This window comes from Kitasatospora sp. NPDC034035 (assembly GCF_055575755.1).
This window is the reverse complement of record NZ_JBVISA010000010.1, coordinates 1-112,853: the sequence shown is the minus strand read 5'-3', so window position 1 is coordinate 112,853 and position 112,853 is coordinate 1. Positions and strand designations below refer to the sequence as shown.

Here is a 112,853-nt window from a genome sequence, read left to right as displayed (position 1 = left end):
CCCGACCGGTGCGGAGCACACCGCCGTCCTCGCCCGGGGCGACATCCGCCTGGTGCTCAGCCGGCCGCCGCACGACGAGCATCCGGACGCCGTCTACACCCGGCGCCACGGCGACGGCGTCGCGGACATCGCGCTGGGCACCGCGGACGCCGCCGGCGCCTTCGCCGAGGCGGTTCGCCGCGGCGCCCGTCCGCTTGTCGAGCCGGTGGAGAAGGACGGGGTCGTCACCGCGTCCGTGGCCGGATTCGGCGACGTGGCCCACACCTTCGTCCAGCGGCCCGCGGCCCGGCCGGCCGCCGACGTGGCGGCGACGACCGACGCGGCGGTGACCGACACCGGCCTGCGGTACGTGGACCACTTCGCCGTGTGCGTGGAGGCCGGCGAACTCGACGCCACGGTGGAGTTCTACGAGCGGGTCCTGGACTTCCGGATGATCTTCGAGGAGCGGATGGTCATCGGCGCCCAGGCCATGAACTCCAAGGTGGTGCAGAGCGGTTCCGGCCTGGTCACGCTGACCGTCATCGAGCCGGACACCACCCGCGACCCGGGACAGATCGACGGGTTCCTCAAGAACCACGGCGGCGCCGGCGTCCAGCACGTCGCCTTCGCCACCGACGACATCATGCGCACCGTCACGACGATGCGCTCGGCCGGCGTCGAGTTCCTCGACACCCCCGACGCGTACTACGGCAAGCTGCCCGAGCGGCTGGCGCTGTCGCGCCACTCCTCCGAGCAGCTCGGCAGTCTGCGCATCCTGGCCGACGAGGACCACGCCGGACAGCTGTTCCAGATCTTCACCCGCTCCACGCACCGGCACCAGACGCTGTTCTTCGAGGTCATCGAACGAGCCGGGGCCACCACGTTCGGCAGCGGCAACATCCGCGCGCTGTACGAGGCCGTGGCAGCGGAGGACGAATGAGGAGCGGCATGCAGGATCCGGCCGCCACGGCGCCGCCCGGCCTGGCCGGCCTGCGGAGCGCGGCGCACGCCGCCACGGTGCCCGAGGTGTGGGACTTCGTCGAGGGCGGCAGCGGCTGGGAGACGACGCTGTCCGCGAACCGGGCCGCCTTCGACGCGGTGACGCTGGTGCACCGGGTGATGACCGACACGGCCTCCGCCGACTGCGGCGGCCGGCTGCTGGGCACCGACGCCGCCATGCCGCTGCTCGTGGCGCCGATGGCCTACCAGCGCCTGCTGCACCCCGACGGCGAACTCGCCACCGCCCGGGCGGCCCACGCCGCCGGGGTGCCGTTCATCCTCAGCACCCTCAGCAGCCACCCGATCGAGGCGGTCGTCGAGACCGGCGCCGACGTGTGGTTCCAGCTGTACTGGCTGCGCGAGCGCCAGGCACGCGAGGCGCTGGTCGACCGGGCGGAGCAACTCGGTTGCCGGGCCCTCGTGGTGACCGTGGACGTGCCGGTCATGGGCCGGCGCTGGCGGGACGTGACCAACGGGTTCACGCTGCCCCCGCACGTCCGGGCCGCGCTGCTCGAGCCCGGACTCGACGACCTGGCGCACCGCCCGGCGTCCGGGGTGTCCGCGGTGGCCGCACACACCCGCGCGCTCTTAGGCGTCCCGACCCTGGCGGAGCTGGAACAGCTGCGCCGGCGGACGGAACTGCCCCTCGTGGTCAAGGGCATCCTGGACCCGCAGGACGCCCGACGGGCGGTGGAGTGCGGCGCGGACGCCGTGGTGGTGTCCAATCACGGCGGGCGCCAACTCGACGGCGCCGTACCGAGCATCGCCCAGCTGCCCGCGGTGGTCGAGGCGGTCGGCGGGCAGTGCGAGGTCCTGCTGGACAGCGGGGTGCGCACCGGCACGGACGTCCTGCGCGCGTTGGCACTCGGGGCGGCCGGGGTGCTGCTGGGCAGGCCCGTCCTGTGGGGCCTGGCCGCCGACGGTGAGAAGGGAGTCTCCGAGGTGCTGTCCGTCCTGCACGACGAGCTGCGCGAGGGCATGCTGCTCGCCGGCTGCGCCGACCTGGCCGCCGCGGCCGCTCTGCACGCCCGCAGGTGGGTGCCCGGTGCCTGACGATCGCCGCGCACCGGAAGCCGCCGGCCCGCAAGCCTCCGCCCCGGACCTCGCCGCCCCGGACGTCGCCGACCTGGACCTCGCCGACCTGCACGCCTCACTGGAGGACCCGGCGCTCGCCTCCATGACCTTCCTCAACGAGGTCACCGCGCGCTACCCGAACGCCCTGTCCTTCGCGCCGGGCCGGCCGACGGAGACCCACTTCGACGTCCGGGCGGTCCACCGCCACCTGGAGCGGTTCTGCGACCACCTGTCGACGGACCTCGGCTACGGCCCGGCCGAGGTGAGCCGCACGCTGTGCCAGTACGGACGGACCAGCGGCATCGTGCATCACCTCATCGCACGCCACCTCGAGGTGGACGAGGGGATGCACGTCGATCCCGAGTCGATCGTCGTCACCGTCGGCTGCCAGGAGGCGATGTTCCTGGCCCTGCGCAGTCTGCGCCGGGACGAGCGCGACGTCGTCCTGGCCGTGGCACCGACCTACGTGGGCCTGACCGGCGCGGCACGACTGGTCGACATGCCGGTGGTGCCGGTGGCGAGCGGTACCACCGGCATCGACCTCGCGGACCTGGCCGTGACGCTGCGCCAGGCCCGCGAGCGCGGACTGCGCCCCCGCGCCTGCTACATCGTGCCGGACTTCGCGAACCCGTCCGGGCTGCGCCTGGACCTCGGGACCCGCCGCGAACTGCTCGACCTGGCCGCCCGCGAAGGGATCCTCCTCCTGGAGGACAACCCGTACGGAATGTTCCACGACGGCTCCGGGCGCCTGCCCACGCTGAAGGCGCTCGACACCGACCGGACGGTGGTCTACCTCGGATCGTTCGCGAAGACCGTCCTCCCCGGCGCCAGGGTCGGCTACCTGGTGGCCGACCAGCGGGTGCGCGACGGGCGCGGGCAGGTCGGCGGATTCGCCGAGCAGCTCTCACGGATCAAGAGCATGGTCACCGTCAACACCTCGCCGATCTCGCAGGCCGTCATCGGCGGCGCCCTGCTGGAGAACGACTTCAGCCTGGCCCGGGCGACCTCCGGCGAACAGGAGATCTACCGACGCAATCTGGCGCACGTTCTGCGCGGCCTGGAAGCACGGTTCCAGCGGTGCCCGGACGTTTCCTGGAACACCCCGCACGGCGGTTTCTTCGTCGTCGTCAATGTGCCGTTCACCGCCGACGACGAATTGCTCGAAAGGTCCGGTCAGGAGTTCGGCGTGCTCTGGACTCCGATGTCGCATTTCTACGACGGAAAGGACGGCAAGAACCAGCTCCGGCTGTCCTGCAGTTCACTCTCCGGCGAACAATTGGAAGAAGGGTTGAACAGGCTTGCGACCCTTTTTGCCGACCTCGGTGTGCGTCATGTTGACAGGGACACCGCCTCGATGCCTGACTGTAGTAGCGTGAGCGCGGAGATCACAGTCGGGAGTTGAGTTGTTACACTGCAAAGCTGTCTGCAAACGCTACGGTGCAGGACGGTGGATCCTCAGCGATGTGGACATGAAGGTCTCCGCCGGCGACGCCGTCGCAGTGGTGGGCACCAACGGTTCCGGGAAGTCGACCCTGCTGAAGATCCTGGTCGGACTCTCCCAGCCCACGTCCGGCACGGTCTCGGGCCGACCGCCGACCGTCGGCTACGTACCGGACCGCTTCACGGCGCACGAACGCATCTCGGCGATCTCCTACCTCACCCACATGGGCCGCATCCGAGGCATGTCCACCGCCGCCGCCCGCGCCCGCGGAGGCGAACTGCTGGAGCGGCTCGCCCTCGTCGGCGGCCCGACCGCGTCGCTGCGCACGCTCTCCAAGGGCAACGCGCAGAAGGTCGCGCTGGCCCAGGCCCTGCTCGTCCGGCCCGACCTGCTCGTCTTCGACGAGCCCTGGTCGGGCCTGGACGCCTCGGCCCACGGCGTCCTGGGCGAGTTCATCGACGAGGTGGCCGGCCAAGGCGGCGCGGTGGTCTTCACCGACCACCGCGAGGCGATCACCGGGACGCACGCCACCGGCGCCTACGCCATCACCGACGGCCGGGTCACCTGGCGCGGCGGTGTGCACGCCGAGGGCCCCGCCCCGATGGTCGAACTGGTCCTGGCCGTGCCGGCCACCGGCGCCGTCCCGGCCCAGCTGGACTGGTACGCGCTCCCGGGCGTGGTCGACGCCGCCCGCCGGGGCCAGGGCATCATCCTGCGGGTGACCCGCGAGCACTCGGACACCGTACTGCTGACGGCACTGCAGCACCGCTGGTCGGTGGAGGCGGTGGCCAGGGCCGCGCACGACCACGGCTCCCGTACCGACGCCAGGAGTGTCGCCCTGTGATCCCCCTGGTCCGCTACATGTTCACGGTGCTGCTGCTCTCCCAGCGCTACCTCGCGCCGCTGCTTCTGTTCATCGGCCTGGCCGCCGTGCTGACCAGCAGCGACACCGGCCCGCTCGCCGCCACCTACTCCGCGGTGGCCGGGGCCATGCTGCTGTGCTCCACCTGGCTCACCATGGCGCTGATCGGCCTGGAGGACCCGCCGCACCGCGCGATCGTCGTCGTCAGCGCGGGCAGCCATCGCAGGGTCCTGCTCGGCTCGGTCGCGACCGCCGCCGCCTGGTGCCTGCTGCTGACGGTGGGCGGCCTGGCGCTGCCGCTGCTGTTCGGCACCCACACCGTCCGCTTCGCCGATCTGGTCCTCGGCACGGAGGCCCAGCTGATCTGCGCCTTCACCGGCATGGCCATCGGGCTGGTCTGCTCACGGCTGGTGTTCCGGCGGCAGGGCTACGCGCTCGTCGTCGCCCTGGTGCTGCTGCTGGCCGTCATGCTCGGCAAGGGCGTGTCGCCGGTCAACATCATGCTGACCGACCTCCAGCACACGACGAACTCGGCGGACGCCCTGGGCTCCACGGGTGTGCTGGTCGCCGCGGCCGCGGTGCTGCTCGCGGCGGGAACGGCCGTCACCCACGCGATCACCGTCAAGAAGAGCTGAGCCGAGAAGAATCCTGAAGGGACGTCCCGCGCGGGTGCGGGACGTCCCTTCGTTCGCTCACCCGCTCACGCTGCCGACTCGCTCGCGACACCGGGGATCTCCCGCACCGAGCGCAGTTCGGAGCGGAGCAGCACGACCGTCGCGGCCGCCGACGCCAGCCCGGTCAGCACGAGCGCCCATCCGGTGCCGGCCTTCGGGCCCAGGGCGCCGCCCAGGACATCGGTGGCCACCCCGCCCAGCAGGGCTCCGAGCGGCATCGCGCAGAAGTTGATGGTCCGTGACGTCGCGTGCACCCGGCCGAGCAGATCCGGCCTGATCACCGACTGCCGCAAGGTGGTGATCGTGGCGTTCCACACCGGCACCCACACCGAGGCTGCCGCGCCGACCACCACCAGGGTCGGCACGGCCGGCAGCCACAGGGCCAGCGGGGCGGCGGCCCACACGGCTCCGGAGGCGCAGGCGGCGGCGAGGGTCGTCCCGAGGCCGAAGCGGGCCAGCAGCCGGTCCGCCATCCACGCGCCGCCGACCCCGCCGAGGCCCACCAGGGTGAAGAGCACCCCGACCGTCCCGGGCGGGAGCCCGAGGGTCCGGTAGGCGAAGAGCAGCGACACCGTCGAGGCGGCCGCGTTGCCCAGGTTCCGCAGCACGGCGGCCACCGTCGTGGGGCGCAGCAGCGGGTGCTGCCACAGGGCCGCGACGCCCTCCTTCATCTCGGCGAACATCGAAGCCCCCGGCTGCCGTGGCGGCGCCGGGGGCTCCGGGGTGCGAAGGCTCATGAGCGTCAGGATCGGGAGGACGAAGGTGGCGGCGACCACCGCCAGCGCCGTCGTACCGGAGAGGTACTGGCCGAGCAGGCCGCCCAGGGCGGGCGCGCCGAGCATGGCGAGGGAGGTGGACACCTCCAGCCTGGCGTTCGCCCGCGGCAGCATCTCCCTCGGCAGCAGGGTCGGCAGGTGCGACTGGTTGGCGACGTCGTAGAGGACGCCGAACGAACCGGCGGCGAGCGCCGCCACGCACAGTTCCGCCATGCCCAGCACCCCGGCGGCGGCGGCCAGGGGGATCGCGGCGAGCGCCAGCATCGTGCCCGCGGTCGACCACATCATGGCCGGCCTGCGCCGCCGCCGGTCCATCACGACACCGGCGAAGAGCGCCAGCACCGGATAGGGAGCAGTGCCCACGGCATTCAGCAGGCCGACGCCGAGATCGGACGCGTGGAACAGGACGATGGCGGTGGTCGGAAAGAGAAAGATCGCCACCTGGTGGCCCATGACGCTCACGGTCTGGCCGAGCCAGTACGCGCGGAAATCACGGCGGGCCGAAAGGTTTGTCCGTTCGGTGGAAAGGTTCGGATCGCCGGCCGCCACGCGATCCGCGAGCGCGTCGTTATCCGCCCTTTCCGCCCTTTCCGTCCTTTGCGGGCTGGTCATTTTCCCTCCCCGTTCCGGTCGGTGTCCACCGACACGTCCGGGAAATTCAAACACGCGACATCGGAAACGTCGACCGGGTCCTGGAAATGCGGGATAAAGCCGGTGAACCCGATTCGGAAGACGATTCGGCCCGGGTGCGGGACGAACGAGGCTCCCCGGCGGTCGAGTGAGCTGTCTGACGTCTCAACTGTTCCGCCGGGGAGCCTCGTTGGTCACCCGTCCTGCCGTACGCGCTCGTCGAGTGGGCGGTGTCGGGCGATCAGCGCACCGGCAGCGTCAGCTCGGCCGGGTCGGCCGTGGTCGAGCCGAAGGTCACCTGGGAGCCGAGCGGGGTCTCCCCGCCGTACAGGGCGTCCCGGGTGCCCAGCACCAGGGCCAGGCGGTGGCCGGCCGGCACGTCGTACGCCGTGGCGAAGAGCGGGACGTCCAGCGGGAAGGGCTGCCCGGGCGTCCGTCCGGACCAGCTCTGCGGCGCGTGCGAGACCAGCCGGCCGATGCCGAGCGCGTCCACGTCATAGAGGTAGGCGACGACCGTGCCCTGCGGGGTCGACGCGGTGACCGTGCTGTGCACCCGGGCGACGCCGCGCAGCGACAGGCCCTGCGGGTAGGGCTGCGACGTCCGGACGACGGCGGCCGAGCGGGCCAGCAGCGGGACGGCCACGGTCGGCGGCTGGTGCACCGCCTGGTCGACCAGCCCGGACAGCAGGGCGACGCCGCCGCTCGCGCCGGAGGGGGTGCCGCCGAGCACGGTGCTCTGCCACGTGACGGAGGCCGGATCGCCGTGGGCGTCGGCGCCGAGGGTGTCGGCGCCGACCGCGAGGCGCTCGGTGCGGGAGCTGACGGACTGCCAGTCGGCGTGGCTCTCGGGCACGCCGGAGGGGCGGACGTCGAGCTGGACCGGCTGCGTGCGGCTGCCCGGGGCCGGGGCTCCCTTGACGTACTGGTCGAGCCACGAACGCGCGCTGTCCCAGGTGGCGTTGGACAGTCCGAGCAGTCCGGTGAACTCCTGGCTCGCGTGGTCGCCGGGGCGCAGTTCGAGGCGCTTGGGCACGGTCAGCCGCTGGTAGAAGTCGGCGACCTGGCTGGGGTTGAAGAAGCTGTCGCCCCAGGCGTTGGCCATCAGGACGGCGGTGCCGTTCGCGTTGATCCGGTCCAGGTAGCGCGCGGGGGAGCGGGTGTCCGCCCAGTCGATGACCTCGGGCAGGTCGCGGTCGGCGAAGAGGTCGTCCAGCACCCGCGCGAACTCGGGGCTCTTGCGGCCGGTCGGAGCCTGGATGCCGGCGAGCACGGCCGCCGCTTGCAGGTGCCGGGTCTGCCCGCTGTAGAGCGAGTCGGTGAGGTCGCCCCAGCCGCTGAGCGAGGCGACGGCCTTGATCCGCGGATCGAAGGCGGCGCCGAGCAGGGTCAGGCCGCCGCCCAGTGAGAGCCCCACCATGCCGACCCGGTCCGGGTCGGCCGGGGTGTGTGCGAGCGCCCAGTCGATCACCGTGGAGATGTCCGCGACGTCCTTGGGCCCGGCGACGTCGACCTCCCCGCCGGAGCCCCAGAAGCCCCGCACCGTGTAGGTGACGACGACGTACCCTTCGGCGGCGAGCGCACGGCCCTGGGCGACGTACTCCAGGTCGTTCTGCCCCCAGCTGGCCGGCTGCACCACCAGCGGGTAGCGCCCCTGGGGATCGGCCCACGGCGTCCCGGGGGCCGGGGTGAACACGTCGGCCTTGAGGACGACGCCGTCCTTCGCCGGGATGTCGGCCAGCCGGAACGACCCGACGCCCACCGCGGCCCCGGACGGCGCCTCCGCGACGGCGGGCTGTGCGACGGCGGGCTGTGCGACGGCGGCCCCGCCGAGGGCGAGCGTCGCCGCGAGGACGGCGCTCGCCGTCCGGCGTCCACGGCTGGGGGTGGGTCGTTCCATGACGTGCTCCATCTGTGCTCGTACTGCTTGACTGCCGGAGCGTAGCCAGCTGACGAAACCTCAGGGGAGATGATGATCAGCCAAATTACCAGCCAGTAACACCGGTGATGCCCGGACGGTCCGGGAGAGCCGAGAGCCAGGACATTCCGATCACATGCCGGCTCCGGGGCCGCCCGGCTGGCGGCCGGGAAGCGAGGCGGGACGATGGAGTGAACCCCATCCATCAGGTGCGGCGGGAGGAGGTGGCCGGATGGACGCCGGGCACGCGGAGCCGTCGGGTGCCGTCCCGCCGGAGCGGGATCCCGGACTGGAGGCCGGTGGGCTGCTGGACGTCCTGGGCGTCGCCGCGGTGGTGCTGGACGCGGAGGGGCGGATCGTGCTGTGGAGCCCGCAGGCCGAGGACCTCTTCGGCTACCCGGCCGCGGAGGCCCTCGGGCACCCGGCCGCCCGGGTGCTGGTCGAGGAGCGGCTCCTGGACCGGGTGCTGGAACCGTTCGCGAAGGTGATGGCCGGCGGCGGGGCGTGGGCCGGGGTCCTCCCGGTCCGACACAAGGACGGGTCCACGCTGCTGGTCGAGTTCCGCAACATGCGCCTGGAGGACGAGAGCGGCCGGTCCTACGCGCTCGGCCTGGCCTCGGACCAGGCCACGCTGCGGCGCCTCGAACGGGACCTCGCACTGTCGCTGCGCCTGGTGGAGCAGTCCCCGATCGGGCTGTCCGTGATGGACACCGAGCTGCGCTTCGTCCTGGTCAACCCGGCGCTGGAACGCATCAACGGACTGCCCGCCGCCCGGCACCTGGGCCGCACCGTCCGGGAAGCCCTGCCGTTCCTGGACACCGAGGCGATCGAGGCGGCCATGCGGGAGGTGCTGGCCACCGGGTCGCCGCTGCTGAACCAGTTCACCACCGGACACACCCGCGCCGACCCCGGCGTCGAGCACGCCTGGTCGGCGTCCTTCCACCGGCTGGAGGACCCCGCGCACCGGGTGATCGGCGTCGCCGTCTCGGTCGTCGACGTCACCGAGCAGCACCGGGCGGCCACCGCCGCGGCGGCGGCCCGGCGGCGCCTGACCGTGATCGCCGACGCCTCCGAGCGCATCGGCACCACCCTCGATCTCGACGTCACCGCACGCGAGCTCGCCGACGTCCTCGTCCCGGAATTCGCCGACATCGCGGCCGTCGACATCCTGGAGGACATCCTCACCGACAGCGCGCCGACGGAGGACCGGAAACGTCCGGCCCTGTTCCGCGCCCTCGCTGTCAAGGCCGCCCACCCCACGCCCGCCGTCGAGGCCGCCGATCCGGTCGGGCAGATCGCCCGCTACGACGCGACCCGCCTGGTCACCCGCTGTGCCCGTACCGGCCGCCCGATCCTGCTGGCCCGCGTCACCGACCGTGACCTGCCGCGCATCGCCCGCGACGCGGAGGCGGTCGAGCTGCTCCGGCAGGCCGGGATCCACTCCTACCTGGCCGTGCCGCTGCGCGCCCGCGGCCAGGTCCTGGGTGCGCTCGATCTCAAACGGGCCCGCAACAAGCAGCCGTTCGACCATGACGACGTGGTCCTGGCCGGTGAACTGGCCGCCCGCGCCGCCGTCGCCATCGACAACGCCCGCTGGTACCAACGCCAGCGCCACGCCGCGCTCGCCCTCCAGCGGCACCTGCTGCCCGGCCCGCCCCCGCAGCCGCCCGGGCTGGAGGTCGCCTACCGCTACCAGCCGGCCTCCGGCGTCGGCGAGGTCGGCGGCGACTGGTTCGACGTCATCCCGCTGACCGCCGACCGGACCGCGCTGGTCGTCGGCGACGTGATGGGAAGCGGCATCACCGCCGCCGCCACGATGGGCCAACTCCGCACCGCCGCAAGGACACTGGCCGGCCTCGACCTGGAGCCGGCCGCCGTCCTCACCCACCTCGACAGCATCGCCGCCGGTCTCGGAGAGTCCATCGCCACCTGCGTCTACGCCCTCTACGACCCGCGCCACCACCGCTGTCGCATCGCCATCGCCGGCCACCTGCCCCCGGTCCACACCCACCCGGGCCGCCGGCCGGTCCTGCTCGACCTGCCCACCGGCGCACCCCTGGGCGTCGGCGGGATCGCCTTCCACGACACCCCGATCGACCTCAGGACCGGCGACGAACTCGTCTTCTACACCGACGGGCTGGTGGAGACCCGCGACCACGACATCGACGTGCGGCTCACGGCCCTCACCGACCTCCTCGGCCGGCCCCGCAGTTCCCCGGAGGAGACCTGCGACCTCCTCCTCGGCGCCCTGCACCACCAGGGTGGGAACGACGACATCGCCCTCCTGGTCGCCCGGGTCCGGCCGCTGTCGCACGCGGCCGGACCCGCGCGTCGCTGAACCGGTGCGTCGATGAACCGGCGCGTCGCTGAACCGGTGCGATGCCTCGGGCGGGGCGGGTGGACGGGTGCGTCAGCTGTCCCGGCGGCTGTCCCGGCGGGAGAGACGGCTCCGCACGGAGTCCAGCGTGGTGGCGATGAGAAGCGACTCCTCGAGCGGGACGAGGTGGGCGGAGGTGTCGCCGTCCGCCGCGGCGTCCATCGCCTCGACCATGAGGCGGTACGGGTCCTGGGCCGGGTAGTGGCGCCGGCCCCCGACGGTGGACGTGAGCGTGCTGGGGGCGGCGCCGGCGCAGAAGGCCGGTGGGGTGAGGGTGATCGAGCCGCTCGTGCCGGTGGTGGTGAAGGTCTCGGCCATGCCGCCCACGAGCGAGCAGCCGACCTCGGCCGTCCCCCGGTCGGGGAACTCGAGCAGGAAGCGGGTGGCCGAGTCGGCGGAGCCGGGCCGCCAGTGGTCCTGCTCGGCCCGGACGACCCTCGGGGTCCGCCAGCCGAAGGCGGCGAGGGCGGCCGAGACGGCGTAGTAGCCGACGTCGTAGAGGGCGCCGCCGCCGAGGGCGGCGTCGAGGCGGTAGTTGCCGGGAGCGGGGGCGAGGCCGTCGAACCGGGCGGTGACGGTGTGGACGGTGCCGATCGCGCCGCGGGTGATCATGGACTCGAGGTCGCGGGTGCGCGGGTGCCAGCGGTTCCAGGCGGCCTCGACGAGCAGTCGGCCGGCGGCGCGGGCGGTGGCCGTCATGGCGGTGACCTCCGCGGCGGTCAGCCCGAGCGGCTTCTCGCACAGGACGTGCTTGCCCGCGCGCAGGGCGCGGTCCACCCACGGGCGGTGGGCGCTGTTGTGGAGCGCGACGTAGACGATGTCGACGGCGGGGTCGTCCAGCAGCTCCTCGTAGCGGGTGTACACCCGCGCGGGGTCGAGCGCCCGGGCCCGCCGGGAGTCGGTCGCGGCGACGGCGTGCAGGCGCGGCCCGTCGGCCGCGTGGACGGCGGGTGCGAGGCTGGAGGCGGCGATCGAACCGGCGCCCAGGAAACCCCAGTTGGCCATGGTCAGTCCTCCTCCGTCGTTGTCGTTGCCGTTGCCGTTGCCGTCGTCGTCCTCGTGGTCGCTGTCGTCATGGCGGAGGCCAGGTCCAGGACGAGGGAGCTCCAGCCGAAGGAGCGCGCGCCGTGCCCGGCGGCGTCCTCCGGCCCGTAGCACTCCCGGGTGCCCGAGGCCGCGACGAGCGCGCAGGTGCGGGCCGCGAGGGTGTCGGCTTCCGTGCGGTAGCCGCGCTTGCGCAGCCCCCAGTACAGGTACCAGTTGAGGTTGACCCAGCTGGAGCCGCGGAAGATGGCGCCGGTGCGGAACGAGGCGTCGTACGACGGCTCGGTGGCGGCGACGCTGGGTATCGGATGGGGACGCCAGAACTCCCGCTCGTTCAGCAGGTGTTGTTCGATGACCCGGCGGGCGGCGGTTTCCGGTACCGAGTCGAGGAGGATGGGCAGGAGCGAACTGGCGGTGAGGACGTCACTGCGTTCGCCGGCGACGAGGTCGAGGTCCTGGAAGGCGCCGGTGGCCTCGTCCCAGCAGTGCCGCATCAGCGCGGTGCCGATCGCGCGGGACTCCCCGGCCAGCCGCTCCGCCGTACGCCCGTTCGATTCGACCGTTCGGGCGAGCCGGGCCAGGCAGGCCAGCCCGTCGGCGTAGACGGTGTTGACGAGCACGTCGTTCCAGACGAACAGCCTCCGGTCACGGAGCGGGGTCTCGGGCGTGCGGGAGGGGGAGGCGTAGGCCGTGATGAGCGACCGCATCGCGCGGTGCCAGGCGGTGTGCACGGCGTCCTCGGCGGCCGACTGGATACCGAGGGCGGCGTCGTACTTGGGACTGCTGTCCAGTCCGGACTCGTCGGGCTGGTAGATCTCGAGGAGTCCGGTGCCGGGGCTCGTGCGATGGTCCCTGAGCCAGCCGAAGAAGGCGAGCGTCGGTGGCAGGACGCGACGCAGCCAGAGGTCGTCGCCGGTGGCCCGGTACACCCGCTCGACGGCCCGGGCCACCACGGGCGGTGCGATGGTGACGGACCGCCACCCCTCCCAGAGGTCGATCCTGAAGTCCGCGGTGGCGCGCGGCCGGAGGTCGTCCTGCCACAGGACCATGTGCGGGAGGAAGCCGGTCGGGGTGACCGCGCCGAGCAGGGAGCGCAGTTCGTCCCGGGCCCGGACCGCGTCGACGTGGGTGAGGGCGATGGCGTGGAAGCTGCTGTCCCAGGCCCACTGGAAGGGGTAGCTGTCGGGGGAGGGGCAGGTGAAGTCGTAGGGGCGCTGGGCCGCCCGGGAGAAGCCGGTGCGGTGGTTGCGGGCCAGGGTGTCGCGGGCCACTGCGGAGCTCTGGGCGATGCTCTCGGAGCTCTCGGCGCGGCTGTCCGCGCTCTCGGTGCGCTCAGTGACGGACATGCGGGGTGACTCCCGTGGAGGACACATGGGCAGGGGCGGTCGTGGGGGCGGGGCGCCGTCGCCGGGCGGCGAGCAGCAGTGCGGCGAGCGGCAGCAGGCAGCCGGCGAGGCCGAAGGCCGAGCGGACGCCGAGGCGGTCGGACAGCGTGCCGAGCAGCAGGGGCGCAAGCATGATGCAGGTGCTGACCGCGAGTTGGACGCGGGCCGTGGCCTGGTCGGTGCGGCCGGGCGCAGCGCTCACCGCGAGCGCGAGGGTCAGCGGGAAGAGGTTGGCGACCCCCAGTCCGCCGATGATCAGGCCCAGCAGGGCGAGCCAGGTGGTGGAGGCGAGCCACAGCAGGAGGAACCCGGTGGCGGCGACGGTCAGGGAGCCGGCGACCAGCGCGGCCGAGCGGGCGGAGCGGGCCCCGGCCGTCAGCCTGCTCCCCGCCAGGCGGCCGGCCAGCTCGCCGCCGTAGAACAGGGCGAGCGCCGCCGATGCCTGACTGTCCGTCAGGTGGATGGCGTTGGCGAGAAGGGGCGCGGCGTAGTAGGCGAGGCAGAACTCGAAGCCCACGACGAGACCGCACAGGGCGGCGCGGAGCGGGAACGCGCCCGTCGGCCGGTCGGCCTCCGCCGGGTGGACGGTGGTGGTGGTCGGGGCAGTCGGTGCGTCGGGTGCGTCGGGTGCGTCGGGTGCGTCGGGGACGGCGGGGGTGCGTGGGCGCAGCGGCTCGTTGCGGAGCGCCGGGTACATGGCCGCCAGTGCGAGGACGGGCAGCACCAGGCACCAGTTCCAGGCCGCCCCGGCACTCTCCAGGCCGCTGATGACCAGGGGTGCGGCGAGTGCGCTGACGCTCGCGGCGGCGTTGGCCTCGACCAGGGCCCGCGCCCGGAGTGACTCGTCCGCGCCGTGGTGCTCGGCCAGCACCGCCAGGGCCGTGGTCTGCAGCAGCGCCCCGCCGATGCCGCCCAGGACGGCCGCACCGAGCGTGACGGCGGCCGACAGCGCGGTCGCCAGGAGGAGCGACCCCAGGGCGAGGGCCGCGAGCGCGGACCAGAACAGCATCCGGTGGCCCACCCGCGTCCGGAGCCGGCGGAACAGCAGGTTGGTGAGGATCGCACCGGCGGCGAAGGCCGTGGAGTGCAGGCTCATCAGCGCGTAGCTCAGCCGCAGGTCGTGGCGCAGGAGCGGCAGCAGTGGGCCGAGCGCGTACAGGAGGTAGGCGTACACGGCCAGTCCGCCGTAGGCCGTGGTGGTCAGCCGGTCCCGGACGAAGGCGGGGGGCCGGTGAACCGGGGCGACCGGTAAGTCGGTGCCGGGGTCGGTGCCGGTCACCCCGGTATCCCGGTCTGCTCGGCGAAGGGACCGTCGGCCCGGACGGTGTCGGCCCGGACGGCGTCGGCGGGTAAGCCGACGGGGACGGAGTCGGCCGCGGCGGCCGTGCGGCGCACGTGGTCGAGGAGGACGGACGGGGCGAGCAGCGAGGTCTTCATCGAGGCGCCCCGCCCGTAGCCGGTGAACGCCTCGCGGACGGCGTCCTCGTCGTCGATACAGGCACGGGTGGTGATCAGTGGGGCGGGGTCGACCAGGCCCGACTCGACGAGCCGCAGGGCCACGGCGGTGACGTGCGCGGAGCGGGCCATCGGGAACGAGCGGACGTCGAAGGGGGTGGAGAGCAGCTTGAGGCCCTTGGCCAGGATCATCCAGGTGTTGAGCCGCTGCGGGACGGCCGTCGCGCCGTAGATGACGTACGAGCCGCCGGGGCGCAACAGGCCCATCGCGATCTCCCGGATGTCCTTGTCCGGGGCGTCGGCCTGCCCGGCCGAGCGGGCCGGCGCCGAGATGTGGGGCAGCGCGTCGAACACGTAGTCCGCGTACTGGTCGTGGTGCTCGCGCACGTACGCTTCGAGCTCCGGCGCCTGGGTGTCCGTGTTGAAGGCGTGGGAGGCCCCGTGCCGCAGCGCGACAGCCATCCGGTCGCTGTTGCGGTCCAGCACGGTGATCGAGCCGGCGCCGAGGTGGCGGTGCAGCACCTGGACGGCAAGCTGGGCGCTGGGGCCGCAGCCGAGGACGACGCAGGTGTCGCCCGGCTTCGGCGGGTTGAGCAGTAACGACCGCAGGACCGAGGTCAGCGGCTCGATCACGGAGGCCAGGTCCGAGGGCACGTGCGCCGGCAGGACGACGGCCGCGGCCTGGTCGGCGTCGTAGAAGTTGCGCCCGGTGTACCAGGCCGTCTCCACGCCGAGCCGTCCCGGGAAGAGCGGCCGCAGCGCCCGGTACTCGGCCATCCCGCCGAAGTCGGTCTGTCCCCAGTAGGTCACCCGGTCGCCCGGTAGTACGTCGTCCCGGAGTCGCTTGCCGACCTCGACGACCCTTCCCACGTATTCGTGTCCGGGAATGATCGGCCAGGCTTCCGGAAAGAGGTGGCCGCGGAAGTAGGAGACGTCGGTCGAACAGATGGAAACCGCCTCGGTCTGCAGCAGGATTTCGTCCTCACGGCATTCCGGATCAGGCACCAGGGTGCGGTTGATTTCCCCGGGAGAGGTCATCAGGTACGCGTACACGGCTTTTCCCTCCACGCATGAAAGTGTCTTCCACTACTGGAATCGGATCGGGTCGTATCGCCCGCTCGGGCCGTACTGCCCGCCGATCGTGCAGTTCCCCGTCGGAAATTTCTCCCACGTGGTCGACATCCGCGTCATCCGTGCGGCCCGAGAGCCGCACGGATGACGGGATGACCAGGTGATCTCGGCAGATCGCCTCAGGAATCGCCTCAGGAATCGACCTCGAAGGCGACGTCCAGGGCGTATCTGTCGCCCACGTACCGGGATTCGGTGAGTTCCAGGGGCTGTTCGTCCTGGTCCACGATGAGGCGCTGTTCGACGAGCAGGGCGGTGCCCGGAGCCACCGCCAGCAGCTCCGCCTCCCGCTCGCCGGCCGCGGCGGCCCTGATGGACGCGTGTCCGCGGGTCGGCGTCCGGCCGAGCCCGGCGAGCGCCTCGTGCATCGACGCCGTGCGGAAGTCGACCTCCAGCAGGGCGGCGAGGGCCTCGGGGAACACCGCCCGCTCCAGTGCGGTCGGGACCCCGTCGGCCAACCGCACCCGGCTGACCTCCACGACCTGTGCGGATTTCCGCAGCCGGAGCCGGTGGATCTCCTCCGGCAGGGCAGCCCGGAGACTCGCCGAAATCAGTTGTGACGAGGGCTTGCGGCCCTGTCTGCGCATTTCCTCGCTGAATCGGACCAGGTTTTCCGCGCGACGGTGGGTCGGCGGTTCCGCGACAAATGTCCCGCGCCCGGGGATCCGGTACACCAGGCCTTCCGTGACGAGCCCTTGAACGGCCGCTCGGGCAGTCATGCGGCTCACCCCGAATTCCTCGCACAAATCCGTCTCCGACGGGAGCGGGTCGTGCGGTCGATGCTCGGCGATCCGGTTTCGGAGGGCCTGTTCGATCCGGTGGTACCTGGGCGCGAAATCCGTTTCCAAAAGGGGCCCTCCGAAATTGAGAATACGCCGTCTAGCTGTCTAGTCAACCAGCGTAGACCAGTACAGAGCGGGACATTCCACGGTGAAATACGCCAAGGGCAAGAGGCGTGCACTGTGATGTCCGCCATATGTGTTCCTGCCCCGATCTCCGGGTCGGCTGTATAGACAGCTAGACAGCCTGAGGTTACCGTCGGACTGTCCGCGCTGTCGCGCCCTGACCGGTGCGACGCGAAACGCCTCACCCCTAGGACAGGCTCATGGACTCCACCGGCATCGACGTCCGGCAGCTCGCCAAGATGATCGACCACTCGCTCCTGCGGCCCGAACTGACCACCGCCGAGGTGCTGCGCGGCTGTGAGCTCGCCGCGGCCTACGACGTCGCCTCCGTCTGCGTGCGCCCCGCCGACGTCCCCCTGGCGGTCAAGGCGCTCGCCGGCACCGCCGTCGAGGTCGGCACCGTCATCGGCTTCCCCCACGGCGGTTCCACCACGGCGGCCAAGGCGGGCGAAGCCGTCGACGCCCTGGCGGCGGGTGCGACCGAACTCGACATGGTGCTCAACATCGGCCTGCTGCGCGGCGGGGAGGACGACGCGGTGCGGGAGGACATCGCGGCGGTCGTCGATGCCACTGCGGATGCCGGCCTCACCAAAGTGATCTTCGAGAACGCCTACCTCGATGACGAGGACAAGCTGCGCGCCTGCCGGCTCAGCACGCTGGCGGGCGCGGACTTCGTCAAGACCTCGACCGGCTTCGCGCCCGGTGGCGCGACCCTGGAGGACGTCCGGTTGATGCGGGCGAACGTCCCCGCCCACATGAGGGTCAAGGCAGCCGGAGGGGTCCGCACCCTCGACCGCATGCTGGAGTTCGTGGCCGCCGGCGCCGAACGCTTCGGTGCGACCGCCACCGCCACCATCCTGGACGACCTGGCCGCCCGCCAGGCCGCTGCCTGATCCCGCACCCGGCCGCCCCCGCCCCGGGCGGCGGGCGGACGACCCTGGGTCAGCCGTCGGACGTCGGCCGGGTGTTCGGGGCGGCGGTCGGGGCGGTCGGGGCGGCCGGTAGGCGGGTGCGGAAGGTGGTCACGCCGGTCACGCCGGTCACGCCCGTCACGCCCGTCACGCCGAGGACGGTGAGGGTGCCGCCGTGGAGGGCGGCGATGTCGCGGGCGATCGGCAGGCCGAGGCCGGCGCCGCCGTCGTCGCGGCTGCGGGCGTCGTCGAGGCGGGTGAAGCGTTCGAAGATCTTCTCGCGGTCGGCGGGTTCGATCGGGGGCCCGTCGTTGGCCACGTCCAGGACCGCAAGGCCGGTGGCCCGGTCCGTGCCGAGGCGGACGGTGACCGCGTGCCGGGCATGGCGTTGGGCGTTGTCGAGCAGATTGGTCAGGAGCCGGCCCAGCCACAGGGGATGGCCGGACACCGTGACGGGGACGGGCGTGTGCACGGTCACGGGGTGGGGTTCGGCGCCGCGGGCCGCGATCGTGGTGTGCACCAGCGCGGCGAGGTCGACGGGTTCCCCGGGCCGGTCGCGGCCGGAGGAGTCGAGGCGGGCGAGCAGCAGGAGGTCGGCGGCGAGGGCCTGGAGGCGTTCGGTGTCCTCCAGCGCGCCGGCCGTCAGGTCGGTGCGCACGTCGGGGTCGGGGTGGGCGAGGGCGACCTCGAGCTGGGTGCGCAGCACGGTCAGGGGGCTGCGCAGTTCGTGGGAGGCGTCGGCGATGAAGCGGCGCTGCCGGACGCCCGCGGCTTCGAGGCGTTCGAGCATGGCGTTCATGGTGCCGGCGAGGCGGGCGATCTCGTCCTCGCTGCGGGGTTCGGGGACGCGGCGGTTCAGGTCGCGGTCGCCGATGGCGGCGACCTCGGCGCGGATGGCCTCGACCGGCCGCAGGGCACGGCCGGTCGCCCGCCAGGTGAGGACGCCGACCGTGATCAGCAGGACCGCGCTCAGCGCGGCGAGCGCGGCGGTGGTCAGGTCCTCGGCGGCGTCGACGGTGCGCAGGGACGCGCCGACGTGGACGGTGACGCTGCCGCTCGGAGTGGCGGTGGTGATCGTGGTGACGCGCTGGTGGTGCTGGTCGCCGAGGGTGCGGAGGTTGAAGGTGGTGTGGCCGTCGCGGTGGCCGGTGGGGGCGACCGAGGGGTGACCGGTCAGGTTCTGACTGGCGGCGACCACCGTGCCGTGCGCGTCGACGACCTGGATGAAGTCGGTGCCGTGGTCGAGGGGGAGCTGGCCGGGGAGCCGCCCGTCCTCGGCGAGGCGGGCGACGGCCTGGGCCTGTTCACGGGCGCCGTCCTCGACGGTTCGTTCCAGGTTGGCGCGCAGCAGGAGGACGACGGCGGCGGAGGCGACGGCGAGGACGACGGCGACGCTGAGGCAGGCGGCGAGGGTGGTGCGGGCGCGGACCGAGCGCGGTGTCAGCCGGTCGGCGAGGGCGGCGGCCCGGGGGTGGCGGGCGAGGCGCCGGTGCAGTGCCGCGCGGATCCGGCGGCGCGCCGTGGTCGGGTCAGCCACCAGCGGGTCAGGCATGGTCGGGTCAGGCATGGTCGGGTCAGCCACCGTCGGCCGCCAGCCGGTAGCCGGTGCCGCGCACGGTCTGCACCGCGGCCCGCCCGAACGGGGTGTCGATCTTGCGTCGGAGCGCGCTGACGTGGACCTCGACGGTGTTCGGGTCGCTGTCGGGGCCGCCGTCCCAGACGGCGTCGAGGATCTCCCGTTTGGACACGGCTTCGCCGGCCCGTCGGGCGAGGTGGTCGAGGATGGCGAACTCCCGGGGGGTGAGGGCGACGCCCGTGCCGGCCCGCGTGCAGGTACGGGCGGCGGAGTCCACGACGAGGTCGCCCAGGACGGTGCGCCGGGGCGCGCGGCTGCCGATCCGGCGGGCCAGCGCCCTGAGCCGGGCGACCAGCACGACGAACGAGAACGGCTTGGACAGGTAGTCGTCGGCGCCGGTGTCCAGTGCCTCGGCCTCGTCCCACTCGCCGTCCTTCGCGGTGAGCATGAGGATGCCGACGTCGCTGCCGGAGGCCCGGAGGCGTGAGCACACCCGGTAGCCGTTGAGGCCGGGCAGCATGATGTCGAGCACGACGACGTCGTAGGCGTGGTCCATGGCCTTGGCGAGGCCGGACGGGCCGTCGTGGGCCGTGTCGACCGTGAACCCTTCGGCGGTCAGCCCGTGCTGCAGGGCCAGGGCCAGCCGGCGTTCGTCCTCCACCACCAGTACACGCATGCCCACCAGGGTCGCAGGTCGCCGGAGCGGGTGGCCGGGGGTGCCTCCTGGTCTTCAGCCGATCTTCAGCAACGCCCCGCCATCCTGACGCAGTCGCCCGGGGACGGTCCGGGCCGGGTCGAGGAGCGGTGCGGGTACGTGAGCGAGCCCAGAGAAGGCGTGGAGTCCCAGCAGAACGACGTGACGAGCGGCGCGGGCAAGGCGCGTGCGGGCCTGGGGCGGGCCGGCCGGTGGGTGCGCGGCCGGTGGGTGCGCGGTCGGTCGGCGCGCTGGGTCGTGGCCGGTGCGGCCGTCGTGGTGATCGGCGGTGGCGCGGCCGCGGTGGCGGTCCACCACGAGCACGAGGGCCACGGCGGCGGCCGGTGGGCGGCGGCGGGTGACCAGGAGCGGTACGACGGCCGGGACGGCGGTCAGGACGAAGGCCGTGACGGCGGCCGCGAGGGTGGTCAAGGCGGCGGGCAGGGCGCCGGCCGGGATCGCGAGGGTCACCGGGGTCACGAGGGCCGCACGGCCCCCGGCCACGGGAACGAGGACGGCCGGGCCGGGCACGCCGCACCGGCGCCGCTGCCGTCGACCAACGCCGCCGACGCGCTGGCGAAGGCCGCGTCCGTCGTCACGGGCGGCAGGGTCGAGTCCTTGACCACGGTCGCCGAACAGGGCGGTGGCCGGGCCTGGCGGGCCGTGGTGATCGGCGCCGACGGCGTGCGGCATGCCGTGACCGTGGACGGGGCCACCGGCTCGGTCACCGGCAACACCGTGCTGGGCGGCTGACGCATCGACCGGGCGCGGCCAGGCCGCGCCGTAGCGAGGCGCGGCCACGCCGTGCCGTAGAGAAGGGAGCGCCGCCGTCATGGGCGCCACGACAACCCCCCGAGCGGCCCACCGCGGCCCGGCCGTCCCCGGGCGGCCCGTCCCCGCACGGTCCGTGTTGAGCAAGGTCCCGCAGGTCACGGCGGTGTTCTGGGTCGTCAAGATCCTCACCACCGGTATGGGCGAGACCACCTCCGACTACCTCGCCCGGGTCCTGGGGCCGGTCCCTGCGGTCGGCTCGGCGGGGCTGCTGCTCGTCGCCGCGCTGTTCGTGCAGGCCCGGGCCCGCCGCTACGTCCCGGCGGTGTACTGGACGGCGGTGATCATGGTGAGCGTGTTCGGCACCATGGCGGCCGATGTCGCGCACGTCGCCGTCGGGGTGCCGTACGTCGCCTCCGCGGTGGCGTTCGCGGTGCTCCTCGCCCTGGTGTTCGCCGTGTGGCGGCGGACGGAGGGGACGCTCGCGGTGGAGACGGTCGGGGGCGGGCGGCGCGAGGTCTTCTACTGGTGCGCGGTCATGGCCACCTTCGCCCTCGGCACGGCCGTCGGCGATCTGACCGCGGCCACCCTCGGGTGGGGCTACCTGCCCTCCGGGCTGCTGTTCGCCGCCCTGATCGTCGTGCCCGCGCTCGCCCGCCGCTTCTCCGGGCTGTCGCCGGTCCTGACCTTCTGGTGGGCCTACGTCCTCACCCGGCCGCTCGGTGCCTGCTTCGCGGACTGGGCCGGTGTCAGCCGGGAACGCGGGGGTCTGGACCTCGGCACCGGGCCGGTCAGTCTCGTCCTCGCCGTGGTCATCGTGGCGGCCGTGGCGTGGCTGAGCGCCGCCGAACGGCGAGCGCCCCGGGCGTCGGCCTGAGGTCCCGTCCGGCGGCCTGATGTCCCGGCCGGCGGGCTGCCGCCCCGTCCGGTGGCCTGTCGGCCGCGGCCGCGCGGTGCGGAGCCCGCGCGGTGTGGTGGGTGTCAGGCCGCCGCGCGTGACTGCCAGTAGGTGAACTGCTGGAGCGGATCGCCGATGAGTGTCCACGGCCAGGCGGTGACCGTGTTGTCGATCCGGCGGAACGCGTCACCGCTCTCGCTCGGGCGGCCCGCCTGGACCAGGGCGAAGGCCAGCAGATTGAGATCGGCCAGCGCCGCAGCGTGGACCAGTCCGCCGTGCCGCGGCCACTCGTGCAGAGCGGTGTCGAGCGCCTTGACCGCCCGGTTGTGCGTCCACTGGCGGCGGACCAGCAGGGCCTCGACGCCGCCCCCGGCCGCCGTGCGGGTGTGTTCGTCCACGAGCGCCGTCAGTTCCACCCCGGCGGTCGGCGCGGTCGGCGGCGCCGAGGCCCGGACCGTGTCCACGAAGTTGAGCTGGGCGCTGCGTGACCCGCACTCCTCCGGTGACAGGTAGCGCAGCATCTGCAGGTGGGCCTCGCGGTTCCACGGGTCGCGTGCGGCGGCCTCGTGCCAGACGGCGATCAACTCACGTGATTCGGCACGCATCAGGCGCAGAATTCCGAGCAGTACCACCCACGGCGTCGGATCTTCGGGCAGGAGGTCGGCCGCGTCATAGCAGTTCTCGGCTGCCGCGCGGGGATCTTCCATCCGTCCCGCGTACCGGCCGCGGAAGAGTTCGACCCACGCCTCGAAAATCAGCGCGTCCGCATTCCGCGGGCGACGCAATCGCCAGTTGCGCGCGAGGGCGGAGGGCGCCGCCGTCTCGGCGAGCACGCCCAAACGGTGCCCGCGACGGTCCCAGTCCGTGCCGGTGTCCCGCAGCAGCCGTTCGACCTGGTCGGCCTGGATGGAGCTCTGACCAGGCAGGCCCGAGGACTTGAGCTGTCGCCGGACACGGCCGAGTTCGACGTCGTCGAGCTCGGGGCGCAGGCCGGGGGAGGCGGCGCGAATTCTTCGGAGGAATGACACGGGCCGCAGCCTAGGCCCCAAGAGGATTTTCGGACAGCCCCCGGAATGAATCGGAATGAAATCGTCGGCCCCCGGTGAATTCGGTGAACCTACCGCTCCGTACGGCGATCGATCGAACGGTAATGGCCGGGCAGCTGTCTGCGGCATTACCTCGGTAAGGGGGCGCCGATTCCCGGCCGCGCGCAATTTCGGCCGCCTCGCGGCCCCTCGCGCCCCTCTCGGGAGCGGGGGCGGTGCGCTCGGCGGTCGCGGAGACGACGGCGGGCGCGTGGTAGTTGACGCCCAGCCAGTCCGGTGGCTGGTGAGCATGGCGCTCCGGCTCGGCGGTGGCGACGTGCTCGCGATGTCTGGACAGCCGTGCGGGAGTCGGCCAGTGTTCACCACCATGACCATCCCGCTCCCTGAGCACCGCCTCGGCGCCGCGCGCAGCGCGCTCTTCGAGGCGGTCACCGCCGTCGGAGACGATGCCGTCGCCCTGCTCGCCGGCTGCCGTGGCGACACCCCGATACCCGGCGCCGAGTGGACGGTCGCCGAGGCCGCCGCCCACCTGGCGATGGCCAACGAGCTGATGGCGGCACTGGCCGCCGGCAGGGAACGGCGCTACGGGGACGGCACCCCGGGCTCGCTGGCCGCGGCGAACGCGGCCTCGCTGGCCGCGCGGCCGGAGCGGGACCCGGGCGTGCTCGCGGGGGAGATCGCCCGGTGGGCAAGGGAGTTCACGGCGGCAGCCGGCCCGCGGGCCGGCACCGAGCCGGTGCTGACCCCGCTCGGCCCGATGGACCTGGACACCCTCGGCGCCTACCTGCTGACCCACATGCTGGGCCACCTCTACGACATCGCCGTCGCCCTGCGGCGGCCGCACCCGATCGACCGGCACCGCGTCCACCTGACGATGCCGTTCCTGCGGGCGGCCATGCCGTGGGTGGTGGACGCCCGCGCCGCGGCCGGCCACCACGCCTGCTACCGGCTGCGGGTGCGCGGCCTGGGCGGGTTCACGGTGACCTTCACGGCTGGCGCCGCCGTGGTGAGCCAGGAGCCACCGCGGCGCCCGGACTGCACGATCCTCATCGAGCCCGTGGCGTTCCTCCTCATCGCGCTGGGCCGCTGCACCGCGACCGCCGCCCTCACCCGGGGCAAGGTGCTCGCCTGGGGCCGCCGGCCGTGGCTGGCCCCGGCCTTCCCCGGGCTGTTCGCCGCTCCCTGAGCACGGCCGGCGGGCCTGCAGCGCCGACCCGTACCCGGCCCGGTCTGAGTACCGCTACTCAGGCGGCCGGGCGGCGGGCTCCGAGAGGATGGCGGAACCACTTCGCCGAAGGCCACGAAGGAACCCGCCCATGCTCAGCCGGATCGCCAGCGCACTGGTGCCCGTCCTCGGTCGTCTGACCGTCACCTGCGAGGTGGCGGGCCCGGTCGCCCCGGGCAGCATCGTCGCGGCCAACCACAGTTCGCTCGCCGACCCGGGCGTGGTGCTGGCCGCACTGCGCCGGCTGGGCACCGAGCCGGTCGTGATGGCGACCGCCGGGCTGTGGCGGGTGCCCGTGCTCGGCGGAGTGCTGCGGGCCGGCGGCCACATCCCGGTCCATCGCGGGACGGCCCGGGCGGCCGAAGCCCTCGACTCGGCCGCGGCGGCGCTCGCGGCCGGCCGGGTCGTGCTGATCTACGGCGAGGGCGGCCTGCCGAAGCACCGGGACTCCCGTGACGCGGAGCCCGGCGCCTTCCGCACCGGCCTGGCCCGGCTCGCGGCGGCGAGCGGCGCCCCGGTGGTGCCGCTCGGCCAGTGCGGCGCCCGCCGCCTGAGCTCGGGCAGCACCGCCAAGCAGCTCGCCGGGTTCGCCACCGCCCCGCTGCGGCGCCCCGTCCTGTACGTCCACCTCGGCGCCCCGGTCCACCTGGAGGGCGACATCACCGAGGCGACGGCCACCGCCCACCGCGCCGTCACCGCGGCCTGGCGCACCGCGGAGCGGCGACGTGGTGGACGAGACGGCCAGGAGTGAGGTCACGCCGGTCGAACGGGCTCGGGCGTTCTTCCGGCCGCCGCACGAGAACGGCTGAGCCGTCGGCTCTGCCGGTGGCGAATCTGCGGTGGGCAGAGAAACCACGTTCGGGGACCTCCCCGGGGCAAGAGTGGAGCCGACGGCATCCCCGCCTCGACAAGGAGACCTGATGACTCCACTCACCTCGCTCCCGCCCCGCGCGGACGAGGGCGGCACCCCGCCCAGCCCCTTCGACGACCATCTCGCGGGTCAGCTGCTCGCCCAGCGGATCGTCCTCCTCGGCACCCAGGTCGACGACGTGTCGGCCAACCGGGTGTGCGCGCAGCTGCTGCTGCTGTCGGCGGAGGACCCGCGCACCGACATCTGCCTGTACATCAACAGCCCCGGCGGGTCGGTCACCGCGGGCCTCGCCATCTACGACACCATGCGGCTCATCCCGAACGACGTCTCGACCCTGGCGATGGGGTTCGCCGCCAGCATGGGCCAGTTCCTGCTGACCGTGGGGGCGTCCGGCAAGCGGTTCGCGCTGCCGAACGCGCGGATCATGATGCACCAGCCCTCGGCGGGCATCGGCGGCACCGCCGCGGACATCGAGATCCAGGCGGAGAACCTGCAGTTCACCAAGAAGGCCATCGAGCGGATCACCGCCGAGCACACCGGGCAGAGCGAGGAGACGATCGCGCGGGACGGCGACCGGGACCGCTGGTTCACGGCCGGGCAGGCCAGGGAGTACGGGATCGTCGACCGGGTGGTGGAGTCGTTCGCCGACATCCGCCCGGCCGCGTCGCGCCGACGGATGGGGCTGTGACATGGGGTCGTACACGGTTCCCTACGTGATCGAGCGGACCGCCCAGGGCGAGCGGTCCTACGACGTCTTCAGCCGGCTGCTGAACGAGCGGATCATCTTCCTCGGCACCGAGATCGACGACGGGGTCGCCAATGTGGTCATCGCGCAACTCCTGCACCTGGAGTCGGAGAACCCGGAGCGCGAGGTCTCGATCTACCTCAACTCGCCCGGGGGATCGTTCACTTCGCTGATGGCGATCTACGACACGATGACCTTCGTGCAGGCGCCGATCTCCACCTTCTGCGTCGGCCAGGCGGCGTCGACGGCGGCGGTGCTGCTGGCCGGGGGAGATCCCGGGCGACGGTTCGTGCTCCAGCACGCGCGGGTGCTGCTCGGCCAGCCGGCCAGCGGCGGTCGGCAGGGGACGGTCTCCGACCTCAGCCTCGCGGCCAAGGAGATGGTCCGCATCCGCTCGCAGGTGGAGGAGGTCCTGTCCCGGCACACGCAGCACGACGTGGCGACGCTGCGCGCGGACATGGACCGGGACAAGGTGCTCACCGCCGAGGAGGCCGTCTCCTACGGGATCGCCGACGAGGTACTGAGCCGACGGCACGCGTTCGGCTGACTGCGCGCGGCCGTGGCCGGTGCGGCGGTGGGGCGGTGGGGCGCCCCGCCGTACCGGCCGTCGTACCGGCCGTCGTGCCCGCTGTCGTGCCGGCCTCCGGTTCGGTCAGGCGGCGAGGCAGAGGCCGTCGTACCGCGCCGTCGGCAACGTACGGCCGCGACCCACCTGGCTCCGGCTCACCTGACTCTGGCTCACCCGGCTCCGGCCCACCGGGCTCGGGGCGTACCGGGCCAGTTCGTCCTGGGCGAGCGAGAGCAGGTCGGCGAGACCGAGCCCGAGGGCCCGGGCGGCGGCCGCGAGCACCTCGGAGGAGGCCTCCTTGCGTCCGCGCTCCAGCTCCGACAGGTACGGCACCGAGATCCGGGCCGCCTCCGCGACGTCCTTCAGCGTGCGCTCCTGCGCGAGCCGCTCGCGCCGCAGCGCATCGCCGACGAGGTCGCGCCACAGGGGTTCCTTAGGCGCGGGTGTCAGGGGTGCCCGGGGAGTTCCGGCCGGTCGTTGCGGGGAGCGGGTCGCCCCACCGGAAACGGGCGGCGAGGCCTGCGGGCGCAGGGGGATGACGCGGGCTTCGTTCGGCGCATGAGTGCTCACCCCTTCAGCCTAGGGATTCGGGGCGCCGGGGGAAGGGAGCGGCGTTCTGCCCTGGGTGAAGCCTCGGGAAGCGGTGGGGGAACTCCTCCCGGCCGCTGCGCCCAGGATTCGGGTCCATCGGCAGGCCGGGTGCCATGGTGAGTGGCCGTCAAGCGGGAACGCGCCGCCGCCCCGACCGCCGTCTCCTCTGTGGGTTCGGCGTGCGGGGCTTGCGGTGCTGGGGCTCGCGGTGCTTCAGGCTGCGGTGGTCAGAGCGGCCTTCTGCGGCTCGGGACGGACGGCCTGGGCCGGCAGTCGGCGCTCCAGGCGGAGCAGGAGGCCGGCTCCGGCCAGTGCGGTGGCGGCGAGCACCAGCCAGGGCAGCCGGTTGTCGAGGGCCAGCAGGCCGGTGAGCAGGGAGGGGGCGAGCGCCGCGGAGAGCGACCAGGAGAGCTGGTAGGTGGCCATGTACCGGCCGCGGACGGCGGCCGGGGCGGTGGCGGTGACCAGGGCCGAGGCGGCGGGGTTGTGGACGATCTCGCCGAGGGTGATCACGACCACCACGGCCAGCAGGCCGGCGGTGGTGAAGCGTCCGGCGGCGGGCACCAGCAGCGCCTGGGCGAGGAATCCGGCGGCGAACAGCGCGGCGCCGGTGGCGGCGGCCCGGTTGCGGGTGGTGAACCGGCGGACGGCGAGCCCGGCGGGGACGCCGAGGGCGGCGCAGAGCACGGTGTTGACGGCGAAGGCGAGGCCGGGCAGCGCGGCGGAGGCGTGCAGGACACCGGTCACGTACACCGGGAGCAGTACCGCGAGCGAGGCGTAGCCGAGGGAGATCAGCAGGTTGGCGGTGGCCAGGCCGAGGAACGGCCGGTCGGCCAGGACCGCGCGGTAGCCGACCTGTCCGGTGTCGCGCGGGGCGGGGCTGTCGACGGCCTCGGCGCTGCGGTCCGGGACGCGGCGGACCAGGGCGGCGGCGGCCAGGAAGCTGGCGGCGTTGAGCAGTGCGGCGACGGTGTAGCCGCCGTCGCCGGCCAGGCCGACCAGCAGGGCGGCGAGCATGCTGCCGGCGCCGAGGCCGGCGTTGGCGAGGCTGCGGCCGAGGGCGTTGATGCGCTCCAGGCTGGTGCCGGAGGCGAGTTCGCCGATCCTGGCCTGCTGGACGGCGGGGTAGCCGCGGGTCGCCACGGCGGTGACCAGGGTGACGGCGACGAAGGCGGGCAGGGCCGAGGCGAAGGGGTAGACGGCGAATCCGGCGGCCCGGATCAGGTGGAGGGCGATCTGCATGCGGCGGGCGCCGAACCGGTCGACGGCGGTGCCGACGAGCGGGAGCGCGACCATCGCCAGCAGGCCGGTGGCGGTGAGCACCAGGCCGATGACGGCCAACGGCAGGCCGGTGACGTGGCCGAAGAAGACCAGGCTGAAGGGCACGTACATGCCGTTGCCGAGGGCGTCGATGGCCAGGGCCGCCATCAGGCTGCGTTCGCCGGGGAAGCCCGGGCTCCTTTTTGAAAGCATGTAAGTAACTTAGCAGTAAGCTAGTTAAAGTCAAGCTTCTTTGTGACAAGCAATCTTGTGCCACACTGAACCCATGACGAGCACCGCAGATTCCGCCCCGAACCCGCGCCCCACCACCGCCGACCCGGTGGACGCGATCGCCGCCCAGTGGCGCCAGGAGCGGCCCGACCTGGGGGAGAGCCTGCAGGCCATGGAGGCCTTCGGGCGGATCTACCGGCTCGCGCGCGGCATGGGCGATCGCATGGAGCGCGCGTACGCCCCGTTCGGCATCGGGCGCGGCGAGTTCGACGTGCTGGCCACCCTGCGCCGGGCCGGTGAGCCGTTCTCGCTCTCGCCGCGCGAGCTGACCGCCACCCTGATGCTGACCACGGGCGGCATGACCGGCCGCCTGGACAAGCTGGAGCGGGCCGGCCTGGTCACCCGTTCCCCCGACCCGAACGACCGCCGCGGCCTGCGGATCAGCCTCACTCCCGAGGGCCGCTCCACCATCGACGGCGCGGTGACCGCCGGCCTCGCCGTCCAGCGCCGCGCCGTGGACGCCCTCGGCCCCGAACGGGCCGCCCAACTCAACGACCTGCTGCGCGAACTGCTGACCTCCCTGGACGACTGAAGCCGGCACCAATCCACCCGCCGTCCGCCACGGTGGCCTTGTGAGCGCTAACGGACGCCCTCGGGCCCGACGGTGGCGGCGATCCGGCATACGCCCGGGCGTTCTGTCCGGGCGTTCTGTCCGGGCGTCCTGCCCGGGTGTCCTGCCCGGGTGTCAGGCCTGCACCGTGGGCCGGACGACGATCTCACTGACGTCGACGCCCTCGGGCTGTTCGATGGCGTAGCCGATCGCGGAGGCGACGGCGGAGGGCGGCATGGCGATCTCGTCGCGCTGCCGGGCCAGCGCGGCCGCCGCTTCGGGACTGGCTCCCTTGCCCACGCCCTCGGTGTCGGTGAAGCCCGGTGAGACGAGGGTGACGCGCAGGTCGGGCCCCGATTCCTGCCGCAGGCCCTCGGTCAGGACCTTCACCGCCGTCTTGGTCGCCGCGTAGACGGCCTGGGGGGACTTGACGACGTAGGCCGCGGTGGAGGCGATGTTGACGAACTGGCCGGAGCGCTGTTCCCGGAAGACGGGCAGCGCCGCCGCGATCCCGTTGAGCAGGCCGGTGATGTGGGTGGCGACCATGGCGTCCCAGTCGTCCTGACGCAGCTCGTCGAACGGGGACACCGCCATGGTGCCGGCGTTGGAGACCAGCACGTCGAGCCGGCCGTACCGGTCGAGCGCCGTGTCCGTCAGGCGCCGCAGGTCCTCGCGGCGCGTCACGTCGACGACGGTCCCGACGGCGCTGCCGCCCTGCGCCGCGATCTGCGCCACGACCGCGTCCAGCCGGTCCTGGCGTCGCGCCCCGAGCACGAGCCGGGCCCCTCTCCCGGCGAGATGGATCGCCGTCGCCGCTCCGATGCCGCTGCTGGCTCCGGTGATCGCCACGACCTTGCCTTCGATTCCCGACATGGGCACTTGTTCCTTTCCGCAGGTGAGCAGCCGGAAGGGCGACCCATAGCACAAAATGGGGAGCCCTCCACTTGACCTCACGTTAAGTGGAGAGGTCCCCATTTTGCAATCGGGCGAGATGACCGACGGCAGCTCGGGCCGCCTGCCGCCCGCCGCCCACTACGCGCTGACGCACGACGCGAAAGGAACAAGATCGGCCGGCGGGTGCGGACCGGCTGTCACGGACTGGCTGTCACGGACTGGGGAAAGGCGAAGACGCCGTCCGGGTCGTAGTGGTGGGCCACGTCCTTCAGGCGGGTCAGGTTCCTGCCGTAGTAGGCGTTGCCCCAGTCCGGCAGCGTGTTGTCGATGTAGTTGACGTACGCACCGTGCGCGCCGAGCCCGGCCAGTCCGTCGCGGATCGTGTCCACGGTGGCGCGGACCCGGTCCTCGCTGAGCGGCGTGGCACTGGCGTAGACCTGGGCGCTGGCGAGCGAGTCGCGGTGGGGGAAGGCGGTGGCTCCGGGGGCGAGTTCGCCGACGGCGCCGCCGAGGGAGTCGAGCAGCAGGTCGACGCCGGGGCGGCCGGCCATCAGCGCCGTGACCTTCGCCGGATCCAGCGGTGCCGGGCCCAGCATCCGGGAGACCGCGACGAAGCCGGCCCGGGGCAGGACGCCGCCCTCCCAGGTGGGGTGGCACTGGGCGATGGTGTCGTTCGAGCAGCCCGCCATGAACTTCATCGCGCCCAGGTAGTCCTTGGGGGAGACGGTGCGCGAGCTCGGGGTGGTGCCGGCCGCCTTCACCAGGCGGTCGAGCAGGACGTCGGCGCCGTCGGGATCGCCCACGTAGCAGCCGACGATCCGGCAGGTGGGCGGGGAGCCGCCGGAGATCTGGCAGCTGGCCCAGAGTTCGAACGGGGCCCCGGCCACCCACTGCTGCCAGGCCCCGAGCACCTGGGTCACCGAGCCGGCCGGGAAGCCGAGCACGAAGACGGTCAGGCCGGGCGCGGGGGCGGTGGCGAAGCTGAACCGGGTGACCACTCCGAAGTTGCCGCCACCGCCGCCGCGCAGCGCCCAGTACAGGTCGGGCTCCTGGGCGGGGGAGGCGGTGAGCAGGCGCGAGTCGGCGGTCACCATGTCGGCGGCGGCCAGCCGGTCGCAGGTGAGCCCGTACTTGCGGGTCAGCACGCCGATGCCGCCGCCGAGGGTCAGGCCGCTGACCCCGACGGTCGGGCAGCTGCCGCCCGGGAGCAGCCGGCCCGCCTGGGCGAGCGCCGCGTACACCTCGATGAGGCGGGCGCCGGCGCCGACCTCGGCGGTGCCGTCGGGGTGCACCCGGACGTCGGCCATCCCGCGGAGGTCGATCACCAGGCCCTGGGCGGGGATGCTGTAGCCGAGGTACCCGTGGCCGCCGCTGCGGGCCGCGATCGGGATCCCGTGCCCGCGCGCCACGTCCAAGCAGGCCCGCACGTCGTCGGCCGACACGCACTGCGCCACGGCGGTCGGGAGCTGACCGTCGTTCAGCTTGTTGTAGCCGAGCCGGGCGGTCCCGTACCCGGGGTCGGCCGGGAGCACCAGCCGACTGCCCAGGCGGTCCCGCAGCGCCCGCCAGTCCGGGGGTGCGTCCGCCCAGACCCGGGACCGGGCCGGGAAGGCGGCCGGCGCGCGGGCGGGAGTGGCGCCGGCCGTCACCATGGCGGCGGCGCCGAGGGTGGTGAGGAAGCGTCGTCGGTCGATGGTCATGGCGCGCCCTTCTCCGGGGTGGCCGGCGCACGGGGGTGCCGTCCTGCCGATCGTCACGCAGGCGCTACGAGCGGGCCCGCCGGACTGCGCCTTCCGACGCACCGGCGAGCGGGAGGCGCCGGCACCCCCTCGCCGATCGTCAGCCGTCGGGCCGTGGGTGGCATCGGGGGCATCGAAGGCGCATGGTTCCGGCCGTGCTGAGGTGATCGGCCGTCCGAGGTAGCGCTGGGTAGAGATGGCATGTACGCTGCGTGTCGCTGGTTGAACAGCATGCGGGCCCAGCCGCTGCTCCGTGGGGGGAGTCGCGCCCAGGCCCGGTGGCCGGCTGGGGCCCGGTTGAACTCGTGGGGGAGTTTCAGCCGGGCCCGTCGCCAGATGTCGGTGATATGCCCGCCGAGCTTCCGCTCCAGACCTGACAACCGTCCAGCGGGCGACCGGTTTCGGGCGCGTCCGTCCAACGGCGGGGTGGCTACGGGGCCGGTGATGCCGACGTAGCAGCGGTGTCATCGGGCGCCCCGGCTCGGTCGTGTCGGCGGACGCGACGGGACGTACGGTGCCGGCCGGGCCGCGATCGGGGGTGCCGTGGTGTCCTGGTCCAGCGTTCCGCGCGGGACTATGGGCGTATGGCCAGAACCACGGGCCGCCCTCTCCGGCCGCCCCCGCGCCGATCCGAAAGCCGTCGTGGGCGGCGAGACTCACGCCCGCTGCCGTGGGGGCCGTCGCCGCAGCGCCTGCGGTCGATGATGAGCATCCGGAGTGTCGCCGGGCAGATGTTCGTCCTGCAGGTGCTGATCGTGCTGTTGCTCGTGGTGGCGGCCGTCGTCGCGCTGCTGATCCAGTCCCGCAGCGACCGGTTCGACGCGGCGCGTGACCGCTCGCTCGCCGCTGCCCAGGCCTTCGCCCACGGCCCCGGCCTGGTGGCGACGATGCAGGGCCCCGATCCCAGCGCGGTGCTCCAGCCGCTGACCGAAGCGGCCCGCAAGGAGGCCCACGTCGACTTCATCGTGGTGACCGACCGGAACGGCATCCGCTACACCCACCCCGAGCCGGAGCAGATCGGCAAGAAGTTCGTCGGCACGATCGGGCCGTCGCTGCAGGGCCGGGTCACCGTCGAGCAGGTGCACGGCCCGCTCGGCCTGGAGTACCAGGTGGTGGTCCCGGTGGAGGACGATCACGGTGCGGTCGTCGGCATCGTCTCCTCCGGGATGAAGGTCGCCAACGTGAGCAGTGCGTTCGACCGCCAGCTCCCGGTCGTCCTGGGTGCCGGCGCCGTCGCGCTCGGCCTGGCCACGGCCGGAACGGCGCTGGTGGGCCGGCGGCTCCTGCGCCAGACCCACGGTCTGGGGCCGGAGGAGATGACCCGGATGTACGAGCACCACGACGCGGTCCTGCACGCGGTGCGCGAGGGCGTGGCCATCGTCAGCGGCGACGGCCGGGTCCTGCTCGCCAACGACGAGGCCGGCCGACTGCTGGACCTGCCCCCCGATGCCGAGGGACGTGCCGTCACGGACCTCGGTCTCGACCCGCGGACGACCGGACTGCTGCTCTCCGACAGTGCGGTCACCGACGAGGTGCTCCTCGTGGGCGACCGGCTGCTGGCCGTCAACAACCGCCCCATCGCCGCCGGCGGCGGCCCGCCCGGCCCGCCCGGCAGCGTGACCACCCTGCGTGACTCCACCGAACTGCGCGCCCTCGCCGGGAAGGCCGAGGTCGCCCGCGCCCGGCTCAGGTTGCTGTACGACGCGAGCATGGCCATCGGTACCACCCTGGACGTCCGGCGCACCGCGGAGGAGCTCGCCGGGCTGGCGGCTCGGGAATTCTGCGACTACGTCACCGTCGACCTCGCCGAGGAGGTCCTGCGCGGCGAGGAACCGCGGACCCTGGCGGTCGGCTCGACGGTGGAGCTGCGGCGGGTGGCGGTCACGGGCCTCCGGGACGATTCGCCGCTGTACCCCCAGGGGACGCTGGTCCGGTGGGCGGGCAGTACCCCGCAGGCGGCGGGCTTCGTCAGCGGGCGATCCGCGCTGGTCCCCGAGCTGGCGACCGATGCCGGGTGGCGCCGGCAGGATGCCGAGCGCACGCAGGCGGTGCTGGAGTTCGGTCTGGCGTCGCTGATCGCCGTTCCGCTGACGGCGCGGGGTGTGCTCACGGGCATCGCCTGCTTCTGGCGTGGCCGGGGCAGGGGCCCGTTCGAGGAGGAGGACCTGTCCCTGGCCGAGGAGCTGGCCGCCCGGGCCGCCGTGTCCGTCGACAACGCCCGCCGCTTCACGCGCGAGCACACGATGGCCGTCACCCTGCAGCACAGCCTGCTGCCGCGCGCGTTGCCCGAGCAGAGCGCCCTCGACGTCGCCCACCGCTACCTGCCCGCCCAGGCGGGGGTCGGCGGCGACTGGTTCGACGTCATCCCGCTGCCGGGTGCCCGCGTCGCGCTCGTCGTCGGCGACGTGGTCGGCCACGGCATGCACGCCGCCGCGACCATGGGCCGCCTGCGCACCGCCGTCCAGACCTTCTCCACCCTCGACCTGCCGCCGGACGAGCTGCTCGGACACCTGGACGAACTGGTCGCCCACATCGACCAGGAGGCGGCGGCAGCCGGGGGTGAGCTCGCGATCACCGGCGCCACCTGCCTCTACGCGATCTACGACCCCAGCACCGCCGGCTGCGCGCTGGCCCGGGCGGGACATCCCCCGCCCGCCGTCGTCCGACCGGACGGCACGGTGGAGCTCCTCGACCTTCCCGCCGGTCCGCCGCTCGGGGTGGGAGGGATGCCCTTCGAAGCCGCGGAGGTGAGTCTGCCGCAGGGCAGCAGCCTGATCCTCTACACGGACGGCCTGGTCGAGGACCGCACCCGCGACATCGGTGTCGGCCTGGAGGTCCTCACGGCCGCCCTGGCCCGCCCGGGCCGGTCGCCCGAGGAGGTCTGCGAGGCCGTGCTCGAGGCCCTGCTGCCCGTCCGCCAGACCGACGACATCGCCCTCCTCGTCGCCCGCACCCGCGTGCTGGACCCCGACCGGACCACCGAGTGGGAGGTGGCCTCGGCTCCGGAGGCGGTGGCCGAGGCCCGGGCCGAGGCCACCCGACGGCTCGTCGCGTGGGGCCTGGACGAGGCCGTGTTCGTCACCGAACTGGTGCTCAGCGAACTGGTGACCAATGCCATCCGCTACGGGACCGGACCGATCAGGGTGCGGCTGCTGTGCGACCGCACGCTGATCTGCGAGGTCTCCGACACCAGCAGCACCGCCCCGCACCTGCGCTACGCGGTCGAGGAGGACGAGGGCGGCCGCGGCCTGTTCCTCGTCGCCCGGCTCACCGAACGCTGGGGCGTCCGGTACACCCCGGAGGGAAAGATCATCTGGGCCGAGCAGTTCCTGCCGCGGACCTGAGGGACGGGCCGGCGCGGCTGGTGGACGATGTCGGGAGGGGCGTTCAGGAGTCGAAGCCGAGGCCGACGCGGTCGAGGGTGCGCAGCCAGAGGTTGCGGTGGCCGGCGTTGGCGTCGGCGCGGGTGAGGGCCCGCTGGGTGATGCCGATGCCGATCGAGCGGGCGGGCTCGGGTGGGAAGGGCAGCGGCTTGCGGCGGACCAGCTGCAGCGCGGTGCGTTCGGTGCGGGCGCCGTCCAGGAGGTCGAGCATCACCTCGGCGCCGAAGCGGGTGGCGCCGACGCCCAGGCCGGTGTAGCCGGCGGCGTAGGCGACCCGGCCGTCGTGGGAGAGGTCGAAGAAGGCGCTGAACCGGGTGCAGGTGTCGATCGCGCCGCCCCAGGCGTGGCTGAACCGGACGCCTTCCAGCTGCGGGAAGGTCCGGAAGAAGTGCCGGGCGAGGGTGGCGAAGGTCTCCGGGCGCTGGTCGCGTTCGGCGCGCACCCGGCTGCGGTACTGGTGGACGACGTCGTAGCCGCCGAACAGGATGCGGTTGTCGGCGGAGAGCCGGACGTAGTGGAAGTGGTTGGCGCTGTCGGAGAAGCCCTGGCGGCCCTGCCAGCCGACCGAGCCGAGCTGCTGTTCGGTCAGCGGCTCGGTCATCAGCGCGTAGTCGTAGACCGGCACGGTGTACGGGCGGTGGCGGCGCAGCAGGGAGGGAAAGGCGTTGGTGGCGAGCGCGACACGGCGGGCGCCGACGCGGCCGTACGGGGTGCGGACGGTGATTCCGCGCGGGGAGCCGGTGAGGCCGGTCGCCCGGGTGTGCTCGTGGATGCGCACGCCCTGGTCGAGGCAGGCCCGCCGGAGCCCCCAGGCGAGGCGGGCGGGGTTGAGCATGGCGACGCCGTCGCGGTCGCGGAGGCCGCCGAGGAAGGTGGGGGAGTCGATCTCGGCGCGGACGGCCTCGCGGTCGAGGACGTCGAGCCGGCTGCCGTAGCGGGCGGCGAGGTCGGCGAACTCCCGCAGGCCGTCGACCTGGTAGGGCTCGGTGGCGACGGTGAGGGAGCCGGTGCGCTCCCAGTGGCAGTCGATGCCGTAGCGCTTGACGGTGTCCTCCATGGCCTGGAGGTTCGCGGCGCCGAGCCGTTCGAGCGTGTGGAGTTCGTCGGGCCAGCGCTGGTGCCCGTTGGCGAGGCCGTGGGTGAGGCTGGCCTCGCAGAAGCCGCCGTTGCGGCCGGAGGCGGCCCAGCCGGTCTCCTGCGCCTCGATGAGGACGACGTCGAGCGAGGGGTCGCGCTCCTTGGCGATGAGCGCGGTCCACAGGCCGCTGTAGCCGCCGCCGACCACGAGCAGGTCGCACCGTACGTCCCCGACCAGGGCGGACGCAGCCGACGGCCGGTCGGGGTCGTCGAGCCAGAACGGTACGGGCTGGGCGTCCTGGAGGGCGCGGACGGGGTCGGCCATGGCGGGCGGCTCCTTCGGTGCATGGAGGGTCGGGCCTCCGGATGCCGCCATCAGACCGCCGCGTCGCGCATAACGTCAATGGCGTTGACATAAGGCTGTTGACATAAGGCTGGAGCGGGCGTGAGCCTCAGGCGGCCGTGATCTCGATCCGGTCCAGGATCTCGGCGGCGATCGCCTCGGCGTCCGGCTGGTAGCGGTGCGCGAGGGTGTGGAACAGCTGCTCGGCCGCCTCGGCGGGCCAGTCGGCGGGCAGGTGCTCGGCCGGCAGGTGCGGATCGCCCCGGACCACGTCCAGCCAGTCGGTGTGCAGCAGCAGCTGGCGGGCCAGGCGGTCCTCGGGCAGCTGGACCTCGGGCAGGTGGGTCTCGGCGGGGTCGCCGGCCTCGGGGTCGTGCCAGCGGTCGAGGAAAGCGCGGTAGCGGGCCGCGATGGCCGGGACGTCGAAGGCGGCGAGCAGGTCGGCGGCGTCGGTGGGGGCGGCGGCCCGGCCGTGGAAGACCCGCAGGTGGCCCTCCAGTCCGAGCCCGTCGACCAGGGCGGCCACGTCGACCTCGCCGGGCGCCGTCCAGAGCCCGCTCTGCAGCGGTGCGAACCCGCCCCAGACCAGCCGGGAGCGCAGGTCGTGGCGCTCGCGGCGCCAGGCGTCGGGGAGCGAGAAGCCGACGACCGTCCAGCTGCCGTCCCAGGCCCGGTTGACGGCGCCGGTGCGCCAGATCCGGTCCTGGCCGTCGGTGAGCACGGCCTTGGCGCGCCCGGTCAGGGCGAAGTACATTTTTCGCCCCCGGCGGTGACGCTCCAGCAGGCCCCGGCCCACCATGCGGGTGAGGGTCGAGCGGACGGCCTCCTCGCTGATGTGGACCCGGGCGAAGGCGTCGATCACGCTCCCGGAGGACAGGGCGATGTCCCGGCCGAGCACGTGGATGCCGAAGAAGCTCAGCATCAGGGACTGCGGTCGCGGCGCAGCGGTGTCCTGGTCGGCGGGCACGGTCTTCCTCCTGGAGTCCGGACGGGGATGGGGCGGGCATCGGGTGGGTGTCGGGCAGGGTCAGGGCAGGGTCGGGCGGGTCGGGGCAACAGCGTAGTCAGCGGCAATGTTCGGCAGTCTGTTGACCGTCGACAGAATTATGCCTACTTTCTTCAGCAGCCGCCGGTGGCGATGCCTGGTCGCGAACACGCGCCTCCGCCCCGGCCGGGCGAAAGGACTTCCCCATGGATCGCAGGGACCGCATCGACCTCTCCGGCAAGGTGGCCGTCGTCACCGGCAGCGGACGCGGGCTCGGCCTCGCCTACGCCAGGGCGCTGGCCGCCGCCGGAGCGGCCGTGGTCGTCAACGACGTCGACCCGCAGGCCGCCGCTGACGCTGTCGAGCTGATCGCCGACGCCGGCGGCCGGGCCGCCTCGCTGGCCGTGCCGGTCGGCACCGCCGAAGCCGCCGAGGCACTGGTCGCGTGCGCGGTCGAGCACTTCGGGCGACTGGACGCGATGGTCACCAACGCCGGCGTGCTGCGGGACAAGGTGCTCTGGAAGATGACCGACGAGGACTTCGACACCGTCGTCCGGGTGCACCTGCGCGGCACCTTCACCTGCGTGCGCGCCGCCGTCGAGCGGATGCGCGAGCAGGGCGAGGGCGGCCGGATCATCGTCGCCGGCTCCCCGGCCGGGCAGCGCGGCAACTTCGGCCAGACCAACTACGCCGCCGCCAAGGCCGGGATCGCCGCCATGGTGCGCACCTGGGCGATGGAACTGGCCCGGGCCGGCATCACCGCCAACGCCGTCATCCCGGTCGCCGCGACCGCCATGACCAAGACCATCCCCGTCTTCGCCCCGCACATCGAGGCGCTGGAGCAGCACGGCACGCCCTTCCCGGACAGCCTGCGCAAGGGCGAGGGCTTCGGCACCCCCGAGGACGTCGCCGGTCTGGTCGCCTTCCTCGCCTCCGAGGCCTCCGCCGGGATCACCGGCCAGTGCGTCGGCGTCGGCGGCGACAAGCTGGCCCTGTGGTCGCACCCGGAGGAGGTCGCGGTGGCCTACGCCGACGGCGGCTGGAGCGCGGAGGCGATCGCCGCCGCCTGGCCGGTCTCGGTCGGCCGGGTGCAGCAGACCTACGGCATCCCGGCCCCGCAGCTGTGACGGGCACCGCAGCCGTGACGGGAGCCGAGCCGAACGGCGCCGCGATGAACCTCGACGACCTCGTGGCGATCGACGTCCACACCCACGCCGAGGTCTCCGCGAAGGGCGCGGCCTCCCTGTCGGCCGAACTGGACGGCGCCGCGGGGGCCTACTTCAAGGCCGAGCACCGCCACCCCACCCTGCCGGAGATCGCCGCCCACTACCGCGAGCGGAGGATGGCCTGCGTCGTCTTCACCGTCGACGCCGAGTCCGCCACCGGCACCCCGCCGGTTCCGAACGAGGAGATCGCCGAGGCCGCGCTGGAGCACCCCGACGTGATCATCCCCTTCGCCGGGGTCGACCCGTACAAGGGGAAGGCCGTGGTGCGCCAGATCCGCCGCCTGGTCCGGGAGTTCGGGGTGAGGGGCTTCAAGTTCCACCCGAACATCCAGGCCTTCCACCCCAACGACCGGCTCGCCTACCCGCTGTACGAGGCGATCGAGGAGGCCGGCGCGATCGCCGTCTTCCACACCGGTCAGACCGGGATCGGCGCGGGCGCGCCCGGGGGCGGCGGCATCCGGCTGAAGTACTCCAACCCGATGGACGTGGACGACGTCGCCGCCGACTTCCCCGGGATGCCGATCATCCTCGCCCACCCGTCCTTCCCCTGGCAGGACGAGGCGTTGGCGGTGGCCACCCACAAGCCGCAGGTGTACATCGACCTGTCCGGCTGGTCGCCGAAGTACTTCCCGCCGCAGCTCGTCCGGTACGCCAACAGCCTGCTCAAGGACAAGGTGCTGTTCGGCTCCGACTACCCGCTGATCTCCCCGGACCGCTGGCTCGCCGACTTCGCCGAGCTGCCGATCAAGGACGAGGTCCGCCCGAAGATCCTCAAGGAGAACGCGGCGCGGCTGCTCGGCCTGTCGGTCGGCCCCGACGGGAAGTGAGGGAGCCCATGCGCGCACCCGCGTGGAACCAGGGCATCGGCTCCTGGCCCGGTCGCCGCGCCCGCCGCTCGCCCCGGCGCACCGCGCTGGTCCACGAGGGGGCGGCCGTCGACTACGCCCGGCTGCACGAGCGGTGCACCCGCCTGGCGCACGCGCTGCGCCAGGCGGGCGTCCGGCGCGGCGACCGGGTGGCCTTCCTCGGCCCGAACCACCCGGCATACCTGGAGACCCTGTTCGCCGCCGGCCTGCTGGGCGCCGTCTTCGTGCCGCTCAACACCCGTCTCGCGGCGCCCGAACTCCGGTACCAGCTGGCCGACTCGGGCAGCGTAATTCTCCTGACGATACGTCAGGACGGCGGGGTCGTACGCCTGTTGGCCGACGGGGCCGAGATCTGGCAGGCGGAGGGTGAGGCGTACGAGCAGCTGCTCGCAGCCGCGCCCCGGGAGCCGATCGACGAGGAGGTCGGCCCGGACGACCCCTGCCTGATCATGTACACCTCGGGCACCACCGGCCGGGCCAAGGGAGCCGTCCTCACCCACGGCAACATCCTCTGGAACAGCCTCAACGTGCTGGTCGACACCGACCTCGCGAGCGACGAGGTGGCCCTGGTCAGCGCGCCGCTGTTCCACACGGTGCGCTCAACATGAGCTGCCTGCCGGTGCTGCTCAAGGGCGGCACGGTCGTCCTGGAGTCGACCTTCGACGCCACCCGCACCCTGGAACTGGTCGAACGCCACCGCGTCACCTGCATGTTCGGCGTACCGACCATGTACGACGCGGTGGCCGCCGCCCCCGGCTGGGCGCGGGCCGACCTGTCCAGCCTGCGGAACCTGCTGTGCGGCGGCGCACCCGTGCCGGCCCGCACCGCGCGCGCCTACCTCGACCGCGGGCTTGCCTTCGTCCAGGGCTACGGCATGACGGAGGCCTCGCCCGGCGCGCTGATCCTGCACCGCGCCGACGCGCAGGCCCACGCCGGTACGGCCGGGGTGCCGCACTTCTTCACCGAGGTCCGCGTGGTGGACCCGCTCGGCGAGGAGACCGAGCCGGGCACGGAGGGCGAGGTGCTGGTCGCCGGGCCCAACGTGACCCCCGGGTACTGGAACCTGCCCGACGCCACGGCGGAGGCCTTCCACGAGGGCGGCTGGTTCCGCTCCGGTGATGTCGCGGTGGCCGACGCCGAGGGCTACGTCCGCCTGGTCGACCGGGTCAAGGACATGATCATCTCGGGCGGGGAGAACATCTACCCGGCCGAGGTGGAGGACGCCCTGCTGGAACACCCGGCCGTCGCCGAGTGCGCCGTCATCGGGGTCGCCCACCCGGTCTGGGGCGAGGTCGGACGGGCCGTGGTGGTCCTGCGCGAGGACGCCGCCGTCGAACCCGCCGACCTGCTCGCCCACCTGGACGGGCGGCTGGCCCGCTACAAGATCCCGAAGTCCGTCGTCCTCGCGCCCGAACTGCCGCGCAACGCCACCGGAAAGCTGCTCAAGGGCCCGATCCGGGCGCAGTTCTCCGACTGACCGACCCCTTGCACCGTCCGCACGACCGACGAGGAGCGCCCGTATGTCCACCACCGTCCACGGCATCGAGGAGATCAGGGCCCAGGCCGGCGCCGACCTCGGCCACACCGCCTGGCGCGAGATCGCGCAGCCGCGCGTCGACCTGTTCGCCGACGCCACCGACGACCACCAGTGGATCCACACCGACGTCGAACGGGCCAGGACCGGCCCGTTCGGCGGCACCATCGCGCACGGCTACCTCACCCTCTCGCTGCTCATCCCGCTCTGGAGCGAGCTGCTGGTGGTCGAGGGCGTCTCGATGGCCGTCAACTACGGCCTCAACAAGGTCCGTTTCCCCGCGCCGGTGCCGGTCGGCGCGAAGATCCGCGCGCACGGCGCCGTCGTCTCGGTGGAGGACGTCAAGGGCGGCGGCGTGGAGGTCGTGGTCGACCTCACCGTGGAGATCGACGGTTCCGCCAAGCCCGCGTGCGTCGCCCAGGCGGTCTACCGCTTCTACGCCTGAGCCTCGTTCCGGAGAACCCCGAAGGGGGCGGCTGCTGTCGACAGCAGCCGCCCCCTTCGGGGTACTCGCGTCAGACCAGCGGCAGCCCGACGTAGTTCTCCGCCAGCGAGGCGGAGCCGGCCGGGGAGGAGGCCAGGTAGCGCAGGTGGGAGAGCCGGAGCCGGCGGTCGAACTCGCTCTCGCCGGGGGCCGGGTGGAGCAGGGTGGTCATGGTGTACGAGAAGTGCTCGGCGCGCCAGACCCGGCGCAGCGCCGTCTCCGAGTAGGCGTCGAGCAGCGACTCGTCCCGGTCCAGGGACCAGCGGCCGATCGCCCGGGCGAGCAGGGTGACGTCCGCGACGGCCAGGTTGAGGCCCTTGGCGCCGGTGGGCGGGACGATGTGGGCGGCGTCGCCGGTCAGGAACAGCCGGCCGTGGCGCAGGGGTTCGGCGACGAAGCTGCGCATCGGGGTGACGGACTTCTCGGTGATCGGGCCGCGGGCGAGCCGCCAGTCGCCGTCGACCGCGAATCGGGTGTCCAGCTCGTCCCAGATCCGCGCGTCCGGCCAGTTCTCCACCGTGTCGTCCGGGTCGACCTGCAGGTAGAGCCGGCTGACCTGCGGGGAGCGCATGCTGTGCAGGGCGAAGCCGCGCTCGTGGTGCGCGTAGATCAACTCCTCGCAGGAGGGCGGGACGTCGGCCAGGATGCCGAGCCAGGAGAACGGGTACGTCCGCTCGCTGACCGTCAGCAGGCCCTCGGGCATCGCGCGGCGGCCGATGCCGTGGAAGCCGTCGCAGGCGACCACCAGCTCGCAGCCCAGGGTGTGTTCGGCGCCGTCGTGCCGGTAGCGGATGCCGGGCGCGGCGGTGTCGACGCCGTCGACGGAGAGGGCCTCGGCCTCGAACAGCACGGTGCCGCCGGCCGCCTCGCGCAGCGCGATGAGGTCCTTGACCACCTCCGTCTGGGCGTAGACCATCACGGACCGGCCGTCCGCGAGCGAGGGGAAGTCGATCCGGTGGGAGCGACGGTCGAAGCGCAGCTCGATGCCGTGGTGCGGCAGGCCCTGGCGGTCCATCCGCTCGCCGGCGCCGGAGGAGCGCAGGACGTCGACGGTGGCCTGTTCGAGGATGCCGGCGCGCTGACGGCGCTCGACGTAGGCGCGGTCGCGCAGTTCCAGGACGACGTTGTCGATGCCCTGGGTGTGCAGCAGGTGGGAGAGCAGGAGGCCGGCCGGGCCGGCGCCGATGATGCCGACGCTGGTGCGCATGCGGGTGTGCCTTCCGGTGGTGTCGGTCAGGGGCGTCAGTGGTCGGCGGAGTCGGCGAGATGCCCGAGGTCCGTGAGGTCCGTGAGGTCCGCGAGGACGCGCTGGGCGGTGGCGAAGGCCGCGTTGGCGGCCGGCACCCCGCAGTAGACGGCGGTCTGCAGCAGCACCTCGCCGATCTCCTCGGGGGTGAGGCCGTTGCGGACGGCGGCGCGGACGTGCAGTGCCAGCTCCTCCAGATGGCCGCGGGCGGTGAGGGCGGTGAGCGTGACGCAGCTGCGGGTGCGGCGGTCGAGGCCGGGGCGGGTCCAGATCTCGCCCCAGGCGTAGCGGGTGATGAAGTCCTGGAACCCGGCGGTGAAGTCGGTGGTCCGGGCGGCGGCGCGGTCCACATGGGCGTCCCCAAGGACCTGGCGGCGTACGGCGGTGCCCGCGCGGTGCCGGGACTGGTCGTCGCCGGGGGTGCTGAAGTGGCCGAGCAGGGCGGTGAGGACGGCCTGCGGCTGTTCGACGGGCGCGAGGTGGGAGGCGTCGGCGAGTTCCAGCAGGCCGGCGTCGGGGATGCCGTCGGCGAGTTCGCGGGCGTGGGCCGGTGGCGTGGCCGGGTCGCGGCGGCCGCCGATCACCAGGGTCGGCGCGGTGATCCGGGCGAGTTCGGCGCGCAGGTCGTACGCGGCGAGTGCCTCGCAGCAGGCGGCGTAGCCGCTGCGGGCCGCGCGGCAGAGGTCCGCGACCTGCGCGGCGGCGGCCGGTGAGCCGGCGAAGGCGGGGGTGAACCACCGGCCGGGTGCGGTCGCGGCGAGTGCCTCGGTGCCCTTGGCGCGGACGAGTTCGGCGCGTTCGCGCCAGCCGTCGGCCGGGCCGAAGCGGGCCGAGGAGCAGACCAGGGCGAGCGCGGTGACCCGCTCGGGGCGGTGGACGGCCAGGTGGGCACCGATCGCGCCGCCGAGCGAGAGACCCGCGTAGCCGAAGCGCCGTACGCCGAGGTGGTCGGCGAGGGCGAGGACGAGGTCGGCCAGGTCCGCGACGGTGGTGGCGCGCAGGTCGGGCAGGATCCCGGCGGGGGTGCCGCCGTGGCCGGGCAGGTCGAAGCGGATCACCCGGTGGTGGCGGGACAGCACGGGCAGTTGGGCCTCCCAGACGGCCAGCGAGGTGCCGAGCGAGGGGCCGAGGAACAGCACCGGGGCGTCCGGGGGGCCGTCGATCCGGTGGTGCAGGGGTGCGGTCACGAGGGGTTCTCCTGGGCGGGGGGAGCGGGACGGCGCAGCAGTGCGCGGTCGACGAGCGGGCCGGCGGCCCCGAGGTAGTGGGCGGGGTCGGTCAGCTCGCGCAGCCGGTCGGCGGTGATCAGGCCGTCCAGGGCGGCTTCCTTCGCCAGGACCTCGGCGAGGTTCGACTCCTCCTCGGCGGCCCGGCGGGCGGCGCGCTCCACCAGGTGCCGGGCCGGGCCGCGGCCGATGACCGCGCCGAGTTCGCCGGTCAGGCGTTCGCTGACCACCAGGCCCCGGGTGAGGCGGAGGTTGTCGCCCATCCGGTCGGCGAACACCCGGAGGCCGCCGCAGAGTTCGGCGGCCCGGTCGGCCGCGCCCCCGGTCAGCCGGAGCAGTTCGCGCAGCGGCTGCCACTCGGCGTGCCAGGCGCCGGCCGGGCGTTCGTCCTCCGCGACGAGTGCACCGAGCAGGACGGCGGCCAGGGCCGGGGCCTGCCGGGCGGCCGAGGCGATCAGGGTGGCCGCCACCGGGTTGGCCTTGTGCGGCATCGCGGAGGATCCGCCGCCCCGGCCCTCGGCGAGTTCGCCGATCTCGGTGCGGCTCAGCACCAGGACGTCGGCGGCGAGTTTGCCGAGCGCGCCGGTGGTGAAGGCCAGCGCGGCGGCCAGGTCGGCGATCGGGGTGCGCAGCGTGTGCCAGGGCAACTGCGGTTCGGTCAGGCCGAGTTCGCGGGCGTAGGTGGCGATCAGGGCGATCCCGTCCGGGGCGTCGAAGGCCGCCAGGGTGCCGGCCGCGCCGCCGAGTTGGGCGGGCAGCCGGACGGCGGCGAGCCGGTCGGCGGCGTCCAGCACGAGGCTGCGCCAGCCCGCCGCCTTGAGCCCAAAGGTGGTCGGGACGGCGTGCTGGGTGAGCGTGCGGCCGGCCATCGGGGTCAGCCGGTGTTCGGCGGCGAGCCGGCCGAGAGCATCGGCGGTCCGGTGCAGGTCGGCGGTGATCACCGGGAGGCAGCGGGCGGCGACCAGCATGGTGGCGGTGTCCAGGACGTCCTGGCTGGTCGCACCCCGGTGGACGTACGGGGCCGCCTCGGCGGGTACGGCCGCGGTGAGGTCGGCGACCAGCGGGATCACCGGGTTGCCGCCGGCCCGGGCGCGGAGTGCGAGGCTGTGCGGGTCGAAGCGCTCAACGTGGGCGGCGGCGGCCGTCACGGCCTCGGCGGCCGCCGCCGGGGCCTGGCCGAGGCCGGCCTGGGCACGGGTCAGGGCGGCCTCGGCGTCCAGCAGCGCGCGCAGGAAGGCCCGGTCGCCGGTGGCCGCCTCGACCGCCGTACCGGCCCGGACGGGGGAGAGCAGGCCGAGGTCGGCGCCGTCGGGAGCCGAGGGGGTGTCGGCCGAGGGGGTGTCGGCGGAGGGGGCAGTGGAAGTCCCAGTGGAAGTCTCAGTGGAAGTCAAGGAAGACCGTCTCCTCGGGCCCCTGCAGCCGGACGTCGAAGCGGTAGGCGCGCGGGGCCGTCTCGCGGGCGAGCAGGGTGGGGCGGCGCTCGGGGGCGAGCGCGGCCAGCAGTGGGTCGGCAGCGGATGCGGGCCCGGGCAGGTAGATCCGGGTGTACAGGTGGTGCAGCAGGCCGCGCGCGAAGACGCACAGCGACAGGTACGGCACCCCGCCGGGCGGCAGGGTGCGGACGGCCCACCGCCCGTCGGCGTCGGTGGCGACCCGGGCGAAACCGGTGAAGGTCACCCCGTCGCGCCCGGCGAAGCCGCCGCTGGTCGGGTCGCGGCGCAGCGAGCCGGGGGCGCCGGTGCGGCTGCCGTCCGGGGCGGGCTGCCAGAGCTCCAGCAGTGCGTCGGGGATCGGCTCGCCCGCGCCGTCGTACACCGTGCCGTGGAGGGTCAGCGCCTCGGGGTGTCCGGCGGGCGCGGGCTCGGGGCCGCCGGGGAAGGGCAGCGCGTAGCCGTAGAACGGGCCGACGGTCTGGGAGGGGGTCGGGTGGAGCGCGTGGCCCGGCTGCAGGGGGATCTGCGGCGCGTGGCTCTGCTGCGGGGGGATCTGTGGCGTCGGGTGCTGTGGCGTCGGGTGCTGCGGTGTCGGGTGCTGGGGCGAGGGCATCAGCGGCCTTCCTCGAACCGGGTGGCGCCCGGCCCGTCCAGGACGATGTCCCAGCGGTAGCCGAGCGACCACTCGGGGACGGACAGCTCGTGGTCGTACGCGGCGACCAGGCGGGCGCGGCCGTCGGAGTCGGTGACGGACTGCAGGATCGGGTCGTACGGCAGCAGCGGATCGCCCGGGAAGTAGAGCTGGGTGACCAGGCGCTGGGTGAACGCGGTGCCGAACAGGGAGAAGTGGATGTGCGCGGGGCGCCAGGCGTTGGTGTGGTTGCCCCACGGGTAGGCGCCCGGCTTCACGGTGGTGAACCGGTAGCGGCCCCGGTCGTCGGTCAGGCAGCGCCCGACGCCGGTGAAGTTGGGGTCCAGCGGCGCCGGGTGCTGGTCGCGCTGGTGGGCGTAGCGGCCGGCCGCGTTGGCCTGCCAGATCTCCACCAGCTGGCCGGTGACGGGCCGTCCGGTGCGCTCGAGGACCCGGCCGGTGACGGTGATCCGCTCGCCGAGCGGTTCGCCGGTGTGCTGCCGGGTCAGGTCGTGGTCGAGGTCGGTGACGTCGGTGCGGCCGAAGGCCGGGCCGGACAGCTCGACCGCCTCCGGGTCGTGGACCGGGACGAGCGGCTGCCGGGGGTGGCGCAGGGCGCTGCTGCGGTAGGGCGGGTAGTCGCGGTCGGGGTGGTGGGCGGCGCTGCGGGCGGCCTCGGCGCGGGCGGCGATCTTCGCGGAGATCTCGTGCTGGGTGGGGGTGGGGGTCATACCGGATTCCCTTCGTGAGCCGGGCGGGTCATCGCGGCACCTCGATCCGCACCGGCGCGGCGGTCCGTCCCCGTAGGTCCTCGGCGCTCACGCCGGGCGCGGTCTCCACCAGGACGAGCCCCTCGGGTGTCACGTCCAGGACACCGAGGTCGGTGATGATCCGGTCCACGCACCCCCGGCCGGTCAACGGCAGGGTGCACTCGGGGACGATCTTCGGCGAGCCGTCCTTGGCGGTGTGCTCCATCAGCACGATCACCCGCCGGGCGCCGTGGACCAGGTCCATCGCCCCGCCCATGCCCTTGACCGTCTTCCCGGGGATCATCCAGTTGGCCAGGTCCCCCGCCGCCGACACCTGCATGGCGCCGAGGACCGCCGCGTCGATGTGACCGCCGCGGATCATGCCGAAGGAGAGCGAGGAGTCGAAGAAGGACGCGCCCGGGAGCACCGTCACCGTCTCCTTGCCCGCGTTGATCAGGTCCGGGTGCACCTCGTCCTCGGTCGGGTACGGGCCCACGCCGAGCAGCCCGTTCTCCGAGTGCAGGACGACGTCCACGTGCGGCGGCAGGAAGCCCGGCACCAGGGTGGGCAGGCCGATGCCGAGGTTGACGTACCAGCCGTCGGCCAGCTCGCGCGCGGCACGGGCCGCCATCTCGTTCCTGTTCCAACTCATGCGCTGCGCACCGTCCTTCGCTCGATGCCCTTGGCGGCGGCCTGCTCCGGGGTCAGCGCGACGACGCGCTGCACGAAGACGCCGGGCAGGTGGATCTCGTCGGGCCCCAGCTCGCCGGGCTCGACCAACTCCTCGACCTCGGCGACGGTCACCCGGCCGGCCATCGCGGCGAGCGGGTTGAAGTTGCGGGCCGCCCTGGCGAAGACGAGGTTGCCGTGCCGGTCGCCCCGGGCCGCGCGGACCAGGGCGAAGTCGGTGGTGATGCCGCGCTCCAGCACGTACGCGCGGCCGTCGTACTCGCGCACCTCCTTGGGCGGGGAGGCGACGGCGACGCCGCCGTCCGGGGCGTAGCGCCACGGCAGGCCGCCCTCGGCGACCAGGGTGCCGACGCCCGCCGGGGTGAAGAACGCGGGGATGCCGCTGCCGCCCGCGCGCAGCCGCTCGGCGAGGGTGCCCTGCGGGGTGAGCTCCAGCTCCAGCTCGCCGCTGAGGTAGCGGCGGGCGAACTCCTTGTTGTCGCCGACGTACGAGCCGGTGACCCGGCCGATCCGCCCGGCCGCGAGCAGCACGCCGAGGCCGCCGCCGTCCACGCCGCAGTTGTTGGACACCACGCTCAGCCCGCCGCAGCCGCGTGCGTACAGCGCCCGGATCAGGACGTCCGGGACGCCGCTGAGGCCGAAGCCCCCGACGGCGAGCGAGGCGCCGTCCCCGATGTCGGCGACGGCCTCCTCGGGTGAGGCCACCAGTTTGTCCATTCCTTGCCCCTGTTCGCCTGGTGAACTATCGTTCGGAATCGTGAGTGCGCAGAGTGTGCGCCCGGGTCCGATGCCTGTCAATGGGCGTGTGAGGAGAATCCGTTGCAGCCCGAAGTCGCCTCCGAGCCTGCTTTTGTGCCCACCGCCTCCGCTGCCGCGCCCACCGCCGCGCCCGCTGCGGTGCCCGCTGCCGTGCCCGAGGAGGCCGTCGGCCCGCTGGAGCGCGGCCTCGCCCTGCTGCGCGCCATGGCCGCCGACCCGGCCCCGCGTCAGCGCCCCAGCGATCTGGCCCGCGCCACCGGCCTCGCCCGTTCCACCGTCGACCGGATCGCCACCACGCTGGTCCGGCTCGGGTACCTGCGGTCCGACGGGCGCGACCTCGTCCTGGCGCCCCGGGCGGCCGAGTTCGGCAACGCCTACCTGGCCGGCAGCCGCCTTCCGGAACTCCTCGGCCCGCTCGCCGTCGAACTCGCCGACCGCCTCGACGAGTCCGTCTCGATCGCCGTCCCCGACCAGGACGGCGCCCGCTTCGTCGTCCAGGCCACCCGGCGCCGCACCATGGCCGTCTCCTTCCGCATCGGCGACCTGCTGCCGGCCGAACGCTGCGCCCCGGGTGCGCTGTTCGCCGCCGGGTGGGACGACGCGCAGTGGGACGCGTGGCTGCGGCGCCGTCAGGGCGACCCGGCCCGCGGCGGCGGTCCGGCCGACGGGGCCGCTCCGGCCGGCGAGGGCTTCGCGGTGGTGCCCGCGCGGGACGTCGACGAGGCCGAGTTCCGGGAGCGGGCGCGGTCCGCCGGTGCGCGGGGCCGGTCGGTCGACGACCAGCTGATCGAACCCGGGCTGGTCGCCGTCGCCGTCCCGGTCCTCGACCCGGCCGGTGCGGCCGTCTGCGCGGTCAGCGTCGTCAGCCACACCAGCCGGCACGACGCCGACTCGCTCGCCGCGTACGTCCTGCCCCAACTCCTGGGTTCGGCGCGGGAGATGGAGCAGCGACTGGCCCGACCGGTGCCGGTGGCGGCCGTGCTCGCGCCGCTCCCGCCGGGCCGTCGGCTCAAGGAGGAGCTCGGCTCCGGCTTCCTGCAGTCACTCGCCCGCGGGCTCGACGTGCTGCTCGCCCTCGGCACCGCGCCCGGCGGCCAGCCGCTCGCGGCCGTGGCCCGCGCGACCGGCCTGCCGCGCGCCACCGCCCGCCGGTCCCTGATCACCCTCCAGCACCTCGGCTACGTGGCGGCCGACGGCGAGGGGTTCCGCCTCCTGCCGCGCGTACTCGACCTCGGCTACGCGAGACTGTCGGGCCTCGCTCCGGCCGAGATCGCCGAGCCGCACCTGATCGACCTGGTGCGCAGTGTCCATGAATCGGCCTCGATGGCCGTCCTGGACGGCCCGGACATCCGCTACGTCGCCCGCGTCCCCACCACCCGCATCATGCGCCTCGACCTCGCCGTCGGCACCCGGCTCCCGGCGTACCCGACCTCGATGGGGCGGGTCCTGCTCGGCGCGCTGAGCGAGGAGGAACTGGCGTGCCAGCTCGCTCATGTGACGCTCAGTCGGTTCACCGAGAGCACCGTGACGGATCCCGGCGCACTCACCGCGGCCATCCGGTCCGCCGCCCGCGACGGCTACGCCCTGGTCGACCAGGAGCTGGAGGAAGGGCTGCGCTCCCTCGCCGCCCCCGTCCACGACGGGCGCGGCCGGGTCGTCGCCGCCGTCAACCTCGCGCTGCACGCGGGCCGGGGCACCCCGGCCGAGACGCTCGCCACCTTCCTGCCGCCTCTGCGGGAGGCCGCCGCGGCGATCGCCGAGGACCTCGCCACCGTGCGCCGTTGGTCCGTCAACTCGGGCTCCTGAGGCGGAGTTCGCCCTGCGGGGCGGCCGGTGCCGGATGGTCGGGCACGCCCGTGTCGCGACCCTAGGCGTCGGCCCTCGAATGTGCTGACATATCCATGTCAAATCAGGGGCTCCGCTCGGCCCGCACCACACCGCGCCGGCCCCGACTCCGTGCACGATCGAAGGGGAAGCCCATGCTGCTCCGCGCGCTGGCCGTCGCGACCGCCGTCGCCGCATCGCTGTCCGGCCCGTCGGCCTTCGGCGTCGACTCGCTCCCGACCCCGCCGGACCGGATCGTCATCGACGTCGCCACCGTCAACGGCTCCGGCTGTCCGGCGGGAACGGCCGCCGTGGCCGTCTCCCCGGACAACACCGCCTTCACCGTCACCTACAGCGACTACCTCGCCCAGGTGGGGGTGGGCTCCAAGCCGACCGACTTCCGGAAGAACTGCCAGCTCAACCTCCGCGTGCACGTACCCCAGGGCTTCACCTACGCGATCGCCTCCGCCGACTACCGCGGCTTCGCCCACCTGGAGAAGGGCTCGACCGGTACCCAGCGGGCGAGTTACTACTTCCAGGGCCAGTCCGAGACCGCCTACCAGAACCACCGCTTCGCCGGCCCGAGGGACGACAGCTGGCAGGCGACCGACACCGTCGACATCGCGGCCCTGGTCTTCGCGCCCTGCGGCGAGGAGCGCAACTTCAACATCAACACCGAGCTGCGGGTCGCGGCCGGGAGCTCGGACCCGAACCACACCACCAGCTTCATGACCATGGACTCGACGGACGGCGACATCAACACCGTCTACCACCTCGCCTGGAAGCACTGCCCCTGACGGCAGTACCCCTGACAGTCGGGCCGGCGACCGGCCGGCTGTCCGTGTCCGGCCCCGGCGGAGCCTGTGTCTCCCCGGGGCCGGACCGTGTCGGGGCGGGCGCGGGGCGCCGGCTCAACCGCCGTCGCGCAGCAGCGAGGAGGCGCGGATGTCCAGCCGGGTGGGGACGAGCGCGCCGGTGGGTTCCCGGCTGCCGCTCTCCAGGGCGGCCATCAGCAGCTCGATGCCCTTCTCTGCGATGAGCGCGGGTTTGAGGCTGAGCGTGGTGACCGGCGGGTGGGTGTGGGCGGCAGAGGCCTCCTCGCTCGCGCAGACCAGCAGCAGGTCGCCGGGGACGGTCAGTCCGGTCCGCCGGACGGCGTCGAGGACGAGCGGCGGCGTGGCCTCGGCGAGGACGAAGAGGGCGTCGGGCCCGGCGCCGGTCGATCGCCCGGGGCCGTTCAGCAGCCGTTCGAGGGCGGCGACCACAGGCCCGTCCCCGGGCCCGTCGGTCCGCACGAGCCGGGGCTCGGCGCCGTGCTCGCCGCACCAGCGCCGGTAGGTGTCCGCGACGGCCGTGTGGAAGCGGGTGACGGTGCCGGGCAGGACGACGGCGATCCGGCGCGCGCCCTGTTCCCGCAGGTGGTCGAGGACTTCGCGGATCGCGCCGTCGGCGTCCACGTCGACCCAGTGGGTGCCGGGGCGGCCCTCGACGGAGCGGTCGGTGCACAGCGGGATGCGGGCGGCGATGAAGTCCTCGACGAGCGGGTCGTCGTCGAGGGGGTCGGCGACGATGGCGGCGTCGAGCGGCAGGTCGGCCCACTCCTCCGGTGCGGAGCGGGCGGGCAGCAGGACCAGGGCGTAGCCGTGCCGGAGCGCCGCGTGGGCGGTGGCGCTGGTGAGTTGGGCGAAGTAGGGGGAGCTCATGTACGACCCGGGGTCGCGCGCGTACTCGCCGACGGCGTAGCCGATCAGCCGGGCGTGGCCGGCGCGCAGCAGTCGGGCGGCGGCGTTGGGCCGGTAGCCGAGGCGGCGGGCGGCCTCGCGGGCGCGTTCGCGGACGGTGTCGGACATCCGGCCGGTGCCATTGAGCGCGGCGGAGACGGTGGTCTTGGAGAGGCCGGCCTCGCGGGCGACATCGACCAGGCGGATCCGGGGTGCGGAGGTCGGGTCGCCGCCGCGCGGGGTGTGCGTCATGTGCCGATGCTGCCAGTCCGGACGGGCGTTCGTCAGTAGTCGACGCAGGAGTCGCGGCAGAGTCACGACCTTTGGAAAATCGTTCCCGCAAAGGCTTGTGCGGGAACGTTCCCGCATCAATACTCCACTGCAACTCCCAGCCCCCCACGACTCAGAAAGGGGTGGGCTTGCCGTGCGCCTTCTCCCGCGCCGCTCCAGATCCACCACCTTGCTCGCCGCCGGTTCGCTCCTGGTCGCGATGACCGCGACCGCCTGTTCCGGCGCCACCGCCAAGCACGCCGCGAACGCCGACGGCACATCCGGCTACCAGGTCGCCGCCCTCACCCCGCCGGCCAAGGGCTCGCTCCCGTCGTTCAGTTGGTCGCTCTACGCCGAGCCGCAGTCGCTCGACTACGCGCTCGCCTACGACTACCCGCCGAACACCGTGCTGGCCAATGTCTGCGAACAACTCTTCCGCGTCACACCGGACATGAAGATCGAGCCCGGCCTCGCCCTGAAGTCCGCCAACCCGGATCCGCTGACCTGGGTGTACACCCTGCGCGAGGGCGTGAAGTTCCACGACGGCGCGACGATGACCGCCGACGACGTGGTCGCCTCGCTGACCCGGCAGATGGACCCGGCCACCGGCTCCTCCTGGGCCAGCGCCTTCAAGAACGTCGCCTCGATCACCAAGTCCGGGCCGCTGGAAGTCACCATCACGCTCACCAAGCCCGACGTGCTGCTCAACGAACTGCTCGCCGCCTCGCCCGGCACCATCGAGAGCGCCGCCTACCTCGCCAGGGCCGGCAAGGACTACGGCAGCCCGAAGGGCGGGGTGGACTGCACCGGCCCGTACGCGATCGACACCTGGGCCCAGGGCGAGAGCATCACCCTGAAGAGGAACCCGGCCTACTGGGACAACTCCCTTGCCCCGAAGGCCGACAGCGTGAAGTTCGTGTTCATCGCGGACGCCTCCGCCCGCGCGAGCGGCTGGCTCTCCGGCGCCGTGGACGGCGGCTACATGGTGCCGTCCAGCTCGCTGGTGCAGATCCAGGGCTCCTCCCGAGGCAAGGTCTACTTCGGCCCCAACACCGCTGCCGCCGACCTCGCCGTGCTCGACCTCCACGGCACGCTCGGTGATCTGAAGGTCCGTCAGGCACTGTCCATGGCGCTGGACCGCGACGGCATCATCAAGTCCGCCGCCGGAGGCATCGGCGTTCCCGCCAAGGCCCCGGCCGCACAAGGGGCTTGGGGGATCGCGCCGGAGCGTACGGCCGGCTACTTCGCCGCCCTGCCCGCCCCGGTCCACGACGTGGACGGCGCCCGCAAGCTCGTCCGGGACGCCGGCGCGAGCGGCAAGAAGGTGGTGATGGCGACCAGTTCGCTCGCCCCCGAGATCAGCGTCGTCGGCAACGCCGTACAGGCCGCCGGCCGGCAGATCGGCCTGGACGTCGAACTGCGGCCGGTCTCGCCGGACGCATACTCGGCGCTGTTCACCGACCCCGCCGCCCGGGCCGGCCTCGACCTGGTCGTCACCAACGGCTACGACAACACCCCGGATCCGCTGGAGTTCTACCAGTCCCTGCACACCGGTGACTTCGGCAACTACGCCAACTGGTCGGACCCCGAGTTCGACGCCCTCTACGACCAGGCCGTCGCCGCGACCGACCCCGGCGCCCGCGCCGACCTCACCGCCAAGCTGCAGCAGATCGCCGTCCGCGAACTGCCCTCCATCCCGCTGTACGAGGCGCCGTTCTCCGTCTTCCTCGGCAGCCGGATCACCGGTGCCCCGGCCGGCATCGCCCAGCTCTACTACCCGTGGGCCGCGACGATCGGCTCCGCGCGCTGATGACCGGATACCTGCTCGGCCGGCTCCTCGGGCTGGCGGCGGTGCTGCTGGTGACCTCCTTCCTGGTCTTCAGTGCCGTGCACCTCGCCCCCGGGGACCCGGTGTCCTTCCTGCTCAAGGGCCATCCGGCGACACCGGAGGCCAGGGCCGCCATCGCCGCCCAGTACCACCTGGACGAGCCCTTCCTCGTGCAGTACCTGAAGTGGCTCGGCAACGTGCTGCACGGCGACTTCGGCCGCTCGGTCCAGTTCCGCCAGGACGTCGGCTCGCTGATCGGCTCCCGGCTGCCCGGCACCGCGCTGCTGGTCGGGTACGCGGCGGTGCTGGTCTGCGTCGGCGGCGTGCTGACCGGCGTGCTGGCGGCGCTGCGGCCCGGCGTCGCCGACCGGGTGGTACTGATCGGCACCGGCGTGGCCACCGCCACCCCGCCGTTCGTCACCGCGATCGGCCTGGTCTCGCTGTTCGCCGTGCAGCTCGGCTGGTTCCCCGGCCCGGGCTCCACCGGCACCGGGTTCGGTGACCGGCTCTACCACCTGACCCTGCCCGCCGTCGCCCTCGCCGTCACCCTCGCCGGACTGCTCGCCCGGGTGACCCGCTCGGCGATGCTGGACGAACTCGGCCGCGAGCACGTGGAGGTGGCCCGCTCGCGCGGCGTCCCCGAGCCCACGGTGATCCGTCGGCACGTGCTGCGAGGCGCCCTCGGGCCGATCGTCACCGTCGGCGGGACGACGCTGGCAGGGCTGCTGGTCAGCACGTCGATCGTGGAGACCGCCTTCAACGTGACCGGCGTCGGCCAGCTGCTGGTGCAGTCCGTGACGGCCAAGGACTTCCCGGTCGTCCAGGCCGTCACCCTGCTGACCGTCCTCGGCTTCGTCCTGGTCAACCTGGTGGTCGACCTGCTCGCCCCGCTGATCGACCCGCGCGTGTCCCTGGCCCGAGGAGGTGCCGCATGACCGCCACCGCGCCCGTCCGACCGCTGCGCCGCCCGTTGCCGCGCCGCCTGCAACTCCTCGGCAACGGGCCACTGTTCACCGCCGCCGTACTCCTGCTCGGCGCGCTCGTCCTGGTCACCGCCCTGGCGCCGCTGATCGCCCCGTACGACCCGGAGGCGCTGGACCTGCAGTCCTCGCTGCTCGGCAGCAGCGCCGACCACCTGCTCGGCACCGACCAGTCGGGGCGGGACGTACTCTCCCGCCTGCTGTACGGCGCGCGCACCGGACTGCTCGGCCCGCTGCTGGTCGTCGGCCTCTCCACGGCGCTCGGCCTGCTGCTCGGCACGGTGGCCGGCTGGCGCGGCGGCTGGGTCGACGCCCTGCTGTCCCGGGCGCTGGACCTGGTCTTCTCGGTCCCCGGGCTGCTGCTCGCGATCATGTTCGTGGCCGTCGGCGGAACGGGCCTGACCGCGCCCGTGATCGCCATGTCCGTCGCCTACACCCCGTACGTGGGCCGCCTGGTGCGCGGGCTCGCCCGGCAGGAGAAGGCCCGGCCGTACCTGGAGTCCTACCGGGTGCAGGGCTGGTCCGGGTGGACGATCTGCACCCGGCACCTGCTGCCCAACATCGCGCCGACCGTGCTCGCGCAGTCGGCGATCAACTTCGGCTACGCCCTGATGGACCTCGCCGCACTCTCCTTCCTCGGCTTCGGCGTACAGCCGCCCGCCGCCGACTGGGGCGCGATGATCAACGACGGCGAGGCCGCGCTCCAGCAGGGCGCCATGCTGCCCGCACTCGCACCGTCGGTGTGCATCGTGCTGGCCGTGGTCGCCTTCGGCATCGTCGGCGAGGGCATCGCCGACCGGCTCGCCCGACGGGAGCGCTGACATGAGGAGCGCCGACATGAGGAGCGCCGACATGAGGAACGCTGACGTGACGTCTCGGCAGGACCGCCCGCTGCTGGAGATCGACGGCCTGAGCGTCCTGCTGCCCGCCGGCCGGGCCGCCCGGCCGATCCTGGACGGCGTCTCGCTGCACGTCGCCGCGGGGGAAACCGTCGGCCTGGTCGGCGAGTCCGGCTCCGGCAAGTCCGTCGCCTGCCGCAGCATCCTCGGCCTGCTGCCCGAAGGCGCCCGCGCCGAGGGACAGGTCCGGGTCCGCGGCCGCGACGTGCTCACCCTGGACCGCCCCGGCCTGCGCGAACTCCGGGCCCGCCAGGTCGCCATGGTGTTCCAGGACCCGCGCGCCGCCGTCAACCCGCTGCGCCGGATCGGCGACTTCCTCACCGAGGGCCTGCGCGCCGCGGGCACCCCCGCCGACCAGGCCACCGCCCGGGCCGAGCAACTCCTCGACGCCGTCGGCATCGAGGACCCGCACGGCGCCCTGCGCCGCCACCCGCACGAGTTCTCCGGCGGCATGCTCCAACGGGTCGTCATCGCCGCCGCCCTCGCCGGCGAACCCGAACTGCTGATCGCCGACGAACCCACCACCGCCCTGGACGTCACCACCCAGGCCGAGGTGATCGCCATCCTCACCCGCCTACAGGCCGAGCGCGGCACCGGACTGCTGTTCGTCACCCACGACCTGGAACTCGCCGCCGCCGTCTGCGACCGGATCCACGTCATGTACGCCGGCCGGATCGTCGAGACCCGGGCGACCGACGACCTGTTCGCGCACCCCCGCCACCCCTACACCGCCGGGCTGCTCGCCTGCACCCCCCGGATCGACCCCGACGCCCCACCCCCCGAACCGGTCCCCGGCCGCCCGCTCTCGCTCGCCGAGGCACCACCCGGCTGCGCGTTCGCCGCGCGCTGCGCCTTCGCCGAACCGCGCTGCTCGGCCGAACGGCCCGCGCTCCGCCCGTGCGGCGACGGCCTCGCCGCCTGCCTGCGCGCCGACGAGGGGATCCTGCCGTGACCGACTCAACCGGCCTGGTGGTCAGGGGGCTTCGCAAGAACTTCGGCGCCCGCCCGGTGGTGGACGGAGTCTCCTTCACCCTGCCGCCCGGCGGCTCGCTCGGCATCGTCGGGGAGTCCGGCTGCGGCAAGACCACCACCGCCCGCATGCTCGTCGGGCTGGAGCGACCCGACGGGGGCACCGTTCACCTGGACGGCGCGGACCGCTCGGCGCGGCCCCGGGGCCGCGCCGAGCGACTGGCCCGGGCCCGCGGCGTCCAACTGGTCTTCCAGGACCCGTACGTGTCCCTCGACCCGCGGATCCCGGTCGGCGCCTGCGTCGAGGAGGTGCTGCGGCTGCACTGCGCGCTCGATCCGGCCGCCCGCCGCCGCCGGGTCGCCGAACTCCTCGACCAGGTCGGCCTCGGCGAGCGCGAGGCCGCCGCCCTGCCCCGTCGGCTCTCCGGCGGACAGCGCCAACGCGTCGCCATCGCACGGGCGTTGGCCGCCGAACCGCGGGTGCTGATCCTGGACGAGGCGGTGGCCGCGCTCGACGTGTCGATCCAGGCGCAGATCCTGGACCTGCTCGCCGGGATCCGCCGCGAGTCCGGGATCGCCTTCCTGTTCGTCAGCCACGACCTCGCGGTGGTGCGGCACCTGACCGACGAGGTCGCCGTCCTGCGGGCCGGACGGGTCGTCGAGACCGGGCCGACCGTCCGGGTGCTCACCGATCCGCAACACGCCTACACCCGGCTGCTGTTGGACTCCGTCCCGCGCCGCGGCTGGGATCCGGGCCGGATCGCCGAGGCCCGCCGGGCGCTGGCCTGACCGGCCCGGACCGCCCGAGCCGGCCGGGCCCCTGCCGCGGGGGAGGGGCCCGGCCTCACCTCGGGCGCCGGGCAACGGGCGGCGCGCCGGGCCCGTCGGTGCGGGCGCGGGTGCCGGTCAGCCGGTGCGGTGCAGGTCGCACTGCTGCTGGAAGGCGGAGGGTGCGTCGCTGCTGACGATGGCGATCTTCGGCGGCGGTCCGGCCTCCGCGGGGGCGTCCTCGGCGGTGCAGACGAGTTGCTGGATGGCGGGCGCGGACAGCTGTGCGGCGGGCCAGGACAGCCGCAGGGTGACGGTGCCCGGGGCGGCCGTCGCCTGGACACGGGCGTTGGGGGGGCAGGTCGCTGTAGAGGCCGGCGTGCTGCTCGGCCCGGTCGGGGCCGATGACCAGGGTGTCGAGGGTCTGCTGGAGGCTCTCGCGCTGGGCGCCGGGCCGGATGGTCAGGCGGATGCCGTGCTGGTCGAGGAAGTAGAGCCTGGTCCCCGGCTGGATCCCGGTGGCCGGCCGGCCGCTCTTCACGGGGTCGGTGGTGGCGATCGAGCAGCCGCCGAGCAGCGACAGCACCGGCAGCAGCGCGGCGGCAGCGGCCAGGGGCAGGAGGCGAGGGCGAGCGGTCATGTCCGGTCCTCCGCGACGATCGTGGTGATGCCGCGCGGCAGGACGAGGGTGAACACCGCTCCGCCGCCCGGGGAGTTGGCGGCCTCGATGAGCCCACCGTGCAGCCGGGCGTTCTCCTGGGCGATGGCGAGGCCGAGCCCGCTGCCTTCGGAGCGCCGACGGGCCCTGTCCGCCTTGTAGAACCGGTCGAACAGGTGCGGCAGTTCGCCGGGCGGGATGCCCGGCCCCCGGTCGGTGACGGTCAGCACGAGGTCGTCGTCGGCCGCCCGCAGGGTCAGCCGGACGGGCGGGCGGCCGTGGCGCAGCGCGTTGCCGACGAGGTTGGCGACGATGACGTCGAAGCGGCGCGGGTCGAGGCGTACGGGCAGGGCGGCGGGCAGGGCGAGTTCGACCCGGTTGCTCCAGCCGCGCAGGTCGAGGGTGTCGCGGACGGCGGTCGCCGCGTCGACGTCCTCGGCGCGCAGCGGGGCGGCGCCGGCGTCGAGGCGGGAGATCTCGATGAGGTCGTTGACGAGCCGGGTGAGGCGGTTGGTCTCGTTGCTGATCATCCGGAGTGCGGTGGCGGTGTCGGCGGGGAGGTGTTCGGCGTCCTCGTCGAGGATGTCGGTGACGGCGAGCATGGCGGCGAGCGGGGTGCGCAGTTCGTGGGAGACGTCGGCGGCGAACTGCCGGCCCTGGGACTCGACGGCGCGCAGTTCCTCGATGGTGCCCTGGAGGGTGCGCGCGGTGTGGTTGAAGGTCTTGGAGAGCTGGGCGAGTTCGTCGTGTCCGGTGACGGTGAGGCGGGTGTCGAGCTTGCCCTGGGCGAGGTCGTGGGCGGCGTCGCCGAGCGCCCGGACCGGTCGCAGGACCTGCCGGGCGGCGACCACAAGGACGTCGGCTATCAGGAGAAGGAGATAGTCGACGGCCTGCGGATGATCCGGGAGGCCACCGGCGGTGCCGCGGTGGACTACTACCGGGCGCCCGGTGGCGCGTTCACCCCCGAGAGCCGGCAGATAGCGGCGGCCAACGGCCTGCGCCCGCTCGGTTGGAACGTCGACACCCGTGACTTCGAACGTCCCGGCGCCGACAGGATCGTCGAGACCGCCAGGGAGCAGCTGCGCCGCGGCCCCACCGTCCTCCTCCACGACGGCGGCGGCAACCGTGCGCAGACCGTGGAGGCCCTGGAGCAGCTCCTGCCCTGGCTCAAGGCCAACGGCTACACCTTCAGCTTCCCCGAGCGGTGAGGCCGGAGCGGGTGAGCCCGGAGCGGGTGAGTCCGGAGTCGCCGGATCCGCCGGATTCACCGTGCGGCGCCGGGGCAAATGCTTGACAAACTCAACCTTTCATCCTTAGTGTCGCTCTTGTCCATTGCTTCACGTGATGAAACTTCCATGTGTGCACGTTGCGCACCACCCCTCAAGGACCGCGAGCCCCCCATGCACGACAGCATTCCTTCAGTGGTCGCCCGACTGCGGGCCGAGTTCGACTCCGGCCGGACCAGGCCGCTCGCCTGGCGCCTGGACAAGCTGGCCGCCCTGCGCGCCCTGCTCACCGAGCAGGCCGAGGTCTTCCAGCAGGCCCTCCACGCCGACCTCGGCAAGAACGCCACCGAGGCGTACCGCACCGAGATCGGCTTCACGCTCAACGAACTCGACCACACCGTGACGCACCTGGCGGAGTGGCTGCGCCCGAGGCCGGCCGCCGTACCGGAGGTCTTCCGCCCGGCCGACGCCCGGGTCGTCCGCGACCCGCTGGGCGTGGTGCTGATCATCGCGCCCTGGAACTACCCGCTCCAGCTGGCCCTGGCCCCGGTGGTCGGCGCCCTGGCCGCCGGGAACACCGTCCTCGTCAAGCCCAGCGAGCTCGCCCCCGCGACCTCCGCGGCCATCGCCGAGCTGCTGCCGCGCTACCTCGGCGAGGAGACCGTCGCGGTCGTCGAGGGCGCCGTCCCGGAGACCACCGCCCTGCTGGAGCAGCGCTTCGACCACATCTTCTACACCGGCAACGGCGCGGTCGGGCGGATCGTCATGGCTGCCGCCGCCAAGCACCTCACCCCGGTCACCCTGGAGCTCGGCGGCAAGAGCCCGGTCGTGGTCGATCCCGGCGCCGACCTCGCCGTCACTGCCCGGCGGATCGCCCGCGGCAAGTTCCTCAACGCCGGCCAGACCTGCGTCGCCCCCGACTACGTCCTCGCCGTCGGCGACACGGCCGCCACCCTGGAGCGGGAACTGGCGGACGCGGTACGGGAGTTGTTCGGCGAGAACCCGGCCGAGAGCGCGGACTACGGGCGGATCGTCAACGAGCGCCACTTCGACCGCCTCAGCGCGCTGCTCGGCGACGGGCGGACCGTCATCGGTGGCGAGCACGACCGCGACACCCGCTACCTCGCCCCGACCGTCCTCACCGACGTCCCCGCGACCGCCCCGGTGATGACCGCCGAGATCTTCGGCCCGATCCTGCCCGTCCTGGCCGTCGCCGACCTCGACGCGGCGATCGCGTTCATCAACGAGCGCGACAAGCCGCTCGCCCTGTACGCCTTCACCGAGTCCGCGGACACCAAGCGGCGGCTGACCGAGGAGACCTCCTCGGGCGCGCTCAGCTTCGGCCTGCCGGTCTCGCACCTGGCGATGCCCGACCTGCCGTTCGGCGGCGTCGGCGAGAGCGGCATGGGCCGCTACCACGGCGAGTACTCGATCGAGACGTTCAGCCACGCCAAGGCCGTCGTCGACAAGCCCCTCGGCTGAAACCGCGTCGCCCGCACCGACGGCGACGGCTCGGCGCGATCACCGCGCCGAGCCGTCGCCGTTCGTCGTGCAGGCCCAGTGAGGGCCGGGGGCGGCCCGGGGCGTCGGCCGCCGGGGGCGTCAGCCGACGGTCAGGGGGAACGGGCCGGCCAGCACCGAGTAGCCGTCGTTGGCGAGGTAGTACGCGTCGTACGTGCCCGCGCCGTTGAGCTTGCCGGTGGACAGGGTGACGGCGCCGCTCTGGTTCGGCGTGTAGGCCCAGGTCAGCGCGGACCGCGAGCCGGGGGTGACGCCCGCCGGGTAGACGCCGACCCAGTTCTTCGCGCTGACCTGCGAGGTGTTCGGCAGGGCGTAGCGGAGGGTGGCGTTGCCTCCGTTGGTCACGGCGGCGAGGTCGCCGGTCAGGGTCGGCCGGGTCGCGGTGGACGGCGCGAAGGCGGCGTTGAGGGGCGTCGCGTAGGTGTCGTTGCCGGTCAGCCCCGGCAGCCCGAGGGCGGCCTCGACGGTGCGGCCGATGCCGTAGTGGTCGTAGTGCAGCGGGCTGCTGGTGGCGGCCGGGACGGTGCCCTGCGAGCCGACGACGACGGTGGCGAGGTGGTTGTAGCCCTCGCTCTCGCTCTCGTCCCAGGTCAGCAGGAGCAGCGAGCGCTGCTGGGTCCAGGCCGGGGAGGCGAGCACGGGGGCGAGGGTCTGCTTCAGCCAGCCGTCCTGGGCCTTCAGGCTGGTGGCGTTGCCGTTTCCGGAGGCCTCGCCGTCGTAGTAGTCGTCGGCCGCGATCCAGGAGAAGTTCGGGGTGGTGGCGGCCGACTGCAGGTCGGTGGTGAGTTGCGAGGTGTCGAAGAGGTGCGCCGCGCAGCGGGCCGGATTGCCGCTGATGTCCGTGTAGTTGATGAACGGCGCGTCGTCGGGCTCGTAGTAGCTGTCGTTGTTCTTGTTGGTGTTGCAGGGCGTGCCCATGCCCTGCTCGTAGGCCTTCCAGCTCTTGCCGGCCTCCTCGATGGTGTCACCGAGGTTGCGCTGGGGTGAGTTGATGTTGGGCCAGTAGGTGGCGCCCTTGGTGTAGGTGTCGCCGCCGGCGACGGCGAGGTAGTTCTCGTCGCTCGGGTGGTAGACGCCGTGGGAGTCGGTGAGGGTGGCGCCCTGGGACATCAGGCTGTGGATGAACGGCGTGTCCGCCGGGTCGTTCATGATCTGGGAGTAGTCGGTGTTCTCCATCATGACGACGAACACGTGGTCGTAGCCCGGTACGGCCGAGGCGGGCGGCGTGACCGGCGCGGGCGCGGTGACCGGGGTGTCGAGGGTGAGCGAGAGGTTGTCCAGGTAGCCGGTCTCGTTCGAGGTGGAGAGGAACTGGACCTCGACCTGGACGGACCGGGTGCCGGCCGGGACGGCCCCGGTGGCGCTGCGGGAGAGGAACTGGGTGCTCAGGCCGCGGTCGGTCGCGGAGACGGTCGGCAGCTTGGCGGTCGCGCCGAGCGGGCGGCCGCCGCCGTCCCGGAAGTGCAGGCTGACGGCGACGTAGCCGCTGTAGGCGGCCCAACCGCCCAGCCAGCCGGAGAGGTTGTAGTGCACCGCGCCGCCGTCGATCGCGGTGGCCGCCGAGGAGACGTCGACGGTCTGCGCCATCGAGCCGTCCCCGAAGTTGCCCGGCCCGAAGAAGGCCTTGCCGGGCGTCCGGCCGTCGGTCGGCAGGCCGAAGGAGCCCACCGAGTGGCACACGGAGTCGATGCCGCCGGCCTGGACCGTCCAGCCGGGGACGGTACTGGCCGCGCTCCAGTCGTTGGTGCAGTAACCGCCGGTCTCCGCGTCGCCGTTGACGATCAGGTTGCCGCTGCCGCCCGCCGCCTGGGCGGTGCCGGGGGTGGCGACGGTCAGTGCGCCGACGAGGGGGAGGGTGGCGAGCAGCCCGCCGAGGGTGCTCCAGCGCAGTGCCATGGGATACCTCGTGTCGTGGTGAGGGTGGGAGCCATGGCGGTGCGCCATGGGGTGGGACATAGGTATCGGGTCGGGCTGTCCGGCGGAAGAATGTTGGTGGAACTTGGTCAGACAAGTTCGGGCAGAGGGCCTGCACCGGCGAGGGCGGCCGCTCCCGGACGGGCGAGGGCGGCCCGCCGCCGAGGCGGGGTTCGGCGTCGAACCGGGGGTCCGGCGTCGAAGGCGGTGTGCCCCGTCGGTACGGTGATGGCCGGGGCGAGGAGGGGTGGGCATGGTGGGGACGGGAACCGGGCCGACCGGTCGGCGGACGCCGCTCGCCGCGCTGCGCGCCAGGCTGCTGGCCGAGATCAACGCGACCGTGCACGGCCAGGACCTGCACCTGGAACGCTACGACCGCCCGGCCGGCGACCCGGGTCTCTTCGGCCCGGACAGCGTGGTGTGGCGGGTGCACGGGCACCCGGCCGGGATGCTGGTGGGCGGCTTCGCGGCGCTGCTGCTGCAGTCCCTGCACCCCCTCGCGATGGCCGCCGTCGACGCGCACTCGGACTTCCGGGTCGACCCGACCGGGCGGCTGAACCGGACGGCCCGGTTCGTCACCACCACCACGCTCGGGTCGACGGCGGCGGCCGAGCAGGCGATCGCGGGCGTACGCAGGATCCACCCCCGGATCAGCGGCACGGCACCGGACGGCCGCCCCTACCGCGCCGACGATCCGGAGCTGCTCACCTGGGTGCACACGGCCGAGGTGTACAGCTTCCTGACCGGCTACCAGGCCTACGCCGCCACCCCGCTGTCCGCCGCCGAGTGCGACCGCTACTACGCCGAGGCGAGGCGCGTCGCCGAACGGCTGGGCGCGCGCGACGTCCCCCGGTCCCGCGCCGAGGTGGCGGCCTACCTGGCCGGGATCCGGCCCCAGTTGCGGGTCACGCCGCCGGCCCTGGACGTGCTCCGGCTGCTGCGCGGCTTCGGCCGCAGCCGCCGCGAGCGTGCCGCCGTCCGGGTGCTGACGAACGCCTCGATCGACCTGCTGCCGTCCTGGGCCAGGGCCGAACTCGGCGTACGGCGGCCCTGGTTGGTCCGCGCCTGCTGGGACCGCCCGCTGGCACGGACCGGCGGTCGGATCATGGTCTGGGCCTGTGGCCCCTCGCAGATCCGCGCCGCCGCCTACGCCCGGGCCACCGCCGCGCCGCAGGACACCGGTTGACGCCGGCCGACACCCGTCGGCACCTGGTGCCACCGGTCGACGCCGGAACCGGCTGATCGACGTCAGAGGAGCGCGCACCAGCCGGCGAGGGGGCGGCACCGGCACCGGAGCTGGTGACGGTCTCGGGCCGCCGCCCGGAGCGCCGGAGCGAGCAGGCCGGTGCCGCCTTTCAACCGTGATATCCGGGTTCGGTTGTTTAGGGTTGGTATGCGGGAGTACGGGGTGAATCCGGGCCGGTGTACGGGAGGTGGGCGCTGTGATCCGTGGGGTCCACCTGGAGGCGCAGTGGCGGCAGGAGGCGCTGCGGACGAATCTGTGGCTCGTGCCGATCCTGGAGGTGGTGCTCGCCGGGGCGCTGTTCGCGATCACCGTGTCGCTGGACCAGGCGGCGTACCACGGAGACCTGGAGCTGCCGTCGTGGGTGGTCAGCGGGGCGGCGGACGCGGCGCGGCAGGTCCTGGCGGCGATCGCCGCGTCGCTCATCACGGTGGTGGGCGTGGTGTTCTCGATCATGATCGTGACGCTGACACTGGCCTCCACCCAGTTCGGGCCGCGCATGCTGCGCACCTTCATCCGCGACCGCACCACGCAGCTCACGCTGGGCACCTTCGTCGGGACGTTCGTCTACGCGATCCTCGCGCTGGTCGTCATCGGGCCCGGCCCGTACGGCGACTTCGTGCCGCACCTGTCGATCACCGTGTGCATGGTCCTGGTGCTCGCCGACCTCGCCGTGCTGATCTTCTTCATCCACCACATCGCCACCTCGATCCAGCTGCCCCGGGTGATCGCGAGCATCGCGGCCGAGCTGTCCGAGGCGATCGAGGCGAGCGCGGGCGGGGCGGAGCCGGCGGGCGCCGCGCGGGGGCCGACGGCCGCGGAGCTGAGCGGCCGGCTGGACACCGAGGGGGCGGCCGTTCCGGCGCCGGCCAGCGGGTACCTCCAGTTCGTCCGGCACCGCACGCTGGTGCGGATGGCGACCGAGCTGGACGCCGTCATCCGGCTGGACCACCGGCCCGGGCACTTCCTGGTCCAGGGCCACCAACTGGCCACCGTCTGGCCCCCCAGGGCGGCGCCCGAGGTGGCCCGCAGCTTCGCCCGCGCCCACGTCGCGGGCTCGACGCGCACGATCGCCCAGGACATCGCCTTCGCGGTCGACCAGCTCGTGGAGATCGCCATCCGCGCGCTGTCCACCGCGGTGAACGACACCTTCACCGCCCTGACCTGCATCGACTGGCTCGGCGAGGGCCTGTGCCGGATCGCCGCCCGCTGGAGCCCGAACCCGGTCCACCGGGACGACGCCGGGTACATCCGGGTGATGACCGTGCCCGTCAGCTACGAGCGGCTCGTCCAGCGCGCGTTCGAGAAGATCCGACAGGCCGCTCCCGGGATGCCGGCCGTGCTGATCCGCCAGCTCGACGCGCTGGCGGAGATCATGGCCGAGACGAGGACCGAACAGCAGCGGCAGGTGCTCCTGGCCCAGGCCAGGATGATCGAGCGCCTCAGCCGGGAGTCCGTGACCGAGCCGGCCGACCGGGAGGACGTGCGGCGGCGCTACCGCGCGGTGCTGGCGGCGTACGAGCAGGCGCAGCGGGCGGAAGGACCGGCCTGACGTCAGGCCCGCGGCGGCGATCGGCCGGAGGTCGCAGACGCCGGGGAGGCGCGTGGTCGGCGTCGACCACGCGCCTCCCCGGGCGCCGGAGTCCGGCAGGATCGGAGTGCGGAAGGACCGGAGTGCGGCAGGATCAGGGGGCGTTCCGGCCCTCCGGGGCGCGGTGCCCGGCCGAGGCCTGCTCCTGGAGCAGTGCGGCGACCTGGTTCACGTCGTCGAAGATGCGGATGACGTCGTTGATGTCGGTGGCCGAAGCGCCGTTCACGCCGACGAAGAACAGGTGCAGACAGCCGTCGTCCGTCTCCAGGTAGCCGGCCAGGTTCTCGGCGTTGTAGGCGATCCGCTGGTTGAGGTCGTCGGCACCCACGATGGTGCCGGGCTTGGCGAAGACCTTGCCCTTGGCCGGGCAGTCGGTCGCGCAGGAGATCGCGAGCGAGCCGTCGACGCCGAGGATCGGCAGGGAGTGGCGGAAGGCGTCCGCGTCGGGGGTGTGCAGCCAGTAGGCGAGGAGCTGGTCGAGGCCGGTGGGGGTGGCGCGGTCCTGGAAGACACCGCCGCGTCCGTCGGCGAGCTGGAACTGGGTCGGGTCGACGTGCGCCACGTCGACGAGGAAGTCGTGTTCGACGCCGAAGCCGTCGAAGCAGTCCTTGCTCCCGCGCGTGACGGCCATGTTGCACAGGGCCAGGTTGGCGCCGAGGTTGTGGCTGACCTTGAGGATCAGCTTGGCGTACTGGCTGTACGGCGGGGAGACGTACGCGGCCACCTGCGGGTCGCCGTCGTAGGAGGCGGGCAGCTTGCCGTCCGGGTTCGGGCCGGTCGGGTCGGCGGTGACGCTGACGCCGGCGCGGGCGAGCGCCTCGATCAGGGCGGTGCGGCCGAAGGCGTTCGGGTCCTGGACATTGGAGATGCGCAGGACGGGCTGCGCGTCGGCGGCGATGGTGCCGCTGAGGGTGATCTGCGTGCCGTCGGGGGAGGCGGAGACCTGGATGTTCGTCGGGCCGCCGGCCGCCACCGTCTGCACGGTGGAGGTGACCCGGTAGGGGGCGACCTGGGGGCGCCAGGTGAGCTGGGCGGTCTGGCCGGGGGCGGTGGGGGTGGTGAGGAGGTCGATGACGTTGTCGTTGATGATCAGCGGGGTGGGCTGCGGGTCCAGCGCCGGCGGCGTGAACAGCCTCGCGTCGACGACGACGTCACCGTTGACCCGCGTGATGCCCGCGTCGCGGACCTGGTGGGCGATCATGTCCAGCCCGGCGAGCGGGTCCTCGGGGGTGAGGGTGGCGCCGGGCAGGTCGTTGGCGCTGGTGTGGTCGATGGCGGTGTAGTCGACGGTCCCGTCGGGCCTGGTCCGGCCGCCCATCGTGAGGTCGCCCTGGGCGACGAGCGCGAGGTTGCCGTCGAGGGTCGAGCCGGTGCGCGTGCCGGTGGCGAGGAGCGGGGTGGTGAAGTGGTGGTCGGGGCCGAGCGTGTGCCAGGCGCCCGAGATGGTGACGAGCTTGACGGTCGAGCCGGGGACGAAGAACTGGTTCGCGAACCGGGAGTGGAACACCTGGCCGGTCGCGGGGTCGGTCTCCAGCACGCCCCACTGCGCGTGCTCGTATCCGGGCTTGTGCATGATCGCCTCGATGGCGGGCCCGAGGTCGTCGTCGTGCGCCGCGGCCGAGGGCGCGGCGGTGGTGCCCGCCACGGCGGCCAACGTCGCTCCGGCGGCGGCCCAGGCCAGCAGGCGGCCGCGGATCGTTCGTCTCATGTGTGCGTCCCGTCGTCGTCTCTGGGGGTCGGCAGACCCGTCGCAGGCAGGTGCGGACCGGCTGCTCATGGGGCGGATCGTAGGAACCCGGACGACGTACTTCTCGGTACCGGTCGGCGTGCTGACGGTGTGTGGCGGGAAAGTCCACCGGTCAGCCGAACGGCGGGATGGGCCGACGGCGGGTCAGCCGGTGCGGCCGCGGGTGAGGCGGTAGTGCCGTGGGTCGGCGATGCCGTGCAGGTCCTCGGCGGTGAGGGTGTCGCCGTCGCCGCCGAGGATCCGCAGGTGCCGCGGCTCGTGCACCGGGCGCAGCCCGAAGGAGGACGTCAGCTCCAGGTCGAGCCGGCCCTCGGTGCGGGCGAACGACCAGTGGCCGGTGACCTTGCCCTTCAGGCCGGCCCGGAGGTGGGTGCCCGTCAGGTCGCCGCCGTCGACGGAGCCGTCCGGTGCCGCCGCGTCCGCCGGGCCGGCCGAGGGGGTGAGCTTCAGGTCCAGGGACTCGCCGTGCTGGGCGTCGCTCTCGATCGTCCAGCGGCCGGGCTCCACCGCCGCACCGCCCGACGGGTCCGCTCCGGGGCCGCCGGGCGGGGCGTCGGCGGGCCGGGTGCCCAGCATCCGGTGGACCGCGGCGTCCGCCTCCCGGGCGTCATCGCCGGGCGGCAGTTGTTCCACCCGGCCCTGCCCCGGCGGCAGGGCCGTCGCGTCGAGCGGCCAGACCAGGCAGGGCTTGTCGAACGAGGCCGCGTACTCGCGCTGCGCCCGGACGTGCGGGTCGTCGGCGGCGTCCCGGGACCACAGGAGCAGGAACAGGTCGCAGGCCCCCAGCTCCTGCAGCACCGGCTCGGCGGGCAGGCCGTCGGAGAGGTCGCGGGACTCGTCCAGGGCGGTCCGGGCACCCCCGGCGCGCAGCCGGGCGTCCAGGTCGGCGGCCCGGTCGGCATCCGCGGGCGCGTGGGCGAGGAAGACCCCGGGGCGCTTCCGCCCCTCGGTGTCGCCGTGCCTCTCGTCGTGCCTGTCGTCGTGCGTGTCGTCGTGCATCGGTACCTCAGATCTCCGCTTCGTACGTTTCCTGGTCGCGGCCGTGGTGCCAGGGGGCCTTCGGGTCGTAGGAGGCGAGGTAGTAGTCCGCCTCGCAGGTGTACGTCTCGGGGAACAGCTGGTGCGCCCGCTGCCTCAGGATGTCCATGGCCGCGAGCTCGTTGGCCAGCCCCTGCTGGTCCTGTTCGGCCGCCGGCTTGGCCTTCTCCTCGTCCACCAGGGCCTGGGCCGCCGCGAGGTTGTCCTTCAGGAACTGCGGCCACTGTGCGGGATCGTTGCTGTACGTGTAGTGCGGTGTCACCCGGTAGTGGATCAGCTTGGGCCACCCGGCGTTGGGGTTCTTCAGCGGCGCCTTCTCGTCCAGGACGTGGGTGACGGTCGGGTACGCGTCCTGGTACGGCTTCAGCGCGGCCGCGCTCGTGGCGGCCCCCCGGACCTGCTGCCCGGTGGCGGCGAAGCCGATCATGTCGCCGCCGAGGTCGATCGGATGGTTGGCCGCGATCCACTGCTCGTAGTCCGCGGCCAGGCCGTTGGTACCGCTCTGCATCGCGGTGCGGATGGGGTTCTCGACCTTGTGGAAGTGCTCGTTGGTGTTGGACTTGGCGGAGCCCAGGAAGATGTTCCAGGCGGTGTCGTTGGCGCCCGCGACGAAGTCACCGTTGATCGCGTGCATCGCGGTGGCCGCGTTCTGCTGGCCGTTGGCGCGCACCAGGTTGCGGTCGGCCGCCTTCATGACGGTGAAGTCCGAGGGCTCGCCGGGTGACGAACCGCCACCGCCGTTGTTGAGCAGTCGCTCCAGGTACAGCGAGTTCCCGAGGGTGCCGCCTCCGGGGTAGACCAGGCCGGCCCCGTTCAGCACATCGGTCTGGAGGTTGCCGAGCGTCGCGCCGCTGGGCGTCATCGTGGCGAACGGCGTGAAGGCGGCCGCCCGCTGCAGCACGGCCTCCCCGGTGTGCGGGCTCGCGCCGTGCCCGTCCGCGTGCTCCTCGGCCGGCGCCGCCGTGGCGGGCCCGGCGCCGGCCACCGCCCTGCGCATCACCCGGACGGCGTTCGCCTCGGCCTCGCGCTCGAACCGGTCGGACGGGTCGGAGAGCCTGAGCCCGGAGCCGTTGTCGGCGCCCGCGACCGGGCCCCGGCGCTGCTGGAGGACATGGGTGAGCTCGTGGGCCAGGGTGTGCCGGTCGCCGCCGCCCTCCCCGATGACGACGTGGTTGCCGGAGGTGTAGGCGCGGGCGCCGACCTCGGCGGCGGAGGCGCGGGCGGCACTGCCGTCGTGGAGGCGGACGTCGGAGAAGTCGGCGCCCATCCGGCCCTCCATCTCGGAGCGGACGGCGGCGTCCAGCGGACGGCCGGGCGTGCTCAGCACGTCGTGGACGGCGGAGCGCTGCACCGTCGGCCGGGGCCCCACCCCGCCGGCCCGCCCGCCCGGTCCGCCCGCCCCTGCCTGGCGGAGCATCTGGAGGACGGCCCGGTTCCCGGCGGTGGCCTGCACCCCCATCAGGTCCGGCCGGGCGCTCCGGCCGCCGCCGCGGGGAGAGCGGGCCGGTGTACCGGCGCGTCCGGCGGCCTGGGCCCGGGCGTTCTCTCGGGCGTGCAAGGGGGCATGCAAATGGGGCCTCTTCCCGCGAAGGACCAGCGACCCTTCCTGCCTACGCGCTCGGCGGCCGGGGCGCCAGGGCCCCGAGGGCAGACCCTGGTGCCTCCGTGGTACCCCGGGCGGGCAAGCCCGTCGGTTCCGGGGCGGGCCTCAGGTGGCGGAGCCGGCGGCAGCGCCGGTGGCCAGGTCGGTGCCCCAGCGGGCGATGGCCGCCTCCAGGTCCAGGGGGCCCGTCTTCGGCGCTTCGCCGGCCGCCGACCAGTCCTCGCGCGGGACCCGCCACATCACCTCGAACTCGTTGCCGTCCGGGTCCTTGGCGTAGAAGGACATGGAGTGGTGGTGGTCGGTGGCGCCGACCAGCGCCCCGCGCTCGCTGAGTGTCCGGCCGATCTCGGCCAGCTCGCCCAGTGTCCCGACCTCCCAGGCCAGGTGGTAGAGGCCGACCCGGCCCGGCTGCGGGCCGGGTGCGTCGGCGCCGATCGCGAACAGGCCGAGGTCGTGGTCGTTGAGCGTCTCCTGGGCGCTGAGGAAGGCGGCCCGCCCGGGGAACTCGGTGTCGACCTTGAAGCCCAGTGCCTCGGTGTAGAACGCGACCGAGGTCGCGACGTCGCGGACGTAGAGCACCGCGTGGTTGAGGCGGCGTACCGGCATGGGCTTTCTCCTTGCGAAGTTCAAACTCGAACTGAATCGCCTCGACGATAGCTACTGGTTTGAATTTGAACAACAAGAGGGTGCGGGCGCCGGAGGCGCGGCGAGTCGCATGGTCAATCGCTACGTCCGACGTCTGTGCGCGGTCGTCGCCATCCCGATGGGCACGTCGGCGGCGGCATGGGCGGCATGGCGACGGCCCTGCGGCTCGCCGAGTCCGTCGGCGGGGCGATCCAAGACCGTTCCCCGTCCTCCGGCGCGCCGGAGGATCGCGGCGAAGCTGAATCCCGGCAAACTGAGCCGCGGAGTGCGTCGCGCCGTGCTCGCGTCATCGGCGCAGGTGTTCGAACGGACCAAGGTCACCGACGTCAGGCGGGACCGCGGCAAGGTGGTGATCTCGACGCCCCGCGGCAGCGTGCGGGCGAACAAGGCCGTGCTCGCGACGAACGCGTACTCGGGCGAGTGGGCCATCACCCCCGCGCGCCTCTCGGTGCCCATGTGGCTCATCGAGATGGAGACGGAGCCGATCGCCCCGGAACGCATCGCCGCGCTGGGCTGGAGCAGTCGATCAGGGGTGATCACCCAGCACCAGATCATGGAGCACTACCGCCTCACCTCGCGCAACACCATCGTGTTCGGTGTCCGCCGCGTCGAACGGGGTGAGCGGTACCCGCTCCCGGCAAAGGCCCCGGACCGGGCCATGGTCGAAGAGCTCGCCGGCGCGTTCGCCACACGCTTCCCCGGCCTCGCGGACGTCGCCGTGGAACGCGCGTGGGGAGGCTGGATCGCGATGACCTCGTCCTTCCTGCCGATCGCAGGACAGATCGAGGACAACGTCTACTACTCGATCGCGTGCAACGGACACGGACTGGCCCAGGCACCGTACGTCGGGTCGCTCATCGCCGACCTGATCGTGGACGGAACGCGGCACGAGGATCTCGACGGCATCTGGGCGAAGGAACCGAAATTCCCTCCCTTCCTGATGCTGGGTCCGCTCGGCCTGCGCACGGTGTGGGCTGTCGACCGCTTCACCGACATGATCAACGGCAGTCGGCGCCGCGCCCTCCGCGCCGCCGCTCGTCTGCGCTGATCAGCCATCGCGAGCCGGTCGAACCGTGTGAACCGCTACCTCCCCGGCATCGCGGGACCCTTCGGGGTCACGTCCAGCCACGTGTGACCCCCACCTACCCCGGGCCAGGCCGCGTGTCCCCCCGCCGCGGCCTGGCCCGGTCCACCCTTCCGGAAGACACCATGCCGAACCCCTCGGTCCTGCTCGAGGACTCCGCCCGCACGTACCCGAACCGGGACGCCGTGGTCCCCGGCCCGACGCGTCTCACCTGCGCCCAGGGCGGGCGGCAGGCCCCGCAGTCGCCTCTCCGATCACCGAATGCGCAGGTCAGCGGGTGCGGCCGCGCGGCTTCAGGGGCGTGCCGGGGAGCTCGGGGGCCGGGAGGCGGTCGCCGGGGTAGCCGTGGACCTCGCCGTAGCGGTCGGTGGCGGCCTGCCAGTCGGCGCGGGCCTGGACGATCTCCTCGTGGCTGCCGCCGATGAAGTTCCACCACATGACGATCTGCTCCTCGAAGGGCGTGCCGCCGAGCAGGATCGTCCGGGCATCGGTGTCGCCGGTGTTGGTGAGGGTGATGGCAGTGGAGCCGGGGGCGAGGTAGCCGAGGTCGGCGGCGTGCAGCGGGGTGTCGGCGAGGCGGACCTCGCCGCAGTCGACCAGGAGGCCGTGCTCGAAGGCGGGGTCGACGGCGAGGGTGACGGTGGCGTGCGGGCGGAGGGTGAGTTCGGCGCCGAGCAGGGGGGTGAAGGTGGGCACGGGGGAGGTGTCGCCGGCGAGGGTGCCGAGGAAGACCCGGGCCTCGCCGCCGTCCAGGGCGACCGGGGCCGGGGCGTGGTGGTGGAAGTCGCGGCCGGTGTGCCGGTGTTCCTCTGGCAGGGCGACCCACAGCTGGACGCCGTGCAGGGTGGTGGTGGCGGGGGTGGAGACCTCGGAGTGGGCGATGCCGTGGCCGGAGGACATCAGGTTGACCTCGCCGGGTCGGACGAACGCGTGGACGCCGAGGCTGTCCCGGTGCTCGATCTCGCCGGTGAACAGCCAGCTGACGGTCTGCAGGCCGGTGTGCGGGTGCGGGGCGACGTCCATGCCGCCGGTGTGGGCGACGTCGTCGGGGCCGTAGTGGTCCACGAAGCACCAGGCGCCGATCAGGGAGCGGGAACGCTGCGGCAGCGTCCGGCGCACGGTCATCGCGCGCGGGCCGCCGAGCGGGACGTCGCGCGGGGGCAGGACCTCCACGCGGGGGGCGGCGGCGGGCGGCTCGATGAGGTCGGTCTCGGTGGTGCTCACGGTCGGGGTCCCTCCCAGGTGCATGGTAGTTCTATATTCAACTATCATGCCATGGCAGAGTGGCGCGCGACAGTGATCAGCCTAAACAGTGATCGGCCCGAGGAGTTCAGGTGAGTGATGTGACGGTGGTCCCGACGGACCGGCGGGTGTTCATCGACAAGCAGAGCCCCCAGGCGTACAAGGCGCTCGTCGCGGCCGCCGAGGCGACGCGCGAGGTGGCGGCCGAGGCCGGGCTGGACCGTCGACTGGTGGAGCTCGTCAACCTCCGGGTGTCGCAGATCAACGGCTGCGCCTACTGCCTGAACGTGCACACCAAGGCCGCGCTGCGCGAGGGCGAGACCACGCAGCGGCTGGGCGTGCTCCCGGCATGGCGCGACACCGAGCTGTTCGACGCGCGGGAGCGCGCCGCGCTCGCACTGGCCGAGGCGACCACCGACCCGGCCGACGCGGCCGCGCAGGAGGCCGCGTACGGGGCCGCGCGCGAGGCGATGAGCGAGGCCGAGATCTCGGCGGTGGTGTGGGTGGCGATCGCCATCAACTCCTTCAACCGGGTCTCCATCATGAGCAAGCACCCGGTCCGCCCGGCCCCGGCACGGTAGCCGCTCCGCCGGAGGGCCTCCGCCTGAAGGCGTGGGCCCTCCTTCGGCGGGTGCGCGGCCGGTTCCTCCCGCGGGGGGAGGGGGCGAGAGTAGAGTGCAGCCGTGACGGACGTGACCCTGAACCTCTGGCGGCAGCCGCTCGACGAGGTGCCGGCCGAGGTGTGGGACCGCACCGACCTGACGGTGCTCATCCTCGCCGACACCGGGATCTCCGAACTCCCCCCGGCCATCGGACGGTTGGCCGCTCTGCGCACCCTCGACCTCGGGCACAACAAGCTCGCCGAGGTCCCCGCCGGGCTGGGCGACCTCACTGGGCTGGGCGACTTCCTCTACCTGCACGACAACGCGCTGACCACCCTGCCGGACGCCCTCGGGCGGCTCACCGCACTGCGCTACCTCAACGTCGGCGAGAACCGGCTCACCGAACTCCCCGCGGCCATCGGCGAGATGACCGCCCTGGTCGAGCTCCGCGCGCAGCACAACCGCCTCGGCGCGCTGCCCGAGGAGATCGGCCGGCTCCGTGCGCTACGCGAACTCTGGCTCCGTGGCAACGAGTTGACCGCACTGCCGGACTCCATGGCCGGCCTCACCGAGCTGCGCGAGCTGGAGCTCAGGGAGAACGCCCTCACCGAGGTGCCGGCCGTGCTCGCCGGGCTGCCGCTGCTGCGCCGCCTCGACCTGCGCGGCAACCGGATCACCGAACTGCCGCACTGGCTGGACGAACCGGGTGCGCTGCCCGCGCTGCCCGCGCTCGAGAAGCTGGACCTGCGGTGGAACGAGGTGCGGCCGTCCGCCCGGGTGCTGGACGCGCTCGGTGCGCGCGGCTGCGTCGTCCTGTACTGAAGCCGCCCGACTGTCGAGGCCGTTCGTCGGACCCCCTCGGAAAGATCTTGCGCGCGTCTTCCGACCTGCTACGGTTGATCGCATGAAGCGCGCTGCACTCGTCACGACGACGCCGGAGAGAGTCCCGGCGCGCTGACTGCTGACCTAGTCCGAAGCCCCGGGGCGAGTGCCCCGGGGCTTCGTCGTCTCCGGCTCCACTCGCCCGCAGCCCCAGAGTGGAGACCACCGCCATGAACGCCCACCCGTCGCACGGCCGGCCCCTGCCCGACCAGCCCCGGGGCTGCCACCCCCAGCACGACCACCGCAAGCTCGGCCGCGAACTCGACCTCTTCGACACCGACCCGCTGATGGGCTCCGGCCTCCCGTACTGGCTGCCCGATGGCGCCGCGATCCGGCACACCCTTGAAGAGTTCATCCGAGGCCGCGAGCGCCGGGCCGGCTACCGCCACGTCTACTCCCCGGTGCTCGGCAAACGAGAGCTGTACGAGATCTCCGGCCACTGGGCGCACTACCGCGAGGACATGTTCCCGCCCATGGAGCTGGGCTCGGAGGAAGTGGTGCTGCGGCCCAGCCTCTGTCCGCACCATGCCCTGATCTTCCGCTCCCGCCCCCACAGCTACCGGGAACTCCCGCTGCGCATGGCCGAGTTGGGCGGCATGTACCGCTCCGAGCTGTCCGGGGTGCTGGGCGGACTGACCAGGGTCCGGGCGATCCAGCTGAACGACGCGCACGTGTTCTGTACCCCCGAGCAGGCCGCCGACGAAGCCGTCGCCGCGCTGGAGCTGATCCGCGAGGCACACCGGGCGCTCGGCATCGTGCCGGTCCGCTACCGCCTCTCGCTGCCCGGCGACGGCGGCAAGTACGTGGCGGATCCCGCGCTGTGGGAGCGCGCCACCGCGCTGCTCACCGATGTGCTGGAGCGCTCCGGGGTGCCGTTCGAGGCGGCGGAGGGCGAGGCCGCGTTCTACGGGCCCAAGATCGACGTGCAGATCGCCGACGGCGCCGGGCGCGAGTTCACCCTCTCCACCGTCCAGATCGACTTCCACCAGCCCGAACGGTTCAACCTGCACTACGTCGGCCCGGATGGCGCCAAGCACCGCCCGGTGATGGTCCACCGCAGCGTGATCGGCAGCGTCGAGCGGGTGGTCGCCCACCTGATCGAGCTGTACGGCGGCGCGTTCCCGGCCTGGCTCGCGCCCGCCCAGGTCGTGCTGCTGCCGATCTCCGACGCCGAACTGCCGCAGGCCGAACGGCTCCGGCAGCGCTGCCTGGACCTCGGACTGCGCGCCGAGGTCGCCGGTCCCGAGCACGGCAGCCTCGGCGCCCGGATCCGGGAGGCCCGGCTGGTGCCGTACCAGGCGGTGATCGGTGCCAAGGAGGCCGTGGACGACCGGGTCGCGCTGCGCCTGCGGGACGGCCGCCGACTGGAGCCGCTGCCGGCCGAGGAGGCCTTGGCGCGGATCGGTGCCCTGGTGGCCGCGTGCAGCGCCGAGCTGTGGGAGGTCGGCGCGGAGGGGTGACCGGGCCGTCGCGCGGGCGAGGGGCCCCGGGGGTCGGACCCCCGGGGCCGGTGGCATACGTACGACTAGTGCGGTGCGCGCTGTGTCGGCGGCGCCGTGGGTGGCGGCCGCCCGTCGAATGGGCGCGGCGGCCGAGTCCAGGGCCGCCGCTGTCCCCCTCTGCCACCTGTACCGGAGGTATCCCGTGCGCATCCCGCGCAGACTCGTCGCCCCCGCCCTCGCCGGCTGTCTCGCGCTCGCCGGGGCGGTGGCCGCCGCTCCGGCCGGCTCGGCCCAGCTCCGCCCGCTGCCCGTGCCCGACGTCCAGTACTGCGCGGCCGTGCTCGGGCACGTCCCCGGCGCGGACGCGGCCTCGCCGGTCCTCGGGCGGGCCTGCTCGCCGGACTCCCGGGCCGACGCACTCGCCCGGGCCGACGGCCGCACCCGTACGGCGGAGCAACCGGCCGACCGTACGCTGCTGCTGGAGGAGTACAAGGACATCAACTACGGCGGCGGCGTCATCTACACGTTCTACGGGGACGCGGGCGGCTGCGATTCCACCGGCTACCACCTGGTGAACTACATCGACGTGGCGCTCAGCGTGTCCTCGATGCAGGGCTACAACAACTGCAACACCGTCCACCTCTGGTCGCCGCTCAACGACGCCGTACGCGAGCTGCAGGTCTACCACCGCTGACGGCTCGGCCCGCCGGGTGCTCCGGCCGCCGGCCGCCGGGGTGGTGCCCGGCGGCCGGCGCGTGCCGGGTCGGCGGGAAGGCGCAACCCCCGTGACGTCGAGGTGCTGTCCGGGCAGCGATCGCGTCCTTCGGAGAACCGGCTCCCGCGCTCACGCCCCGGCTCCGATCGCGACCACGCCGAAGGTGAGCACACCCGTCAGCAGTGCGCCGACGAGCGTGACGATCGCCCAGGGGCCGATGGAGTCGGCGTGGCGCCCGAGCCCGAGGAGCTGCCAGAGGGTATCCCGTAGCGCCAGCGAGACCGGCAGCGCCGAGGCCGCCGCGGTGGTCGCGATCCGGGCGGCGCGGCGCGCCCTCGTGGTGGGCGGGGGAGCGGCGAACCGGAGGGCGGCGTTGCAGGTCACCGTGAAGGCGAAGGTGCCGCCGGCGAAGACCGCGCTCTCCACCGCGAAAAGCAGCACTCCGGGCCAGCCCTCGCCGGATGCCAGCCCCGTGGCCACCAGCAGGCCGGCGGCGAGGGCGGCCGCAGCGGCCAGCGCGGTGAAGCGCCGGCGGGTGAAGCCGAGCACATCGCTGCGGTCGATCAGCGTGGTGAGCCGCCGTCCCACCCGCGGGTGACGGCCGGTGAGCAGGTTCACCAGGGGCAGGACGTCGTCCAGCCAGTCCCCGCCCCCGCATGTCGTTCCGGACAGCAGCCGGACCGCCCGGCGGTGCAGGAACAGGCCGGCGGCCGTCATCGTGGTGAGCGCCGGCAGGGAGGCGACCAGCCAGGGGGTGCCGTCGTTCCAGAGCCCGCGGTTCGCCCGCGCGGCCACCGCCACCCAGTCGGCGGCGAGCGTGGCGGTGACGAGCAGCGTGCTGACCAGAGCGGTCCGGAGCAGTTGCTCGACCCGGTAGCGCGGCAGTGGCCGGTCACGGCGACACAGCAGCATCCGGACCGTGCCGAGTGCGCCGAGTAGTGGGACGAAGAAGAGGGTGAAGGTCACCACCGCGTCGTACGGGTCGTCCTGCCAGGGGCTGCCCGCCCGGACCGCGCGCACCTGCGTCGTCAGGAAGGCGAACGCGGTGAAGGCGGCGGCGCCGGCGGTGGACGTCCACAAGGCCGCTGCTGCGGCGCGGCGGGCGGGGTGTCCGATGTCCAGGTGATGGTTCGTCATGTCATCGCGCATGGCGGTGATAGTACACATAACGTAGTACGTGGCGCGTAGTTCATGCCGCGTAGTATGGTGCTCCGTCAGAAGCGGAGGAACAGGCGGAAGAGCAAGCAGAGGAGCAAAGCGACATGCAAGCCAACGACGCCCAGACACTGGTGCTCTGCGCGCTGGCGGACGGGCCACTGCACGGATACGCCATCAACACCGCGATCGAGGAGCTGACCGGGGAGCGGCTGGGGCCCGGCAGCCTCTACGGGGCGCTGGCCAGGTTGGAGTCGAAGCGGCTGATCGAGCCGCTCGACGGTCAGGGACGCCAGCGCCCCGTCCAGCTCACCCCCCTCGGCCGCGAGGTGCTGGAACGCGAGCTGCGGGCGATGGCCCGCGTCGCGAACGCGGGACTGCGACGCCTGGGGGTGAACCCCGCGTGAGCGTCGTCGCCCGAGGCCTGGTCAGGCTCTACCCGGACGCCTTCCGCGAGCGTTGGGGTTCGATGGTGGAGGACGAGGCCCGGGGTGCGGGCTGGAAGTCCTGGCCCGACCTGGTCGCGGGCATCGTGGACATGTGGCTGCACCCGGCCCTCTGGCCCGCCGACTCCCCGACGCAGCGCCAGCGGCGGGTTGCCACCATGGGCATCACCGTCGCCCTCGCCGCCTGGTTCCTCGGCCACCTGGCCGCCGAACAGGCCGGCCCGTTGCCCGCCGACGGCATCCGCGACGGGGTGACGCACGGCTGCACCACCCTGCTGCTGCTCGGCATCGCCCTGGTCGCCCCCCAGCCACGGCGGACGGCGGCCGCCGCGCTCACGCTGCTGGGCTGGGCGCTGCGCCGCCTCGCCGTGCCCACGGCCCTCGGCACCGCCGTGGTCGTCCTGGTGCACAGCGGCGTCGACGCCGACGCCTCGCCGCCCACCCTGCGCACCGCCCTGCTCGCCGCCTGGTGGATCGCTCTCGGGCTCGGCGCGATCCAGATCCCCCGCATCTTCACCGGCGTCGGCGCGGACGCCGTCGTGCCGCCCGGCACCGGCCGCCTGCGCGTCGGCGTCTGGACCCTGGCCGGGGCCAGCGCCACCGGCGGAGCGACCATCCTCGGCCGCTCCGTCACCGGTGACGGGTTCCACCCGCTCGGCACCGCGATCGGCGTCGGCCTGCTGCTGCTCACGGCGGTGTGCGCGGGTACCCTGCGCGACCTGCGCGAACTCCCGTCGGCCTGCTGAGCCCGGAGCGCCTTGGTCAACTGCCGTCACTGCCAAGGGTGTTGTCATGCAGCGCCCAGCGGCCGGCGACCGCGACCGGCCGGCTGCCGTGACCGGCCGGCCACCGTACCCGGCCGCCCGGCATCGCCTTGGCGTGCCCTCCGGCGGGGCTGCCCGACGCCACGGCCCGGACCGAACCCCATGAACCCGGCGCCGCCCGAACGGGCGGGCCTCCCCGACCACTTGGACGGTGCTCATGCCTGACCTGCTCCGTGCCCTCTACACTCGCCGCCTGCGACGCAGGGTCATGGCGGGCCCGCTGCCCCGGCACGTCGGACTGATCATGGACGGCAACCGCCGCTGGGCCCGACACATGGGCATGGCCAACCCCAGCATCGGCCACAAGGTGGGCGCCGAACACGTCGAGGAGGTGCTGTCCTGGTGCGAGGCCCTGGCGATCACGCACGTCACCGTGTTCGTGTGCTCGACCGAGAACCTCCAGCGCCGGGGCGACACCGAAGTCGCCTACCTGATGCGGCTGATCGAGCAGGTGGTCGTCGACCGCCTCATCCGCCCGGACGCCCGCTGGCAGGTCCACCTCGCCGGAACGACCGACGCCCTGCCCGACAGTACCGCGCACGCCCTCAAGGAGGCTGTCGAGGCCACCCGGACCAGCACCACCGGCGCCCACCTCACCCTGGCCGTCGGTTACGGTGGCCGCCAGGAGGTCGTCGATGCCGTCCGTGACTTGATGTACGCGCGCGCCGAGTCCGGCGCGTCACTGACCGAGGTCGCGGATGCCCTGACCGTCGACGACATCGCCCCGCACCTCTACACCGCCGGCCGGCCCGATCCCGACCTGGTCATCCGCACCAGCGGCGAGCAGCGGCTGTCGAACTTCCTGCTCTGGCAGAGCGCGTATTCGGAGCTGTACTTCTGCGAGGCCTACTGGCCCGCGTTCCGCGAGGTCGACTTCCTGCGTGCCGTCCGCAGCTTCGCCGCCAGGCAGCGGCGCTACGGCAGTTGAGCTGGCGGCCACACCTGGACGACGGCTCCGGGGCCCGGGCCGAGCGGGACGGTTCTCTCAGTACGACTGGAGCTCGATCAGGTGGCCGTCCGGGTCGCGCAGATGGGCGGTCCGGAGGTTCGGGCCCCACTCCGGGCGGTCGGTGGCCTCGACGGCCAGGGTGCCGCCGTGGCGCAGGCAGAGGTCGAGGGTGGCGTCCACGTCGTCCACCCGGAAGACCAGCATCGCGGCGTCCTGCGCGGGTGCGGCGGGGCGGGCCGGCTGCTCGGCGGTGCCGAGCGTGGCGGCCATCGCGGCGCGGTCGTAGAGCACCAGGACGGCCTGGTCGGCGAGGTCCCAGTTGGCGTACGGGCCCCCGGGTGCGGCCTTGACCAGGGTGGCGCCGGTGAGCGGCGGGAGGATCGCGCCGTAGAAGGCGAAGCAGTCGGCGAAGCGGGTGACGAGCAGGCGGGGGTACAGGGCGTCCACAGTCGAACTCCTGGGGGCGATGGGTTGGGGCCGAAATTAGTGGGTTGCAACCCACTATAGGGAGAGACCCTAGACTTCCGCCATGGTCTCCGAGAACCCGCCCCCCGCTTCCGAGCTCCCTGCTTCCGAGCTCCCTGCTTCCGAGCTCCCTGCTTCCGAGCCCGAGCGCGCGCCCGAGCTCCCCCCGACGCTGCTGGACCTGAGCACCTACCTGCTCTCCCGGGTCGGGAAGACGGCCCGTGGCCGGCTCGCCGAGCGGCTGGCCGAACGCGGCCTGCGGCTCTGGGACATGGCGGTGCTCGCCTCGCTCGCCGACTTCGGCCCCCAGGTCCAGCGGGACCTGGTACGGCGGTTGGGCCTCGACCCGAGCGACCTGGCCAAGGTGGCCGACCAGCTCGCCGCCGCCGGGTACGTCGAGCGCGCCAGGGACCGGGCCGACCGGCGCCGGGTCTCGGTCTCGATCACCGACGCCGGACGGGCGCTGCTTACCGAACTCGACGCTCAGGCGCGGGCGGTGCAGGACGAGGTGCTCGCTCCGCTGGACGCGGGGGAGCGAGAGGTGCTGCAGTCGCTGCTGCTGCGGGTCCACCGGGGGTCGGGAGAGCCGCGCAGGGGACTGTGAGCGGGGAAGCGGCGCTCAGCCGACGGGCTGCCCGGGGCGGCGCGCGCCGGCGAACTCGCCCGCCCAGCGCGGGACGTCGAGCACCTGCTCGACGCGGGCGATCAGCGTCCCGGTGCGCTCGGCGTGGATCATCGCGCCGTCGCCGACGTAGACCCCGACGTGGTGCAGGGGTGCGTCGGGACGGGAGAAGAACAGCAGGTCGCCGGGGGCGAGCGCGTCGCGCTCCACCGGTGCGCTGCGGTTGAACTGCGCGACGGTGTAGTGCCCGAGCTCGACGGTGCCGTGGCTGGCCCGGTACCAACAGTAGAGCGACAGGCCGCTGCAGTCGAAGCCGACCGTCTTCTCGCCCAGGCACACGCCGTTGAGGTAGCCGTTCTCGTCGTCGCAGAAGCCGAGGCTCGCGCCGAGCCGGTCTCCGCCGCCCCAGGCGTACGGCACACCGATCTGGGCCGCGGCCACGGCGGCGACCCGCAGGCCCAGTGCGTCGCTCGGCGGCGTGCTCCTCTCGGGCGGCGCGGTGGGGATCGCGTGCGCCGCCGGGGCGAGTGCCGGGACCAGGCCGGCCCCGAGCGCGAGGCCGAGCATGCGGCGCCGGCCGACGCCGGTGTCCTGGTCGCGGTCGGACGGTTGGGGTTCCATGGGGCGGCTCCCGGACGGTGGTTGCGGGTGGAAGTGCGCGTAGCGGCACCAGGATTCCGTTCCGGCGGGGCCGTCCGCCATCACCCGCAACGGTGAATCGTGGGCGCACCGGCCTTGGAACGGCGGGAAGTTCCTCGCTAAATGGTTTGACGGTCGTTCAGGTGGAGCCAACGATGGGCGCGAACGTTCGGTCGGGACCGTAGGAGGACCTCATGAGCAGCGCCGTCAAGCTGATCCGCGCCACGCGTCTGACGCCGGCCGTCGACTACGCCTACGGCGCGGTGGTCGAAGCCCCGGCGCGCTCGCTGTGGCTGGCCGGGGCCTGCCCGCTCGACGAGGAGGGCCGGACGGTCTCCGTCGGCGACTACGAGGGACAGGCCCACCAGGTGATGCGTAACCTGATAACCGTGCTGGAGGACGCGGGCGCCGGGCTCACCGACATCGCCCGGACCACCGTGTACGTGGCCTCCGGGGACCGGGCGGACCTGGTGAGGGTGTGGAACGTCTACCGCGCGTACATGGGGGAGCACGATGCGCCCAGCACGCTGCTCGGCGTCTCGGTGCTCGGGTACACCGACCAGTTGGTGGAGGTCGAGGCGGTGGCCGTGCTGCCCTGAGGGATGGCCGTGCCGCCCTGACCGCGCGGAAGCCCGGCGTGCCGAGGCGGGTCAGCTCGCGGCGAGCAGGGCGTCCAGCTTCCGGTAGCCCTCGACCACTCCGTGTTCCATGCCGCTGGCCAGGATGGCGTCCCGGGCCACCAGGCTGTCGACCACCGACAGCACGGTCACGCGGGTACGGCCCTCCCCGGCGGGTTCGAAGGTTGCGGTGTCCAGCGAGACGCCGTCCGGCACGCCCTCGTACGTGAAGGTCTGGACGAGCCGGGTGGTCGGCCGGACCTCGTGGAAGGAGCCGTAGAAGGCGGCGATCTCCTGACCCTCGCGGTGCATCGAGTAGCGGTAGTGGCCGCCAGTCCGCACCTCCCAGGTGTCGATCTTCATCTCGAGGTCCTTCGGGCCGAGCCACTGGGCGACGAGCTCGGGCTCGGTCCAGGCCTGGAAGACCCGCTCCTGCGGGGCGTCGAACTCGCGGACGATCCGGATGGTGGGCAGCTGCGGGTCCGCCTCGATCCGGGTCTCGGGGCCGGTGGTGGAGGTCATGACGGGACTCCTTCGCTCTGCTGGGGCTTCGGTCGGTCGTTGCCTTCGTGGTCTTCGTTGTCTTCGTCGTTGTCGGTGCGGGGGTGGGCGGTGTGGTCGGCCATGTCCGCGAGGAGGGCGTCCAGGCGGCCGAACCGCTCCTCGGCCTGGCGCCGGTACCGTTCGATCCAGCTCGTCATCACGTCGAACACCTGCGGCTCCAGGTGGCAGGGACGGCGCTGCCCGTCCCGGCTGCGACTCACCAGCCCGGCCTCCTCCAGTACCTTCAGATGCTTGGAGACGGCCTGCATGGTGATCGCGTAGGACTCGGCCAACTCACCCACGGTCGCGTCCCGGATCGAGAGCCGGGCCACGATGTCCCGCCGCGTCGGATCCGCCAGGGCCACGAACGCCCGGGACAGCTGGTCGACAGCCACCTGCACACCCCTGTTCATCCTCAACCGATTGGTTGAGAACAACGCTACGCCGCTCCGCCCGCTTGTTCAACCGTTTGGTTGTGGAAGCCGCTGATCGGCAACGGGTGTGGCGCCGGCGGCCGGGCACGGGTCCTCCTCGACCGGGGGAGGTGCCGGCCGAGGAGGGGTGAACGGACCGAACCGGGGCTGAACGAGTACGGGCTGAACGAGGAGGCGCCGACCGAGAGGTCAGGCCACCCGGGTCTGCGCCCAGCTGTAGAGGCGGCGGGCGCTGTCGCCGAGGCGGGTGGCGTAGAGCGTCTTGCTCTGGCCACCCGCGAGTTCGTCGCTGGTGGTGGTGACGCCGACGACGGTGCCGATGCCGGTCCGGGTGTCGAACTGTGCGAGGTGGGGGCCGCCGCTCGCCCCGTGGGACATGTCGCAGGGCTCACCCCACAGCAGGGGGGCCTTGGGGCCGGGCTGGGCCGGTCCGGCGCAGTGGATCATGCGTGATCCGGTGTAGGTGGCGCTGGGGTTGTTGAGTCGGTCCTTCGGGTACCCGAAGGTGTGGATGAACTCGTCCTTGACGGGCTTGGTGAACGCGATCCGCTGGCTTCCCGTGACGTCCGCGATCCGCCGTCCCCCGGCTGAGGGGTTGGCCACGAGCATTCCCGTGTCGTAGCCGGCGACGGCGACACCGTCCGAGGTCGTCGTGCTCGGATCGGCGTCCCAGCGGGAGGACGTGGCCACGCTCCTGATGGTGAAGCCGCCGAGCGGTTTGGTTCCGTTGCGGTAGCCGGGCACGAAGTAGAGGTTGTGGTTCCACGTGGCGTCGGTGGCGGGAGCCCCGACGGCCCGCAGACAGTGCGCGGCCGAGATGACGGTGCTGTGGTTCGCGCTGTTGACGACCGTTGCGGTGCAACTGCCGTCGTAGCCGTCGGCGAAGGTGAAGAAGAGACGGCCGACGCTCGTGTTCACCGCTCCGCCGTGCGTCCAGGTCGATCCGGGATCCAGCGTGTTCGCGGGAAGCGGATGTGGATCGTCAGGCGTGTTGTCGTCCTCCGGCACGGGGGTGATCTCGGGGACCATGGCGCCCGCCAGCTTCATCCGCATCGGCGTCCAGTAGGTGTCGATCCGGCTGCGCTCCTGTTCGGTTGTGGCGCCGGAGTGCGTCGTGACGGATTCCTGCTCCGCGGCGAAGGCCGTGTCCGGCAGCAGCACCGCGGCGGTGGTCGCACTCAGCAGGAGGGCTCCCGCGGCGGCGAGCTTGCTGGGAAATGCTCGGTGGAGGGCTGACATCGTTGCCAATCTTGGGTCGGGTCGGGTTGGCCGAGTGGGGTTGGTCGAGATGGGTTGGTCGGGCGCGGCTCGATTCGGGAGGCGGTCGTGACCACCGGATCGGGGCGTGCCGGCGTCGACGCCTCAGGAGCGTTCGGCGGCCTTGTACAGCGGCTTCGTGATCGCGGAGGTGAACTGCGGGCCGACCAGGTGCCGGAGGCAGGCGGCGTTGCCGTGGTCGCAGACCTGGCCCGAGGAGTCGAAGAAGGCACTCAGGGTGTCGTCACCCACCACCGTGCCGATCCCGGAGGACGGGTCGAAGTCGGCGATGCGGGGACCGCCGCTGGAGCCACCGCCCATCACACAGGGAGCGCCCCACTCGCCCCGGGGCTCCGGGTGCTCCTTGGTGCCGGGGTACTCGCGGGTCTGCCCCACGCAGTAGGCGAGCCTGGCCCCGGTGTACTCCGGCAGGCCCGCGCGCCCGGGATCGCCCGAGGCCTCGCGCGGATAGCCGAACTCGTGGACCGACGCGTTGCCCGGCCGGTCGAAGCCGATGCGCTGTGCGGCGCCGACGGCGTCCTGCACCCGTTGGCCGGCGGCGTTGGTGTTCAGGACCAGGAACGCCTGGTCGTACGCGTCGTACGTCAGGGCGTTCTGCTCGTCGTTGCGGAGCCAGGTGGCGTCGGCGACCCCGGCGCGGGCGACGAACGTGCCGTACGGTGCGAGACCGTCGTGGTAGCCCGGGACGAACAGCTCGTTCGACAGCCACTGATTGTCGTTTCCCAGGAGGTCGGGGCTGTTGACGCAGTGCCCCGCCGTGACGACGGTGCTGCGGTTGGCGCTGTTCACGACGGTCGCGGTGCAGCTTTCGTCCTCACCGTGGTTGGTGAAGAACAGCCTGCCGACCGTCCTGCTCAGGGTGTCGGCGCCGGTCCACGGAGCTCCGTCGGGGGCACTCCTGGGCGGATTGCCGGACGACCGCGTGATCAGGGCGGCCATCCGCTCGGGGGTCCAGTAACCGAGGACGGCCTGCTGCTGCGCGGCCGTGACCGCCTCCGGATGGACGACCACCCGGCTTGTGGCGGGCCCGCTCCTCGCTGCGGCCCCGTTCTTCGTTGCGGCTCCTGCGGCTCCTGCGGCTCCTGCGGGCGCGGCCAGCGCCGTGCCGGCTGCCAACACGAGTGCTGTCAGGACGACTTGGGCGCGCGCTCGGCTGCGGATCCTGGTGTGGTGACCGCCGATCCGGTCATGGATAGGTGACATGTCAGGCACCGTAGGGACGCGACGTCAGAATCCCGTCTACGGCGAGTCTCATCCCTTCATCGATGACAGCAGAATCCGGTAAAGAGCGTTTCATTCCTGTATCGGTCGCAGCTGCTGCCCTGCTCGCCCCCTGCGCTGGTCCGGGGCCGTCCGTGATCCGGCGCTGTGGGAGCATGATCGGATGCCCGAGCAGCCTGATGCCCAGCCCGATGCCCAGCCTGATGCCCGGATCGACCTGTCGGCAGACCTGCAGGCCGACCCGATGTCCGGCCGGTGGCCGCTCGCGCCGTCCGGCGAGACCGACTGGCTGGGGGAGCTGTGCGGTGACGGCGTGCTCGGGTTCATGGCGCCCGCGATGCCCGACGCCGTCTGGGTGCTCAACGCCATGTACGAGCACGAGCGGGGGCCGAGCGAGCTCTCGTACAACGACTACCGGCAGGCCCGGTTGGCGGACGGGAGCGCACAGCCGCGTGTGTTCATGGGCGTGGACCTCGATGCCGTGGGTGTCGTCACGGGTGGTGACCTGGGCCGCGCCGAGCACCCGGGGCCGGGCTGGCACCGGCTGCGCTGGGCGGAGCTCGCGGAGCGGACCGGCGATCCCGTGGTGCCCGAGGGGCTGCTGCCCTCCAACCGCTGCTTCCCGTCGGCGAAGAAGGACGGCAGCTGGCCGCTCGGCATCGTCCCGCCCACCGAGGGGAGCCTCGACCGGGAGACCTGGAACCGCCTGATCGCCGTCCTCACCGCGTACGGTCCGGCCGGCCCGGACACCCGGTGCCTGGCCTACTACAACCCGCTGATGCTCGGGGACTTCGACAACGTCCATGTGCGCGCGGGCCGCCTCGGCGACGCCGAAGCCCTCTACGACACCACCGACGTCGACGCCAGCCCCTCCAACCTCTGGGCCGCCGACCGTTCCTGGGTGCTGTGCACCGACTACGACCTCTGGGCCACCAAGGTCGCCGGACCCCCTGACCTCATCGAGGCCCTGCTGGGCGACGCCGAGCTCGAAACCTTGCGGCTGCCCTGGGCGACCTGACACCGGGCCGGACCCGCGAACCCACGTGGACCGGCACCGCACCTGCGCGCGAGGCTTGCGTGGTGACTCCGAACCTGGCCCCCGCAACCTGAGCCGGGACGACGTGGGCCCCGCCCGTCCCGCTGGACCTGGCCGCCGTCGAGGAGCAGCGCATCCTGTCGGAGCGCGCCGCCCGGCGCCTCATCCTGCACGTGGCGGAGTTGTAGGGCCTGGCACCAGAAGTCGGCCTGGCCGACTTCTCACGCGCAGACGCGTTCGCCGGAGACGTGTGCGGACTCGCTCCCGTCCGGGAACCGCGCCAGGTCGGGGGCGACGGTGCCGTCCGCGCGGCGGACCCGGGCGTGCAGGAGGCCCAGCGCGGCCCACGGCGTGCTGACGGCGTAGAGGGTGCGCGGGCCGTGGGTGCCGGGGAAGCGGGCGATGCGCCGGGCGGTGAAGTGCAGGTCGCCGCAGGCGATGTCCTGGACGTCCTCCTGGTCCGCGTAGAGGAAGCTCACCCACCGGCCGCCGGTCACACTGGCCGGGCCCAGGAGGGCGTTCACGGCCGGCGTGCCGTCGTCCGGGAGGGGGTTGCTCGTGCAGCCGACCTCCCGGATGTCCTGGTCCCCGAGCTCGAACTCCTTTCCGTGACAGAACCGTCCGTCGGGGAGGGGCCAGAAGTACCAGATCGTGCCGCCCTCGTCCTGGTAGTGGCCCCACTGTTCTCCGGGCGGATTGTCCTGGGCGGTGGCGCGGATCCGTTCCAGGCCGGCCGCGACCCTGTCTGCGAGCGGCAGCCTGACGGCGGTCGCCGGGATGGTGACAGGGGCGGCAGGGCCCGTCGTCGTGGACGTGCTGCAGGAGGCCAGGGCGGCGAGTGCCAGCCCGGTGGCCGTCGCCATGGCGGCATGGCGACGCAGCGGGTCGAGCTTCATGGTTCCCCCCGGGTACGGCCGTTTCGGCCGTTTCGGCCGCTGCGACCGTACGGTCGACTGACCCGTACGACGCCGCGCTCGAGGGCGGCGGTTGCGGAGCGGCACCGGGTGCGGAGATCGGCCGTAGGCTTGCGGCGAGCTCCGGAATTACCTTTAAAGAAACCAATCGTTCGGTTTTTACGGATGGAAGAAGTCCTTGGAAGAGGCCTCACTGCCGCGGTGGGCGAGGCCTGTGGTGACGGACCTTCAGGTGGGGGCTCGGCGGGTGGTGAGGAAGGGGGAGGGGTCGGGCGATTAACCGACATCGTCTTGCCGGTTGCGGGTTGGGCGCAGCTAAGATACGGGGTGTTTGGTTTTGTTTTCCGGCATCTCAGGGCGGGGTGGTTGCGGTGGTACGGCAGGAGCGGGCGCTCCGGACGCGTCGGCTGATCCTGGAGGCGGCGGCGTCGGTCTTCGACGAGTTCGGGTACGAGGGCGCGACCATCGGCGAGGTGGTCTCCCGGGCCGGTGTGACGCGTGGTGCGGTGTATTTCCATTTCGCGTCGAAGCGGGATCTCGCGCAGGGCGTGGTCGAGGAACAGTTCTCCCAGGACGGAGTTCCCGAACGGAGCTGCAAGCTCCAGGAGTTCGTGGACACCGGGATGGTGGTGGCGCATCTGATGCCACGTGACCCGCTGCTGAGCGCGGGTGCCCGGCTCTCGCTCGGGCAGGACGTGTTCGACGACCTCGGCGGCGGTGCCATCCCGGGGTGGATCGGCCGGATGGAGGCGCTGCTGCTGGCGGCCGGCGAGCGCGGCGAGCTGCTGCCGCACGTCGTTCCGGCGGACACCGCATGGCTGATCATCGCGGCGTGGACGGGGGTTCAGATCCAGTCCCAGAAGCTTTCCGGGCGGGCTGACCTGGAGCTTCGGGTGTCGGGGCTGTTCCAGCACCTGATGCCGAGCATCGCGGTGCCCGGCGTGCTCGGATCGCTGCGGATGGGGCCGGACCGGGGTGCCCAGGTGGTCGCCGAGATCGCGGCGGCCCGTGCGGACGAGGGCGGCGGGGACGAGGGCGACGACGTGCCGGTCGAGGCGCAGGCGGGCATCGGCGTCGGCTGACGGGAGCTCAACCTGCCTCCTGTGCAGGGGGGCTGGGGGAGGATGGGGCGCGCGGGCGGCGGCGGGACCACGGGGTCACGCCGCCTTTGGTTTGCCCTGCGAACACTACCGAGGGTGGTTGTGTGGCTTCTTGCAGTGCCCAGGCAGCCCGCCTTCAAAAACAAACAGCACGTTCGGTTTTGTATTGACAAACCGCGCGTCCTGTTTTTCACTGGTGGCAGTTGCCCCCAGGGGTGTCGACCCGGGTGCCGGCCGCAGCGACGAGCTTGCGGCGTTCCGTGTGATTGGGGTGGTCATCGTGGAAATTCGGGTGCTCGGGGCGTTGGACGTCCGGGTGTGCGGGCTGTCAGTGGTGCCGTCGGCGCCGAAGCCGCGTCAGGTACTGGGGCTGCTGGCCCTCCGCGCGGACCAGGTGGTTCCGGCGGGGGTGCTGGCCGACGAGCTGTGGTCCGGCCGTCCGCCGCGCAGTGCGCGCACCACCGTGCAGACGTACGTCCTCCAGTTGCGCGACCTGATCGACCGGGCGTTCGCCCGGGCCGGCGAGGAGGCGGGGGTGTCCTGCGCCAAGGACGTCCTGGTGACCTCGCCCGGCGGCTACATGCTGAACAGCGGCGGCGGACTGACGGACATCCGGGAGTTCGAGCGGCTGGCCGGCATGGGCTACCGGGCGATCGACGGCGAGGACCACCCGCTGGCCGCCCGGATGCTCGGCGAGGCGCTCGCGCTGTGGCGCGGACCGGCCTTCGCGGACGTCCCGGTCGGCGGCCAACTCGCTGTCGAAGCCAAGCGGTTGGAGGAGACCCGGCTCTGCGCTCTGGACCAGCGGATCGACGCCGACCTACGGCTGGGCCGCCACCGCGTCCTGCTCGCCGAACTCACCGTCCTGGTCGACCGCTACCGCACCCACGAGAGCCTGCACGGCCAGTACATGATCGCCCTGCACCGCTCCGGGCGCCGCGGCGAGGCCCTCGAGGCCTACCAGCGCCTGCGGAACACCCTGGTACGGGAGTTGGGCATGGAGCCCTCGGTCGGGCTGCGCCGGCTGCAGCGCTCCATCCTGCTCACGGGGCCGGAACGACCCGCCGCTGCCGAGCGACCCGTCGGTCCGGAGCGGACGGCGCAGACGGAGCGCGAACCCGCTGTGGGCGCGGCCGCGTTGGCGGACACCGCGGCGGCCCGGCTCAGCCGGGTCGGCTGAGGGCGACGGTCGGAGGACTCGGCGCCCGCCCGGGTGCCACCGGGGCTTGGTCGAACGTGCTTGTCGTCGTGAGGGGTTGTGGGACGGGTGGTCCAGCAGAGGTCGGAACGGACGCGCGGGCGGCTGGTGGAGGCGGGGGCGGGGCTGTTCGACCGCCATGGCTACGCGGGTGCCACCCTCGGCGAGATCGCCGCGGCCGCAGGGGTGACGAAGGGGGCGCTGTACTTCCACTTCGCCTCCAAGGAGGAGCTGGCCAGAGCGGTGTTCGAGCAGGCCGAGCGTTCGCTGCGCGCGGCCTGCGGCGACCAGCGCGCCGCCTCCTCCCCGCTCCAGGGGCTGATCGACGCCGGGTACTGGCTGGTCGACGCCCTCGGGGCGGACCCGGTGGTCCGGGCGGCGTTCCGCCTCGGCCGCGAGGACGGCGGCTGGCAGGCGGAACCGCCACCGGGCGGGGCCGAGCGGAGTGGGGTCGAGCGGAGTGGGGTCGAGCCGGGCGGGGCCGAGCGGGGTGACGTCAAACCGGGCGGGCCGAAGGCCGGCGAAGCCAGGCCGGGCGGTCCGAATCCGGGTGAAACCGGAGCGGTGGACGCCCGGCAGACCCTCGCGGGCATGCGCGGCTTCCACCGCGTCTGGGCCGCCGTCGTCCGGGACCTGCTGGCCGGGGCCCGCCGCGCGGGCGAGCTGCGCGACCGCGCGGGCGGGCTCGGCCCGGAGATCCTGGTGGTGACCGCCGCCTGCGGCCTGGAAGTGGTGTTCGCCGACGGCTGCCCCGCGGAGGAGCGCGCCCGCCGGGTCGGCGCCCTCTGGGACTGGCTGCTGCCCTGCCTGGTCCCCCCGGGCGCGGCCGGCTCCTACCGCACCAGGCCGCCGGTACCGCAGCCCGCCTGACCGGCGGCGAACCGCCTGCCCGGCGCGGAGCCCGCCTGCCCGGCGCGCGAACCGCCTGCCCGGCGCGGAGCCGGCCTGACCGGCGCGCGAACTCCCTTGCCGGCACAGGCCCCCGCGCGACCGGCACGTGCCGCCGACCGGCGTTGCGGTAGGGTGGCTGATGCCGAGTATGACCGTGATTCAGGGAGGTGAGACCCATTACCGGAATGTCCGAGCGGGTGCTCCCGGAGCGCGGCCGTGCGGGCGCCTCGCGCGTGTAGCGCGGGTGACGCACCGGCGCGGTGTCGGCCCTTGCGGGAGCCCTGACGGAGTCGTTTCCTCCTCCGTTCGCTTTCCTCCCGTCTTCCCCAAGGGGTTCTCTTGCCGGTTTTCTCCTCCGTCGCTCTCCGTTCCTCGGTGGTCTCCCGGCTGCGTGCAGCCGGTTGCGTGTTCGCCGAGGACGAGGCGCGGATCCTGCTCCGCGCAGCAGCCGCGCCCGCCGACCTGGCCGCCATGGTCCGCGCCCGTGCCGAGGGGCGGCCGCTCGAACACGTTGTCGGCTGGGCCGAGTTCGCCGGTCTGCGGATCGCCGTCGACCCGGGCGTCTTCGTGCCGCGCCGGCGCAGCGAGTTCCTGGCCGCCGCCGCCACCGCGCTGACCGGCCCGCCCCGCGGCCCGGGCGCGGTGGTGCTCGACCTGTGCTGCGGCAGTGGTGCGCTGGGCGCCGCCGTGGCGGCCGGGGCCGGGCACCCGGTCGAGCTGTACGCGGCGGACATCGACCCGGAGGCGGTCCGCTGCGCCCGCCGCAACCTGGCCGGCACCGGGGCGCGGATCCACCAGGGCGACCTGTTCGCCGCCCTGCCGGCCGCGCTGCGCGGCCGGGTGGACGTGCTGATCGCCAACGTCCCGTACGTTCCGACCGGGGACCTCGCGCTGCTGCCGCCCGAGGCGCGGCTGCACGAGGCCCGGCCGGCGCTCGACGGCGGCGCGGACGGCCTGGACGTGCTGCGCAGGGTGGTCGCGGAGACGCCCCGGTGGCTGGCTGCGGGCGGGTCGTTGCTGTTCGAGACCAGTGAGCGGCAGGTGGCGGCAGCCCTCGGGGTGGCGCGGGCGGCCGGGCTGACGGCGGTGGCGAGCCGGCAGGAGGACCTGGACGCCACGGTGGTCACCGCGACGCTGTGCTGAGCCGCGGGCGGGCGCGGCCACCGTACCCCCGTGACGGTGGCCGCGCCCACCCGGGCGGTTCACCCGGGCCGTTCAGCCGGGCGGTTCACCCGGGCGGTTCACCCGGGCCGTTCAGAGGTGGGTGCCGTACACGTGGTCGACCGGGACGGTGAGCAGCACCCGGCGGTCGGAGACCATCGCCTCGCGGTACTCCGCCCAGTCGGGGTGCTCGCCGGCGGCGCTGCGGTAGTAGTCGACCAGCGCCTCGACCTCGGGGCCGTCGGGGTCGGTGCCCGGACCGGTGAGGGTGGCGATGCCCTCGGCGGTGACCCAGGAGCGCCCGTCCGGCCCGGTCACCTCCAGGCTGACCCGGGGGTCCCGGCGCAGGTTGGCGGTCTTGGCCAGCCCGTCCCGGGTGGAGATCAGGATGACGTTCGTCTCCGGGTCGTAGAACGGCATGACGGGGGAGAGCTGGGGCCGGCCGTCCGCCTTGATGGTGGCGAGGATGCCGAGGCGGCTCTGCGCGAGGAGCGCGTACGGGTCGTACGGTGTGGCGGTCATGGGAGGATCATCGGGCTTCACACGGTGTGAAGGTCAAGGCGCGGCAGGCGTGTTGCGTGGGCGGCGCTCAGGATGACACGCGCGGCGGAACGGCCGGCCGCGGTCGGAACAGCGGGCCGCCGTCGGGGAGCCGCGGTCGGGGAGCCGGGTTGTCGGTAGTGGCTGGTACGGTCCGGGCACACCGGACACCTGGACATCCTGCGGGAGTTGATCGACGGCGGGAGCGGGGACCACGACCGGAGCTGAGCCATCGGCCCGGTGCTCGGGCCCGGTGCCGTCCCCATCGTCATCGTCGTGGGGCCGGCACCGGGCCGCGCCGTCAGGCCTCGTGGCGCCGGTCGGCGGTCAGTTTCCGGACGGCCTGCCCGAGTGCCTCCGCCGTCCGCCGCACGTCGGCCTCCGTGGTGCGCCAGTTGCTGAACGCCGCGCGCAGGGCGGGCCGGTCGGCGTAGCGGGTCGGGGTGACGAAGGCGTCGTCGGCCAGCTCGGCGGCGAGGGCGGCGAGGCGCTCGGGGGTGGGATCCGTCGCCAGGGTGAAGCAGACGACGTTCAGCCGCACCGGGGCGAGCAGGCGCAGGCCGTCGATCCGCTCGACCGCCTCGCCGAGCGCCCGCGCGCCCGCGACGTTGCGTTCCACGATCTCCCGGTGGCCGGCGCGGCCGTACGCGCGCAGGGTGAACCAGGCGGCGAGGGCGCGCAGCCGGTGCGAGTTCTCCGGGGTGAGGTGGACCAGGTCGGGGTGCTCGCCGACCGGGCCGAGGTAGGCGGCGGCGTTCCGGAAGACCTGGGCCTGCAGGTCGGGGCGGCGGGTGAACTGCACGGCGCTGTCGTAGGGCACGTTGAGCCACTTGTGCAGGTCGACGCAGACCGAGTCGGCGAGGTCCAGGCCGGCCACCAGCTCCGCGTGCTCCGGCGACAGCGCGGCGAAGGCGCCGAACGCGGCGTCCACGTGCAGCCAGAACCCGTACCGCTCGCGGAGGTCGGCGATCGCCCGCAGGTCGTCGAAGTCGACGGTGTTGACGGTGCCCGCGTTGGCCACCACGATGCACGGCCCGTCGGCCTCGGCCAGCGCCCGCTCCAGCGCGGCCACGTCCACCGCCTCCCGGCCGGGCAGTAGGGGCACGGACCGCAGCGCCGTCCGGCCCAGGCCCAGCACCGACAGCGCCTTGGAGACGGAGGAGTGCGCGCCGCCCGACAGCACCCGGACCCGGCCCAGCGCGCCGACCCCGTCCTCGGCGACGTCCACGCCGAGCCGCTCGCCCAGCCACTCGCGGGCGATCGCCAGTCCGACCGTGTTCGACATGGTCGCGCCGCTCACGAAGGTGCCGTGGTGCGCCGCCGAGAGCCCGAACAGCTCGCGCAGCCAGCCGACCGTCTCCCGCTCCAGGTGCTGACCGGCCGGGTCCAGCGAGGAGTTGGAGTTCTGGTCGACGGTGGAGGTCAGCCAGTCGCCCGCCAGCGCCGCCGGGGTCGCACCACCGGTCACGAACCCGAAGTACCGCGGCCCGGGACTGCCCGACAGGCGCGGCTCCCACCGCTCGGCGAACTCCGCCAGCGCCGCCGGCAACCCGCCGCCCGCCTCGGCGAGCTTCGCCGGACCGACGGATCCGGCGCCGGGCGGGGCCGCCTGCGGGACGACGGGCCGGTCGGCGAGGCCGTCGAGGAAGGCGAGGGCCTGCTGCCGGGTCTCCTCCAGGAGTTCGGGCAACCGCGCGAGATCGGCGGCGAGTTCGGGGTGCATGCGGGTTCTCCGTTGATCGACTGTGCGCCCGAGCGTAGGGAGCGGCGGGCGCGCTGTCCCGGGCCAATCCGGCGCGGGTGGCCTGGCCCGGGCGGAGGAGCCGGGGGAGTTGTCGGTGGGGCGGGCTAGCGTGGCGGGCCATGGACACTCGGCAGGCGGTACGGGATCTCGGTTCCCCGGATGCGACGGTTCGGCGGGCGGCGGCATGGGCCTTGCGCGAGCGCGGCGATGCGCAGCCGGCGGCGGTTGCGCAGAGCGCGGTGCCGCTGCTGGGCGATCCGGATGCCGAGGTGCGGCAGACGGCGGTGCGGGTGTTCTGCTCGTGGGGCGAGGACGTCGTGCCCCTGCTGCAGGCGGTGCGTCGGAACGGGCCCGGGGCCGCGCGGGCGAGTGCGCTGGAGGCGCTCGCGGAGATCGGCGGGGAGGCGGTGATTGGCGCCCGGGATCTGGCGGCGCTGGAGCGGCTGGTGCGGGTGAAGGCGCCCGAGGACGCGCCGGAGCCGCTCGCCTGCTGCTTCCTGTCGTGGATCGCGGTCGCCACCGGCGACCAGGCCGGGGTGATGGACCTGCTCGGCCTGTCCGCGCCGCGCCCGGTGCCGTTCGCGGCCGGTGTGTACGCGGCCGACATCGACGGTCACGGGGGTTTCGACGACGATCGGCACGACGCCTTCCGCCGGGTGTTCGTCACCCCTGAGCTGGCCGGATGGACGCTGGTCGTCGGCGCCTGGTGCGATCCGAGCGATGCCGAGCGTGCCGCCGAGGTCCTGGCGGCCTGCGAGCGGCTGAGCGCCCGCTACGGGCGTGCCCAGGCGTACTGGTGGAGCGCGCAGAACGACGGCTCGGCGGTGCTGGTCGCCGAACACGGCGCGGCCGTGCGGCGGTTCGCGTACATCCCGGGTGAGGACACGCGGCACCTGGAACTCGGCGCGCCGCTCGGGTACGAGCAGCGGCGGCGAGCCGAGCTCGGGCTGCCCGCGCTGGTGGAGGGGTGGGTGGAGCCGGATGGCGACGACGAGGACGACTGGGTGTGGGAGCTGTTGGAGCTGGCGCCGCGCCTGGCAGGTGAGTTGAGCCTCGATCCGCTGTCGCTCGGGCCGGGGACGCCGGTGCGCGGGGCCGGTGTCCTCGCCCTCACCGCGTACGGTCGTCGGATGCGGGCGCCGGCGGGGGCGCTGCTGCTGTGACCCCGCACGGCTCCGCGACGGTGGCCCGGACGGTCTCGCCGTCCGCGCGGGCGGCCCGCCCGGCCCGCCCGGTCGATGCTGTCCGGTCCGTGCCGCACGGGCCGGGACGCTGTCGGGCCGGCGGACCGCCGCGGGTTCAGTGGTCTGCCGCGGGTTCAGTGGTTCGTCTGCCGCCGCGGCAGTTCGGCGCGCCGGACCGTGCCGGAGGCCAGGGCGACGGCCGCGCCCAGGCAGGAGACGGCGCCGCAGCCGGCGAAGACCGGGGCCGCGCCCCAGGCGCCGATGGCGGCGCCGACCAGCGGGTAGCTGAGCGGGGCGAGGCCGAGCATGGTGAGCATCACGACGGAGGTGACCCGGCCGAGGTAGGCGGGGTCCGTCGCGGTCTGGACGAGGGCGCTGTCCAGGCCGCCGGAGACGCCCGCGCACAGGCCGACGAGCGCGGCCAGCGCGGCGGCGGTCCCCAGGCTCGGGACGAGGCCCATCGCGGCCACGCCCGTACTGGCCACGAGCAGGGTGCCCGCCATGGTCAGGCCCGCCCGGGGCAGTCGGCCGACGACGGTGAGCAGCGCGGCGCCGGCGGTGGCCCCGGCGCCGAAACAGGCGACGATCCAGCCGTAGCCGGACGGGCCCCAGCCGCGCTCGGCGTTGAGGAGCACCATGCCGACGTTGAGGGTGCCGGTGAGGCCGAGTTCGCAGACGGCGCCGACGGCGACCAGCGGACCGATCAGGCGGTGGCGGCGGAGGTAGCGCAGCCCGTCGAGGAGGTCCGCGCGTGCGGTGCCGCGGCGGGGCGCCGCCTCGTCCGGGGGCGTCTCGAGGGCACGGACCCGGATGGTCAGCAGGAGCGGCAGGGAGAGCGCGAAGAGCAGGCCCGCCGTGGCGAAGGCGGCCGCCGGGCCGCCCAGGCCCATGGCCAGGCCGCCGAGCGGCGGGCCCGCGATCTGGCCGAGGCGCATCGACAGCGAGCGCATCCCGGTGACCCGGGCCAGCTGGTCGGGGCCGGTGATCCGGGGCGGGAGGGCGCCGACGGCGGGGACGAACAGCGCGTCCACGGCGCCGAACACGAGCGCCACCGCGACCAGCAGCCAGAGCGCGGGCGTGGTCAGGGCGATGGCTGCGGCCACCGAGAGGATGAGCAGGCAGCGCAGGGCGTCGCTGCCGAGGATCACCCGCCGGGGGTCCAGCCGGTCGGCCAGCACGCCGCCGCCGAGCATGAGCACCGCGCGCGGGAGCGCCCCGGCGGCCATGACCAGGCCGACCTCGGTGGGGCCGGCGGCCCGCTGCGCGGACCAGCCGAGCGCGACGAAGTAGACGCTGTCGCCGATCAGGGAAGCGGTGTAGGCGGCGAGCCAGCGCAGCACGTTGCCGTCGCGGTGGGCGGGCGGCGTGGCGGTGCGCAGGGGGCGGGTCGTCTCCGCGAGGGCCATCACGGTCTCCGGTTCGTCTGTGCGGGGGTGCGGGGGCGGTCTGAGTGAGGTCAGGGGCGGAAGGGGAACCCGTACAGGTGGACGGACACGTGCTCGCGCCCCTCGGTGTCGCCGACCGCCCTGGCGGCCTTGCCGCGCTCCCGCCAGCGCCGGGACAGGTCCTGCAACTCCTCGCCCAGTTCGGCGAGTTCGGCCGGATTGAGGTCGAGCAGCCATTCGAGGCTGAAGGCCGCGTCGGTCCACTCCGTGCCCCAGGCGGCGCCCTGGTCCAGGTAGGCGCGGTACTGGGCGGCCCGGGAGTCGACGAGCCCGCGGGCCACCGCGCCGACGGCGGCGGCACCTTCGGGCGTGTCGGAGAGGTCGGACTCCCGGAAGCCCCAGCCCTCCTCGGAGGCGACCTGCCACCACCGCTCCCGGCCGTCGGTGCTCCGGCCGCTCGCCTCGGCGACGAAGCCGTGCTCGGCGAGCTTGCGCAGGTGGTAGCTGACCAGGGACGGCGCCTGGTCGACCTGCTCGGCGAGCTGCGAGGCGGTGGCACTGCCCGCCGCGTAGAGCAGTCGGTAGAGCTGCATCCGCAGCGGGTTGGTGAACGCCTTCAGACGGGACAGGTCGGTGATCCGGTTGGGCTCCGGCTTCTGGGTCATGGGTCCACGGTAGATTCGAAAGAAAAGTTGCGCAATAGAAATTGCGAACCCTGGGGTCCGGCGGTCGGCACGGTTTCCCGAGAAGGTGTGACAGCGAGCCGGCCGTCGGCGCTGAACAGGTACGACCACCTCACCGCCCGGTCCGCCGTGATCGACGGGTGCAGCCGTGGTAGCCCTGTGAACCGACAACACCTGGACTCGACATCGTGCCCGTCACGTCGTACGGCCCATGGCCGACCGCCGAGGAGCAGCCTGACCCTCCGCTGGTCCCGAGGTACTTTCACGGCCCGGCGGCCGGCGGACCGGTCGTCGGAACCCCGACCGACCACTTCGCCCCCGCGGTCGGTCCCGCCGACCACCTCGCCCCCGCGGTCGGTTCCGCCGACCACTTCGCGTGGCCCGACGAGGCGGGCGAGTCGGACACCGCCGAGCTGTCCGCCGTCACCGACACCGCGGACGAGCAGCCCGCGCCCCCGCCCGTGTTCGTCGACGCCTCCGGCCGCCGTCAGCGCCGGATCCGCAGGTTCGGGGCGGTGCTGGCCGTGCCGGCCGGTGGGTACCTCGCGCTGCTGGGCAGCACCCTGCTCGGCGGCCCCACCGTGAACGCGCCGTTCCTTCCGCTGCCCCAGCCGCCCGCGCCGAGCGCGCCCGCCCAGGCATCCACACCGTCCACGGCGCCGTCCGCCGCCCCGGAGGCCGCGGCCCCGCCCGGCGCGGCGCCCACCGTGACCCCCGCCCGCCAGGCCGGCACCGGCCCGGTCGGGGACCGGCACCCGCAGACGACCGGCGTGCCGACCGGGCCCTCCGCCGGCCTCCCGAGCGCCCCCGCAGGTACCGGCTCGCCCGCTCCGGTCACCAGCCCCGCGGCGCCGCCGAACACCCCGCCCGGGCACGGCCGCCCCACGAGCCCTCCGGGCAACTCCGGCAACAAGCCCGGCAAACCCTGACGCCCGACTAGCCACCATTACGACCCGCACCCCCGAAAGCAGCGCCATGAGCTCAACCCGCCGCCGTCGAACCGCCGCCCCCGACCGCACCCGCAGAGGCAGGCGCGGAGTGGTGAGGCAGGGCCCGCTGCGCACCCACTGGCTGCTGCTCACCGCCCTGCTGCTCACTCTCTCCGGCGCCCTGCTGCTCCAGGGGTACACCCAGCACAGCTTCGACGACCGCCCGGACCAGACGGCCGCGCACGCGGGCACGAGCACCGTGCCGACGGCGATCCGCGAAGGCGGACCGGTGATCGACGCCGCCGGCCCCCAGCCGCGCAGCGCCGCTCCCAAGCCCGGCACCATCGTCCTCACCTTCGACGACGGCCCCGACCCGACCTGGACCCCGCAGATCCTCGACGTCCTGCGCCGCGAAGGGGTGCACGCCACGTTCTTCGTGGTCGGCACCCAAGCCGCCGCCCACCCGGACCTGATCCGCCGGATCGTCTCCGAGGGCCATCAGATCGGCGTGCACACGTTCACCCACACCGACCTCGGCCCCGCGCCCGACTGGCGCCGCTCGCTGGAACTGCGCGAGACCCAGCTCGCACTGGCCGGTTCGGCGGGAGTGACCAGCTCCCTCCTGCGGCCGCCGTACTCCTCCAGCCCGGACGCCCTGGACGACGGCGAGTGGGACGCCGTGCAGCAGGCCGGGCACGCGGGGTACCTGACCGTGCTCACCACCCAGGACAGCGAGGACTGGCGCCGACCCGGGACCGCGCAGATCCTGAAGACCCTCGACGACGCTGCGGGCGGCCCGGGCCGGATCGTGCTCATGCACGACTCGGGCGGCGACCGCTCCCAGACCGTGGCGGCGCTGACCGCCCTGCTGCCCCGGCTGAAGGACCGCGGCCTGCACTTCGCCACGGTCAGCGAGGCGGTCGGCCTGTCCGACCCCGTCCACCGGGCCGGGACCGCCGACCGGCTCCAGGGGACCGCGTTCATGTGGCTCCTCCGGGGCGGCGACCGGACGCTCGCGGCGCTGGGCTGGCTGTTGTGGGCGGCGGGCGCGATCAGCGTGCTGCGGGCCGTCGCCGTGCTGGCGGCAGCCCGTCGGCACAAGCGGCTGCGGCGCCGGCCATGGGGGCCGCCGGTCACCGAGCCGGTCAGTGTGATCGTGCCCGCGTACAACGAGTCCGCCGGGATCGAGGCCGCACTGCGGTCGCTGCTCGCCTCCGACCACCCGGTGGAGGTGATCGTGGTCGACGACGGCTCGACCGACGGCACGGCCGACCTGGTCGAGTCGCTCGACCTGCCGTACACCCGGGTGATCCGGCAGGAGAACGCGGGCAAGCCGGCCGCCCTCAACACCGGTATCGCCGCCGCCCGCGCGGAGCTGCTGGTCATGGTGGACGGTGACACCGTGTTCGAGCCGGACGCCGTCCGGCACCTCGTGCAGCCGTTCGCCGACCCCTCGGTCGGAGCGGTCTCCGGCAACGCCAAGGTGATCAACCGCGGTGGTCTGCTGGGCCGTTGGCAGCACATCGAGTACGTGGTCGGCTTCAACCTGGACCGCCGGCTCTTCGACCTCGCCGAGTGCATGCCCACCGTGCCGGGCGCGGTCGGCGCCTTCCGCCGCTCCGCGCTGCTGGCGGTCGGCGGCGTGGGCGAGGAGACGCTCGCCGAGGACACCGACCTCACCATGGCGTTGTGCCGGGCCGGTTGGCGGGTGGTCTACGAGGAGCGGGCCAAGGCCTGGACCGAGGCCCCCGCCTCGCTGAGCGCCCTGTGGCGCCAGCGCTACCGCTGGTGCTACGGCACCCTGCAGGCGATGTGGAAGCACCGCGGCGCGCTCGTCCAGGGCGGGCAGGCCGGCAAGCTGGGCCGGCGAGGGCTGCTCTACCTGCTGATGTTCCAGGTCCTCCTGCCCCTGCTCGCCCCGGTGGTCGACGTCTTCGCGCTGTACGGACTGGCCTTCCTCGACCCGGTGCGGATCGTCGGGCTGTGGGCGGCGTTCCTGCTGGTCCAGATGCTGATGGGTGCCTACGCGTTCCGGCTGGACAAGGAACGGTACGGACCGCTGTGGAGCCTGCCGCTGCAGCAGTTCGTCTACCGGCAGCTGATGTACCTGGTGGTGATCCAGTCGGTCTTCACCGCGCTGGCGGGATCCCGCCTGCGCTGGCAGCGGATGCAGCGCTACGGCACGCTCCGGGTCCCGACGGGCGGCTGACCCGGGTCGGCTCGACCGGCCTGACGGACAGCCCGTCATCGTGGTCCGAACGTCCCGTGCCGACGGCCCGGGTTTCCTGGACCGCGGCCCGGCGGGCGGTCCGTGGGGTTGTCGAGATGGTGTGCAGGCCGTGTCCGGGGCCTTGTGCCGCCCTCCGGCTCTGCCCATACTTCCCGTCAGCGCCTGTCAGGGGCAGATCATCCGCGATGGCACCCCCATGGACACCGTCGGTTGTCCGCGCACTCCCTGACCGCGCCTCACGGCCCCCACACCCTCAGGGGGCCTCTCACTCCCAGGAGGAGACCAGTGAGGACCACGCGCACCATCCCCCACACCAGCACCGCGAGGACCACCCGACTGCTCGCCGCCGCCGTCGGCCTGCTGTCCGCCACCGCGGTGGCCGCGCCGAGTGCGGTCGCCGCCCCCACCGCACCCGCCGGCCCGGCCCGACTCGCCGCGGTGAGCGACGCCCTGCAGCGGACCGACGTCAACGGCATCGCCTGGTACGTCGACCCGACGGCCGACCGTGTCGTCGTCACGGTGGACGGCACCGTCCCACCGGCCGCGATCGCCAGGATCAAGCAGGCCGCCGGCCCCGACGCCGCCACGCTGCGGATCCAGCACTCCCCGGGCACCTTCCGCCCGCTGCTCGCCGCGGGCAGTGCCATCTACGGCGGCCAGTACCGCTGCTCGCTCGGCTTCAACGTGGTGAGCGGCAGCACCTACTACTTCCTCACCGCGGGGCACTGCGGAAACGTCGCGAGCACCTGGTACACCAACTCCGGCCACACCACGCTGATCGGGGCGACCGTCAACTCCAGCTTCCCCGGCAACGACTACGCGCTCGTCCGCTACGACAACAGCGCGGTGAGCCACACCGGCGGCTTCACCTCCGCCCCGAACGCCTACGTCGGGGAAGCGGTCAAGCGCACCGGATCCACCAGCGGCACCCACGGAGGCACGGTCACCGGCCTCAACGCCACCGTGCGCTACTCCGACGGCGGCACCGTACGCGGCATGATCCAGACCAACGTCTGCGCCGAGCCCGGCGATTCGGGCGGCCCGCTGTACGACGCCACCAAGGCCCTCGGCATCACCTCCGGCGGCAGTGGTGACTGCAGCACCGGCGGTACCACCTTCTTCCAGCCGGTCAACGAGGCGCTCGCCGCGTACGGCGTCAACGTCTACTGACCCCGACCGTCCTCCTCCATCCGTCCACCCCGGAACCGGCCCCCGGGCGGGGGTCCACCCTGCCCGGGGCCCGGTTCCTCGGCGCGCGTCGTCCTGCCGGTCGACTACGTCGTGGACGTCCGGACGATCGCCTACCGAACGGACCCCCGGGGCACCGCCACTCCGAGGCAGGTTCGCCCGTCTCCTTCGAGGGGGACCACATCGACGACCACCGGGGCTGGGGGCTGGAGCGTCCTCATCCTCGGTGAGGCCCACTGCACCGACACCCCGGACGAGGAACAGCGCCTCTCGGCCCTCCCAGGCTCCATCCCTGGTCCGGCCGGCTCGTACGGGGGCCTGGCGACATGTGCCAGGGTCCGCTCCGGATTCTTGTCGATGCCGTCCTCGTCCGTGCCCGGGGGTGAGGTTCAGCTGGTGAGGGTGGGGACCGCGCCGCCCTCGACGTGCTGGAGGTGGACGCCGGGGAGGTGGCGGCACCAGGCGGTGGCGGCCGTGGCGAGTCGGTCCGCGGTGAGCGGGGTGGGGCCGAGGCCGATGGGGAAGTGGGTGAGGCCGTCGGGAGACCGGTAGGGGTGCGGCCAGGCGTGGAGGTGGGTGGCGCCGGCTTCCTCCAGGGCGGCCAGGAGGGTGCGGAGGCGGCCGCGGACCAGCCCGACGGACTCCTCCCTGACGGTGACCACGGCCCAGGCGGCGTGGCGGCGGTGCAGCGGGGGCGGGGCGAGCAGGGCGGGCCAGGGGTCGGTGCTCTCCGTGGTGAGCTCCCAGGCGCGGTAGAGCTCCTCGGTGAGCAGGTCGCGGGTGTCGGCGCTGACCTGGGTGGTACAACTGCGGACGGGGGAGGAAGGGGTGACGATGGAGATCGGTTCGGACTGATGGCACATCAGGTACCTGGACAGGCAGACGGGTTGGCGCCAGTCCCAGCCGGCCCAGGTCTCGGTGAACTGCCGGAACAGGTCGCCGTCGGCGTCAGTTCCGGCCGCGTCACTTCCGTCCGTGTCACTTCCGTCCGCGTCATCGCCGTCCGAGTCGTGAGCGTCACCGGCGTCCAGGACGACGCGCGCGGCGAGCACCGACCAGGCGAGCGACGGCAGTTGGCCGAAGGGGGCGGAATCCAGGCCGCGCGCCCGGGACCAGGCCTTGACCTGACGGGCCAGCCGGACGAAGCGGTCGTGCCGGTCGCCGAGGGCTGCCAGGATCGCCTCGGCGTCCGTGACCGCGCTCAGCGCGACGGCTTCCGCCTCGCCCAACTCCGCACGGCGGGCCACGGCTTGGGCCGGGTCGAGTGAGCCGGTGAAGACGACGACGAGGTCGACGGACAGGCCGTCCGCCTCCAGTCGCACCCCCGGCACCCGGGCGCCGCGCACCTCGCGCAGCTGTCGGGCGTCCGGCAGCGCGGCCGCGATCCGGGTGCGGACGCCGGGCAGGTCGGCCGGGCCGGGCAGCGCCGCCACCAGGTCCAGGTCGGCGCCGTCCAGCTGGCAGCCCAGCCGCCGTGAGCCGACGACGTGGACCGCGCCGTCCGGTAGCGCCTCGGTGATGCGTTGAGCCAACGCCCAGGCGAAGGAGGTCCGTTCGGGCGACTCCGGCTCCGGCTGCCGCGAGACGGTCGGCTCCTCGGGCACCGGGCGCACCTCGCCCGTCCCCAGCGCGATCACCGCGCGGGGCCGCATCGGCTCGGAGCCCCGGCGCGAGAGCACCACCAGCTCGCCCACCCGGGCCGAGACCTCGGTGAGCCGGGCCGCGCAGTCGGCGGCCACCCGCTGCGGGTCGGTGCTGCGCCCGAGGGTCAGGTGCGGCGTGAAGCCCTCCGCGCGGCCGCGGCAGCGGGGGAAGCGGCGTTCCAGCGCGTGCCGCAGCGCCGCCCAGGGCTCGGCGGAGGCGGCGGCCGGGTCGAGCCAGATGGTGGCGTCCTCGCGGTGGCCGAAGGTGTGCACCCCTGTCAGGCGCGCGGCGAACGGCGCCGTCTCGGCGGCGGCCGCGCCCAGCAGCGGCAGGGCGCGGTCGAACTCGGCCTCCGGGACGAAGCCGAACAGCAGGTTGACGTGCGGCGGCCAGCGGCGCAGCTGCGGGTCGTACGCGGCGCGCAGCCGCTGGATCGGCGGCCACAGCTCCTCGGGCGGCAGCCAGGCGACGGCGGTCCGGGGGGTGGGCGCGGCGTCGAGGACGTCCGGCGTCCCGCCCGCTCCGTCGAGGGTGAGGTCCACGGCTACGCCGTAGTGGTCGGAGGGGTGCAGTCCGTCGGCGGTCGGGCGCTCGCCCAGCAGGGCGGCGGCGGTGATGCGGGTGCTGTCGGCGCGGTGCAGGACGCGGTCGAGGCGGCCCGGGCGGCCGGTGAGCGAGGAGACGGCGGCGAGCGGGTTGGCGGTCGGGTCGAAGGTGGGGGTGTCGTCGGACGGGCCGTGCACCTGCGTCCAGGCGTCGCGCAGGCCGAGTGCGGCGGCCGGGCCGGTGGCGCCGGAGCGGGCGTCGTTGAAGTCCCCGAGCAGTAGCAGTTCACCCTCGAGGCCGCCCAACCCTTCGGCCAGCTGGGCGAGTTCGGCTTCGCGGCGGGCCGCGCCGTCCGGCGAGTGGTCGCTGCTCAGGTGGACGGCGGCGACCGTCAGCGGTTCGCCGGCGGTCCGTACGGTGATCGCGGTGACGGCCTTGTGCGGGCCCAGCGCGTGCCGGCCGGCCTCCAGGACCGGCAGCCGGCTGAGCAGCAGCAGGCCGTGCTCGTCGACGTCCCGGCCGAGCGGGTCCGCGTTGAGGGTGTAGCCGGCGCGGACCCAGGGCGCCGCCAGCAGCAGGGCGACCAGCGCCGGCTCGACCTCCTGCAGGGCGATCACGTCGGCGTCGGCGGCCTCCAGTGCGGCGAGCAGCAGCGGGCGGCGGCGGGCGGTGGCGATCCGGTCGGCGTCGTAGCGGTCCCACAGGGTGTTCCAGGTGATGACGCGCAGGTCGCCGACCGCCGGGGCCGAGGGCTGGGCGTGCTCCGAAACGACAGCCTGCCAGCCGTCGCCCGGCCCCCGGGAGGAGCCCGCCCGCGGGGAGCCGTCCGGCTGCCGGTCGCGGTCCGGCTGCCAGGCGTACGGGGTCGTCGCCGCGAAGAAGGGCGAGCGCAGCCGGCGCGGGTCGGTGCGGCGCCCGGCCTCGGTGCTGTCGAGCACGTCCACGCCGGACGCGCGGTCCCAGACCACCACGCCGTCGGCCTCGACCCGGTGCACCCGGTGCCAGGGGATGTCGCCCGCGGCGGCGAAAGCCTCCAGCGGGACGCGTTCGGTGCGGTCGTCGCGCTGGCGCACACCCAGGGTGAACCGGGCCGGGTCGAAGCGGGCGTCCCAGCGGATGCGCTGGCAGATCTGTTCGATGGGACGCATCAGTCCTCCTCGGCGTCGAGCGTGCCCGCCGTGTCTTCCACGGTGCCACCGGCGCCGACGTACCAGGTGCGGTGCGCCTGGCCGGGGTAGGGCGGGCTGAAGCGGTACAGCTGTGCGGTGAGCACGTCGGCCGGCACCGGGTGCGGCCGTACGGCGTTGCGGCGCTGCAGTTCGTCCTCGCCGACCACCAGCACGACCTGGGTGACCAGGGCGTCGCGGCGCTGCGCGATGGCGTGGACCTGGGAGCGCTGCCGGCGGTTGAGCGAGGTGGCGTCCCAGACGACGGTGTCCGCGCGGCCGGCCCCTGGGGCGGCGAGGGCGGCGTCCAGCCGGGCCAGGCCCTCGCGCAGCACCACGGCGTTGTCGCGCTGGTCGGCGCGCGAGCCCCGGGCGGCGCGCAGGTCGTCCAGGCTGATCCGGGCGGCGACACCGGTCAGCCCGGCGGCGAAGCTGCTCTTGCCGCTGCCGGACGGGCCGCACAGGTGCACCAGTCGGGGGAAGCGGCCGTCCCGCCGGCGCCAGGTGGCCGCGACGGCCTCCTCGACGGTGGAGATCCGGCCGAGCGCGTACGCCTCGCGGGCCTGTGCCCAGCAGCGGTCGGCGGCGTCCCGGTCGAGGTCGGCGAGCGCCTCGCGCAGACCGGTGCGCAGCCGGGCGAGCGGCGCCCCGTCGAGCAGCCCGGCGTCCTCGGCGTGCAGCGTGGACCAGGCGACCTGCTCGCGCTCCGCCGCCCCGGGAGCGGCGGCCGCGGCGACGGCGTGCAGCACCCCCAGGTCGGCGGCGCAGGAGAGCCGGACCAGCCCGGCGCGGCGGTCCTCGTCCGGGTACGGCTGCTGCAGCCCCGGGTGCAGCCCGACCAGGTCGGCGACCCGGCGGGCCAGCGGCAGCCCGAGCGGCCCGGCCAGCCGCGGCGCCAGCGACGGCCGGCGCTCGGCGCGCAGCGCGGTCGCGAGCACCCCGGCCAGCCGGGCGTCCCCGCCGCGGCCGAGCTCGTCCAGTCGAGCCGACACCTCCGCCAACTCCTCGGGCTGGCACAACAGTTCGGGCAGTCCCAAAGCGGCGGCCAGGGCGGGCGGTTCGGGCAGCGCGCCGGACCGTACGGACCACAGTGCGGCACTCGGGCCGAGCCCGTTCTCCACCACGGCGGCGTGCATCCAGTGCGTGTCGGTGCGCACGTGGTGCGGGCGCACCCACTTGGCGACCCGCTCGCCGAACTCCGCCCGGGAGAAGCCCCGGACGGTCCGCACGACGTAGCCCTCCTGCCGGTTCAGGTCCAACGGCAGGGCGCGTAGGGCCCGTTCGTCGAAGCGGCCGCGCCACAGCACCGGGGGCGACGGGACGCCGAGGCGGCGCAGGAAGCGGACGGTGTCGTCCCAGTCCAGGCAGTGGTCGCGGTCCGTCCAGACCGAGAAGCCGTAGAACCAGCTCTCCAGGTCGGTGTACGGGATCGAGTGCCGGGCGAACAGGTTCTCGCCGCAGATCCGCCAGCCGTCCGGGATCCGAGCGCCGATCCGGCCCTGCAGGCCCTTCACCCAGGCGCGGGAGGGGTGGTGGGCCGAGTCCAGTGAGCGGGCGTGCAGGCCGTCGGGGTAGAGGGTGGTGTTCTCGCCGTCGAGCTTCTCGGTGACGACGACCTCCGCGCCGGCCAGCGCGGTGAGGTCCCCGGTCCGCACGTCGTCCGCCGCCGCCCCCGGTGACCAGGGAAGATGCGGAGTCCGGGGGTAGTGCACGCGCATGTCCGGGCTCCCGTGAACGTCAGTGATCAGGCGGACACTGTAGAAGCGGTGGCTCCGCGCGGGCCACCGAATAACCGCCGGGGCGCCGCAGTCCCACCCTCGCCATCTCGCGACACGCGGGCAGGAACGTCCCTGCGCGCGGGCGGCCGGACACGGGGGTGCAATGAGCGCGCCCCAACACGTCGTCAGAGGGAGGCCGCAGGGTGGAGACCAAGACGAGGGACGCGGACCCGGTCCGTGTCCTGGACGTGGCGAGCGCCGACTACCGCCGGGCGTTCGAGCTGTTCCTCGCCGGGACGGACGAGAAGCCGATCACCCACGCCCGGCTGAGCGAGCTCGCCGCCACCCTGCCGCACCGCCGGCTCCTGCTGGACCTCGGCGCGGGCGACGGCCGCACCACCGCCCACCTGGCCCGGTCCTTCGACCGTACGGTCGCCGTCGAGCCCAGTGTCGCGATGCGCGAGAAGCTCCGCACCACCTGCCCGGACGCCCTCGTCCTCCCGGAGCGGCTCGACCGGGCCCAGCCGCCCGAGCCGGCCGACCTCGTCCACCTCTCCCACGTGCTCTACTACGTGCCCGAGCCGGACTGGCTCGCCACCGTCACCCGCGCCCTGAACTGGACGGCGCCCGGCGGCGCCCTCCTGGTCGTCCTGCAGAACCCCGAGAGCCCCTGCATGCGGATGGCCGCCCACTTCACCGGCGTCCGCTACGACCTGAGCACCCTCGCCGACCGCCTGCGCGAGCGCCACCCGGCGGACGACATCACCCTCGAGACCCTCGACCTCCACTACCGCACGGCCCACCTCGCCGAGGCCGTGGACGTCGCCGAGTTCATGGTCAACGTCGCCGACCTCGCCACCCTCGACCCCCGCCCCTCCCGCGCCGCCCTGACCGCCTACGTCCAGGACCACTTCACCCGGCCCGACGGCACCTACGCCATCGGCCACACCCAGGACATGCTGATCGTCCGCCGCTCCCCGGTTGCCTGACCCGACCGGTCCCCGACCGGTCGGGGACCGACCTTCAGGCGACCGGCCCAGCCCCGTGTGCGGCCACGGGGCGGGCCTGGTGAGCTGTCCGGGGAGCCCGTCACCCGAGCGGCCTCCCGGACACCCCGACGGAGGACCCTGTGCCGGACCCGACGACGTCGTACGCCGACCTGCGCGCCCTGGTGATCAACTGCACGCTGAAGCGTTCGCCGGAACGCAGCCACACCCAGGGCCTGATCGACGTCTCGACCGGCATCCTGGAACGCCAGGGCGTCCAGGTGGAGGTCCTGCGCGCGGTGGACATCGACATCGCGACGGGGGTCTGGCCGGACATGACCGAGCACGGCTGGGAGACCGACGAGTGGCCGGTGATCTACTCGCAGGTGATGGCCGCCGACATCCTCACGCTCGCCGGTCCGGTGTGGCTGGGAGATAACTCCTCAGTCATGAAGAAGGTCATCGAGCGGCTGTACGCCTGCTCCTCGATCCTCAACGAGCAAGGTCAGTACGCCTATTACGGCCGGGTCGGCGGCTGCCTGATCACCGGCAACGAGGATGGCGCGAAGCACTGCGCGATGAACGTGCTCTACAGCCTGCAGCACCTGGGGTATGTGATCCCGCCGCAGGCGGACGCGGGGTGGGTGGGGGAAGCGGGGCCGGGGCCGTCGTACCTGGATCCGGGGTCGGGTGGGCCGGAGAACGACTTCACGAATCGGAACACCACGTTCATGACGTGGAACCAGCTCCACCTCGCGAGGATGCTCAAGGATGCCGGCGGCATCCCCTCTCACGGCAACCAGCGCTCCGAGTGGGACGCCGGCTGTCGCTTCGACTTCGAGAACCCCGAGCACCGCTGAACCACCGGTCTCTTGCGGCGACGGCCTTGCCTGAGGCGTTGAGCGTGTCCTTGCGGACGATGCCGCCGGGGTAGGCCTGCTCGACGAGCCGGCCGTCCGGACCGTACTTGGCGGTGAACTCGCCCGCCTTGCTGTCGCTCACCGACGTGAGCAGGCCGCGCGGTTCTTTGGAGGTTGGCGCCGAGCGCGTCGGCGGTGACCGAGGTCGCCTTCTTCAGCGTCCAGCCGGCGGTGCCGCCGATCGGCGCGCCGTAGCCGTTCTTGGTGACCCGCAGCTCCACGTCGTCGGCGTAGCCGTCGATGCGGGGGCCCTCCGGATCGTGGTGGTGGTCTTGGTGAGCTGTCCGGCGGTGTCGTACGCCGGCACGGAGCTGGTGTAGGCGATGCCGCCTGCCCCGTTGACGCAGCGGGTCGAGGTGGAGGGCTTGCCCTGGGTTCGTGGCGGCACTGGACGGGATCCGGCGGGAGCTGGGGGTGACGCGGACTCCGGGCCCGGAGTGGTCCGCCGGAACGGACGGTTGACCCGCCCCACGGTGCGCGCGCGGGCCTCCCGCTGCTCCGCGCCCCGCTCGCTCCCCGTGTCCGCGTCGTGTCGCGGCCTGCGCTATCGAGCTGCTATGCGACTTGGGCAAGATCGACCTCGCAGGTCCGGTGGCGGTACACGCCGGGCATGACGAAGGCGTCCCGGTCGGCGCGCGACCCGTGGGAGCGGGCCCCCCGCCACGGTCCGGCGACTGATGGTCCTGCTCGCCGTGAAGGAGTCCGAAGACACGATGGCGCACCCCGACGGTACCGAAGCACCGCTGCTGTGGACACTGGCAGGCAGCGGCAAGGAGTCGCTGGCGGCCGGCGCGCGCGGCCTGCACGCGTACCTGGCCGGTCGTGACGACTGGAGCCCCCAGGACATCGCATTCACCCTCGCGCGCACCGCTTCCGAGGGGAGCCGGCGGGCGGCACTGGTGGCGGACGGCCGCGACGGATTCCTGCGGCGGCTGGACGCGCTCGCCGACGGCAGGAGCATGCCCGGCCTGGTGGAGGGCGCCGCAGGGGCAGGCCGCCGGGTCGCCTTCGTGTTTCCCGGGCAGGGCGCGCAATGGCCCCGGATGGCGGTGGACCTGCTGGACACCTCCACGGTGTTCCGCGACCGGATGGACGCGTGCGCGCAGGCCCTGGAACCGTTCGTCGACTGGTCGCCGATCGACGTGCTCCGCGACCCGGACGCGCCGGGCGCACCCGCCGGGGACCGGGCCGACGTGGTGCAGCCCCTGCTGTTCGCCGTGACGGTGTCGCTCGCCGCGCTGTGGCGCTCCCACGGTGTGGAACCGGCCGCCGTGCTCGGGCACAGCGTCGGCGAGGTCACCGCCGCCGCGATCTGCGGCGCGCTGTCCCTGGACGACTGCGCGCGGGTGGTGGCCCTGTGGAGCCAGGCCCAGGCGACCCTGGCCGGGAAGGGGGACATGGTCTCCGTCATGGCCCCGGCGGGCGAGGTCGAGCCGCGGCTGCGCCGCTGGGACGGCCGCCTCGTCGTCGCCGCGCACAACGGGCCGCGGTCCGTGATCGTCTCCGGTGACCGCGACGCCGCGGCCGAACTCCTCGCCGACCTGGCCTCGGACGCGGTGCACGCACGGCGGATCGCGGTGGGCCTGGCGGCCCATTCCCCCCACATCGACGCGATCATCCCCCGGATGCGCGCCGACCTCGCACCGATCCGGCCCCGCACACCGCATCTGCCCTACTACTCCGGACTGACCGGGGGACGACTGGACGTCCCGGTACTGGACGCCGACTACTGGTGCCGCAACCTGCGCAACACGGTCAGGTTCCACCAGGCGACCGGGGCCCTGCTGCGGGACGGGCACGGCGTCCTGCTGGAGGTCAGCCCGCACACCGTGCTGACCTCCGCCCTCACGGACTGCGCGGAGGAACACGGTGCGCAGGCCACCGTCCTCGGGACGCTGCGCCGGGACCAGGGCGGTCCGGGCCGGTTCCTGACCTCGCTCGGTGACCTGTACGTGCGCGGTGTCACCCCGGACCGGGAAGCGCTGTTCGCCGGGCAGCACGCCCGGGTACGGGAACTGCCGGTGGCTGCCCTGACGGCGCTCGCGGAGCCCGGCCCGACGGACGCGAACGGGCCCGGCGGCGCGGGCGGTGACCGGGATGCCGGCACCGCGTTCCGCGTGGAGCTGGCCGGATCGGACGTACCGGAGCGGCGTGCCGCGCTGGCACGGCTGGTGGGCGAGGAGATCGCCGCGCTGACCGGGCGGTCCGATCCGGTCCCCGCCGACCTGGCCTTCCTCGACCTGGGATTCGACTCCGTCACCGCCGTGGAGCTGCGCAACCGGCTGAGCGCGGCGACGGCGCTGCGCATCCCGGCGACGGTTGTCTTCGACTGCCCGACCCCGGCGGCCCTGACCGCGTACCTCTGCGCCGAGATCAGCGGCGACCGGCCCGACAGGAACACGGACGCGGACGAGCCGGTGCGGCGGGCCGAGGACGACGACCCTGTGGTGATCGTCGGCATGGGCTGCCGCTACCCCGGCGGTGTCGGCAGCCCCGACGAACTCTGGGAGCTGGTGTCGGCAGGTGCCGACGCCGTCTCCGCGCTGCCCGACGACCGCGGTTGGGACACCGCCGGACGGTACGACCCCGTACCGGGGACGCCGGGCCGGTACTACCAGCGAGAGGCGGGTTCGCTCGCCGGCGCGGCCGGGTTCGACGCGGAGTTCTTCGGCATCTCGCCGCGCGAGGCGGCGGCGATGGACCCGCAGCAGCGGCTGTTGCTGGAGACGACCTGGGAAGTGCTGGAGCGGGCCGGGATCGACCCGGCCACCCTGCGGCGGACCCCGACGGGCGTCTACGTCGGGGCGATGACCATGGACTACGGGCCCCCTCTCGAACAGGGCGCCGACGAGGGCGGCCACCTGCTGACCGGCAACACCGGAAGCGTCGCGTCGGGCCGACTGGCCTACACCCTCGGTCTGGAGGGAGCGGCGGTCACCGTGGACACGGCGTGCTCGTCCTCGCTGGTGGCCCTGCACCTCGCGGTACGGGCGCTGCGGGCGGGCGAGTGCTCGCTGGCGCTGGCCGGCGGCGCGACCGTGATGTCCACGGTCGGCATGCTCGTGGAGTTCAGCCGTCAGGGCGGTCTGGCCCCGGACGGCCGCTGCAAGGCCTTCGCGGCAGCCGCCGACGGTTTCGGCCTGGCCGAGGGCGCGGGGATGCTGCTGGTGGAGCGGTTGTCGGATGCGCGGCGCAACGGGCATCCGGTGCTGGCGGTGATCCGTGGTTCGGCGGTGAATCAGGATGGTGCGAGCAATGGTCTGACGGCGCCGAACGGTCCGTCGCAGCAGCGGGTGATCCGTGCGGCGTTGGCGGATGCGGGGCTGACGGCGTCCGAGGTGGACGTGGTGGAGGCGCACGGTACGGGGACGCGGTTGGGTGACCCGATCGAGGCGCAGGCGCTGCTGGCGACGTACGGGCAGGACCGGCCCGCGGACCGGCCGGTGTGGATCGGCTCGCTGAAGTCCAACATCGGCCACTCCCAGGCCGCGGCGGGTGTGGGCGGCGTCATCAAGTCGGTGCTGGCGATGCGGCACGGGGTGATGCCGAAGACGCTGCACGTGGACGGTCCGACGCCCGAGGTGGACTGGTCCGCGGGGGCCGGCCGACTGCTGACGGAGGCCCGTGCGTGGGACGACACGGGCCGTCCGCGCCGGGCGGGGGTGTCCTCCTTCGGCATCAGCGGGACCAACGCTCACGTGATCCTGGAGTCTGCGCCGGCTGAGGACCCGGCCGGGGCGGTGGAGGGTGCCCGGCGTCCTGGGACGGTGGTGTGGCCGGTGTCGGCGCGCAGTGCGGAGGCTCTGCGGGCGCAGGCGGGGGCGTTGGTGGCACGGGTGGTGGCGGAGCCCGGGCTTGATATGGCGGACGTGGGTTATTCGCTGGCGGTGGGGCGTGCGTCCTTCGAGCACCGTGCGGTGGTGGTGGGCGGGGACCGGAGCGAGTTGCTCGGTGGGTTGAAGGCGCTGGCGGAGGGGCGTTTGGCACCGGGGTCGGTGCCCGGCGGCGGGTTGGTTTCCGGTCGGGTGGTGTTGGTGTTCCCGGGTCAGGGTTCGCAGTGGGTGGGGATGGCTGCGGAGTTGTCGGGTGAGTCGGAGGTGTTCGCGGGGCGGATGGCGGAGTGCGGGCGGGCTCTGGCGCCTTATGTGGACTGGTCGTTGGCGGAGGTGTTGGGTTCGG

The 112,853-nt window shown here is 73.5% G+C and carries 97 protein-coding genes and 2 pseudogenes (1 of these 99 running past the window's edge); 53 read left to right on the top strand and 46 right to left on the bottom strand.

Annotated elements, in window-relative coordinates; genetic code table 11:
* The 5 genes from hppD to ACZ52J_RS16550 all read left to right on the top strand — a co-directional run.
* Positions 1-919: the 3' portion of a 4-hydroxyphenylpyruvate dioxygenase gene (gene hppD / locus ACZ52J_RS16570; protein WP_465619428.1), read on the top strand. 128 nt of this gene lie to the left of the window's left edge; only the last 919 of its 1,047 coding nucleotides appear in the window; the start codon falls outside the window, past its left edge; its stop codon occupies positions 917-919.
* 8 nt (positions 920-927) lie between these two features.
* Positions 928-2,031 carry an alpha-hydroxy acid oxidase gene (locus tag ACZ52J_RS16565; RefSeq protein ID WP_465619426.1) on the top strand — a complete coding sequence of 368 codons (1,104 nt, stop codon included), beginning with the start codon at positions 928-930 and terminating at the stop codon, positions 2,029-2,031.
* On the top strand, positions 2,024-3,454 hold the full coding sequence (locus ACZ52J_RS16560) for an aminotransferase-like domain-containing protein (RefSeq protein ID WP_465619424.1): 1,431 nt from the start codon (positions 2,024-2,026) through the stop codon (positions 3,452-3,454). Before ACZ52J_RS16565 ends, ACZ52J_RS16560 begins: the two co-directional genes overlap by 8 nt.
* 61 nt (positions 3,455-3,515) lie before the next feature.
* Positions 3,516-4,337, top strand: a complete 822-nt coding sequence (locus ACZ52J_RS16555) for an ATP-binding cassette domain-containing protein (RefSeq protein ID WP_465619422.1) — start codon at positions 3,516-3,518, stop codon at positions 4,335-4,337.
* Positions 4,334-4,990: a hypothetical protein gene (locus ACZ52J_RS16550; RefSeq protein WP_465619420.1), complete on the top strand. Its 657-nt coding sequence runs from the start codon at positions 4,334-4,336 to the stop codon at positions 4,988-4,990. The genes ACZ52J_RS16555 and ACZ52J_RS16550 overlap by 4 nt, the downstream gene beginning before the upstream one ends.
* 65 nt (positions 4,991-5,055) lie before the next feature.
* Here the strand turns inward: ACZ52J_RS16550 and ACZ52J_RS16545 are convergent, their stop codons facing one another.
* Positions 5,056-6,417 (bottom strand): MFS transporter, encoded by a 1,362-nt coding sequence (locus tag ACZ52J_RS16545; RefSeq protein WP_465619418.1) that lies wholly within the window; start codon positions 6,415-6,417, stop codon positions 5,056-5,058.
* Positions 6,418-6,676: 259 nt separating this feature from the next.
* Positions 6,677-8,332 carry a CocE/NonD family hydrolase gene (locus ACZ52J_RS16540; protein WP_465619416.1) on the bottom strand — a complete coding sequence of 552 codons (1,656 nt, stop codon included), beginning with the start codon at positions 8,330-8,332 and terminating at the stop codon, positions 6,677-6,679.
* 250 nt (positions 8,333-8,582) lie between these two features.
* Between ACZ52J_RS16540 and ACZ52J_RS16535 the strand changes: the two genes are divergently transcribed.
* On the top strand, positions 8,583-10,688 hold the full coding sequence (locus ACZ52J_RS16535; RefSeq protein WP_465619414.1) for a SpoIIE family protein phosphatase: 2,106 nt from the start codon (positions 8,583-8,585) through the stop codon (positions 10,686-10,688).
* Positions 10,689-10,760: 72 nt separating this feature from the next.
* On the opposite strand, the gene ACZ52J_RS16530 is transcribed toward ACZ52J_RS16535, so the two are convergent.
* The 5 genes from ACZ52J_RS16530 to ACZ52J_RS16510 form a co-directional block, all read right to left on the bottom strand.
* Positions 10,761-11,732 (bottom strand): Gfo/Idh/MocA family protein, encoded by a 972-nt coding sequence (locus tag ACZ52J_RS16530; protein WP_465619412.1) that lies wholly within the window; start codon positions 11,730-11,732, stop codon positions 10,761-10,763.
* 2 nt (positions 11,733-11,734) lie between these two features.
* Entirely contained in the window at positions 11,735-13,117 is a 1,383-nt protein-coding gene (locus tag ACZ52J_RS16525; protein ID WP_465619410.1) for an amylo-alpha-1,6-glucosidase, read from the bottom strand.
* Entirely contained in the window at positions 13,104-14,435 is a 1,332-nt protein-coding gene (locus ACZ52J_RS16520; protein WP_465619408.1) for an MFS transporter, read from the bottom strand. Before ACZ52J_RS16520 ends, ACZ52J_RS16525 begins: the two co-directional genes overlap by 14 nt.
* Positions 14,432-15,679: a zinc-dependent alcohol dehydrogenase gene (locus tag ACZ52J_RS16515; protein WP_465619406.1), complete on the bottom strand. Its 1,248-nt coding sequence runs from the start codon at positions 15,677-15,679 to the stop codon at positions 14,432-14,434. The genes ACZ52J_RS16520 and ACZ52J_RS16515 overlap by 4 nt, the downstream gene beginning before the upstream one ends.
* 194 nt (positions 15,680-15,873) lie before the next feature.
* Positions 15,874-16,587, bottom strand: coding sequence for a GntR family transcriptional regulator (locus ACZ52J_RS16510; protein WP_465619404.1), 714 nt, complete (start codon positions 16,585-16,587; stop codon positions 15,874-15,876).
* A gap of 257 nt (positions 16,588-16,844) precedes the next feature.
* Between ACZ52J_RS16510 and deoC the strand changes: the two genes are divergently transcribed.
* Positions 16,845-17,537, top strand: coding sequence for a deoxyribose-phosphate aldolase (gene deoC, locus ACZ52J_RS16505; RefSeq protein WP_465619402.1), 693 nt, complete (start codon positions 16,845-16,847; stop codon positions 17,535-17,537).
* A gap of 49 nt (positions 17,538-17,586) precedes the next feature.
* On the opposite strand, the gene ACZ52J_RS16500 is transcribed toward deoC, so the two are convergent.
* Together ACZ52J_RS16500 and ACZ52J_RS16495 are read right to left on the bottom strand one after the other, a co-directional pair.
* The gene (locus ACZ52J_RS16500; protein WP_465619401.1) at positions 17,587-19,107 is read right to left on the bottom strand and encodes a sensor histidine kinase; all 1,521 of its coding nucleotides are present in this window, start codon (positions 19,105-19,107) and stop codon (positions 17,587-17,589) included.
* A gap of 22 nt (positions 19,108-19,129) precedes the next feature.
* Positions 19,130-19,807, bottom strand: a complete 678-nt coding sequence (locus tag ACZ52J_RS16495; protein WP_360490865.1) for a response regulator transcription factor — start codon at positions 19,805-19,807, stop codon at positions 19,130-19,132.
* A 138-nt stretch (positions 19,808-19,945) separates the two neighbouring features.
* Between ACZ52J_RS16495 and ACZ52J_RS16490 the strand changes: the two genes are divergently transcribed.
* Together ACZ52J_RS16490 and ACZ52J_RS16485 are read left to right on the top strand one after the other, a co-directional pair.
* Positions 19,946-20,578 carry a hypothetical protein gene (locus ACZ52J_RS16490; RefSeq protein WP_465619400.1) on the top strand — a complete coding sequence of 211 codons (633 nt, stop codon included), beginning with the start codon at positions 19,946-19,948 and terminating at the stop codon, positions 20,576-20,578.
* 79 nt (positions 20,579-20,657) lie between these two features.
* Positions 20,658-21,473, top strand: coding sequence for a COG4705 family protein (locus tag ACZ52J_RS16485; RefSeq protein WP_465619399.1), 816 nt, complete (start codon positions 20,658-20,660; stop codon positions 21,471-21,473).
* A 104-nt stretch (positions 21,474-21,577) separates the two neighbouring features.
* Here ACZ52J_RS16485 and ACZ52J_RS16480 read toward each other — a convergent pair whose 3' ends face one another.
* Positions 21,578-22,522: a tetratricopeptide repeat protein gene (locus tag ACZ52J_RS16480; RefSeq protein ID WP_465619397.1), complete on the bottom strand. Its 945-nt coding sequence runs from the start codon at positions 22,520-22,522 to the stop codon at positions 21,578-21,580.
* Positions 22,523-22,907: 385 nt separating this feature from the next.
* On the opposite strand from ACZ52J_RS16480, the gene ACZ52J_RS16475 reads away from it, so the two are divergent.
* The 4 genes from ACZ52J_RS16475 to ACZ52J_RS16460 all read left to right on the top strand — a co-directional run bounded on the left by ACZ52J_RS16475 (position 22,908) and on the right by ACZ52J_RS16460 (position 25,928).
* On the top strand, positions 22,908-23,726 hold the full coding sequence (locus ACZ52J_RS16475; protein ID WP_465619395.1) for a maleylpyruvate isomerase family mycothiol-dependent enzyme: 819 nt from the start codon (positions 22,908-22,910) through the stop codon (positions 23,724-23,726).
* Between the two features lie 130 nt (positions 23,727-23,856).
* On the top strand, positions 23,857-24,516 hold the full coding sequence (locus ACZ52J_RS16470) for a lysophospholipid acyltransferase family protein (protein ID WP_465619393.1): 660 nt from the start codon (positions 23,857-23,859) through the stop codon (positions 24,514-24,516).
* A gap of 169 nt (positions 24,517-24,685) precedes the next feature.
* Positions 24,686-25,324 carry an ATP-dependent Clp protease proteolytic subunit gene (locus ACZ52J_RS16465; RefSeq protein ID WP_465619391.1) on the top strand — a complete coding sequence of 213 codons (639 nt, stop codon included), beginning with the start codon at positions 24,686-24,688 and terminating at the stop codon, positions 25,322-25,324.
* Between the two features lies 1 nt (position 25,325).
* Complete coding sequence (locus ACZ52J_RS16460; protein WP_465619389.1) at positions 25,326-25,928, top strand: ClpP family protease; 603 nt, start codon at positions 25,326-25,328, stop codon at positions 25,926-25,928.
* 105 nt (positions 25,929-26,033) lie between these two features.
* On the opposite strand, the gene ACZ52J_RS16455 is transcribed toward ACZ52J_RS16460, so the two are convergent.
* Both ACZ52J_RS16455 and ACZ52J_RS16450 read right to left on the bottom strand, forming a co-directional pair.
* Complete coding sequence (locus ACZ52J_RS16455; protein ID WP_465619387.1) at positions 26,034-26,519, bottom strand: helix-turn-helix domain-containing protein; 486 nt, start codon at positions 26,517-26,519, stop codon at positions 26,034-26,036.
* Positions 26,520-26,753: 234 nt separating this feature from the next.
* Positions 26,754-28,013 (bottom strand): MFS transporter, encoded by a 1,260-nt coding sequence (locus tag ACZ52J_RS16450; RefSeq protein ID WP_465619385.1) that lies wholly within the window; start codon positions 28,011-28,013, stop codon positions 26,754-26,756.
* A 73-nt stretch (positions 28,014-28,086) separates the two neighbouring features.
* Between ACZ52J_RS16450 and ACZ52J_RS16445 the strand changes: the two genes are divergently transcribed.
* Complete coding sequence (locus ACZ52J_RS16445) at positions 28,087-28,623, top strand: MarR family winged helix-turn-helix transcriptional regulator (protein ID WP_465619383.1); 537 nt, start codon at positions 28,087-28,089, stop codon at positions 28,621-28,623.
* A gap of 153 nt (positions 28,624-28,776) precedes the next feature.
* Here the strand turns inward: ACZ52J_RS16445 and ACZ52J_RS16440 are convergent, their stop codons facing one another.
* Entirely contained in the window at positions 28,777-29,514 is a 738-nt protein-coding gene (locus ACZ52J_RS16440) for an SDR family oxidoreductase (protein WP_465619381.1), read from the bottom strand.
* Between the two features lie 218 nt (positions 29,515-29,732).
* Positions 29,733-31,235, bottom strand: coding sequence for an FAD-binding oxidoreductase (locus ACZ52J_RS16435; RefSeq protein ID WP_465619379.1), 1,503 nt, complete (start codon positions 31,233-31,235; stop codon positions 29,733-29,735).
* A 740-nt stretch (positions 31,236-31,975) separates the two neighbouring features.
* On the opposite strand from ACZ52J_RS16435, the gene ACZ52J_RS16430 reads away from it, so the two are divergent.
* Positions 31,976-34,618: a SpoIIE family protein phosphatase gene (locus ACZ52J_RS16430; protein ID WP_465619377.1), complete on the top strand. Its 2,643-nt coding sequence runs from the start codon at positions 31,976-31,978 to the stop codon at positions 34,616-34,618.
* 43 nt (positions 34,619-34,661) lie between these two features.
* On the opposite strand, the gene ACZ52J_RS16425 is transcribed toward ACZ52J_RS16430, so the two are convergent.
* On the bottom strand, positions 34,662-36,059 hold the full coding sequence (locus tag ACZ52J_RS16425; protein ID WP_465619375.1) for an NAD(P)/FAD-dependent oxidoreductase: 1,398 nt from the start codon (positions 36,057-36,059) through the stop codon (positions 34,662-34,664).
* 127 nt (positions 36,060-36,186) lie between these two features.
* Positions 36,187-37,044, bottom strand: coding sequence for a PaaX family transcriptional regulator (locus ACZ52J_RS16420; protein WP_465619373.1), 858 nt, complete (start codon positions 37,042-37,044; stop codon positions 36,187-36,189).
* A 224-nt stretch (positions 37,045-37,268) separates the two neighbouring features.
* Between ACZ52J_RS16420 and ACZ52J_RS16415 the strand changes: the two genes are divergently transcribed.
* From ACZ52J_RS16415 to ACZ52J_RS16400, 4 genes and pseudogenes are all read left to right on the top strand, one after another.
* Entirely contained in the window at positions 37,269-38,189 is a 921-nt protein-coding gene (locus ACZ52J_RS16415; protein ID WP_465619371.1) for an SDR family oxidoreductase, read from the top strand.
* 44 nt (positions 38,190-38,233) lie between these two features.
* Entirely contained in the window at positions 38,234-39,115 is an 882-nt protein-coding gene (locus ACZ52J_RS16410) for an amidohydrolase family protein (protein ID WP_465619661.1), read from the top strand.
* Between the two features lie 8 nt (positions 39,116-39,123).
* Positions 39,124-40,631: pseudogene (locus tag ACZ52J_RS16405) on the top strand (acyl-CoA synthetase).
* Positions 40,632-40,674: 43 nt separating this feature from the next.
* Positions 40,675-41,133 (top strand): MaoC family dehydratase, encoded by a 459-nt coding sequence (locus ACZ52J_RS16400; RefSeq protein WP_465619369.1) that lies wholly within the window; start codon positions 40,675-40,677, stop codon positions 41,131-41,133.
* Between the two features lie 70 nt (positions 41,134-41,203).
* Here the strand turns inward: ACZ52J_RS16400 and ACZ52J_RS16395 are convergent, their stop codons facing one another.
* The 7 genes from ACZ52J_RS16395 to ACZ52J_RS16365 are packed head-to-tail and all read right to left on the bottom strand — an operon-like array spanning position 41,204 to position 47,864.
* Positions 41,204-42,379, bottom strand: a complete 1,176-nt coding sequence (locus ACZ52J_RS16395) for a 4-hydroxybenzoate 3-monooxygenase (protein ID WP_465619367.1) — start codon at positions 42,377-42,379, stop codon at positions 41,204-41,206.
* 35 nt (positions 42,380-42,414) lie between these two features.
* A complete protein-coding gene (gene pcaDC, locus ACZ52J_RS16390) occupies positions 42,415-43,605 on the bottom strand; it encodes a bifunctional 3-oxoadipate enol-lactonase/4-carboxymuconolactone decarboxylase PcaDC (RefSeq protein WP_465619365.1) in 1,191 nt (396 codons plus the stop codon).
* On the bottom strand, positions 43,602-45,035 hold the full coding sequence (gene pcaB / locus ACZ52J_RS16385) for a 3-carboxy-cis,cis-muconate cycloisomerase (protein WP_465619363.1): 1,434 nt from the start codon (positions 45,033-45,035) through the stop codon (positions 43,602-43,604). The genes pcaDC and pcaB overlap by 4 nt, the downstream gene beginning before the upstream one ends.
* Complete coding sequence (gene pcaG, locus ACZ52J_RS16380; RefSeq protein WP_465619361.1) at positions 45,022-45,690, bottom strand: protocatechuate 3,4-dioxygenase subunit alpha; 669 nt, start codon at positions 45,688-45,690, stop codon at positions 45,022-45,024. The genes pcaB and pcaG overlap by 14 nt, the downstream gene beginning before the upstream one ends.
* Positions 45,690-46,439: a protocatechuate 3,4-dioxygenase subunit beta gene (gene pcaH, locus ACZ52J_RS16375; protein ID WP_465619359.1), complete on the bottom strand. Its 750-nt coding sequence runs from the start codon at positions 46,437-46,439 to the stop codon at positions 45,690-45,692. Before pcaH ends, pcaG begins: the two co-directional genes overlap by 1 nt.
* A gap of 28 nt (positions 46,440-46,467) precedes the next feature.
* Entirely contained in the window at positions 46,468-47,109 is a 642-nt protein-coding gene (locus tag ACZ52J_RS16370) for a CoA transferase subunit B (protein ID WP_360490796.1), read from the bottom strand.
* Complete coding sequence (locus tag ACZ52J_RS16365) at positions 47,106-47,864, bottom strand: CoA transferase subunit A (RefSeq protein ID WP_465619357.1); 759 nt, start codon at positions 47,862-47,864, stop codon at positions 47,106-47,108. Before ACZ52J_RS16365 ends, ACZ52J_RS16370 begins: the two co-directional genes overlap by 4 nt.
* A gap of 135 nt (positions 47,865-47,999) precedes the next feature.
* Here ACZ52J_RS16365 and ACZ52J_RS16360 point away from each other — a divergent pair, with 135 nt between their 5' ends.
* On the top strand, positions 48,000-49,712 hold the full coding sequence (locus tag ACZ52J_RS16360) for an IclR family transcriptional regulator domain-containing protein (protein WP_465619355.1): 1,713 nt from the start codon (positions 48,000-48,002) through the stop codon (positions 49,710-49,712).
* A gap of 173 nt (positions 49,713-49,885) precedes the next feature.
* Positions 49,886-50,527: a DUF4360 domain-containing protein gene (locus ACZ52J_RS16355; RefSeq protein ID WP_465619353.1), complete on the top strand. Its 642-nt coding sequence runs from the start codon at positions 49,886-49,888 to the stop codon at positions 50,525-50,527.
* A gap of 114 nt (positions 50,528-50,641) precedes the next feature.
* On the opposite strand, the gene ACZ52J_RS16350 is transcribed toward ACZ52J_RS16355, so the two are convergent.
* Complete coding sequence (locus ACZ52J_RS16350; RefSeq protein WP_465619351.1) at positions 50,642-51,703, bottom strand: LacI family DNA-binding transcriptional regulator; 1,062 nt, start codon at positions 51,701-51,703, stop codon at positions 50,642-50,644.
* A gap of 172 nt (positions 51,704-51,875) precedes the next feature.
* On the opposite strand from ACZ52J_RS16350, the gene ACZ52J_RS16345 reads away from it, so the two are divergent.
* The 5 genes from ACZ52J_RS16345 to ACZ52J_RS16325 are packed head-to-tail and all read left to right on the top strand — an operon-like array spanning position 51,876 to position 57,186.
* Positions 51,876-53,531: an ABC transporter substrate-binding protein gene (locus ACZ52J_RS16345; RefSeq protein ID WP_465619349.1), complete on the top strand. Its 1,656-nt coding sequence runs from the start codon at positions 51,876-51,878 to the stop codon at positions 53,529-53,531.
* A complete protein-coding gene (locus tag ACZ52J_RS16340; RefSeq protein WP_360491544.1) occupies positions 53,531-54,484 on the top strand; it encodes an ABC transporter permease in 954 nt (317 codons plus the stop codon). Before ACZ52J_RS16345 ends, ACZ52J_RS16340 begins: the two co-directional genes overlap by 1 nt.
* Entirely contained in the window at positions 54,481-55,350 is an 870-nt protein-coding gene (locus ACZ52J_RS16335; RefSeq protein ID WP_465619347.1) for an ABC transporter permease, read from the top strand. Before ACZ52J_RS16340 ends, ACZ52J_RS16335 begins: the two co-directional genes overlap by 4 nt.
* A 31-nt stretch (positions 55,351-55,381) precedes the next feature.
* Entirely contained in the window at positions 55,382-56,380 is a 999-nt protein-coding gene (locus ACZ52J_RS16330; RefSeq protein ID WP_465619345.1) for an ABC transporter ATP-binding protein, read from the top strand.
* The gene (locus ACZ52J_RS16325; RefSeq protein WP_465619343.1) at positions 56,377-57,186 is read left to right on the top strand and encodes an ABC transporter ATP-binding protein; all 810 of its coding nucleotides are present in this window, start codon (positions 56,377-56,379) and stop codon (positions 57,184-57,186) included. Before ACZ52J_RS16330 ends, ACZ52J_RS16325 begins: the two co-directional genes overlap by 4 nt.
* Before the next feature lie 55 nt (positions 57,187-57,241).
* Here the strand turns inward: ACZ52J_RS16325 and ACZ52J_RS16320 are convergent, their stop codons facing one another.
* The gene (locus ACZ52J_RS16320) at positions 57,242-57,805 is read right to left on the bottom strand and encodes a hypothetical protein (RefSeq protein ID WP_465619341.1); all 564 of its coding nucleotides are present in this window, start codon (positions 57,803-57,805) and stop codon (positions 57,242-57,244) included.
* Complete coding sequence (locus ACZ52J_RS16315; protein ID WP_465619339.1) at positions 57,802-58,674, bottom strand: HAMP domain-containing sensor histidine kinase; 873 nt, start codon at positions 58,672-58,674, stop codon at positions 57,802-57,804. The genes ACZ52J_RS16320 and ACZ52J_RS16315 overlap by 4 nt, the downstream gene beginning before the upstream one ends.
* On the opposite strand from ACZ52J_RS16315, the pseudogene ACZ52J_RS16310 reads away from it, so the two are divergent.
* Together ACZ52J_RS16310 and ACZ52J_RS16305 are read left to right on the top strand one after the other, a co-directional pair.
* Positions 58,669-59,031 (top strand): annotated as a pseudogene (locus ACZ52J_RS16310) (polysaccharide deacetylase family protein); the annotation flags it as partial. The gene ACZ52J_RS16315 and the pseudogene ACZ52J_RS16310 overlap by 6 nt on opposite strands.
* A gap of 192 nt (positions 59,032-59,223) precedes the next feature.
* Positions 59,224-60,531, top strand: coding sequence for an aldehyde dehydrogenase family protein (locus ACZ52J_RS16305; protein WP_465619337.1), 1,308 nt, complete (start codon positions 59,224-59,226; stop codon positions 60,529-60,531).
* 120 nt (positions 60,532-60,651) lie between these two features.
* Here ACZ52J_RS16305 and ACZ52J_RS16300 read toward each other — a convergent pair whose 3' ends face one another.
* Positions 60,652-62,466, bottom strand: coding sequence for an alkaline phosphatase family protein (locus ACZ52J_RS16300; RefSeq protein WP_465619335.1), 1,815 nt, complete (start codon positions 62,464-62,466; stop codon positions 60,652-60,654).
* Between the two features lie 271 nt (positions 62,467-62,737).
* On the opposite strand from ACZ52J_RS16300, the gene ACZ52J_RS16295 reads away from it, so the two are divergent.
* Complete coding sequence (locus tag ACZ52J_RS16295) at positions 62,738-63,670, top strand: oxygenase MpaB family protein (protein WP_465619333.1); 933 nt, start codon at positions 62,738-62,740, stop codon at positions 63,668-63,670.
* Positions 63,671-63,926: 256 nt separating this feature from the next.
* Positions 63,927-65,279, top strand: coding sequence for a DUF2254 domain-containing protein (locus ACZ52J_RS16290; protein WP_465619331.1), 1,353 nt, complete (start codon positions 63,927-63,929; stop codon positions 65,277-65,279).
* 133 nt (positions 65,280-65,412) lie between these two features.
* On the opposite strand, the gene dacB is transcribed toward ACZ52J_RS16290, so the two are convergent.
* From dacB to ACZ52J_RS16270, 4 genes are all read right to left on the bottom strand, one after another.
* Entirely contained in the window at positions 65,413-67,026 is a 1,614-nt protein-coding gene (dacB, locus tag ACZ52J_RS16285) for a D-alanyl-D-alanine carboxypeptidase/D-alanyl-D-alanine endopeptidase (protein ID WP_465619329.1), read from the bottom strand.
* Positions 67,027-67,209: 183 nt separating this feature from the next.
* Positions 67,210-68,064, bottom strand: a complete 855-nt coding sequence (locus ACZ52J_RS16280; RefSeq protein WP_465619327.1) for a TIR domain-containing protein — start codon at positions 68,062-68,064, stop codon at positions 67,210-67,212.
* A gap of 7 nt (positions 68,065-68,071) precedes the next feature.
* Positions 68,072-69,661 (bottom strand): eCIS core domain-containing protein, encoded by a 1,590-nt coding sequence (locus tag ACZ52J_RS16275; protein ID WP_465619325.1) that lies wholly within the window; start codon positions 69,659-69,661, stop codon positions 68,072-68,074.
* A 150-nt stretch (positions 69,662-69,811) separates the two neighbouring features.
* Positions 69,812-70,312, bottom strand: coding sequence for a VOC family protein (locus tag ACZ52J_RS16270; RefSeq protein WP_360509626.1), 501 nt, complete (start codon positions 70,310-70,312; stop codon positions 69,812-69,814).
* On the opposite strand from ACZ52J_RS16270, the gene ACZ52J_RS16265 reads away from it, so the two are divergent.
* Complete coding sequence (locus ACZ52J_RS16265) at positions 70,311-71,399, top strand: NAD(P)/FAD-dependent oxidoreductase (protein WP_465619323.1); 1,089 nt, start codon at positions 70,311-70,313, stop codon at positions 71,397-71,399. The genes ACZ52J_RS16270 and ACZ52J_RS16265 overlap by 2 nt on opposite strands.
* 306 nt (positions 71,400-71,705) lie before the next feature.
* On the opposite strand, the gene ACZ52J_RS16260 is transcribed toward ACZ52J_RS16265, so the two are convergent.
* On the bottom strand, positions 71,706-72,683 hold the full coding sequence (locus ACZ52J_RS16260) for a pirin family protein (protein ID WP_465619321.1): 978 nt from the start codon (positions 72,681-72,683) through the stop codon (positions 71,706-71,708).
* An 86-nt stretch (positions 72,684-72,769) separates the two neighbouring features.
* Here ACZ52J_RS16260 and ACZ52J_RS16255 point away from each other — a divergent pair, with 86 nt between their 5' ends.
* The 4 genes from ACZ52J_RS16255 to ACZ52J_RS16240 all read left to right on the top strand — a co-directional run bounded on the left by ACZ52J_RS16255 (position 72,770) and on the right by ACZ52J_RS16240 (position 76,297).
* A complete protein-coding gene (locus ACZ52J_RS16255) occupies positions 72,770-73,258 on the top strand; it encodes a carboxymuconolactone decarboxylase family protein (protein WP_465619319.1) in 489 nt (162 codons plus the stop codon).
* A gap of 102 nt (positions 73,259-73,360) precedes the next feature.
* The gene (locus tag ACZ52J_RS16250) at positions 73,361-74,101 is read left to right on the top strand and encodes a leucine-rich repeat domain-containing protein (protein ID WP_465619317.1); all 741 of its coding nucleotides are present in this window, start codon (positions 73,361-73,363) and stop codon (positions 74,099-74,101) included.
* Between the two features lie 230 nt (positions 74,102-74,331).
* Positions 74,332-75,621 carry a threonine--tRNA ligase gene (thrS, locus tag ACZ52J_RS16245; protein ID WP_465619315.1) on the top strand — a complete coding sequence of 430 codons (1,290 nt, stop codon included), beginning with the start codon at positions 74,332-74,334 and terminating at the stop codon, positions 75,619-75,621.
* Positions 75,622-75,805: 184 nt separating this feature from the next.
* Positions 75,806-76,297: a hypothetical protein gene (locus tag ACZ52J_RS16240; RefSeq protein ID WP_465619313.1), complete on the top strand. Its 492-nt coding sequence runs from the start codon at positions 75,806-75,808 to the stop codon at positions 76,295-76,297.
* A 150-nt stretch (positions 76,298-76,447) separates the two neighbouring features.
* Here the strand turns inward: ACZ52J_RS16240 and ACZ52J_RS16235 are convergent, their stop codons facing one another.
* The gene (locus ACZ52J_RS16235) at positions 76,448-77,467 is read right to left on the bottom strand and encodes a hypothetical protein (protein WP_465619311.1); all 1,020 of its coding nucleotides are present in this window, start codon (positions 77,465-77,467) and stop codon (positions 76,448-76,450) included.
* Positions 77,468-77,580: 113 nt separating this feature from the next.
* Between ACZ52J_RS16235 and ACZ52J_RS16230 the strand changes: the two genes are divergently transcribed.
* The 3 genes from ACZ52J_RS16230 (at position 77,581) to uppS (ending at position 79,671) form a co-directional block, all read left to right on the top strand.
* Positions 77,581-77,880: a PadR family transcriptional regulator gene (locus ACZ52J_RS16230; RefSeq protein ID WP_031071696.1), complete on the top strand. Its 300-nt coding sequence runs from the start codon at positions 77,581-77,583 to the stop codon at positions 77,878-77,880.
* Complete coding sequence (locus ACZ52J_RS16225) at positions 77,877-78,665, top strand: hypothetical protein (protein WP_465619308.1); 789 nt, start codon at positions 77,877-77,879, stop codon at positions 78,663-78,665. The genes ACZ52J_RS16230 and ACZ52J_RS16225 overlap by 4 nt, the downstream gene beginning before the upstream one ends.
* 229 nt (positions 78,666-78,894) lie before the next feature.
* On the top strand, positions 78,895-79,671 hold the full coding sequence (uppS, locus tag ACZ52J_RS16220; protein WP_465619306.1) for a polyprenyl diphosphate synthase: 777 nt from the start codon (positions 78,895-78,897) through the stop codon (positions 79,669-79,671).
* 57 nt (positions 79,672-79,728) lie between these two features.
* On the opposite strand, the gene ACZ52J_RS16215 is transcribed toward uppS, so the two are convergent.
* Complete coding sequence (locus tag ACZ52J_RS16215) at positions 79,729-80,139, bottom strand: VOC family protein (RefSeq protein WP_465619304.1); 411 nt, start codon at positions 80,137-80,139, stop codon at positions 79,729-79,731.
* 82 nt (positions 80,140-80,221) lie between these two features.
* Here ACZ52J_RS16215 and ACZ52J_RS16210 point away from each other — a divergent pair, with 82 nt between their 5' ends.
* Complete coding sequence (locus ACZ52J_RS16210; RefSeq protein ID WP_465619302.1) at positions 80,222-80,761, top strand: MarR family winged helix-turn-helix transcriptional regulator; 540 nt, start codon at positions 80,222-80,224, stop codon at positions 80,759-80,761.
* Positions 80,762-80,776: 15 nt separating this feature from the next.
* Here ACZ52J_RS16210 and ACZ52J_RS16205 read toward each other — a convergent pair whose 3' ends face one another.
* Complete coding sequence (locus ACZ52J_RS16205) at positions 80,777-81,400, bottom strand: C40 family peptidase (protein WP_465619300.1); 624 nt, start codon at positions 81,398-81,400, stop codon at positions 80,777-80,779.
* A 212-nt stretch (positions 81,401-81,612) separates the two neighbouring features.
* Here ACZ52J_RS16205 and ACZ52J_RS16200 point away from each other — a divergent pair, with 212 nt between their 5' ends.
* Positions 81,613-82,017, top strand: coding sequence for a RidA family protein (locus ACZ52J_RS16200; protein WP_465619298.1), 405 nt, complete (start codon positions 81,613-81,615; stop codon positions 82,015-82,017).
* Positions 82,018-82,068: 51 nt separating this feature from the next.
* On the opposite strand, the gene ACZ52J_RS16195 is transcribed toward ACZ52J_RS16200, so the two are convergent.
* From ACZ52J_RS16195 to ACZ52J_RS16180, 4 genes are all read right to left on the bottom strand, one after another.
* Complete coding sequence (locus ACZ52J_RS16195; RefSeq protein ID WP_465619296.1) at positions 82,069-82,557, bottom strand: SRPBCC family protein; 489 nt, start codon at positions 82,555-82,557, stop codon at positions 82,069-82,071.
* The gene (locus ACZ52J_RS16190; protein ID WP_465619294.1) at positions 82,554-82,973 is read right to left on the bottom strand and encodes an ArsR/SmtB family transcription factor; all 420 of its coding nucleotides are present in this window, start codon (positions 82,971-82,973) and stop codon (positions 82,554-82,556) included. Before ACZ52J_RS16190 ends, ACZ52J_RS16195 begins: the two co-directional genes overlap by 4 nt.
* Before the next feature lie 228 nt (positions 82,974-83,201).
* Complete coding sequence (locus ACZ52J_RS16185; RefSeq protein WP_465619292.1) at positions 83,202-84,251, bottom strand: trypsin-like serine peptidase; 1,050 nt, start codon at positions 84,249-84,251, stop codon at positions 83,202-83,204.
* A gap of 123 nt (positions 84,252-84,374) precedes the next feature.
* Positions 84,375-85,301: a trypsin-like serine peptidase gene (locus tag ACZ52J_RS16180; RefSeq protein ID WP_465619289.1), complete on the bottom strand. Its 927-nt coding sequence runs from the start codon at positions 85,299-85,301 to the stop codon at positions 84,375-84,377.
* A gap of 373 nt (positions 85,302-85,674) precedes the next feature.
* Here ACZ52J_RS16180 and ACZ52J_RS16175 point away from each other — a divergent pair, with 373 nt between their 5' ends.
* Positions 85,675-86,529 carry a hypothetical protein gene (locus ACZ52J_RS16175; RefSeq protein WP_465619287.1) on the top strand — a complete coding sequence of 285 codons (855 nt, stop codon included), beginning with the start codon at positions 85,675-85,677 and terminating at the stop codon, positions 86,527-86,529.
* 239 nt (positions 86,530-86,768) lie between these two features.
* Here ACZ52J_RS16175 and ACZ52J_RS16170 read toward each other — a convergent pair whose 3' ends face one another.
* Positions 86,769-87,443 carry a hypothetical protein gene (locus ACZ52J_RS16170; protein WP_465619285.1) on the bottom strand — a complete coding sequence of 225 codons (675 nt, stop codon included), beginning with the start codon at positions 87,441-87,443 and terminating at the stop codon, positions 86,769-86,771.
* A 389-nt stretch (positions 87,444-87,832) separates the two neighbouring features.
* On the opposite strand from ACZ52J_RS16170, the gene ACZ52J_RS16165 reads away from it, so the two are divergent.
* From ACZ52J_RS16165 to ACZ52J_RS16150, 4 genes are all read left to right on the top strand, one after another.
* Complete coding sequence (locus ACZ52J_RS16165; protein WP_465619283.1) at positions 87,833-88,543, top strand: ScbR family autoregulator-binding transcription factor; 711 nt, start codon at positions 87,833-87,835, stop codon at positions 88,541-88,543.
* A 298-nt stretch (positions 88,544-88,841) separates the two neighbouring features.
* Complete coding sequence (locus tag ACZ52J_RS16160; protein ID WP_465619281.1) at positions 88,842-89,741, top strand: AfsR/SARP family transcriptional regulator; 900 nt, start codon at positions 88,842-88,844, stop codon at positions 89,739-89,741.
* An 87-nt stretch (positions 89,742-89,828) separates the two neighbouring features.
* Positions 89,829-90,629, top strand: a complete 801-nt coding sequence (locus tag ACZ52J_RS16155) for a TetR family transcriptional regulator (RefSeq protein ID WP_465619279.1) — start codon at positions 89,829-89,831, stop codon at positions 90,627-90,629.
* A gap of 360 nt (positions 90,630-90,989) precedes the next feature.
* On the top strand, positions 90,990-91,793 hold the full coding sequence (locus tag ACZ52J_RS16150) for a putative protein N(5)-glutamine methyltransferase (RefSeq protein WP_465619277.1): 804 nt from the start codon (positions 90,990-90,992) through the stop codon (positions 91,791-91,793).
* Between the two features lie 111 nt (positions 91,794-91,904).
* Here the strand turns inward: ACZ52J_RS16150 and ACZ52J_RS16145 are convergent, their stop codons facing one another.
* The gene (locus ACZ52J_RS16145) at positions 91,905-92,333 is read right to left on the bottom strand and encodes a PPOX class F420-dependent oxidoreductase (RefSeq protein ID WP_360505111.1); all 429 of its coding nucleotides are present in this window, start codon (positions 92,331-92,333) and stop codon (positions 91,905-91,907) included.
* Between the two features lie 319 nt (positions 92,334-92,652).
* A complete protein-coding gene (locus ACZ52J_RS16140; RefSeq protein ID WP_465619274.1) occupies positions 92,653-94,074 on the bottom strand; it encodes a pyridoxal phosphate-dependent decarboxylase family protein in 1,422 nt (473 codons plus the stop codon).
* A gap of 140 nt (positions 94,075-94,214) precedes the next feature.
* On the opposite strand from ACZ52J_RS16140, the gene ACZ52J_RS16135 reads away from it, so the two are divergent.
* Positions 94,215-95,258 (top strand): HEAT repeat domain-containing protein, encoded by a 1,044-nt coding sequence (locus ACZ52J_RS16135; RefSeq protein ID WP_465619272.1) that lies wholly within the window; start codon positions 94,215-94,217, stop codon positions 95,256-95,258.
* Positions 95,259-95,413: 155 nt separating this feature from the next.
* On the opposite strand, the gene ACZ52J_RS16130 is transcribed toward ACZ52J_RS16135, so the two are convergent.
* Together ACZ52J_RS16130 and ACZ52J_RS16125 are read right to left on the bottom strand one after the other, a co-directional pair.
* Positions 95,414-96,685, bottom strand: a complete 1,272-nt coding sequence (locus tag ACZ52J_RS16130; protein WP_465619270.1) for an MFS transporter — start codon at positions 96,683-96,685, stop codon at positions 95,414-95,416.
* 50 nt (positions 96,686-96,735) lie between these two features.
* Positions 96,736-97,329, bottom strand: coding sequence for an ArsR/SmtB family transcription factor (locus ACZ52J_RS16125; protein WP_465619268.1), 594 nt, complete (start codon positions 97,327-97,329; stop codon positions 96,736-96,738).
* Between the two features lie 206 nt (positions 97,330-97,535).
* Between ACZ52J_RS16125 and ACZ52J_RS16120 the strand changes: the two genes are divergently transcribed.
* From ACZ52J_RS16120 to ACZ52J_RS16110, 3 genes are all read left to right on the top strand, one after another.
* Positions 97,536-98,276 carry a hypothetical protein gene (locus ACZ52J_RS16120; RefSeq protein ID WP_465619266.1) on the top strand — a complete coding sequence of 247 codons (741 nt, stop codon included), beginning with the start codon at positions 97,536-97,538 and terminating at the stop codon, positions 98,274-98,276.
* Positions 98,277-98,322: 46 nt separating this feature from the next.
* Complete coding sequence (locus ACZ52J_RS16115) at positions 98,323-100,485, top strand: bifunctional polysaccharide deacetylase/glycosyltransferase family 2 protein (RefSeq protein ID WP_465619264.1); 2,163 nt, start codon at positions 98,323-98,325, stop codon at positions 100,483-100,485.
* A gap of 306 nt (positions 100,486-100,791) precedes the next feature.
* Positions 100,792-101,676, top strand: a complete 885-nt coding sequence (locus tag ACZ52J_RS16110) for a S1 family peptidase (protein ID WP_465619262.1) — start codon at positions 100,792-100,794, stop codon at positions 101,674-101,676.
* 407 nt (positions 101,677-102,083) lie between these two features.
* Here ACZ52J_RS16110 and ACZ52J_RS16105 read toward each other — a convergent pair whose 3' ends face one another.
* Positions 102,084-105,032 (bottom strand): RNA repair domain-containing protein, encoded by a 2,949-nt coding sequence (locus ACZ52J_RS16105; protein WP_465619260.1) that lies wholly within the window; start codon positions 105,030-105,032, stop codon positions 102,084-102,086.
* A complete protein-coding gene (locus ACZ52J_RS16100) occupies positions 105,032-106,768 on the bottom strand; it encodes an RNA ligase family protein (protein WP_465619258.1) in 1,737 nt (578 codons plus the stop codon). Before ACZ52J_RS16100 ends, ACZ52J_RS16105 begins: the two co-directional genes overlap by 1 nt.
* 203 nt (positions 106,769-106,971) lie before the next feature.
* Here ACZ52J_RS16100 and ACZ52J_RS16095 point away from each other — a divergent pair, with 203 nt between their 5' ends.
* The 4 genes from ACZ52J_RS16095 to ACZ52J_RS16080 form a co-directional block, all read left to right on the top strand.
* Complete coding sequence (locus tag ACZ52J_RS16095; protein WP_465619256.1) at positions 106,972-107,757, top strand: class I SAM-dependent methyltransferase; 786 nt, start codon at positions 106,972-106,974, stop codon at positions 107,755-107,757.
* Positions 107,758-107,897: 140 nt separating this feature from the next.
* A complete protein-coding gene (locus tag ACZ52J_RS16090) occupies positions 107,898-108,614 on the top strand; it encodes a flavodoxin family protein (protein ID WP_465619254.1) in 717 nt (238 codons plus the stop codon).
* Positions 108,615-108,727: 113 nt separating this feature from the next.
* Positions 108,728-108,994, top strand: coding sequence for a hypothetical protein (locus tag ACZ52J_RS16085; RefSeq protein WP_465619252.1), 267 nt, complete (start codon positions 108,728-108,730; stop codon positions 108,992-108,994).
* Positions 108,995-109,387: 393 nt separating this feature from the next.
* A partial coding sequence (locus ACZ52J_RS16080) for an acyltransferase domain-containing protein (RefSeq protein ID WP_465619250.1) occupies positions 109,388-112,853 on the top strand: 3,466 nt, incomplete at its 3' end.

What these genes read in the sequence shown, in the direction of transcription:
- ACZ52J_RS16565 (WP_465619426.1), top strand. Translation starts at nt 928, where the DNA reads ATGCAGGATCCGGCCGCCACGGCGCCGCCCGGCCTGGCCGGCCTGCGG.
- ACZ52J_RS16545 (WP_465619418.1), bottom strand. Translation starts at nt 6,417, where the DNA reads ATGACCAGCCCGCAAAGGACGGAAAGGGCGGAAAGGGCGGATAACGAC.
- ACZ52J_RS16540 (WP_465619416.1), bottom strand. Translation starts at nt 8,332, where the DNA reads ATGGAACGACCCACCCCCAGCCGTGGACGCCGGACGGCGAGCGCCGTC.
- ACZ52J_RS16535 (WP_465619414.1), top strand. Translation starts at nt 8,583, where the DNA reads ATGGACGCCGGGCACGCGGAGCCGTCGGGTGCCGTCCCGCCGGAGCGG.
- ACZ52J_RS16530 (WP_465619412.1), bottom strand. Translation starts at nt 11,732, where the DNA reads ATGGCCAACTGGGGTTTCCTGGGCGCCGGTTCGATCGCCGCCTCCAGC.
- ACZ52J_RS16525 (WP_465619410.1), bottom strand. Translation starts at nt 13,117, where the DNA reads ATGTCCGTCACTGAGCGCACCGAGAGCGCGGACAGCCGCGCCGAGAGC.
- deoC (WP_465619402.1), top strand. Translation starts at nt 16,845, where the DNA reads ATGGACTCCACCGGCATCGACGTCCGGCAGCTCGCCAAGATGATCGAC.
- ACZ52J_RS16500 (WP_465619401.1), bottom strand. Translation starts at nt 19,107, where the DNA reads ATGCCTGACCCGCTGGTGGCTGACCCGACCACGGCGCGCCGCCGGATC.
- ACZ52J_RS16495 (WP_360490865.1), bottom strand. Translation starts at nt 19,807, where the DNA reads ATGCGTGTACTGGTGGTGGAGGACGAACGCCGGCTGGCCCTGGCCCTG.
- ACZ52J_RS16485 (WP_465619399.1), top strand. Translation starts at nt 20,658, where the DNA reads ATGGGCGCCACGACAACCCCCCGAGCGGCCCACCGCGGCCCGGCCGTC.
- ACZ52J_RS16475 (WP_465619395.1), top strand. Translation starts at nt 22,908, where the DNA reads ATGACCATCCCGCTCCCTGAGCACCGCCTCGGCGCCGCGCGCAGCGCG.
- ACZ52J_RS16470 (WP_465619393.1), top strand. Translation starts at nt 23,857, where the DNA reads ATGCTCAGCCGGATCGCCAGCGCACTGGTGCCCGTCCTCGGTCGTCTG.
- ACZ52J_RS16465 (WP_465619391.1), top strand. Translation starts at nt 24,686, where the DNA reads ATGACTCCACTCACCTCGCTCCCGCCCCGCGCGGACGAGGGCGGCACC.
- ACZ52J_RS16460 (WP_465619389.1), top strand. Translation starts at nt 25,326, where the DNA reads ATGGGGTCGTACACGGTTCCCTACGTGATCGAGCGGACCGCCCAGGGC.
- ACZ52J_RS16450 (WP_465619385.1), bottom strand. Translation starts at nt 28,013, where the DNA reads ATGCTTTCAAAAAGGAGCCCGGGCTTCCCCGGCGAACGCAGCCTGATG.
- ACZ52J_RS16445 (WP_465619383.1), top strand. Translation starts at nt 28,087, where the DNA reads ATGACGAGCACCGCAGATTCCGCCCCGAACCCGCGCCCCACCACCGCC.
- ACZ52J_RS16440 (WP_465619381.1), bottom strand. Translation starts at nt 29,514, where the DNA reads ATGTCGGGAATCGAAGGCAAGGTCGTGGCGATCACCGGAGCCAGCAGC.
- ACZ52J_RS16435 (WP_465619379.1), bottom strand. Translation starts at nt 31,235, where the DNA reads ATGACCATCGACCGACGACGCTTCCTCACCACCCTCGGCGCCGCCGCC.
- ACZ52J_RS16430 (WP_465619377.1), top strand. Translation starts at nt 31,976, where the DNA reads ATGATGAGCATCCGGAGTGTCGCCGGGCAGATGTTCGTCCTGCAGGTG.
- ACZ52J_RS16425 (WP_465619375.1), bottom strand. Translation starts at nt 36,059, where the DNA reads ATGGCCGACCCCGTCCGCGCCCTCCAGGACGCCCAGCCCGTACCGTTC.
- ACZ52J_RS16415 (WP_465619371.1), top strand. Translation starts at nt 37,269, where the DNA reads ATGGATCGCAGGGACCGCATCGACCTCTCCGGCAAGGTGGCCGTCGTC.
- ACZ52J_RS16410 (WP_465619661.1), top strand. Translation starts at nt 38,234, where the DNA reads ATGAACCTCGACGACCTCGTGGCGATCGACGTCCACACCCACGCCGAG.
- ACZ52J_RS16400 (WP_465619369.1), top strand. Translation starts at nt 40,675, where the DNA reads ATGTCCACCACCGTCCACGGCATCGAGGAGATCAGGGCCCAGGCCGGC.
- ACZ52J_RS16395 (WP_465619367.1), bottom strand. Translation starts at nt 42,379, where the DNA reads ATGCGCACCAGCGTCGGCATCATCGGCGCCGGCCCGGCCGGCCTCCTG.
- pcaG (WP_465619361.1), bottom strand. Translation starts at nt 45,690, where the DNA reads ATGCCCTCGCCCCAGCACCCGACACCGCAGCACCCGACGCCACAGCAC.
- pcaH (WP_465619359.1), bottom strand. Translation starts at nt 46,439, where the DNA reads ATGACCCCCACCCCCACCCAGCACGAGATCTCCGCGAAGATCGCCGCC.
- ACZ52J_RS16370 (WP_360490796.1), bottom strand. Translation starts at nt 47,109, where the DNA reads ATGAGTTGGAACAGGAACGAGATGGCGGCCCGTGCCGCGCGCGAGCTG.
- ACZ52J_RS16365 (WP_465619357.1), bottom strand. Translation starts at nt 47,864, where the DNA reads ATGGACAAACTGGTGGCCTCACCCGAGGAGGCCGTCGCCGACATCGGG.
- ACZ52J_RS16355 (WP_465619353.1), top strand. Translation starts at nt 49,886, where the DNA reads ATGCTGCTCCGCGCGCTGGCCGTCGCGACCGCCGTCGCCGCATCGCTG.
- ACZ52J_RS16350 (WP_465619351.1), bottom strand. Translation starts at nt 51,703, where the DNA reads ATGACGCACACCCCGCGCGGCGGCGACCCGACCTCCGCACCCCGGATC.
- ACZ52J_RS16340 (WP_360491544.1), top strand. Translation starts at nt 53,531, where the DNA reads ATGACCGGATACCTGCTCGGCCGGCTCCTCGGGCTGGCGGCGGTGCTG.
- ACZ52J_RS16335 (WP_465619347.1), top strand. Translation starts at nt 54,481, where the DNA reads ATGACCGCCACCGCGCCCGTCCGACCGCTGCGCCGCCCGTTGCCGCGC.
- ACZ52J_RS16330 (WP_465619345.1), top strand. Translation starts at nt 55,382, where the DNA reads ATGAGGAACGCTGACGTGACGTCTCGGCAGGACCGCCCGCTGCTGGAG.
- ACZ52J_RS16320 (WP_465619341.1), bottom strand. Translation starts at nt 57,805, where the DNA reads ATGACCGCTCGCCCTCGCCTCCTGCCCCTGGCCGCTGCCGCCGCGCTG.
- ACZ52J_RS16305 (WP_465619337.1), top strand. Translation starts at nt 59,224, where the DNA reads ATGCACGACAGCATTCCTTCAGTGGTCGCCCGACTGCGGGCCGAGTTC.
- ACZ52J_RS16300 (WP_465619335.1), bottom strand. Translation starts at nt 62,466, where the DNA reads ATGGCACTGCGCTGGAGCACCCTCGGCGGGCTGCTCGCCACCCTCCCC.
- ACZ52J_RS16295 (WP_465619333.1), top strand. Translation starts at nt 62,738, where the DNA reads ATGGTGGGGACGGGAACCGGGCCGACCGGTCGGCGGACGCCGCTCGCC.
- dacB (WP_465619329.1), bottom strand. Translation starts at nt 67,026, where the DNA reads ATGAGACGAACGATCCGCGGCCGCCTGCTGGCCTGGGCCGCCGCCGGA.
- ACZ52J_RS16280 (WP_465619327.1), bottom strand. Translation starts at nt 68,064, where the DNA reads ATGCACGACGACACGCACGACGACAGGCACGACGAGAGGCACGGCGAC.
- ACZ52J_RS16265 (WP_465619323.1), top strand. Translation starts at nt 70,311, where the DNA reads ATGGGCTTTCTCCTTGCGAAGTTCAAACTCGAACTGAATCGCCTCGAC.
- ACZ52J_RS16270 (WP_360509626.1), bottom strand. Translation starts at nt 70,312, where the DNA reads ATGCCGGTACGCCGCCTCAACCACGCGGTGCTCTACGTCCGCGACGTC.
- ACZ52J_RS16260 (WP_465619321.1), bottom strand. Translation starts at nt 72,683, where the DNA reads ATGCACCTGGGAGGGACCCCGACCGTGAGCACCACCGAGACCGACCTC.
- thrS (WP_465619315.1), top strand. Translation starts at nt 74,332, where the DNA reads ATGAACGCCCACCCGTCGCACGGCCGGCCCCTGCCCGACCAGCCCCGG.
- ACZ52J_RS16235 (WP_465619311.1), bottom strand. Translation starts at nt 77,467, where the DNA reads ATGCGCGATGACATGACGAACCATCACCTGGACATCGGACACCCCGCC.
- ACZ52J_RS16230 (WP_031071696.1), top strand. Translation starts at nt 77,581, where the DNA reads ATGCAAGCCAACGACGCCCAGACACTGGTGCTCTGCGCGCTGGCGGAC.
- ACZ52J_RS16210 (WP_465619302.1), top strand. Translation starts at nt 80,222, where the DNA reads ATGGTCTCCGAGAACCCGCCCCCCGCTTCCGAGCTCCCTGCTTCCGAG.
- ACZ52J_RS16205 (WP_465619300.1), bottom strand. Translation starts at nt 81,400, where the DNA reads ATGGAACCCCAACCGTCCGACCGCGACCAGGACACCGGCGTCGGCCGG.
- ACZ52J_RS16200 (WP_465619298.1), top strand. Translation starts at nt 81,613, where the DNA reads ATGAGCAGCGCCGTCAAGCTGATCCGCGCCACGCGTCTGACGCCGGCC.
- ACZ52J_RS16195 (WP_465619296.1), bottom strand. Translation starts at nt 82,557, where the DNA reads ATGACCTCCACCACCGGCCCCGAGACCCGGATCGAGGCGGACCCGCAG.
- ACZ52J_RS16185 (WP_465619292.1), bottom strand. Translation starts at nt 84,251, where the DNA reads ATGTCAGCCCTCCACCGAGCATTTCCCAGCAAGCTCGCCGCCGCGGGA.
- ACZ52J_RS16175 (WP_465619287.1), top strand. Translation starts at nt 85,675, where the DNA reads ATGCCCGAGCAGCCTGATGCCCAGCCCGATGCCCAGCCTGATGCCCGG.
- ACZ52J_RS16170 (WP_465619285.1), bottom strand. Translation starts at nt 87,443, where the DNA reads ATGAAGCTCGACCCGCTGCGTCGCCATGCCGCCATGGCGACGGCCACC.
- ACZ52J_RS16145 (WP_360505111.1), bottom strand. Translation starts at nt 92,333, where the DNA reads ATGACCGCCACACCGTACGACCCGTACGCGCTCCTCGCGCAGAGCCGC.
- ACZ52J_RS16140 (WP_465619274.1), bottom strand. Translation starts at nt 94,074, where the DNA reads ATGCACCCCGAACTCGCCGCCGATCTCGCGCGGTTGCCCGAACTCCTG.
- ACZ52J_RS16135 (WP_465619272.1), top strand. Translation starts at nt 94,215, where the DNA reads ATGGACACTCGGCAGGCGGTACGGGATCTCGGTTCCCCGGATGCGACG.
- ACZ52J_RS16130 (WP_465619270.1), bottom strand. Translation starts at nt 96,685, where the DNA reads ATGGCCCTCGCGGAGACGACCCGCCCCCTGCGCACCGCCACGCCGCCC.
- ACZ52J_RS16125 (WP_465619268.1), bottom strand. Translation starts at nt 97,329, where the DNA reads ATGACCCAGAAGCCGGAGCCCAACCGGATCACCGACCTGTCCCGTCTG.
- ACZ52J_RS16115 (WP_465619264.1), top strand. Translation starts at nt 98,323, where the DNA reads ATGAGCTCAACCCGCCGCCGTCGAACCGCCGCCCCCGACCGCACCCGC.
- ACZ52J_RS16105 (WP_465619260.1), bottom strand. Translation starts at nt 105,032, where the DNA reads ATGCGTCCCATCGAACAGATCTGCCAGCGCATCCGCTGGGACGCCCGC.
- ACZ52J_RS16100 (WP_465619258.1), bottom strand. Translation starts at nt 106,768, where the DNA reads ATGCGCGTGCACTACCCCCGGACTCCGCATCTTCCCTGGTCACCGGGG.